This is a genomic window from Luteibacter pinisoli (assembly GCF_006385595.1).
Lineage (GTDB): Bacteria > Pseudomonadota > Gammaproteobacteria > Xanthomonadales > Rhodanobacteraceae > Luteibacter > Luteibacter pinisoli.
In genome coordinates this window covers 2,165,680-2,281,022 of sequence record NZ_CP041046.1, presented here as the reverse complement: position 1 = coordinate 2,281,022, position 115,343 = coordinate 2,165,680, and the positions used below count along the sequence as shown (strand labels likewise).

The window sequence follows — 115,343 nt, the reverse complement described above, 5'->3', positions numbered from 1 at the left end:
ACGCCGAGCCTGCCGCTGGCGGCCATGGCCGATGACGAGCGCCGCTTCTACGGGCTGCAGTTCCACCCGGAAGTGACCCACACCAAGCGCGGCCTCGAGCTGCTGCGCCGCTTCGTCGTCGACCTCTGCGGTTCGGCCACACTGTGGGACGCCGCCCACATCATCGAAGACGCCGTGGCCCGCGTCCGCGAGCAGGTGGGCAGCGACCGCGTGCTGCTCGGCCTGAGCGGTGGCGTCGATTCCTCGGTGGTCGCGGCCCTCCTCGAGAAGGCCATTGGTGACCAGCTCACCTGCGTCTTCGTCGACACCGGCCTGCTGCGCTTCCAGGAAGGCGACCAGGTCATGTCGACCATGGCCGAGCACATGGGCGTGAACGTCATCCGCGTGGATGCGAAGCAGCGCTACTTCGATGCCCTCGCCGGCGTGGAAGACCCGGAAGCCAAGCGCAAGATCATCGGCCGCCTGTTCATCGAGATCTTCGACGAAGAGTCCGCCAAGCTCGAAGGCGTGAAGTGGCTCGCCCAGGGCACGATCTACCCGGATGTCATCGAATCCGCCGGCAGCAAGACGGGCAAGGCCCACGTCATCAAGAGCCACCACAACGTCGGCGGCCTGCCGGAGCATATGAAGCTCAAGCTGGTCGAGCCGCTGCGCGAGCTGTTCAAGGACGAAGTCCGCCGCATCGGCGTCGAACTCGGCCTGCCGCGCGAGATGGTCTACCGCCACCCGTTCCCGGGCCCGGGCCTCGGTGTGCGCGTGCTGGGCGAAGTGAAGGCCGAGTACGTCGACCTGCTCCAGCGCGCCGATGCCATCTTCATCGAGGAACTGCGCTCGCACGGCCTGTACGACCGTGTCAGCCAGGCCTTCGCCGTATTCCTGCCGGTGCGCTCGGTGGGCGTGGTTGGCGACGGCCGTGCGTACGAGTGGGTGATCGCGCTGCGCGCCGTCGAGACCATCGACTTCATGACGGCGCACTGGGCGCACCTGCCTTACGACTTCCTTGATAAGTGCTCTACTCGCATTATCAATGAATTGCGTGGCATTTCTCGTGTGGTTTATGACATCAGCGGGAAGCCACCGGCGACGATTGAGTGGGAGTGATGGCTTAGCCATTGGATTCCTTCGACCTCTTCGCCGCGCCTGACCAGCAGACGCAGCTCGGTGCCGAAGCCGTGTTGTTGCACGGCTTCGCGCTGCCGTCGGTGGACGACCTTGTGGCGGCCATCGCCGGCGTCGAGGCCATCTCGCCGTTGCGCCAGATGGTCACGCCCGGTGGCCTGCCCATGTCGGTGACGTCGACCAACTGCGGCATGCCGGGCTGGGTGACCGATCAGCGTGGCTATCGCTACACCTCGGTGGATCCTGAAACACGCAACCCCTGGCCGGTGATGCCGGAGGCCTTTGCCTCGCTGGCCATCCGGGCCGCGGCGGAAGCGGGGTTCGCCGGCTTCGAGCCCGATGCCTGCCTCATCAATCGTTACGTCCCGGGCGCACGCATGTCGCTGCATCAGGACAGGAACGAGCAGGATTTCGGCGCCCCGATCGTCTCCGTTTCCCTGGGCATGTCAGCCACCTTCCTCTTCGGTGGCCACGAGCGGTCCGACCGCGCGGCCAGGGTGGCCGTGCACCACGGCGACGTCGTGGTCTGGGGTGGGCCCGATCGCTTGCGTTACCACGGCATCATGCCGCTGAAGGATGTGCCGCACCCGTTGCTGGGAAGCGAGCGCATCAACCTGACGTTCCGCAAGGCAGGTTGAATCAGTCGGCGACGGCGTCCGCCACGACGTCTTCGTTGGCACGCGCCGCCAGGCGATAGGCGCGTGGCGACTCACCCACGGCGCGTTTGAACGCCGTACTGAACGCGCTCTCCGACGAATACCCCAGCTCCAGGGCCAACACGGCCACCGGCTTCTTTCCTTCGCGCAAGGCACGCGTGGCCAGGTGCATGCGCCAACCGCCGAGGTAGGCCAGCGGCGTGCTGCCGGCGACGTCGCGGAACCGGTTCGCGAACGAGGTCCGCGACATGGCGCAGGCGTCGGCAAGCTCATCGAGGCCCCACGACCGCGACGGGTCCGCATGCATCAGGCGCATGGCCGGGGCGATCCGTGGATCGCCGAGGGCACGCAACCAGCCCGCGGGCATGGGCCCCGAGGTCTGCAGGTGCGCGCGCAGGATCTGGATAAATAGCAGCTGCGACAGCTGCGCCGCGGCAAGCTGGTTGCCGGGCAGGTCGGTGCGCCGCTCGGCGACCAGCTCGGCCAGCAGCCAGCGGAAGGACGTCGCCTGCGGGGATTCGGCCGACACATGGATCCAGGCGGGGAGGACATCCGCGAGCAGGCGGCCGCTGGCAGGGTCCAGCAACACGTGGCCGCCGATGTGGGCGAAGTCGTTGCCATCGCCGAGCATCGCCACGGTTTTACCGGAGCCCGAGAACACGGCCATCGCGTCGAGCGGCGGCAGGTTCAGGTCGCTCGCAAGGACCAGGCGCCGCTTCGCCGTGATCAGGCCGACATCACCCGTGCCGAACCAGACCGGTGCGGGCTCACCTTCGATACTCACCCAGCATCCGCCTTTGACCACGGCAAAGAACTTGATGCTGGACGGCGCGGGGAAGGCGATTGCCCACGGGCCGCCGGCGGAAAAGCCGCCGGTGACCAGCGATTCGGCCTGGGTGAACCTGAGGATGTCGGAGAACGGATCGGCGCTCATACTTGTACTCGCGAGCAAGTAATCCGCACTCTATCGCATTCAACGTACGAAGTTCGATCCCTAAGCTTGTCGGCATTCCTTCACTGACAGGCTTATCCCATGGCGAACGAACGCGTCCTGGTCACCGGCGGCACCGGTTTTATCGCCCAGCACTGCATGGTGGCGCTCATCGAGCGCGGCTTCACGGTACGCACCACCGTGCGCACCCTTTCCCGCGAAACAGAAGTGCGCGATCACCTGCGCACCGCGGGCGTTGATGCGGGCGACCGACTCTCGTTTATCCGGGCTGATCTGAGCGAAGACGCGGGCTGGGCGGACGCTGTCGCCGGTTGCGCCTACGTCGTGCACGGCGCGTCGCCGACGCCGTCTGGCGATCAGGTAACGGAAGCGGACTGGGTGCGGCCGGCGGTCGACGGCAACCTTCGCGTGCTGAGGGCCGCGCGTGGCGCCGGCGTAAAGCGCGTCGTCCTGACCTCGGCCTTTGGCGCCATCGGGGCAGGGCACAAGGCCAGTCATCGCCGTCCCTTCGACGAGACGGACTGGAGTGATATCAGCGGCAACGTCTGGCTGTACCAGAAGTCGAAGACCCTCGCCGAGCGCGCGGCCTGGGAGTTCATCGCCGGCGAAGGCCAGGGCATGGAACTCGCCGCCGTGAACCCGACGGCCGTGATGGGCCCGGTGCTCGGCGCCGACTATTCGCACTCGATCCGGCTGATCAAGAACCTGCTGGAAGGCCAGCAGGGCGTGCCGAGGATCAACTCCGGATTCGTCGATGTGCGCGACGTGGCGGACCTGCACGTGCGCGCGATGCTCGACCCGGCGGCCGCGGGCGAACGCTTCGTGGCCACCGCGGGCGAAAGCCTGTGGATCGCCGACGTCGCCCGGATTCTCCGCGAACGGGTGGGCCCTGCGGCGGCCAGGGTCACCTCGAAGGTGCTTCCCAACTGGATCGTGCGAATGGCCGCCAAGTCGAATCCCGCCATGCGCTCGACCCTCCCTCTGCTCGGCATGGACCTCAACGTGACGGCGGCGAAAGCGGAGCGCTTGCTGGGGTGGAAGCCGCGTTCGCGGGAGGACGCGATCGTTGCCACGGCGGAGAGCCTGATCCGTCTCGGCCTGGTGTCCTGACCGAAGGCGGCGATAGGTTACGCTTGGCCCCATCGACTGAAAGGGACCTTCGGCGCGTGCAAACCCCGCTCTATCGCCGCATCCTCGGTGCATCCTTCGACACATTGCCTCCGCAGCTGCGCGAGCTCCACGGTTCGTGCGAACCACGAACCTGGTGGGGTCATGCGAACGTACGTCACGGCGGTGGTGTTCTTGCTCGCCTGGTTCGTGCGCTGATTGGATTTCCGGAAGAGGGTTCTGACGTGCCGTTGAGCGTGGCGTTCTCGCCCATCGGGGAAGGCGAACGCTGGACGCGCACCTTCGATGGCAAGCCTTTCCACTCGTATCAGTTCCCGGGAAAGGGTCGTGACGCGCTTCTGCTGGATGAGCGTTTCGGCCTCGCGACGTTCGCCCTGGCGCTCGTCGTCGACGGCGAACGGCTGGTGCTCATTCCGCGGCGCTGGTCGCTGCTTGGCATGCCGATGCCGGCGTTCCTGCTTCCCAGGGGGATCAGCTTCGAGCATGAGATCGACGGGCGGTTTTGTTTCGACGTGGAGATCTCGGCGCCGTTCGTGGGGCTGATCGTCGGTTACCGCGGTTCGCTCGTCGCGCTCGCCACCTGATCCAGGTTCGCGATCAGCCGCGTCAGCAGGCTGACGAGCTGCGTGGTTTCCTCGTCGGAGAATCCGCGCAGGGCATCCTGGTTGCCCTTCAACAGTACGGCGATGGCCTCGGGCAGGCGCGCCTCCGCCACCGCGGTCAACGTGATCTGGCTGCTGCGCCCATCGGATGGATCGGGGCTGCGCTGGATCAGGCCATCGCGTTCCATGCGCGCAAGCATCTGCGCCATCGGTGGCTGTTCCACGCGGGCGAAGCGGGCAAGGTCCCGTTGCGTACTGGCCTGGCCGTCGCGGAGCGCGACCAGCACAGGCAGGTGGCCTACGCCGAATCCCAGGGGTTTGAGCCGCGCTTCGCTGAGGCGGGTGAAGCCGCGCGCCGCGAGGCTAATCAGATGCCCCGGCGTTGAAAGTACCTCAAGGTCCATCACTTCCCCCTCTTGCCTTTGTCATGACCGACGCCTATAAACATACGTGCATATGTAAATTGGCGCAACACCACTCGTGACCCAGGAGCGAACCGATGGACGACGATATCCAGACCGTGATCCGCATGTACGACCGCTTCAACGCCCGCGACATCGATGGCGTCCTGGCCTCGCTCACCGATGACGTCGCCTGGGCCAACGGCATGGATGGCGGCCATGTCCACGGCCTCGAGGCGATCCGCGAGTACTGGACACGGCAGTGGGCCATGGTCAGCCCGAATGTGGAGCCGGTGGGCTTTTCCCGCACGGCGGATGGCGCCATCGTCGCCGAAGTACACCAGTCGATCCGCGACCTGGACGGCAACCCGTTGCAAGGCCAGACCCACGGCCTGAAAGACAAGACGGTTGGACACGTCTTTCATCTCCGCGCTGGCAAGGTGGCCCGATTCGACATCCAGGACATCGCGTAAATGACATCGTCCATCCTGCTTGTAGGCGCCTCGCGCGGTCTCGGTCACGCCATGGCCGCGGAGTTGCTCAAACGGGGTTGGGCTGTCACCGGCACGGTGCGTGGCACGGCGCAAACCCCGCTGCACGCGCTGGCCGCCGACTACCCGGGCCAGCTCACGATCGAGCATCTCGACATCACGCAGCCGGAAGACACCCGGGCGCTGAACCAGCGCCTTGCCGGCCAGCGGTTCGACATCCTTTTCGTCAATGCCGGCACGGCCAACGAAAACCCTGCCGAGACGATCGCCGAGGTGACCACCGACGAATTCATCCGCGTCATGGTGACCAATGCGTTGAGTCCGCTGCGTGTCGTCGAAGGCCTGCAAGATCATGTCGCGGACGACGGACTGATCGGCGTGATGTCGTCAGGGCAGGGCAGCATTGCCAACAACGAGCGTGGCGGCCGCGAGGTGTATCGCGGTAGCAAGGCGGCATTGAACCAGTACATGCGCAGCTACGCGGCGCGCCAGGCCGGCACGCCACGGGCACTCCTGCTCATGGCGCCGGGTTGGATCCGTACCGATCTTGGCGGCTCGGACGCGCCGTTCACGATGGAAGAGACCATTCCCTCCATCGTCGATACCGTGCTGGCCAAGCGGGGCCGTCCCGGCCTCGAATACCTCGACCGGGACGGGGCGACCGTGCCCTGGTAGGGGCCGGCGTCGCAGGGCTCGTCAGCCGAGGCGCATCGACAGCTCGACATCCTCGGAGAACGGCACCGAGAGATAGCCGCTTGCCGGCGCGCGCACCCGCGCCATGTACTCGGGGCTGTAGTCGGCGTTGTCGGCGATGACCAGGGCGCCCGGGCGCAGTCGTGATTCAAGCAATGCCAGGATGTCCGGGTACAGCGACTTCGCACCGTCCAGCAGGACAAGGTCGATGCGTTCGGGGAGGTCCACGGCCAGCGTCTGCAAGGCATCGCCTTCGCGAATCTCCACCAGGTCGATGACGCCACCGGCCGTGAGGTGCTCGCGGGCGCGGGCCACCTTGGAGGCTTCGAATTCCGTGGTGATCAGCTGGCCGCCACCGTTGTCACGGAGCGCAGCGGCGAGGTGCAGCGTGGAAATGCCGAACGACGTACCGAACTCGACGATGGTGCGTGCGTGGGTGCTGCGGGTGAGCATGTAGAGCAGGGCGCCGGTCTCGCGGGAGACGGGCAAGGGCATGTCTTTCATCGCCCCGTAGAATGCGCGGTATTCGGTTTTGCTCTGCATCAGGCGGGTATGGTCGCCGTCGGCCATGGTCGCGAGGGCGGGGTTGTCAGCCCAGGACACCTGGTCGGCTTCGTGGAAAAGGCGGTCGATCAGGCCGGCGAGGGGTGCCGTGGTTAGGGTGGTCATGCGGTGCTCCGGTTGCAGTGTGTGAGGGCCGGATTAGAATGTGACGAATCCGTCAGGTTTTCTATTCGCGTTCCCGGAGCCCCATGGCCAGCCCTGCCAATCCGCCGATTTCCTCGCGAAAACAGCCCAAACAGGCGCGCTCCAGCGACCTGGTCGCGGCCATCCTCGAGGCCGCAGCTCAGGTTTTGGCGAAGGAAGGCGCCGCCCGGTTCACCACCGCGCGCGTGGCCGAGCGGGCCGGGGTGAGCGTGGGCTCGGTCTATCAGTACTTTCCCAACAAGGCCGCCATCCTCTTCCGCCTGCAGAGCGACGAATGGCGCCAGACCAGCGCGATGCTCGCCGACACGCTGGCCGACGACGGCCACCCGCCTCTCGAGCGGCTTCGTCGCCTCGTCCACGGATTCATCCGCTCGGAATGCGACGAGGCCGACATGCGCGTCGCCCTGGACGATGCCGCGCCGCTCTATCGCGACGCGCCCGAAGCGCGCGAAGCAAAAGCCTCGGGCGAGCAGGCGTTCCATACGTTCATGCGCGAAGCATTGCCCAAGGCCGATGACGCCACGCGGACGATGGCCGTCTCGTTAATCGTGTCGACCCTCAGCGCGGTGGGGAAGGACTTCTCATCAAGTCCACGAGACGCCGATGCGATCAGTGCGTTCAGTGATGCGATGGCGGATATGTTTTGTGCTTACTTGCGGAGCCTTCCCGGAGCTCGTTGACCGGCGTTAAACCGCCCCCGCCGTGCGCGCCACATCGGCCGCCGGCGGCGCACCGAACAGCCGCTTGTAGTCACGGGTGAACTGCGACTGGCTGTCGTAACCCACGCTCGCGGCTACTGCGCTGGCCGACTTCGGCTCGGCCAGCAACATCCGTCGCGCTTCCTGCAGGCGCAGCTTGGTGCGGTATTGCACGGGCGTCATCAGCGTGATCGCCTTGAAGTGCCGATGGAACGACGTGACGCTCATGCCGGCCACGTCGGCCAGCACGTCGATGGACATCGGCGCGGCGTAGTGGCTCTTGATCCACTGCGTTGCCCGGCCGATCTGTGCGACGTGCGAGCCGCTCAGCGCAAGCTGGCGTAGCGTGCCCGCGAGGCCGCCGCGGAACAGTCGGTAGTAAATCTCCTGGACCACGAGCGGCCCTAGAAAGGCGATGTCGTCGGGGTGGTCGAGAAGATCGAGCAGGCGCGAGAACGGTTCGAGCAGATCGCTCGTCATCCGCGCGCTGGTCACGCCAGCCGGTGCCGCGGCAGGGCCGTCCTTCACGGGTAGGCGTGCCATCGCTTCGGCCAGGGCGTCGCGGTCGATATCCAGGCTGAGCGCGAGGTGCGCGCCGCCGTCCGGCGCCAGGAAAACCTGCGAGCACACCGGCAATTCCACGGTGACCAGCAGGAAGGTGGACGTGTCCGCCAGGAAGGGCGCGTCGCCCGCGGCAACCGTTTTGCTGCCGCGCAGGATCACCACCATGCGTGGCCGGTAGAAGGTGTGCGCCGGGTGCATGGCCTGGGTGATGCGGTAGAGGGTGAGGCCGGGCAGGGCCGTTTCCTGCCGCGGGTGCGCGGCATGGCGCTCCACGGCGTCGCACATGCGTTCGAGGGTCTGGTCCATGCCGCCATTATGGACCCCCTGCCGCCATCACCTGAACGGGTTCGGCATGACTTTGGCAGGATCGTGCAAAACACTGGCAGCATCGGGGTAGCTGGAGAGGCCGTCCGGGGCCATCCTTTTGGGGGTACCCCACGAAGGAACCCCCATGTCCGACTCCAAGATCTGGTTTATCACCGGCTGCTCCACCGGCTTCGGCCGCGAACTGGCCCAGCAGGCCCTGTCCCGCGGCGATCGCGTCGTGCTCACCGCCCGCAAGCCCGAGCAGGTGGAAGACATCGCCGCGAAACACCCGGATACCGCCCTGGTGCTGCCGCTGGATGTCACCAGCGAGCAGGCCATCGTCAAGGCCGTCGCCGCCGCCGAGGCACACTTTGGCCAGATCGACGTGCTGGTGAACAACGCTGGCTACGGTTACTTCTCGGCCATTGAAGAGGGCGAGGACGACGAGGTCCGCCGCCAGTTCGAAACCAACGTCTTCGGCCTCATGTCACTCACCCGCCACGTCCTGCCCGGCATGCGCAAGCGTCGCAGCGGCCACATCGTCAATGTCTCGTCCATCGGCGGCCTGGTGGCCTTCCCGGCCACGGGTTACTACCACGCCACGAAGTGGGCGGTGGAAGGTTTCTCCGAATCGCTGTCGAAGGAAGTGGCGCCGCTGGGCATCAAGGTGACTATCGTCGAGCCGGGCCGTTTCCGCACGGACTGGGCCGGGCGCTCGGTGATCGAGTCGAAGACGGTGATCGACGACTACGACGCCACCGCCGGCCTGCGCCGCCGCCAGGCGAAGGAATACACCGGCAACCAGCCGGGTGATCCGGCTCGCGGCGCCGCCGCCATCATCACGGTGGTGAACGAAGCCCAGCCGCCGTTACGCCTGCTGCTGGGCTCGGACGCCTATAAGTTCGCCAGCGACCGTCTCGAGGAACTTCGTAGCAACTTCGAGGCGTGGAAAGACCTTTCGACGGGTACGGACTTCCCCGCCTGACCGGCCTTAGCGCTTGCCGATGCTGGACGATTCTTCCCACAGATCGACCCCGCCGTCGCGGGCGTGCTGGTCGATCTCGGCAAGCTCTTCCTTGCTGAAGGAGAGGTTCTTCACCGCGTCGAGCGAATCATCCAGCTGCTCGACCGTGCGTGCACCAATCAGCGACGAGGTGACGCGCGCGTCGCGCAGTGTCCAGGCAATCGCCATCTGGGCGAGGGTCTGGCCACGCTTCTGAGCCATGCCGTTGAGCGCGCGGATCTGCTTCAGGTTCTGCTCGCTCAGCATGTCCGTGTTCATCGAATCGCCACGGGTGACGCGAGCATCGGCAGGGATGCCGTTGAGGTACTTGCTGGTCAGCATGCCCTGGGCCAGCGGCGAGAACGCGATGCAGCCGGTGCCGAGCTCGCCGAGGGTATCCAGCAGGCCGTTCTCGATCGTGCGGTTGAGCATGGAATAGTTCGGCTGATGGATGAACAGCGGCACGTTCTCCGCGGCAAGGATGGCGGCGGCTTCGCGGGTCAGCTCGGGCGAGTACGACGAGATGCCGACATACAGCGCCTTGCCCTGGCGATGCAGGTGCACCAGCGCGTTCATCGTCTCGTCCAGCGGCGTGTCCGGATCCACGCGGTGCGAGTAGAAGATGTCGACGTAGTCCAGCCCCATGCGGCGAAGGCTCTGCTCGCAGCTGGCGATCAGGTGCTTGCGCGTACCGGTCGGGCCGCCGTAGGGGCCCGGCCACATGTCCCAGCCCGCCTTCGACGAAATGACCAGCTCATCGCGGTGTGCGGCGAAGTCCGCGGCAAACCAGCGGCCGAAGTTCTCTTCCGCCGAGCCGTACGGCGGCCCGTAGTTATTCGCGAGGTCGAAATGCGTCACCCCGCGGTCGAACGCGCGGCGCAGGATCGCGCGCCCGGTCTCAAACCGGTCCACGCCGCCAAAGTTCTGCCACAGGCCCAACGACACGGCCGGCAACACCAGGCCGCTCCGGCCAACACGGCGGTAGGGCATCTGGCCGTCGTAACGGGAAGGGTCGGCAACGTAGCTCATCGGGGGATCCTTGCGTGGGGACGTGAGGGGTAGGTGACTTGCTGATGGTAACGGGTTGCCCGGTACATACCATCGTTTGGTTGCCCTTGCGCCGCCGCGAAAATGGCCCAACGCTTAGGGCATCACTTTTCGAGCAGGGATTCCCGTGGCCTCTTCCGTCCTGTTTTCCCCCGTGACCGTTCGCGGCCATGAGCTGGCTAACCGCATCATCGTGGCGCCGATGTGCCAGTACTCGGCCATCGATGGCCAGATGAACGACTGGCATGTGATCCACCTGGGCCAGCTCGCGCTCTCGGGCGCGGCGCTGCTCACGATCGAGGCCACCGGCGTGTTGCCGGAGGGGAGGATCACCTGGGGCGACGTGGGCCTGTACGACGACGCCACCGAAGAGGCCATGCGCCGCACCCTCGAGGGCGTCCGCGGCTGGTCGGACATCCCGGTGGTCATCCAGCTGAACCATGCGGGCCGCAAGGCTTCCACGGAAACGCCCTGGGCCGGTGGCGCACAGCTGGCCCCTGGCACGCCCCATGGCTGGCAGACGGTTGCCCCCTCGGCCGTGCCGTTCCAGGAGGGGCAGGTGCCCCCGCTGGCCCTCGATGAGGCGGGACTGCAGCGGATCAAGGACGCGTTCGTCGCGTCGGCCCTGCGTGCCGTTCGCATCGGCATCGATGGCGTGCAGCTGCACAGCGCGCATGGCTATCTCCTGCACCAGTTCCTGTCGCCGCTGTCCAACCAGCGCACCGATGTCTACGGCGGCTCCCTCGAAAACCGCATGCGATTCCCGCTGGAAGTGTTCGATGCGGTCCGCGCCGCGCTGCCGGCCGACAAGCTGCTCACGGTACGCGTTTCCGCCACCGATTGGGTGGAGGGCGGCTGGGATCTTGAGCAGACCATCGTCTACGCGAAAGCCCTTGAGGCACGCGGCTGCGATGCCATCCACGTCTCGACCGGCGGCCTGCATCCCGCGCAGAAGATCGCCGTCGGCCCGGGCTACCAGGTGCCGTTCGCGCGCGGTGTGAAGCAGGCGGTAACGATGCCGGTGGTGGCGGTGGGCCTCATTACCGAGCCGGAGCACGCGGAGGCCATCGTCGCCCACGGCGACGCCGACATGGTCGCGCTGGCCCGCACCATCCTCTACGACCCGCGCTGGCCGTGGCATGCCGCCGCGCAGCTGGGTGGGCAGGTGAGGGCGCCAAAGCAATACCTGCGCTCGCAGCCGTCGCGGCACCGCCACCTGTTCCACACCGACGCGGCGATCAGCCCCGACGCCCACTGGACGAAGGGCCCGGACGGTCGCTACACGTGATGCGGCCGCCGCAAGGTCATGCTTACGTAGGATGGCCTTGCCGGCACGGGCATCGGTAAACTCGGAGGTCACCGGACCAAGGAGTCAGTGTCATGGCCGCACCCGTCCCTCCGTTTACCCTCGAATCCGCCACGCAGAAGGTTCGTCTTGCCGAGGACGGCTGGAACAGCCGCGACCCGGCCCGCGTGTCGCTGGTGTACACACCGGATAGCGAATGGCGTAACCGCGCCGAGTTCGTACATGGCCGCGCGCAGATCGTCGAGTTCCTCACCCGCAAGTGGGCGAAGGAACTCGACTACCGCCTGATCAAGGAGCTGTGGGCCTTCACCGGTGATCGCATCGCCGTGCGCTTCGCGTACGAGTGGCACGACGACAGCAACAACTGGTACCGCTCCTACGGCAACGAGAACTGGGAGTTCGGCGACGATGGCCTGATGCACCACCGCTATGCGTGCATCAACGACATGCCGATGAAGGAAGCCGACCGCAAGTTCCACTGGCCGCTCGGTCGCCGTCCGGACGACCATCCCAGCCTCTCGGACCTGGGGCTCTGATGGCGGCCGCGACGAAGGAAAAAGTCCGCTGCACCTGGGCGGGCAGCGACGCGCTGTACGCCGAGTACCACGACACCGAATGGGGCGTGCCGCTCCATGACAGCCGCATGCTGTGGGAACAGCTGATGCTGGAAGGGTTCCAGGCGGGCCTGTCGTGGATCACGATCCTGCGCAAGCGCGAAAACTTCCGCAAGGCGTTCAAGAACTTCGATCCGGTGAAGGTGGCACGTTTCACCGAAAAGGATATCGAGAGGCTGCTTGGTGACGAGGGCATCATCCGCTCGCGGGCCAAGATCGAAGCCACCATCCAGGGCGCGAAGATCTACCTGGACATGCAGGCAAAGGGCGAGGATTTCACGGCCTACTGCTGGTCCTTCACCAAGGGCAAGGTGCTCCGTGGCGATGGCAAGACGGTGCATGCGCAAACGCCCCTCTCGGCCGAGATCTCCAAGGACATGAAGAAGCGCGGCTTCAAGTTCGTCGGCCCGACCATCGTCTATGCCTGGATGCAGGCGGTGGGCATCGTGGATGACCACGCCCGCGCCTGCTTCCGTTACAAGGCTCAGTAAGAACCGGGTGGGGCCTTCTCGCCCCACCAGCCTTCCTCCGGCCGGTGGTGGGCCTTGAGGCCGCCGTAGAAGGTGAGCGCACGCAGCGCCCACTGCCGCGACACCCCGAGGAGATAACCCAGCGGCGCCTTCAGGTGGTCCATCACGGCGTGGCGGCCCGGATAGGTCGGCTGCATGCCGAAGTATTTGCGGCAGACGCGATTCAGCTGGTGGACGCGCGCGTTGCGCACGGTATGGCTGGTGTAGAAGGTGACGCCGATGGAGATCGAGACGCCGTCATCGCCATGCACCCAGCCGGTATCCGAGCGCGTCATGTGCGGTGAGGTGGTGGGGAAATACACGCCGTCGCCGGGGCCGCTGTCGAAATCGTGGCTGGTGGCGCGCGAGCTGTCCTTCAGGCGCACATCCCGCAGCGTGTGGCTCACGATGAAGTCTTCCACGTGTGCGGCACTCACCGCCTCGCGATCTTCCGGCTCCCATACGCTGAGCGTCTTGCGGCCGTGCAGCTGCATCCAGAAGTTGTTTTCGCGATCGATGTGGAACGGCGTCACCGACGGCGGCGCGGAGATGAATATGAAGCCGGTGACGTTGAAGATGCCCGGCTGTTCCTTCTCGATCAGCGGGCGCAGGCCATCGATGATCTGTTCGAGCAGCGCCTGGTAACGCGGCACCGCTTCGATGTTGTAGAGCGCGATCCATGAGCCGCTTTCGTTGATGTGCTCGAACACGTCCTCAAGGTCGCGCCCGTCGGTGGGGCGCGGCTCATGGCGGAACGCCGAATCCTGCTGCATGCCCGGGCGGATGAACCGGCATTGCTCACGTGGCATCAGCTCACGGGCGAGGTTGGCCAGCTCGGGCAGCTGGAAAAGCGGGTGGCGGTGGAAGTTGTGCCGCAGCCGGGTAATCCGGTGCGTGGAGAACCCCGCGGGGTCCAGGGGCCACACGATATGCGGCTCGTCGTTCGCGCATTGATCCATGGTGACGCTCCCCTCGAAAACATGGCCCCTGCCTACGGGAAAAGCGTCGTACTAACCTGCGGCCTCTGCCACACGACGGACGGCCTAAGCGCAAGGTACAGCGCTGCCGGCCGCCGGTGGCTGGGGGATCAGCCCGCCCTGGCCAGGCGCGAGGCCGCGACCGGCAGGTTGCGGAAAGCGACGCCCAGGCGGTTGAAGGCGCTCATCAGGGCGATGGCCACGGAGAGGTCGGCCAGCTCCTTGTCGCTGAACACGGCCGCCGCGGCGGCGTAATCCTCGTCCGGCACGCCGGTCTCGGCGACGTTCGCGACGGATTCCGTCCAGGCCAGGGCCGCCTGCTCGCGGGCGCTGAACACGTCGCCGGCTTCGCGCCAGGCCGAGGTGAGGATCAGTTTCTCGAACGGGACGCCGTGCTTGTTCAGATCCTGCGAGTGCATGTCGATGCAGTAGGCGCAGCTGTTGATCTGGGAAACGCGCAGGTAGACGAGGTCCACCAGGTTCTTGTCCAGGCCGCTCTGGGCGAGGTAACCGTGGACGGTGAGGAAACCCTGGGCGGCCTCGGGGGAGGCCTTCATGTAGTTGACGCGCTTGCTCATGGCGATAACTCCGGCAGAGGGTGGGGTGGTTCGGTATGGGTGTAGCGTGCGCCGCGCATGGGCCAGTCGGTAGAGCCAAGAATCCGTTCGCGCGATGTACCATCGCCGGCATGGACAGCGCCTTTGGCATTCGCATCGACCGGGAGGGGCGACAGTCGCTGTCGGCCCAGATCGCCACGGGCATTCGCCTGGCGATCAGCGAAGGCCGCCTCGCCCCCGGCGCGCGCCTGCCCTCGTGGAACGACCTCGCCGCCCAGCTGGGCGTGGCCAGGGGGACCGTCCGAATGGCCTATGAGGAGCTGGCCGACGCGCAGTTCGTGGTGCCCTCGGGCGCCGCCGGCACGCGCGTGGCGAAGCGGCTGCCGGTCAGCCGCCCCGAGCCGGAGGTGGCGAAGACACGGCCATCCTTCGGCGCGTTTCCCGCGGGAGCGACGAGTCCCTTGCCGTTCCAGCTGGGCGTGCCGGCGGTGGATCTCTTCCCCCATGCGCTGTGGGCGCGGCTGCTGTCGCAGGCCGTGCGTGACACGGCGGTGACCCAGGCCGATTACCCCGATCCGCGTGGCGAGGCCGGCCTGCGCGCCGAGATCGCGGGCTACCTGGCCGTGGCCCGCGGGCTCGCCTGCCATCCGTCGCAGGTGTTCGTCACCCACGGCTACACCGGTGCGCTCAGCGCGATCCTACGGGTGCTACGCGTGCAGGGCGCCGATGCCTGGTTTGAAGAGCCGGGATATCCCTTCGCACGCACGGCGCTGGGTTGGGCTGGGCTGCGGGCCGTGCCCGTGCCGGTGGACACCGAGGGCCTGGACGTGGACGCGGGCAGGGCGCTCGCGCCGCACGCGGCCGTGGCCCTGGTCACGCCCGGCCAGCAGGCCCCGCTGGGCGTGACGATGTCCCTCGAGCGCCGCCTGGCGCTGCTGGACTGGGTGCATGGCGCGGAGCGCTGGATCATCGAAGACGATTACCTGGGTGAACTGCAGCTGGCCCGCCGCGCGGCGCCCGCGCTCGCCACCATGGATCGCGACCGCGTGATCCATATCGGTACCTTCAGCAAGACCATCGCGCCGGGCCTGCGCATGGGCTATGTCGTGGTGCCGCCGGCGCTCGTCGCGCCCATGCAGGAGGTGGCCGGCACGCTGGAACCGGCGCCGCCGCCGGTGATGCAACGCGCGGTGGAAGCCTTCCTCCACGATGGCCACTACCTGCGACACCTGCGACGCATGAAGCGTGCGTACGCCAGCCGCCGCGATGCCATCACAGCGGCGCTGGCCCGCGCAGGGCTGGCCAGTGAGAACGCCGGCCTGTCCGTGCGTGTCCCGCTGCCGGAGGGCACGAACGATGCCGCCCTGGCGCGTGCCGCGCACGCCGCCGAGCTCTCACCGCTACCGTTCTCGGCCTGGTTCGCTGGTGCGGTGAAGCCATCCGCCTTGTTGTTGGGCGTCACCAATGTCCCCGAAAGCCAGGCCCAGCTCCTGGTCGATCGCCTCGCCGCGGTGATCCGCGGTGCGACGGGCTAGAATGTGCGGCTAGCCACGGAGCCTCCCTTGACCAGTACCCCCGACACGCCCACGCCGTTCACTGACGAAGATCGCGTCTGGATGGCCCGCGCGCTGGAACTGGCGGCGCATGCGCGCGATGCCGAGGGCGAGGTGCCGGTAGGCGCCGTGCTGGTGGTGGATGGCCAGGCCGTTGGCCTCGGCTGGAACCGCAACATCACGCTGAACGATCCGACGGCGCATGCCGAGATCCAGGCCCTGCGTGCGGCGGGCGACGCGTTGCAGAACTACCGGTTCCCGGGTGCCACGCTCTACGTCACGCTGGAGCCCTGCGCCATGTGCGCGATGGCCATGGTTCACGCACGCATCGGCCGCGTGGTGTACGGCGCCACCGATCCGAAAACCGGTGCGGCCGGCAGTGTCTTCGACACCCTGGTGTCTGAGAAGCACAACCATCGGGTCAGCGTGGTCGGTGGGCTGGAAGCCGAGACCGCCGGCGACATGCTTCGCCAGTTCTTCCGCGCGCGCCGCTAGGCGAACGACGCCAGGGCGTCGCTCACGTTGTGCGGCACCTTCAATGTCAGCAAGGCATCGGCGCGGGTCACGCCCAGGTTGATGGACGCGATGGGCAAGCCCTTGCGCGAGGCTTCCAGGACGAAGCGGTAGCCGGAATACACCATCAGCGAGGAGCCGACGACGAGCATCGCATCGGCGCGCTCCAGGTGCGCCCATGCAGTATCGACGCGTGCGCGCGGCACGTTTTCGCCGAAGAACACCACATCCGGCTTGAGAATCCCGCCGCATACGGTGCACGGCGGGACGCTGAAGGTTGAGAAGTCGACGCCATCGAGGTCCGCGTCGCCGTCCGGCGCCACGCGCGCACTGAGCTGGAGCCAGTCGGGGTTGGCATCTTCAAGACGGCGCTGCATCACGTCGCGGCGGGTGATGTCGCCGCATTGCATGCAGCGCACGCGATCCATCCGGCCATGGAGGTCCACCACGTTGAGGCTGCCCGCGGCTTCGTGCAGGCCATCGACGTTCTGCGTGAGCAGCAGCTCGATGCGTCCCTGTTTCTCAAGATGGGCCAGGGCGCGGTGAGCCACGTTGGGCAGCACGGCGCCGAAATGCCGCCAACCGATCATGGCGCGGGCCCAGTAGCGGGCCCGCGCGGGTTCGCCGCTCATGAACAGCTGCAGGGTCATCGGCGGGCTGCGTTTCCACTCGCCCTGGCCGTCGCGGTAGTCGGGGATGCCCGACGCCGTGCTGATGCCGGCGCCGGTCAGCACGAACAGGCGCGGGTGCGCCGCGACAAAGTCGCGCAGCGGGTCGAGGGACGGATCCGGGGTAACGTTGGCGTTCACCCTGCCGACTATATCAGCGGCGCCTCCGCGCGACTCTCGCGCAGCCAGGCGAGGGCACGCGTCGCGTCCATTGCGAAGCGCCGAACGGGCAATTCCATGTCGGCCAGCGAGCGGCTGTCCATGTCGTGTTCCAGGCGCATCCCGAGGGCCGCGAGGCCGGTGGCTTCGGCCATGCCGAGCGCACCGGACACGCGGTGCAGCCAGCGGCGCAGGGCTTGCGCATCCTGCCTTGCCAGCACGTCGTCCAGGTGCCCGACATCCACCGCCAGCGCGTCATGCAGGGCAGCGATCACCTCATGCAAGGCGTCCTCATTGCCGAGCGCGTGGCGCAAGGCGACGACATCGACATGCGGCGGCCGCGGCGGGACGTGAAAGCGCAGTTCGGCGATCGCGCGGAGGGTGTCGTCGTGTTCGATGTGCAGCCGCCCGCCCATCGCTTCCAGGGTCTGGCCCGCCGCTGCCCAGGCCGCCGGCGTGGCTGCCCCGGTGTTTGCCGTGCCGTCTTCGGGCAGGAAACCCACGGCGAAGTGCACCGTCTGGTGCCCCGGCTCGTCACCGGTGACGTCGACGTGCAGTGACACGGTGTCGCCCTGCGCATGATCGATGGCGTGCTCGATCAGCGCGCCGAGCACGCCGGCGAGTGAGTGGTAGGGGCCGATCAGGTCGGTCTCCAGCGCGGCGTCCACGTCGAGCGAGAGGTGAAGCCCCTGGCGATGCGCACGAGCCAGGTAGCGCTGCCCGAGGCGTTCGAGCAATTCCGGCATGCTGGCCGCTTCGGTGAGGCGGGCGATGCGCGCGGCACGCGCATCCAGCACGCGGCCGATCCACGCACGCAGGCGAACGGCTGGCGCCCACTCGCGTGATGTGCTCAACTCTGCGCCCCGCTGCGGGCCAGGCGTGCATGGCGGGTCAATGGATGAAGCAACAAAGAAGGATTACCCATGGCCTACCGTGTCATCGTCGCCGACGACCATCCGGTTGTGTTGAAAGGCATCACCCTCGCGCTTGCCCATGACGGCACGGGGCGCGTCGTGGCCGAAGCAAACTCGCCCGAAGGCTTGCTGGCGGTACTGGCCACCACGGCGTGCGACGCGGTGATAACGGATTTCAGCATGCCCGCGCCCGGCACCGACGGCCTGGCCATGCTGGCACTGCTGCGCGAACGCTACCCCACGTTGCCGGTCATGGTCATCACCACGATTGCCAACCCGGCGCTGTACCGGGAAATCCTGTCGCTCGGCGTGGTGGGCCTCATCGGCAAGTCGGGCGATGCCTCCGAAATCCCTGAAGCGTTGGGCGAAATCCTGGCCGGCCATGTCTACCTCGGCGCCTCGGTGCAGGCGACGCTGGGCGTGGAGCAGGGCACTGTCGTCGATCGATCCGGCACGCTCACCGACCTGTCACCCCGTGAGCTGGAGATCCTTCGCCTTTTCGCCAACGGCAACAGCGTGACCGATATCGCCCGAAGCACGGGACGGGGGCTGTCGACGATCAGCCAGCAGAAGTCGAACGCCATGCGCAAGTTGCGGTTGGCCAATGACGCCGAGATTTTCGAGTACATCGAGCGGCTGCGCCTGTAAGCCCTGAACGAACGCTGCCACGATAGCCAGCCAGTGCGGCCGGGGACATAGAAGAATGCTCAAAACTATGCGTATCCTTAGGGGAGACCCTTGCAAGGAGAACCATCGGTGAGTGCCAAGATCAGCCCCCTCGCGGGCAAGCCCGCCACCGACGGCACGCTCGTCGACCTTTCGAAGCTGCTGGCTGCCTACGCGGACCTGAAACCGGATCCGTCCGTCCCCGAACAGCGGGTGGTGTTTGGCACCTCGGGGCATCGTGGCTCGTCGTTCGAGCGCTCGTTCAATGAGGCGCACGTCGTGGCCGTCGTCCAGGCCATCTGTGAATACCGTGCGAAGGCCGGCGTGGATGGCCCGGTCTACGTGGGCATCGACACCCACGCATTGTCGCAGCCCGCGCTTGAAAGCACGCTCGAAGTGCTCGCCGCCAATGGCGTGGAGACCATGGTCTCCGCCGGTGGCGAATACACGCCCACGCCGGCGGTGTCACACGCGATCCTCGTGCACAACCGTGGGCGCAGCAGCGGCAAGGCCGATGGCATCGTGATCACGCCGTCGCACAATCCGCCAGACAACGGCGGCATCAAGTACAACCCGCCGCATGGTGGCCCGGCCGACACCGATGCCACGAAGTGGATTGCCGATCGCGCCAATGTCCTGATCGAAGGCGGCCTGCGTGACGTGAAGCGCATGCCGTATGCCCAGGCCGCGAAGGCGTCGACCACGCATGCATTTGACTTCCTGCAGCGCTACGTCGGTGACCTCGGTGACGCGCTGGACCTGGAGATCATCCGTGCCAGCGGCGTTCGCATGGGCGTCGATCCGCTGGGCGGGGCCGGCGTGCATTACTGGGCGGCGATCGCGGAGCGCTATGGCCTCCAGCTCACCGTGGTGAGCGAAGCGGTGGATAAGACGTTCTCGTTCATGTCGCTCGACTGGGACGGCAAGATCCGCATGGATCCTTCGTCGTCGTACGCGATGCAGCGCCTGATCCACCTGAAAGACCGCTTCGACGTGGCGTTTGCCTGCGACACCGACCATGACCGCCACGGCGTCGTCGCGCCCAGCACGGGCCTGATGCAGGCTAACCACTACCTGACGACGGCCGCTTGGTACTTGTTCCAGAACCGTCCCGGCTGGCGTGCCGATGCGGCCGTGGGTAAAACCGCGGTAAGCACCAGCCTGCTGGATCGCGTGGCGAAGAAGCTCGGCCGGCCCTTGCTCGAAGTCCCCGTGGGGTTCAAATACTTCGTGCCGGGCCTGTTCGACGGCAGCGTCGGCTTCGGCTGCGAGGAAAGCGCAGGCGCGTCGTTCCTGTCCAAGGACGGCTCGGCGTGGTCGACCGACAAGGACGGCATCCTGGCCGCCTTGCTGGCCGGCGAAATGACCGCGCGCGCCGGCCGCGATCCGGGCGAGATCTACCAGGGCATCACCGCCGAACTGGGTGACCCCGCGAACGCCCGCATCGACGCACCAGCCTCGCATGCGCAGAAGCAGAAGCTCTCGAAGCTTGCACCGGGCGAGGTCACCTCGACCACGCTGGCGGGCGACCCCATCACCAGCGTGGCCAACCAGGCCGATGGCCAGCCGATCGGTGGCATCAAGGTGATGTCCGAACAGGGCTGGTTCGCCGCACGGCCGTCGGGCACGGAAGACATCTACAAGGTTTACGGCGAGAGCTTCCGCGGCAAGGAGCACCTGGCCCAGGTGCTTGCCGAGGCGCAGGCGATGGTCGACAAGGCGCTGGGCTGAGTCATGGCCCACGCCCCCATGAAAGTGCTCGTGGGTTCGAAGAACCCGGTGAAGGTCGCCTCGGTGCGCAATGCCCTGGCGCCGCTGTTCCCCGGGCGGCTGGTGGAGTGCGAGGGCATGCACGCGCCCTCGGGCGTCCCCGACCAGCCGATGACGGCCGCGGAGACCCGCGAAGGCGCGGTCAACCGCATGAACTTCTGCCGCCAGCACGGCGATGCGGACTTCTTCGTCGCCCTGGAAGGCGGGGTGGACGTCACCGAGGACGGCCCGGGCACGTTTGGCATCGTGGCGATTGCCCACGGTGACATCGTCTCTGTGGGGCGGAGCGCCTGGCTGCCCCTGCCGCCCGCCGTCTACGAGGCGCTGCTGGACGGCGAGGAGCTGGGCGACGTCATGGATCGACTGTTCGGCACGGTGAACATCAAGCAGCAGGGCGGGGCCATCGGCCTGGTCACCAACGGCCATGCCACGCGGGAAAGCGCGTACACCCAGGCCATGGTGCTGGCCATGGCGCCCTTCCTGCACCCGGAGCTCTACGGACTGGATGCCGCCACGGACTAGGCCCGGGCACAACAGTTTTGCCTCCGGGGCATCGATTTAGATCGATCCAGCCCCTTGAATCCGTGGCATTACCCCTTATCCAGCATGGCATCGACGACGGCGCAGCCGCCGCCTTCCCTTGCCCTGCGGATCCCACGTCATGTCCATCACCAGCCAGCTCGAGCCCGTCCCGTCTTTTGACTATGTGATTTTCGGCGCCACCGGCGACCTGACCATGCGCAAGCTGCTGCCGGCGCTGTGCCGGCGCTTCGCCGAAGGCCAGATCCCGGCCGATGCGCAGATCATTGGTACGGCCCGTTCGCCGCTGGATGACGCCGCCTACCGCGAGCGCGGCCTGAAGGCGCTGCGTGAGTACGTGCGCGAAGACGAGTTCGTCGACGCCACGGTCGAGCGCTTTCTCGGCCTGGTGCACTACGTGAGCCTCAACGGCGCCGATGCCGAAGGCAACTGGGCCGGCCTGTCTGCCAGACTCGACGCTGCCGGCAGCGAACGCGTCCGCGTGTTCTACCTCGCCACGGCGCCCGATCTCTACGGTGCCATCGCGCAGAACATCAACGAGAAGGGCCTGCGCACCGAACAGTCGCGCATCGTGCTCGAGAAGCCGATCGGTACCGACCTGGCCACCGCGCGCATGGTCAACGAAGGCGTCGGCCGCCACTTCCCGGAAAACAGCATCTACCGGATCGATCACTATCTGGGCAAGGAAGCGGTGCAGAACGTGATCGCGCTGCGCTTTGCTAACCCGATGCTGGAGCGCCTGTGGGACCGCGAGTCCATCGAATACGTGCAGATCACGGCGGCAGAGACCGTGGGGCTGGAAGGCCGCGGCGGTTATTACGACGGCTCCGGCGCCCTGCGCGACATGATCCAGAACCACCTCCTGCAGGTGCTGACGGTGGTGGCCATGGAGCGCCCCTCGTCGCTCGACGCGGATGCGCTGCGTGACGAAAAAGTGCGCGTGCTCACCTCGCTCAAGCCGCTGGACCGGAACAACCTCGCGGCCAACGTGGCGCGCGGCCAGTACGTGCGCGGCACCACCCGCGGCCAGGCGGTGCCGGCCTACCGTGAAGAGCTGCCGGACGAGGCGCCGAGCAACACCGAGACCTTCGTCGCGCTGAAGGCCGAGATCGATAACCCGCGCTGGCAGGGCGTGCCGTTCTACCTGCGCTCGGGCAAGCGCATGCCGGAGAAGCTGACCGAAATCGTCATCCAGTTCCGTGCCGGCGAGCCGGGGTTGTTTGGCGCGGCGCGCCCGGGCAGCCGCCTGGTCATCCGCGTGCAGCCGAACGAGAGCGTGATCCTGCCGCTGTTCGTGAAGCAGCCGGGCAGCACGTTTGGCCTGGACGAGGTCGATGCGCTCTCGAAGCTCGGCGAACCGGGCCGCATCCGCTTCCGCGATTCGTACGAAGGCCTGATGCTGGACGCCGTGAAGGGCAGCCCGGCGCTGTTCGTGCGCAAGGACGAGACCGAGGCCGCCTGGGCGTGGGTCACCCCGATCCTGCAGGGCTGGAGCGAGGCAGCCAACGGCCCGGACGCTTACGCGGCAGGCACCTGGGGCCCGGATTCGGCGCGTGAACTGCTGGCCCGCGCCGGCCACCAGTGGGTGGAAGACGCGGCGGCCTGAGCGCCGCCTTCACCCTCCCGGGGCATTGCATAAACGCCGCTCGCCCGCATTATGTGGGCAGCGGCGACGCTGGCCACACGCGGCGCCGAATGTCCCCCAGGAGGCTCCCATGTCTGACTATCGCAAGTCCCCCGAGGCCCTTGCCCGCCTGACCCCTGAACAGTTCCGGGTCACGCAGCAGAGCGGCACCGAGCGCCCGTTTACCCACGCGTTCCACGACAGCAAGGAACCGGGCATCTACGTCGACATCGTCTCCGGCGAGCCGCTGTTCTCCTCGCTGGACAAGTTCGACAGTGGCTGCGGCTGGCCGAGCTTCACCCGCCCGCTGGAAGACGACCACGTAGCCGAGCTGCGCGACAGCAGCCACGGCATGGTCCGCACCGAAGTGCGCTCGACGCACGGTGACAGCCACCTGGGCCACGTCTTTCCGGACGGCCCGCGCGACCGTGGCGGCCTGCGCTACTGCATCAACGGCGCATCGCTGCGCTTCATCCCGCTGGCCGACCTGGAGAAGGAAGGTTACGGCGAGTACGCCAAGCAGTTTGCCAATGAGAAGGGAGGTGTCGCATGAGCTCACGTGCCATCCTGGCCGGCGGTTGTTTCTGGGGCATGCAGGACCTGATCCGCAAGCAGCCCGGTGTCATCACCACGCGCGTGGGTTACAGCGGCGGTGACGTGCCCAATGCCACGTATCGCAACCACGGCACCCACGCCGAGGCGATTGAGATCGAATTTGATCCGGCGAAGATCAGCTACCGGAAGATCCTGGAGTTCTTCTTCCAGATCCACGACCCGACCACGCTGAACCGCCAGGGTAACGACCTGGGCCTCAGCTATCGTTCGGCCATCTTCTATCTCGACGATGAGCAGAAGGCCGTGGCGGAAGACACGATCGCCGACATGAACGCGTCGGGCCTGTGGCCGGGCAAGGCCGTGACCGAGCTGGCCCCGGCCGGCCCGTTCTGGGAAGCCGAGCCGGAGCACCAGGATTACCTGGAAAAGTATCCGAACGGCTACACCTGCCACTTCATCCGGCCGGACTGGGTCCTGCCCAGGCGCGCCGCCTGACCTTGAGGCATCGTCCGCCGGCTCTGGTATAAGAGCCGGCGGACTTGTTTCAGGGGTAGGGCATGGCGACGGGTGGGGGCAGGGGATTTCCACGGGCATGGCGCAGCCGCGTGCCGTGGCTGTGGGTGCTGCTCCTGGTGGTCATCGGCCTGCTGCGAGCCACCAATCGTTTCCTCATCGACGTGGCCAACGGCCATGTCACCCCCTTCCTCCCCAAGCTGGTCGAGGAGCTCACCGGCTCGCTGAGTTTCGGCGCCTGCCTGCCCTTGCTGTTCATCGCGCTGCGGCGCATGCCGCGCACCCTGTGGGCCCACACGCTCGTCTTCGCGGCGCTGTCGCTTGCGCAGACCACGCTGATGATCGCGATGCGCCGGGTGGTCTTCGGCCTGATGGACGAGCCTGCGTTCGCGTACGGATCCACTGTGTGGCGTTACCTCATGGAAGTGCCGACGCAGCTGTTCTTCTACGCGGTGATCGTGGTGGGCGTCTGGCTGCTCGACCGCTACCGCGAAGGACGCGAGCGCGAGGTGCGCAATGCGCAGCTGGAATCCGCGCTGTCCGAGGCGCGGCTTGAAGCGCTGCGGCTGCAGCTGAATCCGCACTTCCTGTTCAACACGCTCAACGCCGTGTCCGAGCTGATGTACGAACGGCCGCGCGTGGCCGACGAGATGCTTGCCCGCGTCGGCGAACTGCTGCGCGCCACGTTGTCGGCGACCACGCAGGAACACCCGCTGCGCGACGAATGGCGGTTGCTGGATCTTTACCTCGACATCCAGCGGGCGCGCTTTGGCGAAGGCATTGACGCGGCGATGGTGGCGGACGAGAGCCTGGCCGACACCCCCGTGCCGTTCCTGGTGCTGCAGCCGCTGGTCGAAAACGCGATCGAACACGGTGGCGTGGGCGATGCCCGCTTCGTGCGCATCGAGGCCCGGCGCGACAACGGCCAGGCGATCATCACCGTTCGCGATGGAGGCACCGGTGGCGTGCCACGCGCCGTCAACGCGGCCGCGCACACCGGCATCGGTTTCGGCAACGTCGAGGCGCGCCTGCGCCATCTGTATGGCGACGCCGCCGGTGTTCGCCTGGAGGCGGCGGAGACGGGCTCGGTGGTCACCCTGTGGCTGCCGCTGCGCACGGGAGCCACGCCATGACCTTGCGTGCCGTCGTCATCGACGACGAGGCGCCCGCACGGGCGAAGCTTCGCCGCTACCTGGCCGAGGGCGATGCCGTGCTCTGGGTTGGCGAAGCGTCGGATGGTCCCTCGGCCGTCGCGCTCGTGCATAAGCTGCGTCCGGACGTGGTGTTCCTCGACATCTCGATGCCGGGCATGGACGGCTTCGGCGTGCTCCAGGCGCTGGGTGAGCCGCTGCCGGCGGAAGTCGTCTTCGTTACCGCCCACGACGACCAGGCGGTACGCGCGTTCGAGGTGCATGCGTTCGATTACCTGATGAAGCCGGTGGGCCCCGATCGCTTCGCGCGTACGTTGCGCCGGCTCAGTGAGCGCATCGTTCCTTCGGCGCCTCGCCTCGATGGCCTGCTGGGCGACCTGCCGGCGCCGGCGCATTACCTTGAGCGGCTGCTGTTGCCGTCAGGCGATGCCGCGGAGCTGGTGCCGCTGGATCGCGTGGACCGGATCGAATCCGATCGCAACTACCTCGATGTGTACGTGGCCGGTACGCCACGCCGCCTGCGTGGCACGCTGGACGCCATGCAGGCGCGCCTGCACCCGTCGCGCTTCGTGCGGGTGAACCGTTCCACGGTGGTCCGGCTCGAGGCCATCGTGGCCGTGCAGCCCTGGCCGGACGGCGAGAAGCGCCTCATCCTGACAGACGGCAGCCGGGTGACGTGGACCAAACGGTACGCCGATGCGGGGATGCCCGGGGCGTTGTAGGGCTTTCGTCCCCGGCTTGCCGGGGTTCGTCCCAGCGGCGCCTCGCGGCGGGTGTCTTGCGCAGGAGACTGGCTCCCACACCACGGAGCCCCCGCCATGCGTAGAAAAGCCCTCATCGCGTCCGCCATCGCCCTTGCCCTGACCGGCACCGCCTGGGCCCTCGTCCGTCCTGACCAGGCCTTGCGCCTTGGCGCGGGCGTCGCCGCCCACCACGTCTGCACGATGACCTTCGTCGGCGGGCAGGCCCCGGATGCGATCTTCCGCGAACTCGTCACGCCCGTCCTGGGCAAGGCCGGGGCCGGCCTGCTCACCGCCCATGTCGACCGCACGCAGGGCCGCGTGGCCGTCGACGGCCTCGTTTCGACCCTGGCCACGGCCACCTACACACCCGGCTACGGCTGCCGCCTCGACCTGCCGGGTAACGTACCGCTGGTGCCCGACACACGGATGGTGGCTGATGTCGATGACGGCTTCGCGCCGGCCACGCTGGTCACCAGCGACAAGCCCACCGTCACCGCGGCCCTCGACCAGGTGTTCGCCGAGCACGCGGGTGGCGCCCCCAAGGTGGTGAAGGCCGTCGTGATCGTGAAGGACGGCAAGGTGGTCGCCGAACGTTACGCGCCAGGCGTGGGCATCCATTCGCCGCTGATCAGCTTCTCGGTGGCGAAGTCGTTCACCAATGCCTTCCTTGGCATGCTGGCCGCCGACGGCAAGGTGGACGTAAAGCAGCCGCTCAACGCGCCGGAATGGCGCCAGCCCGGCGACCCGCGCGCGAAGATCACCATCGAGGACCTCATGCGCATGCAGAGCGGGCTGGATGCCGACGAAGCGGAATCACCCTTCAGCTTCGTGGCGAAGATGGAGTTCCTGCATGGCGACATGGCCGGCTATACCGCGCTACAGCCCGCGAAGGAAGCGCCCGGCAAGACCTTCGAGTACACCTCGGGCGACACGCTGCTGCTCGACCGCCTGATCGGCGAGCAGGTCGGCGGTGGCCCGGCGGGCCTGCGCGAGTTCGCGCGCAAACGCCTGTTCGAGCCCATGCACATGGGCGACGTCACCATGGAGTTCGACGGGCAGGGCACGTTCGTCGGTTCCACCTACGTGTACACCAGCGCACGCAACTACGCCCGCTTCGGCTTGCTGTACCTCAACGACGGCAAGGCACCCGATGGCACGCGCCTGCTCCCGGAAGGGTGGGTGGGCTGGTCGCGTACCTCGGCCCTGGGCGCGCCCTACGGCGCCGGCTTCTGGACCAATGACGGGCCGAGCGATGTCGCCCGGCACCGCGTCGATGGCGGCTTTCCGAAGGATGGCTTCTACGCCAGCGGCACGCTGGGCCAGCGCATCTACATCGTGCCGTCCGAGCACCTGGTGATCACGCGCTTCGGTTACTCCGCGCCGCCGAGCTACGGCATCGAAGACGATGTCGCCCTGATCAAAGCGGCGATCGACGCCTACCGTTAATGCAGGTCGAGCAGTGCCGGCATGCGGTCGATGACGGCAAGGGCACCCGCGTTGCGCACGTCCAGCGTCTTCGGGTAGCCGTAGGTCACCAGCACATACGGCACGCCCGCGTCGCGCGCGGCCAGCATGTCGCTCTCGGAATCGCCGACCATGAGGACCTTGTCCAGCGGCACGCCGGCTTGCTGGGCAAGGTATTTGAGCGGTACGCCGCTCGGTTTGCGCTCGGGCAGCGTGTTACCACCGGTGATGCCGTCGATGTAGGGGCTGAGGCCGCGCGCGTCGAGCAGGGGCCGCACGAACTCTTCGTTCTTGTTCGTGCAGACGGCCAGCTTCACGCCCTGGGCGTGGAGCGCGGCGAGCGTCTCGCGCACGCCGTCGTACACGACGGCATCCAGCGCGGTCTCGGCGTAATGCTCGAGGAATCCCGGCATCACGTCGTCGATGTCGGCATCGCTTCCTGCATCGCGGAAGGCATACGTGATCAGCTGCCGCGAGCCTTCGCCGATCCAGCCGGTGATCTGCGCCACGTCATACGTTGGCAAGCGCCAGTCACTGAGCGTGCGGTTGACGGACTCGGCGATGTCCGCCGCGCTGTCCACCAGCGTGCCGTCGAGGTCGAAGATGACGAGGGAAAAGGGGAAGGCCAAGGCGCCGCTCCACGATCAAAACGCTGATTCTACGCCTTCCCCGGCCCGAGCCCGTGGCCGAGCAGGGCCATGGCGTGGCGGCGGATTGTCTCGCGGTCGATGTCCTTGCGGATCGGGTCATCCTTCCATTTGCGCCGCGCGGCCATGAACAGCATGGTCAGCGACATGATCGACGGCATCACCAGTGACGGTTCGAGCCCGGGGTTCAACAGGCCGTCGGCCTGCCACTGGCGGATGCGGTCATTGAAGGCGGCCTGGGTCTTGTAGTCCACCTTCTTGCGCACGTGTTTGCGGAAGCTCTGGCTTTCGGTAAGCAGGTCGCCAAAGAACACCGGCGCGATCCAGCCGTGCTCCTCGGCCACCTCGACGAAACGCTCGGCCACCTTCACGAAGGCCGACACCGGATCGCCCGCGTGCTCATGGAAGATCGCCTCGACGCGGGTGCGCATGGGCGCGATATGCGCCTCGTGGATCTCGTCGAACAGCTGCTCGCGGGTCTTGAAGTAGTAGTGGACGGCGGCCGGGGTCATGTCGGCGGCCCGGGCGATCGCGGCCAGGGTGGTGCCGGCGTAGCCGTACCTGGCGTACAGGGCGAGGGCGATCTCGACCAGGCGCTTGCGCTGGTCGGTGCCATCGGCGGCGCCTTGCGGGCGGCCCGGCGGCCGGCCACGGCGCGGTTTCGGGGGGCTAACGGTGTCGGAAGTACTCATGGCGGATGAATAGCACGATGGCGGGCGGTTGCCTTGCGACCCAATGCCGCATATATTAACTGACGACTTAATTAATTTACAGGCCCACCCCGCGTGAATGCCGTCCACCGCCCTGAACCCGCCGAGACACCCGCCGGCGTGGTCGAGCCCAGCCTGGCCCCCGTGCCCCAGCAGCCGTCACTGAAGCTGCTATTCCCGGCGCTGATGCTGGTGATGCTGCTCGCCGCCCTCGACCAGACCATCGTTTCCACCGCGCTACCCACCATCGTGGGCGAGCTGGGCGGCCTCAGCCAGCTCTCGTGGGTGGTCACCGCCTATCTGCTGACCTCGACCGTCGTGGTACCGCTGTACGGAAAGTTCGGCGATCTGTTTGGCCGGAAGATCGTGCTGCAGACGGCCATCGTCATCTTCCTGATCGGCTCGATCCTGTGCGGCATGGCACAGGACATGACCATGCTGATCCTGATGCGCGCGCTGCAGGGCCTGGGTGGCGGTGGCCTGCTGGTCATCACCATGGCGGCCATCGGCGATGTAATCCCGCCGGCCGAGCGCGGCCGCTACCAGGGCCTGTTCGGTGGCGTATACGGCCTCGCGACCGTGATCGGCCCGTTGCTGGGTGGTTTCATGGTGGACCACCTCTCGTGGCGCTGGATCTTCTACGTGAACCTGCCGCTGGGCATCCTCTGCCTGCTGGTGATCGCGGCCGTCTTCCATCCGCACACGCGCCATGTGAAGCACGCCATCGACTGGTTTGGCGCCGCGTTCCTGGCGACGGCGCTGAGCTGCATCATCCTGTTCACCACCGAGGGCGGCAGCCGCCTGCCGTGGGATTCGGTGGAGCTGTGGGCGATCCTGCTGATGGGCCTGGTGTCCGTTGCCGGCTTCATCTATGAGGAACGCCACGCCAGCGAGCCGATCATCCCGCTGCACCTGTTTCGCCACCGCACCTTCGTGCTGTGCAGCCTTATCGGTTTCTTCATCGGCACCGCGTTGTTCGGCTCCACGACCTACCTGCCGCTGTACCTGCAGGTGGTGAAGGGCGTCTCGCCCACAGGCGCCGGCATGCAGCTGCTGCCGCTGATGGGCGGCGTGCTGGTCAGCTCGATCGTCGCCGGCCGCGTGATCAGCAAGATCGGCCGTTACCGCATGTTCCCGATCATCGGTACGTTCATCGGCGCCGTGGCGCTGATGCTGCTGGGCAGCGTCGGCGACGAGGATCCGCTGTACCTGATCTATGGTTATGCCGGCCTGCTGGGCCTGGGCATCGGCATGGTGATGCAGGTGCTGATCCTTGCCGCACAGAACAGCATGGATGCGAAGTACATGGGCGTGGCCACCTCGGGCGTCACGCTGTTCCGTTCGATCGGCGGCTCGATCGGTGTATCGGTGTTCGGCGCGCTGTTCACGCAGGGCCTGCAATCGCGCATGGCCGACGACATCCCTGCCAGCGCCATGGGGCCGCGCACGTTCGCGCCGGACATGGTGGCGAAGATGCCGCCGGACCTGCATGCGAAGTTCATCCACGCCTTCGGTGCCTCCCTGCACGTGGTCTACCACGTCGCCGCGGTGATCGTGTTCCTGGGCTTCTGCCTGGCGTGGTTCCTGCGCGATGTCCCGCTACGCGGCGGTCCGAAGAAAGCCGCGTAGCGTTGGCTCAGGGCGTGAACGTGGCCTTGAGGGTGTGGAACGGGTGGTCCAGATGGATGCCGTCCGCGTCCCAGGCTTTCGCCGGTTTGCCGTCGACCAGCACGCGCGCAGGCTTCACGCGCGACGGCCAGAACACCCGCACCGGGGTATCGGCGCGGATGCCCTTGTCGAGCGTGACGTCCAGGGTGTCGCCCTGGCGGCGTGCCGCCATCGTCAGCACGCCGTACGCCACCGGCAGCTTCGACACCGTCAGGCCATCGCCGGCGACCCATGCCGGCGGCGCGCCCGGCAGCAGGTACAGGCCGTCGTCGGCTTCACGCATCAGCATGCCGAACAGCAGGCGCGCGTATTCGGCGCCGATCCAGGTATGCGGCATGTCGCCGAGGTAGCCGGGGTGGCGCAGGCGCGAATGGACGACTTCGGCCCACATGTTCCATTCCGGCGGGCGACGGTCGCGGACGACGATGTTCAACAGCTCGGCCGCATCGGCCGGGCGGTTGAGATACACGTAGGTCAGCACGTTGCGCAGTTCGTACGGCGTGTACGCAAACAGTTCGCCCGGCTGCTCGCGCTTGCGCACGTCGGCCAGGTAACGGTCGAACGTGGTGACCAGTGCGTCATGCGGTAGCACGTCCATCTGCCCCGCCGGGTCCAGCGCGATCGAGACGCTGGTGGGGTCGCCATCTCCGAGATCCGCCGCGGCGGGGATGGTATCCACGCCCTTCCACGCCATCGTGGCGCGGATCGAGGCGCCGACGGACTCGCGCAGCGCGGCATACTGGGTGCGTGCGTAGGCGGCCAGTTCCTTGTCACCCCACTGGTCGGCCAGCCATGCACCGTCGTGCCAGCCCTTCAGCGCCCACCAATCGTCCCAGTAGCTGTGGGTCGGGCTGGAATAGCCTTCGTGGCTGATCGAGGGCGCGATGATGCCGTGGAAACGCTGTGCCGCGGGCAGGTCGGCGAGGTAGCCCGGCACCATGGTCCGTTCGCGCAGTTCCTGCATGAAGTGCATGGCCGCGCGTACCTTCGGCAGGTAGGCACGGACGGATTCAGGGCCGCCGCCGAAGCGGGCGACATCCGCGACGAGGTTGATGAATTCGCCCTGGCTGTCGTACTCGATATCCGAGCCAAAGCCGCGATTCACCGTGCCGTCGGCGTTGAGGATCGGCGAGACCAGGCCGTTCTCGTGGACGGCATGGCTGGCGTACCAGTCGAGGTAATCACGCGCGGTCTTGACCTCGCCCATGCGCAGCAGGATCGACGCCGTGGCCGCGCCGTCGCGGATGAAGGAACGGTTGTAGTTGCGCGGGCCGGCCTGCATCGCGTGGCCGGTCTGGTTGACCAGCATGTACGCCGCCTGCGATCGCAGGATGTCGACCAGGGATTCGTCGGGTAGCGAGAGGCCGACGCTACCCAGGCGCTTCTGCCACTCGGCCGCGACCTGGCCGGCGAGCGCATCGAAGGCATCCGCGCTGATGCGCTTGCGGTCGATCGGCGGCGGTGCGGGCAACGAACCGTCCGCGTTCGCCGGCGTGGTGCCCAGCGGGAAGGCGATGACGACGTCGCGCTGCTCATGCGGCGCCAGGTGGACGTCATACGCGAGGCTGCCCGCGGCGAGGCCCTGGGCGTCGGTCGCCGTGGTGGCGGCGGGCAGGGTGCCCGCGGCGATCGCCTGGGTGATCTCGGTCGCACCATGGTCGCCGAAGGGCGCCGCGCCCATGGCATCCGGCCGGGTCAGCGGCGTGAACAACGTGCGGCCGTTTACCTCCACGGCGTCGCTGGCCACGGTGATGTCGTGGATCGGCGAGGGGCCGCCGTTCTGCCAGGGCGGATTCACCTGCATCGGGCGCACGACGAGGAAGAGGCGGCCATCGACCGTGCCGGCGCCGTGGTTCACGAGGCGATGGCGCACCAGCACCACGGGCTGCGCGCCGTCCTGCACGGCAAAGGCCTCGGCGGTGACGTCGAGTCCTGGCTGCGCGGCCCAGCCGACCGAGGGCATCGGCTTCCAGCGATCGCGCAGGGCGTGCGTGCGCTCGCCGTTATCGGCGATGCGTGCCGCGCCGTCGGCGCCACGCCAGATGGCCTGGACGAGCGGGCCGCCCTTGAAGGGTTCGATATCGCCGTATTCGTCGAAGATGGCCTTCTGCAAGCCGGCAGGCACACCCACGTCCGTCCAGTACACCTGCTGCATGTGCAGCGAGGACGGAAACAGCGACGCATTCGCCCGCGTGGCCGCCACCTGGTAGCGCTTCATCCCGGTCATCATGCGTGCGGGGCCGAGGAAGCGCAGGCGCCTGATCGTCGGCGTGCCGTCGCCGGCGGCGATCTTCAGGCGCAGGGCGCTGGCCTTGAACGGCGCCGCGGCCGCGAGGTACGACGTATCGCCGGCCGTGCCCGGGTCGCTGTCCACCGTGGTCCATGGGCCGCTCGCGCCTTTCGACTGCAGCTCAACGCCGGCACGCGGCCCTTCCCACTGGACTTCCACACCAGCGATATCGAGCGGGTGGGGCAGGCGGATGTCGACGTCACGCTCGGCACCCTTGCCAGCCACGGCACGCGGATGGCCATCGGCCCAGAGCGATGCGCCGTCGTCCTTGCCGGCGAGGCCGCTGATCGTCGCGACGTCATCGGCGGCCATCGGCTCGAATTCGAACACCGAGACGCCCCAGTCGGCCGTGCGCGCGGGTGCCGCCAGGCGCACGTAGCGCGCGTCGGTGGCAGGGAAGACAAGGTATTCAGTGCCGCCCGGCGAATCCGTCACGGTGTAGACGGGGCGGAAGGTCTTGCCGTCCGTCGATACCTGGATCGAATACGACGCCGCGAACCCGCTATCCCAATGGATGCGCACACCGCCCACGCGGGCGACCTTGCCCAGGTCCACCTGGAACCACTGGCCCGGGCTGAAGGAACCACCCCAACGAGTGGTTTCGTCGCCGTCGATAGCGTGGGGCGGCGCAAGCGCCGGCACCTGCTGTGACGAACTGCTGGCCTGCCACGCGCTTCGTGGCGGCAGGCTGGCGGAGAAGGCTGGCGGCGCAACGAAGGCCGCGACAGCTAAAAACAACATCGAACGCATGGGACACCTCCGGGGAGGTCTCACAGACTAATCACGTAACGCGGTGAAACACAGCCCTTTCTGGCTAACCCGCTGTGGCACACTCAGGGGCTTCACTGAAGGAGCTGCCGCGTGCTGCATCGTTTCCTTGCCGTTCTCGCCTGCCTGATGCTTTCCGGGCCGCTGGTTGCCGCCACCGTGATCAACGGCGCGCCAGGCACCTTCCGTCTCGACGACCGCGGCAACGCCATCGACGCCCACGATGGCGACCTGCAGTACTTCAACGGCCGTTATTACCTCTACGGCACCCAATACGGCTGCGGCTACCAGTGGAACCACAAGGGCGCGCCGTTCTGCGGATTCCGCGTCTACTCGTCGCCGGATCTCGCCACCTGGCATGACGAAGGCGCGCTCTTCGACGCATCGACGGCCGTATGGCAGAAGCGCTGCGACGGCAGCACGTATGGTTGCTACCGGCCGCATGTGGTGTTCAACGCCCGTACGCATCGGTACGTGCTGTGGACCAACAGCTACGACGTGGGCGTGGGCTACCACGTGTTCACCTCGGCGACGCCCACGGGCCCCTTTGCGGAGGTCGCCCTGCCGACGCTCGCGATCAACACGGGGTTGCCGCCGGGGCTGAACCACGGCGACCAGGATGTCTTCGTTGACGAGGACGGCGTGGCTTACCTCGCCTACACCGACTGGCAGAAAAAGGGCGACATCGTCGTGGAGCGCCTGGATGCCGACTATACGAGCGGCACCGGGAGCTACGTGCGCATGGGCCTGAAGGCGACCGAGGCACCGTCGATGTTCCGGCGCGGGGCGACCTACTACCTCACGTATTCCGATCCCAACTGTGGCTACTGCGCGACCGGCACGTCGTACCTGCACGCGACGTCGCCGCTGGGGCCGTGGCAGGGCCGGAAGGGAGCCACCGATCCGCTGCATCGCGGGCTGCCGATCAGCAAGGATTCCTGTGGCGGGCAGCCGGCGGATGTCGCGGCATTGCCCGGCGACGGCGGCACGATGTACCTGTATCAGTCCGATCGATGGGACCGTGGCGCCATCAACGAGGGCCTCGCGACGCAGTTCCAGGAGCCGCTGCGATTCGATGCATCCGGCGCCATCCTGCCACTGGCGTGCGCTGCCACGTTCCCGAACCCTGGCGCGGCCGCGGCAAGCGCGGTGGCGGTGAACGTTCCCGTGGTGCCGGGCAAGCCCGTGACGCTTATCGTCGTGCGCGGGGAAGGCGAGGCGGCGGTGCGTCTCCCCTTGTATCGCCATGGTGACGGCGCCGGCACGCTGCGCGTCAGCGTCCATGCCATGCAGGCGGATGGGAAACCGGGCGATCTGCTGGGCTCGCATGAGTTCACCACGGCACAGCTCAGCTGGTCACCGCGCGGCGAATCGATCCGGCTGGCGAAGGACGTGCCTGCGGGGACGCGGCTGGCGGTGACGCTGGAAGCCGAAGGCGGCGACGCGGCGTTCGGCGCCTTGAAGCCCGCGCCCTAGCGGCGCGTGGCGAACACCCCGTCCAGGGCCAGCTTCGCCTCGAAGCCGGCCTTGCCAAGACGGGTGGCCACTTCCGTCGGCACGTCGCGGCCAGTGGTCAGCTTGTTCGGGCTGCCGGTGTAGTGGAACAGGCGGCCACCGCGGCGGATCACGCGCGCCAGTTCGTTGTAGAACACCTGCGAATAGAGCTCGCCGGCGATGCCGAAGCGCGGTGGGTCGTGCAGGATGGCGTCGACGGAGCCATCGGCGATGGACGCGATGCGCTCCGACACATCACCCTGCTGCAGGTGCAGGCGGCCGCTCGCCTCGGCGGCGTCAGGGTCGGGCGAGTACGGATTGATCGTGCGCAGCCAGAGCACGTCCGGGTTCTTTTCGAACGACTGGATCTGCGCGACGCCCGCGTCGAGGCAGCAGGCGGCAAAGTAACCGAGGCCGCCACACGTATCCAGGACTACCTTCCCGCGCGGATCCACCAGGGCGACCTTGCGGCGCGCGTCATCGAGCGGGGATTCCTTCGACGTGGGCAGCATCTTGATGCCGTCGATCTCGAAGGTGGGCACGCCCCATTCGGTCGGCACCAGCTTGATCAGCGAGCCGGCGAACCGCGACACCGGCTCGAAGTCCTCGCCGTCCCACGCGTAGATCGTCCGCGGCTTGATCTTGCCGGGGTAAGGGTAGGGCGTGCCAAGCCAGGTCCATGCTTCGTCGTGCAAGCTGGCGGTGCCCTCGCTGCGGCCGAGGTCGAGCGAGCCGGTCCAGACGCTGGCACCCGCCTTATGCGCCGCCAGGAGGGCCTGGGCCGTGGGTTCCGTGAGCAGGGGGCCGGTGTAGTGTGACAAGGCAGCGCCAATCAACGATTCAACGCGGCATGATACCGCCCGGAGGTGCCTGGCATGGCTTCCCATCGAACCACGTTCGTGATCAAGCCGGTGCGTGACGAGCCCGCGCCGGACGACGGCCGCCGCGTCCTGGTGGATCGGCTGTGGCCGCGAGGCGTCTCGCGTGAGCGCGCGGCGCTGGATGACTGGTGGAAGGACATCGCCCCCACCCCCGAACTGCGGGTCTGGTTCAACCACCAGGAGGAGCGTTTCGCCGAGTTCACCGACCGCTACCTGGCCGAGCTGAAAGCGAACCCGTTCGTGAAGGAGGCGCGGGCCGGGTCACCGCCCGGCCGGACGACGCTGCTCTATGGCGCCAGGGACCACGCCGTGAACCATGCAGTCGTCCTTGCGCGCTTCCTGAACCACGCGCGCTGACGCCTCAGCCGCCGAGGCGGGCCTGGCCGTGGAACACGGCTTCGATGTTGTGGCCGTCCGGGTCCAGGGCAAAGCCGCCGTAGTAGCCCTCGTGGTAATGCGAGCGCGGTCCCGGCGGGCCATTGTCGGTGCCGCCAGCCGCCAGCGCGGCCTCGTGGAAGGCATGGACATGCTTGCGGTCGGTGACGCGGAAGGCGACGTGGACCGGCGGTCGGTTCGGCTCGCCCTTGTAGATCCAGAAGTCCGCCTTGCCGTCCGCGCCGAACCCGGCGACGTCGGTACGCCCGGTGACCGAGGCGGGGAAGATGGCCAGCAGCTCGTAGCCGATGGTCGCGAGCACGGTGGTGTAGAACGCCTTGCTGCGTTCGAAGTCACTGACGGTGACGCCGGTATGGTCGATCATCGGGCTCTCCTGGTCGGAAGGAACAGGGCCGGACTGTAGCGCAAAACTCAGAGCGTGCAGGCGTCCGTGGTGTTGAGCTTGGTGCCCACCGAGGCGCCGAAGGCGCTGATCCCGATCAGCGAGCCGGGGACGTTGGTGGTGTTCTGGCCGGGCAGCGCGGTGCCCGTGGTGACGGCGCACACGACGAACGACATCGGCTGGCTCGCGTTGGTGCGCGAGGCCAGCGGCTCCAGCTGGCCCTGCTGGCCATACGTGATGACGTTGGTATCCAGCGCTCGGGCCGAGACCAGGGTCAGCGGGCCACTGGCGCGGAGCAGCTGCATGCCCTTGCTGGCCGTCGCATCGTAGGTGTCTGTCGAGGCCGTGGTGGCGACGGGGTGGGCGTACACCAGCCAGCCTGTCTCGTAGGTTTTCGTGCCCGAGCAGGTGGCGTTATCCGCACTGGCACACACCGAAACATAAGTGGCGCGGAGCACGGCCTCGGCCCTCGCATAATCCAGCGAGGCCTGGAGGTTGTCCGTGGCGCTGCGTACGCGATGCTTCTGGATCATCGTGCGGAACTGCGGAATGGCAATGGCGGCGAGTACGGCGGTGATGACGATCACCACCAGCAGTTCCAGCAGGGTGAAGCCACGCGCTTTCACCAGCAGCTCCCGTTGGTGGTCGCGTTGCCGGTCTGGTCCTTCACGCCCGTGTTGGTGTACGTCAGGGACAGGCAGGCGTCCTTGGCCTGCGGGCCGCCGGCGACGGGTGCCGCCGTCGCCTTGAAGGCTTGCGCCGCGAAGGTGTTCACCGCCGTCACGTCAACGGTGGCGGCGTAGTAGCCGCTATCGGACGTCGCCGTGGTGGTCGCGGAGAAGCCGATCGTCTTCAGGTCCGCGTACTTGTTCTGCTGCGCGTAATAACGCTCCTCGGCATTGCCGATCGCCAGCAGCAACTTCTGTCCGTCAGCCCGGCGGGCGCGCAAGCTGTACCGGTTGTACTGCGGGATGGCGATGGCGGCGAGGATCGCCATCACCACCACGGCCACCATCAGCTCGATGAGGGAGAAACCACCACGGCGCTGGCGCATCCTGGGCATATCAGTTCTCGCTGTTCAGCACGCGCCACGAGCGGCGGCGTGCGGTGGGGATGGCGGTGCTTGGCGTATACCCGTTATACGTCGTCGTCATGCCCGGCGGGAGTGACTTCGCGCCGCTCAGGCTGGCCGCCGTGCTCAGGGCGCCGGAGGTCGCGGTGCCGGTGACACGTGCGCCGGCCAGCGAGAAGCCGGTGCCGACGTTGTATCCCGAGGCGCCGATCGAAACGCCGTAGGCGGCGGTGCCCGTCGTACCGTCCAGCGCGAGGAAGGAGCCTGAACCCGCCGTCGTGCAAGGATCATTCGCGGTCGGGATGAGCGTGCTGAACGTCACGGTATTGGATGTGGCATCCAGCGCCGGCGTCACCACCACGCGCTCGCCCGCGGGATTGTTCAGCGCGAGGTACCACCCCGAACTGGTGGTCGGCACCGTATTGTTGGAGACGCCGATCGCGCCCGTCGTCGCATCCACGGACATCGTCTGCTGGGTAAGGGCACTGAGGGTGACCGGTGTCGTCACCGCTGCGCCCGGATCGCGAACGCCATAGATGGCTTGCACGGTCGTGTCGGCGCTATCCGCCGTACTGAGGAACCGGCCCGTGCCGAACACCACCATGAAGTAAGCCGAATTCGGATCCGCCACGAGGCGCGGTGCCGTCGTGATGGACTGGGCGTTTGCCGTTGCCGGCTTGAACAGCAGGCTGACACCTTGTGACTGCGTGGTGCTGCTCAGCGATGCGTTGGATAGATCAATGCGCCACACGTTACCGTCGAGGTCGCCGGCGAACGCGACGTCGGCCACCTGGTCGCCGTCGTAGTCCCCCAGCGTGGGGGTGAACAGGCCATGGCTCGCGGTGGCACCTGCGCCCGTCGGCGTACGGATTTCCTTGAGCAACGTGCCCGTCTGCGCGTCCAGCACGAACAGCGAGCTGTAGCTGTTGCCCGCTGCCGTTGCGGTACTGCCATCCGGGAAATACCCGCCTGGCACGAGCACGACCCAGCGGCCGATGTTGGCCGGCGTGGTGCCGCTGGCGGCGCTATTGGTCCACGCGATGCGCGCGATCACCGGCGTGCCAAAGGTGTAACCCAGGTTGCCGGGCGTCCCCACGGTGGAGACGCTGTCGCTGTTGAACTCCCAAAGCACCTTCGTGGCGACGGCGCTGGCGGTGGTCATGGCGGTGGGGTCGGTGATGTCGATGCCGAACACGCCACGGCCACCGTAACGCAGTGATCCGACGAGCAGCGTATGCCAGCCCTTCGTGCTGGCGTTCGTGGCATTGGCGTTGGCGAAATACACATCGCCGGTCACCGGGCTGCCGTCCACGGTGGGGGTAAACGTGAACTGGTTGAGCTTGCTCTGCGCGGGCAGGTTCGGATAGACGGTCGCCGGCACGTAGGCCCACCGCTCGCTACCCTCCTTACCGCCCGCGACCGCCGCGAGACGGGCATCGAACGCGTGCAGCATGCCATCGTTCGCTCCCACGTAGACCACGGGCTGGCGTGTGGATGCCGTCGCGAGGAACGATGAGTATGTGGGTGCACCGGTAGCGGCTTCTGGCGAGTTCGCAGGGAAGCTATCGCTGTAGTTGCCCGATGCCGCTCCCACATACGCCGGCTGTGAACCGAAGATGGCGCCCAGCGTGGTGGCGCGCGTGCGGAAGGTCGTGCCTTCGAGCGTTCGCGTACCGCTCAACCACGCGACGCGCTGGACGCCGAGGTTATCGATGGTCGCCGTTGCGCCCGTCCCATCCGACGAGTTGAGCGCTGCCTTCTCAGCCGTGCTCAGGTTGTCGTACGTGAAGGTGGTTCCCGTGCCGGTGCCCGGGCCCGTGCTCGTGGCGATCTGCCGGGGGTCACTGGCCGGGCTGCGCAGGTCAAGCTTTGCGCCGGCGGACCACAGCGCCGCGCCCACGACACCCGCACTGCTCACGGGGTGCGCTTCAAACGTACCACCCCAACTGGTGGTGTCGTAGCCTGCGAAGTAGGCGATGGCGTTTGCCGTCAGCACGTTGGTGCTCAGGCTGAGCGTCAGCGAGGTCGAGCTGCTGGCGATCACCGAGGACAGGATGCTGCTCAGGCTGCTGACCAGGGACGTCGGATCCGCCGCGCTGAAGTAGCCGCCGCGGCTGTTGATGGCCGCATGCCAGGTGTCGTCGATGTTGACGGCGCCACCGCCCGTGTCCGGGTTCGGCCACGACTTGCTGCCCTTGCGCAGGGCGAGGTAATCACCATCGTAATCCAGCGTGCCGGAGATACCCATGGTCACCATGTACTGCGACATGTGCTGCCAGGTCGCCGGGTCGTTTGCCGGGTTGAAGTAGACCTCGCCCGTGGCGCCCGGGTTGGCGGGATCCACGGTGGCGGTTGCGCTGGTGACACCCGTGCTCAGGTCCGGCCAGTAGGCCGGCACGATGTTGTTCAGGTCGGTACGCAGGTCGGTCGCCCAGTAGTTGAAGGCGATGTCGGCCAGCGACGGCGACGTGGTGCCGGACTGGTTCCAGTAAATCTTGGAGTTCGGATCGGAGACGGAATACGACTTGTTGTCCGGCAAGGTCGTCGCCGTGTTGTCGGGCGTGGCGACGGCCTTCGGCGAATCACCATTCCAGTAGCCGTCCGTCACCAGCATATGGAAGTTCTTGCGGCAGGCCAGTTCGCCCGGCGTGCTCGTGCTGCCGTTCCAGTACGGATCCTGCGACGTAGGCGATGTGGAAAGCTTGCGCTTGTAGAACTCGCCGGCGGCAATGGTCGCGACGCGCGTGGGCGTACCACCGCTTGCCGGAACCCCGTAAATCCAGTTCATGAACTGGCTGCGCCAGCAGGTGTCACTGGTGGCCGTGCCCGCGCAACCGCTGGTGTTCGCCAGTTCGAGGATCTTGCTCGCCGTGGCGAGGGCGCCGTAGGCCAGCCCGGAATACGAGCCGGCGCCGGTATAGTACGCGCCACTGCCGGTCTGGCTCTGCAGCGTCTGCCAGCTCACGCGCACGGCGTTGTCAGCAATCGCTCCAAACACCCGCCCGATCGCCGCGCGCGCATTGAAGTTGCGCGTCCGGTAATAGCTGTACCAGATGGCGAAGTTGGCCTGGATCGCCGCCGACTCGTTGGACACCAGGTGGTAGGTGCAGGTGCTTTCGTCCGTGGGCGAGGTGCACACGTAGTAAAACGCGCCGGTGTCGTACGTCGTACTGACCGGGATGCCGAGCACCGTCGTCACGTGTGCGCCACGCACGGCGGTGGGAATCTCGAGGGCCGCGCAGGTGCCGTTGCTGCGGTACCAGCCAGTTTCATTGGCATCGCGCGGGCAGGGCGAGTTACCCGCCAGCACGTTGGTCAGGAAGTTGGTGCTGAACGACGTGCTGAGGTTCACCAACACAGGGTCGAGGTACTTGCCGTTGTTCGGCGACCAGCACTTCTTGTTCAGGGTGTTCGCGCAATAGCCATCGCGCCACGCGGAGGTGAACGTCGGCGTGCCCAGCGGCTGGCCGAGGGCGTCCGGTGGCACCACGTACGTGACGGTCGGATCGAAGTAGATCGGATTGCCCGTTGCCGAGTAGTAGTACTTCTTGCCGTTGTTATCGTCCATCGCATCGGGGATGGACGTCGAATTCATCGAGCCGGAATCGTCGAAGGTCACCACGATGTTCGGGGCGACCTTCGACGTGACGCCAGGCGGCGTCTTGGTGATCGTTACCGTGGTGGCCTGCGCCGCGGAGCCGACAAGCAGCGTGGCCAGGCAGGAGAGCACGAGGCGCCATGGAAAGGAGAGTCGGGTCATGGCGGATCCTTCAGCTCAGCGTGCAGGTCAATTGATTGGGCGTGACGAACGTCGACTCAACGACGCGAATCGTGTTCGGGCTGCCTCCCGTGGCGCGAGCCGTGATGCGGTAGATGTAGAACGCTGCCGTCGTGCTGCCGCCCGAGCCGACCTCCTTGGCGGTGCTGGTGCCGATGCTCGGGTTGCGGTCCTGGCCGAGGTATTCCACGAGATACCACGGGTTGGCGGCCAGTACGGCCGTGCTCAACGTCGTATCGGTGGGTGCGGCGGTGTAATCCAGGGCAACGCCGGAGCCTTTGTATTCGGTGCCGCCGGCGGTCACCCAGGTGGACGCATTGCGGAACGCCGTGACCTTGGCGCTGACGATGGCGGGGTTGCTCGAGTTGTAGCAACCGACGGCCACGCCGTTGAACAGGTTCCACTCCACGCCGCGCAGGGCGTTCTCGGCAGACCATTCCGCCTGTTGCGAATTGCGCAGGGCACCGGCGAGGCGCTCCTGGATCAGCGAACGGCTGGAGCTGGTGATGGCGACGATCGTCAGCACCAGGAGGAAAATCAGTGCTACGACCAGGACGGCGCCGCGTTCCCGTTTCATGGGTTGTAATTCCTGACGGAAACAAGGCTGGAGAATTCGCGGCGCAGCATATGGTTATCAAAGCCCTGGTCAGCCGGCTTGACGGCGCGGTTGGTGTCGTCGGGTGCGGCCAGGCCCGTGATGGCCGTGTCCCCGTAATACTGGTACTGCATGTCGCCGGCATTCAGTGCATAAAGCGGCTTCTGGCCATCCATGAGCAGGTGCACCTCGACACTCTGCACGGAGCGCCACATGCATCCGGGATCCGAGCCCAGGGCGCCGATGCTGGACGAGGCGCATACGGTGGCGCTGTCGATATCGCTGGCCGAGCGGTAGCTGGTATTGCCGGCGGCATCCATGACGCCGTAGAGGAAGTCCAGCCGCTCCACGCCGCGCACCACTTCGGCGCTCACGCCGTTCTGGCGGCGCATCAGTGCACCGGTCTTGTTGCCGTTGTTATCGTCCACCACCTGGAGGTAATAGGTAATGGTCTGGTAATCGCGGTTGAAGTCGAACAAGCGTGGCGACACGCCCGAGGGTACCGCCAGCGTGGTGTAGTTGCCATTGGCGGTAATGATCGAGCCGGCCACCTTCGCGCTGAATACCTGTGCCGCGTTGCAATCCGCCAGCATCATCAGGTCGTTGGTCTTGATGTCGGAAAGCGGCGGCTCGCCCGTCTGCGGCACGACGGTCAGGCTGGTGACGGTCTGCCCGGTGAGCGTCATCTTGCTGATCGTCCCATCCAGCGTCCAGCCGCGGGTACCGTCGAGATAACGAATCGTCAGGATGTCACTTCCGGGGACGCGATTGCCCGTCGCGGTGCCCTGCGCCGGAATCACGCCCGTCCCCGAGCCGGGGGCGGGGTCGACGGGTGTACAGGCGGTGGTCGTGCAGTCGTAGCCGCGCATCGCATACCACGAGGGCAGGGTGAAAGGCGCTGTCGGCGACGCCGGGTAGGTATTGGTTCCGCTCTTGACGCCCCACGTGGTGGTCACGTCACTCAAGGCCGACTGAAACGTGGCACCGGAGATCAGCACCCGCGGCGCCCGCAGGTAACGATCGAGCGTCACGGCGCCATTGGACAGGGCCGCCGACTGACCGCCCATGTTCGAGCAGTACTGGGCATTCGCCATGCGCAGGTCGTTGGTCAGGGCGGTCATCGCAAACCGGCCGCCCTCCTGCAAGCGTGCGAGCTGCGCCTGCACGAGGCTGCTGCTCGACGTGGTCTGGAAGATGTTGACGATACCGATGGAGACGAGGATGCCAAGGGTGATCGCCACCATCAGCTCAATGAGCGAAATGCCATGCATGCGACGGCGGCTCATGGCTGGAAATTCCATGCGTAGGTCTGCGCTTTCACCGTTGATGTCGCGCTATCGGCGGCGGTGCGTTCGATCCAGGTGATTTTCATGACGCAATTGCCTGCGTAAGGTGGGCGCATCTGCAGCTGCGTTGCATCGGCCGTGACGCCCTTGGTACAGGCGATGGATGCCGACGAATTAGGGAGGAAGGTCGTGAGTTGCGAACTCCACTGCGCCTGGTCGCGCTTCGCGAGATCGGCCGGCGTACACGCGGCGGTCTTCGTGCAATCTTGCGTCACAGTCAGCGGATACGACGCGGAATCGTACGCCCCAGACCAGACACCGAGAGGATTGGCGCGCATCCGGTCAGCCATGCCCATGGCAATGAATTCCGCCTGCGTGCGCAGGTAACCCACCTGGTTCGAGCGAAAGGAAATGATGAGCAGGCCAGCGAGGCCAATAATGCCGACACCAAATACCAGCACCGCGATAAGGACTTCGACCAGGGAGGCGCCCCTGGCCCGCAACGGTGACGACATACAACCCCTTCGATGGTGGAACGATTCAATACGTGCGTGACGTATTCTTGCGTTCGCAAGCATATCATCCGCATGTGCGACACATGGATGACGCACGTCGCATGAATGTTTTTTTAGATTCTTCACAGCGCCCCCAAAGCCAAGGTCCAGGCGACGTTGCAGGTTTGCATGTTAACGATGCGCGCGATTCATCATCCTGCACACACTACGTGCGAACACTGCAAATACGGCACTTTTGACCCTGCGAATTCGACCTTAGTCCCGTTCACGTGATCAATTCATCATTTACGTCTTTCGCAGCGCTTTCACGCACCGTTGATGCAACGATGACAGTTGCGACGCGTTGACGTCGATGGTCTTGATAGTTATTACGCTGATTGAGAACTTACTCAAATCTTACGAACGAGACGAAAAAAAAGATGCCGCCCTCGCAGGCGGCATCTTCGTTATCCGGCACTGTTGCTCGCGCGATTATTCCAGTCCGACCCAGCGATGCATCTCGGCCATGTTCAGCGCGAGCTTCGGGCTGCGGCGGGCGATGCGTTCACGCTTCTCGCGCTCGGCGCGAATCGTCGGCCAGGCTTCGAGGTACGCCGTGAGCACCGCGTCGTCACCGGCGTAGCGGCGCAGTGCCTCCGGGGTGGCTGAGCGCAGCGCCACGGCGCCGTTGTAACCGCCAAAGCCCTGGGTAGCACACACGGCGCCGCCGTCGGCATTGCCCGGCGAGGGCTCCGCCTGCAGGTGGAAGTGGCTACCGACGTCCGCCAGGTCCGGATCGAGGCGGCGCAGGGTCGGCACGCCCGGGGCCTGGCGGCCGAGGACGAACTGCAGGGCCTGCGACAGGGCCTTCAGGCCGGTCTCGCCCATGGTGTGGCCATCGCCGACGGCCTTCGGGGTGCCAACGAACAGCTTGGGCAGCTCGCCTTCACGGCCCTGGCGCTCGGCGGCACCACGCAGGCCGGCCAGGGCGGTGCCCAGGTCGGTCTTGGAGTTGGTGCGGGTACCGGTGGCGTGTGCGGCGAGGTACTGGAAGTCGTCCACGCCATAGCCATGGGCCTGGTAGGCCATGTCCAGGGCCTGGACCAGCGCGTTCTCACCGCCGAAGCCGACGCCGGCGAAGTGCGCCTTGCCGCCTGCCTCGGCACTGGTGCCCCAGCCGACGATAATCGAGGTGATATCCAGCTGGTTGCGCAGGGCGAAGTCCAGCGTGGTCACCAGCAGGCCGGAACCTCCGTGGCCGACCACCGTGCCGTCGGCATCGATGTCGAACGGCGCCAGGGAGTCGTGCACCGTGCGCTCGGAACCGTCGCCGTGGGCGGCATTCTTGGCGGCCAGCTTGTCGCCGGTCATCAGGGCACCGCCGCCAAAGGCCTCGAGGATGCCGTAGCGCGGCTGCAGGGCCGCATCGGCCGCGGTCAGCACGATCATCTGCGGCTTCTGGAAGCCCGGGTAATCGAAGAGCAGCTGCGGGGCGATGTCGGCCAGCGCGATCAGGCTGGAGGCGCAGGCACCCACGGCGGTGAACGGGGCCTGCGGCACGCGCATGAAGCCCACGTCGTCCTCGGACTTCAGCGATTCGCGCAGCTCGGGGTTCTTGAGCACGCGGCTGATGCTGTACGACGGCGAGAGCATGGTGGAGACAAGGGCAGGGCCGTGCGAACCCAGCGAATGCGCCAGGCGCACCGCGAAGACGTCCTTGGGAATGCCGCCTTCCGGCAGCGGCGCGTCCGGGCGCAGCCACTGGCCGAGGCCTTCGTTGCCGCCAAACGCGGTGGCGGCCACCACGCGGAACTCGAACGGGTTGGGCACGATGTCCTTGAGCGGGCGCGGCAGGCCAGCCAGCGCGCCCAGCGCGCCGTAGGCGAACAGCTGGGCCTGCAGCGACGGGCTCAGCAGCGGCTCGTTCTGGAACAGGCCGTGCATTTCTTTCAGGCCGGAGGCGCGGATGTCCTCGTAACGAAGGCCCGCCAGGCGGCGCAGGCCAACGGTTTCCAGGTCGTGCGGCAGCGGGGCGGCGATATCCGTGACCACGCGCGGCGAGACCTCACGGACGCCAGGTACATGGCGGATGCCCGTGTTCGCGCGCAGCTCGGCGCCGTGCAAGCGGGTCAGCTCGTCCAGCGACACCGGCTCGCCGGCGTTTTCACCGGTGGCCCAGCGCATGCCCTGGGCGGCGCTCGGGGCCTCCGGGTCGATCTCGACCAGGCCCGCATCAAAGGCCGCCAGGGGGAAAAACTCCTCGGACTGCGCCACCAGGGCCTGGTAGGTTTCCGTCGATCCGACCGCCGACATGGTGCAGGCGGTGCCGATGGTGACGAGGACCTGGTCGCTTCTCAAGGAACGATTGGACATTGCGCGTAAGTATCCGGACAGATCAAACAGGAATTATAGGCGGAGTAGGGCCTTCCGGCGCGTTTCCCGACAAGTCGCCACCTGTTCCCCGATGTTAGGGTGCCGGGGTCCATAGAAAAGGGGCACGCCAATGATCGTCACCCAGGGCACCGCCGATGTGCCAGCCACCGAGGCGCGACTTCGCGCCGTACTCGCCCAGCTGAACGTGCCGGTGTTCGCCACGTTCGATCACGCGGCGAACGCGAAAGCCGCAGGGCTGTCGTTGCGGCCGACCGTCGTGCTCGTTTTCGGCAATCCAGCGGTGGGAACGCACCTGATGCAGGACCAGCAGGCGATGGCGCTCGATCTGCCCCTGCGTGTCGCCATCTGGGAGGACGCGGCCGGCCTGACCTGGCTCGGCTACCACGATCTTCGCCAACTGGCGGCGAACTACCACGTAACCGACGACATTACGGTGTCGAAGCTGGCCGGGTTCATGGAAACCCTCATAAAGCAGGCCACGGAAAGCGAAAAGGGATCGCCCCCCTGAAAAGTGCGACCTGGTTCTCAACAATGAAGCAACGCCATCATAAGTTGCCGAATAAACCCTAGGTAATTTTACGGGGTTGATTAAGATCGCGCCCGGCTGACACCGCCTTCACAAATGTGACCGGCGGCATTTCAATCGATCCAATTCCGTTAGACAGTCTCCGGGCTGCCCGAATGCGGGCGGCAGGATGCTGCCTGCGACAGGGGAAACTGATGAACCGGGTATTCCGCATCGTATGGTCCACGGCCGTGGGCGCGTGGGTGGTGGCCTCTGAACTGGCTGGCAAGCATGGCAAGGGTCGCGGCCGTGCCGCCACCACCGATGAACGCCCGGGATTGCGCCGCAGCCCCTCGGGCGTGGCGCTGCCGCTCGCCATCGTCGCCGCCCTCGCCACGCTGCATGCCCCGACGGCATCCGCGGTGGATCGCTACTGGGACGTCAACGGCGGTTCCTCCGGCAGCGGTGGCACGGGCACCTGGGATACCAGCACCGCGCTGTTCAACAGCGCGAGCGACGGCGTGGCGGGTCCGTTCGTCAAGTGGAACAACGCGGCACTCGATAACGCGGTATTCGCCGGCACGGCGGGCACGGTGACGCTAAGCGGTGGGATCACGGCGCAGACGCTGACGTTCTCGACCGGCAACTACGAGCTCGATGGCGGCACGCTCACCCTTGGCGGCGCGACGCCGACGATCAACGCCACCGGTGCCACCACCATCAATTCGGTGATCGCCGGCAACGCCGGGCTGACGAAGACCGGCGGCGGTGCGCTCACGCTGGGTGGCGTCAACACCTTCAGTGGGGGCATCAATGTCCAGGCCGCCGGACTCATCGTCAACGGTGACGCGGCGCTTGGCGCGGCAAGCAATGGGATCACGCTGGCCTCGGGCACGTCCCTTACCTCCACCGCCACGCTGCTTGCGTCGACCCGCACGGTGACGACCACGGGCACGGGCGACGTCACGCTGCGCGGCGCGGTGGGCTCGGCGCGTTACACGGGCACGGCCGGCGTGCTCGCGGTGAGCGGCGTGAACATGAGCAATGCGGCCAGCGATTACACCGGGCGCACGGTGTTCTTCGGCGGTGGCGGTGGTTATGGATTTACCTCCATTGCCAACCTCGGCGTCGCGAGCGCGCTTGGCGCGCCCACGGATCCGACGACGGGCACGATCATCGTCCAGGCCGGCGGCGGCCTTAGCGGTACGGTGTCCTACAGTGGCGCCGGCAACAGCTCGAACCGTGACTGGCAGTTCCAGAACACCTCCAGTGGCGGCACGACGCTCAGGAACACGGGTACGGGCACGCTGCACCTGATGGGTAACATCACAGCGGTCAACCAGTGGTTGACCAGCATGGCCTTCCAGGCCGTCAACGCCGACATCGACCTGGGTGGCATCCTCAGCAGTACCTCCGATCGCGTCTTCGTCTATTCGGGTAGCGCCGGTCGCAAGGTCACGCTCGCAGGCAACAACACGTACACCGGCTCGTCCCAGATCAACACGATCACCGCCGAGGCGAATGTCCTGGCGGATTCGGGCACCGCCAGTTCGTTCGGCACCGGCACGGCCTCGGGCGCCGTGATCGCCCTCGTCAACGGCACGCTGAGCTACAAGGGCGGTGCCGCCGGCAGTAACCGGGCGTGGACCGTCGACGGTACCAATGCGATCAACAACGACAGCGCGACGGGCGGCCTGGCGCTGACCGGCAACGCGTCGTACATCGCCGGCGGTACCGATACCCTCGCGCTCGGTGGCACCTACACGGGCACCAGCACCTTTGGGGGCGTCATCAGTGGCGTGGGCAACGTCACCAAGAACGGCGCGGGCACGTGGGTGCTTGGTGGGGCCAACACCTACACGGGCAAGACCACCGTCACCTCCGGCACCCTCGTCGCCGGCACGAACCAGGCCTTCGCGGGCACCAGCGGGCTGCAGGTCGACGGGGGCATGCTCGACCTCAACAGCCAGTCGATTACGGCCCCCTCGCTTGCCGGCGCGGGCGGCACGGTCGCGCTCGGCAGTGGCACCCTCACGCTCAAGTCGTCAACGGGTACGGCGGCATACAGCGGCGCCATCACCGGAACGGGCGGGCTGACGAAACTCGGCGCGAGCACGCAGACGCTGAGCGGCGCCAATACATACACGGGCGCCACGACGATTGGCGGCGGCACGCTCGCGCTGAACTTCGCGGCGGCGGGGGCACCGGCCAGCAACATCCTCAGTGCCGCGTCCGCGCTCAACCTCAACGGTGGCGCCCTCACCATCACCGGCCGCGCCGGCGCAAACAGCCAGGCCTTCAGCGAGCTGGACATCAACGCCGGCAGCAACCGCATCAGCGCCACCGCCGCATCCGGCGGCACGCTCGGCGTGGACGTCGGCGGGATCACCCGCACGGGTGGCCTCATCGATTTCGGCTTCAACACCGGTGCAACGATCAGCACGACCCATGCCGATGGCGTGCTCGGCGGCTGGGCCACCGTGAACGGCACCGACTACGCGCAGGTCACCGGCGGCGTCATCGGCGCGTTCACCAATTACGCGAACAAGGATGATGCGAGCCAGTGGCTCAGCGGCGACATCGTGAGCGATGCCGGCGGCGCGGCGAATACGCCGTACACCAACACCGTGAATGGCAACGTCGCCCTGGGTGGCCTGAAGTACACCGCGTCGGCGGCCTCCACCGTGACGGTGGGGGCCGGCAACACGCTGGGCGTGGATGGCAGCATCATCGTCGCGCCCACGGCCGCGGGCGGGGCGCAGAAGATCCAGGGTGGTTCGATGACCGGCGGTGCCGGCGGCAGCCCGCTGGGCGTGCTCCAGAACAGCACCGGCACGTTCACCATCGCGTCGACCATCGTGGACAACGGCGGCGCGACCTCGTTCGCCGCGGGCGGCGCGGGGACGGGCACGGTCGCGCTGACGGGGGCAAACACCTACACCGGCGGCACCACGGTTAGCGGCGGCACGCTCGCCTTCAGCAGCGTGGCCAACGGCGGCGCTGCGAGCGCACTCGGCGCGTCGACCGCGGATGCGGCGAATCTCGTCCTGGAGAACGGCACGCTGCGCTATACCGGCGTCACGGCAGGCACGGACCGCGGCCTGACGCTGGTGAACGGTGGCCCCTCGCGCACGATCCAGGTAGACGGCACCACCAACCTCAGCTTTGGCGGCCAGGTGACCAGCCCGGATGATGCCGGTTTCACGAAGACCGGCGCCGGGACCCTCACGCTGTCGAATGCGACTAACGACTTCGTTGGCCCGCTGGTGGTCAGCGCCGGCCTCGTCGCCACGGGCACGCTTGCCGATGGCGGCCAGGCGAGCGGCATCGGCGCCGGCACCAGCGACGCGTCGAGCCTCGTGCTGCAGAATGGCGGCGGCCTGCAGTACACCGGCGCCACGGCGTCGACCGACCGTGGCTTCACGCTGGCGGCGGGTAGCGGTGTCGTCAACGTGGCCAACGCGGGCACGACGCTGACCGATGGGGGCACGATCATCGGTGCCGGCCGACTGAGCAAGGATGGCGATGGCGTGCTCGTCCTGACGGGTGCGAATACCTACACGGGCGGCAACGTCGTCACGGCGGGTACGCTTCGTGCCGGTTCCAGCCAGGCCTTCGGCGGCACGGCTACCGGCGCCGGTGCCGGGCCGATGACGGTGAACCCGGGCGCGACGCTCGACCTGGCCGGATTCAACACCTGGATGGCGGGCCTGAATGGCTCGGGCAACGTGACGCTCGGCTCGGGCACCTTGCAGAGCAACGGCAACGGCAGCTTCGCCGGCGCGATCACCGGCACGGGCGGCGTGCTGATCTCTGCGCACAGCCAGACGATGAGCGGCTGCGGCAACGCGTATACCGGCGTCACCACGCTGGCGAGCGCCTCGATCACCACGGATTGCCTCGCCAACGGTGGCCAGGCGAGCGGCATCGGCGCGGCCACCAGCGCATCGTCCAACCTGGTGCTGCAGGGCGGGACGATCGTCTATACCGGCACCAGCGTCGACATCGATCGTGGCATGCAGATCACCTCGAGCAGCGCGCTCAACGTGAGCAACGCGGCGACCACGCTGGGGGTCTCCGGCGTGATCACGGGCACGGGCCTGCTGCAGAAACTGGGCGCGGGCACGCTGGTCCTATCCGGCGCGAACAACTACACGGGCGGCACGTACGTGCGGGCCGGCATCCTGCGCGCGAACGTCACCAATGCACTGAACACCGGCCCATTGCGCCTTGACGACACGGCCGGCGCGCAGTTCGACCTCAACGGATTCAACACCTCGGTGGCCGTGGTGACCGGCGGCGGCACGACCGGCGGCAATATCGCCCTCGGTGGTGCGACCCTCACCACCAATGGCGCGTCGTCGGCAGGCGTGGGCATGTATTCCGGTGCCATCACCGGCAACGGCAACATCGTCAAGAACACCGGCAGCGTGCAGTACCTGGCGGGCACCGACAGCACCTATATCGGCACCACGACGGTGAACGCCGGCACGCTCGCGGTGCAGTCGCTGACCAATGGCGGTACGGCCAGTTCGCTGGGTGCCTCCAGCAGCGCCGCAGGCAATATCGTCATCATCGGCGGCACGCTGCAATACCTCGGCACCGGCGACAGCACCGATCGCCTGTTCACGCTGGGCGCCTCCGCCAGCAGCGCGATCGACGCGGAAGGCACCGGTGCCCTCCAGTTCACCAACACCGGCGCCGTCGCCTATGCCACCAACAACACCGCGCAGACAGTGACCCTGACCGGTGCCAGCACGGCGGATAACAGCCTCGCCGCGACGCTGGCGGACAACGGGAGCGGCAAGACCTCCCTGCGCAAGACCGGTACCGGCACGTGGATCCTGCGCAATCCCGCCAGCACGTACACGGGTGTCACAACCATCGTCGGCGGCGTCCTGGGCGTCGACAAGCTGACCAATGGCGGGACGGCGAGCAGTATCGGTGCGTCGTCGAATGCCGCGGCCAACCTGGTCATCGGCAGCGGCGCGACGCTTCGCTACACGGGCGCTGGCGACACCACAGACCGCCTGTTCACCCTGTCGACGGGTTCAAGCGTCATCGAATCGTCGGGCACGGGCGCCATCGTATTCAGCAACACGGGCTCGGCCGCGTATGCGAATAGCGGGGACCGCACGCTTGGCCTGGGCGGCAACAACACCGCCGACAACACGATGGGCGGCTCGATCATCAACGGCCCCGGCGGCATCACCACCGTCGCCAAGAACGACGCGGGCACGTGGCTTCTCACGGGTAACAACACCTACACCGGCAACACGGTGATCAACGGTGGCATCCTGCAGCTCGGCAACGGCGGTACCACCGGTTCCATCGCCAGCCCGAGCGTCATCGTCGCCGCAGGTACCCTCGCGTTCAACCGTTCCGACGCCATGACACTGGATGGCACGATCTCCGGTGGCGGCAGCGTGCAGCAGAAGGGCACGGGCACCACGGTGCTCACCGCGACAAACACCTACACCGGTGGCACCAGCATCAGCGGCGGCACGCTGCAGCTCGGTAACGGTGGCGCGAGCGGCTCGATCGTGGGCAACGTGGCCGACAACGGCACCCTGGCCTTCAACCGTTCGGACGCCTTTGGCTTCACGGGCGCCATTTCAGGCAACGGAGGCGTGGCCCAGCGCGGCGTCGGCACCACCAAACTGACGGCGGCCAACAGCTACAAGGGCGCGACGAGCGTCGAGGCGGGTACGCTGCTTATCGACGGCAACCAGGCCGGTGCGACGGGCGCAACCACCGTCCAGACCGGCGGCACGCTCGGTGGTACGGGCGTGATCGGTGGCGACGTCAACGTCGCCAACGGTGGCATCCTCGCGCCGGGCGATGCCGGCACGGCCGGTACGCTCACCGTGAACGGCAGCCTCTCGGTGGCTGCAGGCGGCGCGCTGAACTACCAGTTCGGGCAGCCTGATGTGGTGGGTGGTGCGTTGAACGACCTGACCGTCGTGCATGGCAACCTCACGCTGGACGGCACGCTGAACGTGTCGGTCACGCCGGGCGGCAGCTTCGGGCCGGGCCTGTACCGGATCATCAGCTACGACGGCGCGCTTAATGACCAGGGCCTCGCCCTCGGCACCACGCCCAGCGGCTCGTACCAGGTGCAGACCTCGGTGGCGAACCAGGTCAACCTGCTGAACAGCTCCGGCCTCACCCTGAACTTCTGGGACGGCCCGGCCGGCCATGCGAACCAGACGGTCGACGGTGGCAGCGGCGTGTGGCAGAACGCCAGCGGCAACAGCAACTGGACCGACCCGACCGGTGCGTACAACGCGCCGTACACCAACGGCGAGTTCGCCATCTTCATGGGCACGCCGGGCACGGTCACGGTCGACAACGGCCTGGGCAACGTCACCAGCGCGGGCATGCAGTTCGCGGTGGATGGCTACCGCGTCAATGGCGATCCGGTCACGCTCGTCGGCGGCCCGTCCATCATCCGCGTGGGTGACGGCACGGCCGCCGGCGCCGGCATGACCGCCACGATCGACGCGACGCTCGCGGGGACGGGTGGGCTGCAGAAGGAAGACTTCGGCACCCTCGTGCTCAATGGCATCAACACCTACACCGGCGGCACCGCCGTGAATGCCGGCACCCTGGCTATCGCCAGTGATGCGAACCTCGGTGATGCCGCCGGTGGCCTCGCCATCGACGGCGCCACGTTGCGCACCACGGGCGTCATCAGCAGCGCGCGTGCGGTGACGATCAACCAGGGCGGAGCCACCCTCGACACCCTCGCTGACCTCAGCCTCACGGGCGTCGTCGATGGCGCGGGCGGCCTGACCAAGACCGCGGCCGGCATGCTCACGCTCACCGGCAACAACAGCTATGCCGGTGGCACGTCGATCAACGGCGGCACGTTGTCGGTGGCCAGTGACGCCAACCTGGGCAACGCCGCCGGTGCGCTCTCGCTCAGTGGCGGTACCCTGCAAAACGCGGGCGCGTTCACCTCCGCGCGCGGCGTGACGCTGGGCGCCGGTGGCGGCACCTTCAACACGCAGGCCGACCTCACGCTCAGCGGCACCATCGCTGGCCCGGGGGCGCTGGCCAAGGCCGGCAACAGCACGCTGGTGCTTGCGGCGGATGAAACGTATGCCGGTGGCACGACGATCGGCGCCGGCGTGCTCCAGCTCGGTAACGGCGGCACGGCGGGTTCGGTCAGCGGCCCCGTCGTCGACAACGGCACGCTGGTGTTCAACCGCAGCGATACGTTCACCCTGGCTGGGCTGGTTTCCGGCACTGGCACGGTGGAACAGCGGGGCAGCGGCACGACGGTGCTCACGGGTACCAACAGCTATACCGGATCGACGGCGGTCCGTGGGGGCGCGCTGTTCGTCAACGGCGACCAGTCCACGGCGACGGGTGCGACCACGGTGGACGCAGGCGCCACGCTGGGCGGCAAGGGCACGATCGGCGGCGACGTCACGCTGGCCGATGGCGCCGCGCTGAATGCGGGCGACGTCGGCAGCACACCGGGCACCCTGTCGATTCGCGGCAACCTGGCGTTCAACGACACCTCCGGCCTCAACGTCGACCTGGGCCAGGCCAACGTGGTGGGTGGCCCGCTCAACGACCTGGTGAAGGTCAACGGCGACCTCACTCTCGACGGCCAGCTCAACGTATCGGTCTCGTCCGGCGGTAACTTCGATCCGGGCATCTACCGGATCATCGGCTACAACGGCAACCTCACCAATAACGGCCTGTCGATCGGCACGGTGCCGTCGCCGAACTACTTCCTGCAAACCTCGGTCGCCCAGCAGGTCAACCTGGTCAATACCAACGGCCTGCCGGTGAATATGTGGGATGGCAATGGCGGTCGCGGTGATGGCATCGTCGACGGCGGCGATGGCGTGTGGCAGAACAGCAGCGGCAACGACAACTGGACCCTGCTCGACGGCACGATCAACGCACCGTTCGCTGACGGCAGCTTCGCGATCTTCGCCGCAGCGCCGGGTACCGTGACGGTCGACGGCAGCCTCGGCGCGATCAACGCCAGCGGCATGCAGTTTGCGACGGACGGCTACCGCATCGAAGGCGATAGCATCGCCCTCACGGGTGCATCGCCGGTCATCCGCGTCGGCGATGGCACGACCGACGGCGCCGCGATGACGGCCACGATCGCCGCGCAGCTGACCGGCGCCGACGGCATGACCAAGTCGGATCTCGGCACCCTGGTGCTGGCGGCCGACAACACGTATGGCGGCAATACCACCATCACCGGCGGCACGCTGCAGCTCGGCGAGGGCGGCACCGCGGGTTCCATCCTCGGCGACGTGGCGAATGGCGGCACGCTAGCTTTCGATCGCTCCGACACCGTCACCTTCGGTGGCGCGATCTCGGGCACGGGCGCCGTGACGCAGCTCGGCGCGGGTACCACGGTGCTCACCGGCAGCAACAGCTACAGCGGCGTGACCACCGTGCAGGGCGGCACGCTGCTGGTCAATGGCGATGCCAGCATGGCCACCGGCGCAACGAACGTGCAGGCCGGGGCGACGCTTGGTGGTAGTGGCATCCTCGGCGGCGACGTCAACGTGGCCGACGGCGGCACGCTCAGTCCCGGGGCCACCGCGGGCGCGTCAGGCACGTTGACGATCAACGGTAACCTCGTGCTCGGTGCGAATGCCACGCTGGATTACCAGCTCGGCCAGGCGGGAACACCCGGTGGCCCGTTGAACGACCTGACCGTCGTCCACGGCAACCTGACGCTGGATGGCACGCTGAACGTCGCGACCACGGCCGGTGGCGCTTTCGGTGCCGGCGTGTACCGTCTCGTCAGCTACGACGGCGCGCTCACGGATAACGGCCTGCAGCTCGGGGCGATGCCGGCGGCCGATAATTTCGTGCAGACCTCGATCGACCACCAGGTGAACCTGGTGAACGCGAACGGCCTCACCCTGAACTTCTGGGATGGCCCGGGCCACGCCAATGATGGTGCCATCACCGGCGGCAGCGGCACCTGGCGCCTCGCTGACAACGACTACTGGACCGACGCCACCGGTGCGATCAATGCGCCTTACAGCGAAGGGGCGTTCGCCGTGTTCGGCGGCACGGGTGGCACGGTGCAGGTGGATAACGGCAACGGCCTGGTCAGTGCGTCGGGCATGCAGTTCCTGGCCGATGGCTACCACGTCACCGGTGGCGACATCAGCCTGGTCGGCGGTGCCGCGGCGATCCGCGTGGGTGATGGCAGTGCCGCGGGTGCCGGCATCACCGCGACGATCGACGCGGCGCTGAACGGCGCGGGCATGCTGGTGAAGGATGATCTCGGCACCCTGGTGCTCAACGGCAGCAACACCTATGCCGGAGGAACCACCGTCCACGCCGGCACGCTGCAGGTGTCGCGTGACGCCAACCTCGGCAACGCGCTCGGCCAACTCTCGATCGACGACGCGACGCTGCACAGCACGGCGTCGTTCACCAGCGCGCGCAGCGTGGGCCTGGGTGGCGATGCGACGGTCGCCACGGATGCGGGCACGACGCTCAGCCTCAGCGGCGGTGTCGGAGGCAGCGGCAGCCTGACCAAGGCCGGCGCGGGCACGCTCCTGCTGGGTGGCGCCTCCACGTACGACGGTGCCACCACGGTGGCGGAAGGCACGCTGGCCGCGGGCACCGTAAACGTCTTCAACCATGCGTCCGATACCAGCGTGCAGGCTGCTGGTACGCTCGACCTCGGCGGCCATGCCCAGCAGGTCGCCTCGTTGTCGAACGCCGGTACCGTGCACTTCGGCGCCACGCCCGGCACGGCGTTGACGGTGCAGGGCGATTACGTGGGGCAGGGCGGCACGCTGCAGTTCACCACGGCCCTGGGCGGTGATGCCTCGGCCACCGATACCCTTGTCGTCACCGGCAATACCTCGGGCAACTCGCTGGTGACCGTCACCAACGTGGGCGGCGCCGGCGCACCCACGGCCCAGGGCATCAAGCTGATTGACGTGCAGGGCACCTCCGGCGGCACGTTCGCGCTGAAGGGTGATTACCTGTTCCAGGGCGACCAGGCCGTGGTCGCGGGCGCTTATGCCTACCGCCTGTACAGGGACAGCCCGAATACGGTGGACGGCGACTGGTACCTGCGTTCGGCGTTGACGACGACCGCGGGTGACCCCGGCAACGGCGATCCGACGGGTGGCGACCCGACGGGCGACGACCCGGGCAACGGTGGCGATGCCGGCCCGCTCTACCAGCCGGGCGTGCCGGTCTACGAGGCGTACGCGGGCATGCTGCAGCAGGCCAACGCCCTCGACACCCTGTTCCAGCGCACCGGCAACCGCCAGTGGGCCGACGAACAGGTGCGTGACGGCATGCAGCCGGGCGAAGGCGCGTGGATCCGCGTGCAGGGTGGCGACCAGACGATCAAGCCGGCGTCGAGCACCAGTGGTGCGAACTACGACCTCTCCAGCTCGAAGTCCGAGTTTGGTGCCGATGCGCTCCTGGCGCAAGGTGGCGATGGCAAGCTCGTCGGCAGTGCGTCGTTGCAGTACGGCCAGCAGAGCACGAGCATTCGCTCCGCTTACGGTGATGGCAGCATCAACACGCACACCTATGGCGTGGGTGCCGCCCTCACCTGGTATGGCGACGATGGTTTCTACGTCGACGGCCAGGCCCATTGGCTGCGCTTCAAGTCCGACCTGCATTCGAACTCGCTGGCACGCGTGCTGACCGATGGCAACAAGGCCGCGGGTTACGCGTTCGGCGTGGAAGCGGGCAAGCGCTTCTGGCTTACCGATAGCTGGACGATCACGCCACAGGCCCAGGTGAGCTATGGCCGCACCGCGTTCGACGGCTTCAACGACGCCTTCGATACCCGCGTGTCCCAGGCGGATGGCAAGGCCGGCGTTGCGCGCGGCGGTGTCACGGTGGATTACCTGCGTACCCGCCAGGGTGATGCCGGTGCCGTGACCACCCATGTGTACGCCATCGCCAATGTCTACGACCACTTCAAGGACCAGACCCGCGCCGACGTCGCCGGCACGGACGTCGGCACGCGGAACGAACGCTGGTGGGGTGGCCTGGGCGTCGGCGGTGCGCTGGACTGGGCCGGTGGCCGCTATTCGGTCTACGGCGAAGTCCAGGGCCAGAATGCGCTGTCCGACGGTGGCCACTCACACGGGGTGAGTGGCACGCTGGGCTTCCGCATGCACTGGTAAGACGATGCGCTAGTCGTCGACGGCGTAAGCAAGCCGTCGGCGCAGCGAGGGACAGGCCGGCGCGTGGCCCCCGGGGCCACCGCAGGCGATCAAGGCGGACGACGCCATCCACGCCGCGGCATCGAAGGCGATGTGCGAGCCAACGGGGGGCGCCTCCATGCCCATGCGCCGTAACGCGTCACGCAACACGTGGATGCGCCCCCGGCGCCGCGTGGCGGCGGTGTTGTACGTAAAGCTGATGGTCCGCGAGGCTTCGGTGCTGGTTTCCACCATATGCGGGCTGGTCAGGGGCATGTACACGCCCGTGCCGGGTTTGAGGTGAAACACATGAGCGCGTGCCCTGAAGGTTTCGTCCCACCGCGCCCGGCTCAGGTCATGGCGTGCGTGGAAGTCGTCTCGCACGCGATCGCCAAGGGTCTCGCGGTCCGTGGGATCCCAGACGTAGACCGTCTTGGTACCGGACACCTGGCACAGGAGGACGTGGCTGCGATCGATGTGGAACGGCGTGCAGGTGTTGGGCGACGCCGAGAAGATCCAGCCCGCGCGGTAGTACACGCCGGGGTCCACGCGCTCGATATGCTCGATGATCGGTTCGAAGGCCTCATCGACCAGCGTGCGATACGTGGGATCGGCCTGGATATGCCGAAGCAGCACCCACGCCTTGGCGTCTTCGATGGCATTGAGCGAGGCCACGGCCGACTGCCCGGAAGGGTAGAGCTCGGCAGCGGCATCGAAGTCCGTACCCGGTTCCACGCCGCTTGCGAAGCTGTACCAGCGGTTCGTGCCGCGGCATCGTTTGCCGAGTTCAACCAGCGCCTCACGCTGCAGGAGCGGGTGGTCGATCAGGTTGTGGGTGAGGGGCGTAACGCGCATGGGATCGAACTCATCCCACGCCAGTGTGATCAGCGGAGCACTCGGAGATGTCATGGGCGGTCACCGTTCGGGGGCCACGCATCGTGTGCGTGTGCACTACCTGCCGAGGACGGTTATACGCCCGGGATTTTGCCGGGCTACCTAGCCATTCCGGTCTATGCCAAGGGCCTTAAACCGTTGGTGGGAGCGGGATCCGGCGAGAATTCGTAGTATCTTTCGAAATAGGCCGGTCAGTAAAATGTCACATGCAGACGGGCCGAAGAGAAGCTCTCGCTAGCCCCATGATTTTCAGCTCGTATGTTCGGCTGGCCCGGTTATTCGCGACATCCTCTCGCAGCTACCGGCGGTACGCATGACGTAAGTTCACGGCGCCCGAAGCGTTGGGAATAGGTCGGAAGACCGAGGCCCGGGGTGGTACGGTTCGGCATCTTTCAACCAGTGATCAGGAATGCCTTCGATGGATTGAATCTCTCCGCGCGTCGCATCTCTCCTCGCCGCGTTTCTCATCTTCACCCTGGCCGAGCGGTGGGTTGCCAGCCCTCTGGCGTTATTCACCACCAACGCGTCGAACGCATTACCCTGGTCGCTATCGACGTTGCTGTGGGTCATGCCCCAGGCGCTTGTCGCTGGCGTGGTGGGCTGGCTCGTTGCCAGTCGGCTTAGGGAAACGCCTGTCGTTGCATGCCTGGTCGCGGGAAGCTTCTTTCTGTACTACGCACTGACACACTGGCAGCACACGCGGCTGATCCTGGATCCCGTGGCCGGCATCGATGTGGCCGCGGAATCGCTGGCTGTACCTGCCGGCTTCCTCCTCGCGTACTTTCTTCGCCGGCGTCTCGTCCGCGGCGCGCGTGACACCTCCGTCGTGCGCCTGGCGATCGCCCTGGCCGCGGTCACCCTCGTCGAACTGTATGTGCTCCGCTACATCAATGGCTGGTTGTTTACCGGCCTGAGCGATACCCCGGAAATGCTTGCCCCGCTTTGGGTGAGCCTCGGCCAGGCGGTTACCTACCTTGTCGCTGGATACAGCGCGAGGCGATGGGCGTGGCTCACCCCCGTCGATGCCACCCTGATGGTGTGTTACGCGTGCTTCTTTCATGTGGAGCTATGGCTCTGGACAGCCAGCTATACGCCGACCTTCCTTGCCGTGGCCGTCGTCTGGCTTCCGGTGGTGGTGATGCCGCCAGCGTTTGCGCTGGGTTGGTGGTCAGCACACCGCTCAAGGGTGGCAACCTGAGGGTTCCCCACCCGCAATCTGGGGGAGATCCCCGATGTTCGCCATGGCCCGTCTTCTTAGTCTGGTCTCGCAGCTCACGCCATGTGATGGGCCTGCTCGCCAAGGGGCTATCGAATGCGGAGATCGCACAGCGCATCGTGCGCTCGGAAAAAACCGTCGAGCACCATATTTCAGCGATCCTGCGGAAGCTGGATGTGTGCTCGCGTGGCGAAGCGGTGGCCGCGGCGGAAAGGCTGGGCCTGACCGATATCGGATAGCGCGCGCGGCTCCACCCTCAGGCCTTGAGGCCAGGCGTGAACTCCCGACGCCACGTCCCTGGCGTCATGCCGGTGCGTTCGGTGAACACCCTGCGGAAGGCGGCGACGGACCGGTAACCCACCGCGTCGGCAATGGCCTCCGTGGCAAGCGTAGAGGTCTTCAGGGCATTCGCCGCAAGGCTTATCCGGATGTCCTGCAGCAGGTCCGTGGCCGAGCGCCCGAGGGCGTCCTGGAACCGTCGCATGAAGGTCGCCCGCGACATGCTGCTCAGGGCGGCCAGCTCGGGCAGCGTCCAGGCACGCGCCGGTTGATCGAACATCGCGGCAATGGCCGGCGCAAGCCGCGGATGGCTGGCGAGCATCAACAAGCCCGGCGGTGACGCGGCGCCTTCGCTCGACGCACGCAGCACGAGGGTGAAAAGCGCGGCGGATAGCGCATTCAACAGCGCGTAGCCACCCAGTCGCTCGCTGTCTGCTTCCCCTCGCATGAGTGATAGGAGCGCGTGCAACTGGGCGGTCGCGGTCGCGGTCGCCTCGCCGTGGCCCTCGCCGCGGCGGACGACGAGCACCGGGGGGAAGTAGTCGCGAAGCCAGCGACTATGCGGCGCGGCGATCATGAATCGTCCGCAGACCATCTCCAGCCGCTCGCCCGCACCGGTGTTCTCACTGAGCAGGACGTTGAGCACCTCGCGCTCGGTGACCGGACCAGGCGGCACCCCCGTGGCGTCGCGCAGCACGTGGCCGTCGCCATGGGGATACAACACGATGTCTCCCGCCGAGAGGCGGTCGGCTTCCTCGCCGCGCGGACCTTCGAGGACCGCCGTGCCGGCCATGACCACGTGGTACGGCATCTCCCCGATGGGGGAGTCCTGGTACGTGACATTCCACGGGGCGCCGTACGAACAACGGATTTCCACCCGCCCACTCAGCGACACGGTGGCGAGAAAACGGCTGAGCCAATCGATGTTCGGCGCCATGGCGGCTGGCCTGATGATCCTTTTGAGCAGTTTATAGCGCCTATCGAGACTCGTCGAGGTCAGCGGAGCGGCGGAGAATTCCCCCATCCCAACACCACCCCGATCAGGAGTACGCCATGAGCCGCATCACTATCCCCGCCCTCGAAACTGCCACCGGCGCCACTGCCGAACTGTACGCCCAGGTCCGCAAGATGACCGGCGGGCAGGTGCCCAACCTCTACGCCGCCATGGGCCATCTGGCACCGGCCGTCCTGGCCTCGTATTTCGGCGCCGAGGGCGTGCTCGCGAGCACCGGCCTGTCGAAGAAAGACCTTGAGACGATCAAGCTGCTTGTCAGTGCGCAGACCGGTTGCGACTACTGCGTCGCCGCGCACAACATGCTGGCGAAAATGGCTGGCCTGACCGCCGACGAGGCCCGCGCGATCCGCCAGATGCAGCCCACCGGCGATAGCAGGCGCGACGCACTGATTCGCTTCGTCCTGCTGATCCTGCGCGAGAGCGGCACGCTCCCCGCCGACGCCGTTACCGATATCCGCGCCGCGGGTTACAGCGATGCCGACCTCGTCGCTATCTCGCTGGCGATCGCCCTGATCATGTTCACCAACACGTTCAACCGCATCAATGATACGGATGTGGATTTCCCGGCGGTTGACTAACGTCGGCGGCGTGCGCGCTCGAGGGAGCGCGCACGCTTCATTGCACGGCCGATTTACGGCATCAGCACCTTATCGACGACATGAATCACGCCGTTGGACTGCATGACGTCGCCAATGGTGACGTTAGCGACGCCACCTTTGGCATCGGTAACGGTGAGCGTATTGCCCGACTGCATGACCGTCAGCGGCTCGCCTTCCACCGAGGTGAGCGAGCCCTTGCCGCCGCCCTTTGCCACCAGCGCCATCAGGTCCTTTGCGGTGTAGCGTCCGGACACCACGTGATAGGTAAGGATCTTGGTGAGCGTGGCCTTGTTCGCCGGCTTCACCAGATTGTCGACCGTACCGGCGGGCAGGGCATTGAAGGCTTCATTGGTCGGTGCGAACACCGTGAACGGGCCCGTGCCCGAGAGGGTGTCGACCAGGCCGGCGGCTTTGACGGCAGCAACCAGGGTGGTGTGGTCTTTCGAGTTCATCGCGTTCTGCACGATATTCCTGGTCGGGTACATCGCGGCACCACCGACCATGACCGCACGATCGGTTCCCATGGATTCCTGTGCGAAGACGGGAACACACATGGCAACACCAAGGGAAAGCATAAGCGCAGTGATCCTGGCGCGGTTCGGCTGGTTCGTCTTCATGGTGATTCCTTCGTAGGCCCGTCGTTGGGTCCTTAGTGATACGAAGGGTGTCGACTCGCGGATGCACCAGCGGAAGGAAAGAGGCACGGCGACACGTGAAGCCGGTCGTCACGGAATGGCTTGTTATGCGGGGCGTGCCATTGGTACGTTATCAAGCAGACGCTACAGGAGTTGCCCGTAGCCATGGAGCAGGGATGATGGGTGTCTTCGTGCGGCAAGTGATCCTGGTGCTGGTTTTGCTATCGGGAGGGACACTCAGCGTCCCATCGATCGCGGCAACGTCAGCTCCTCAAACCAGCGACGAACTTTCGGCCGTGATCTCCCAGCTGTGTTCAAGAAAGGTGGTCCTTCTCGGCGAAGACGCCAACCACGCCGGCACCCAGACCATCGCATTGAAGGCGGACATCGCCCGGCGCCTCATCACGTCATGCGGCTTTCGCGGCGTGGTCTTCGAAAGTCAGTTCTACGACTTCGTGGACGTTCAACGTGCACTCGACCAGGGAACGTCGAGCCTGCCCCAGTTCTCCAGCGCCATCGGCGCACTTTGGTCGCACTACGCCGAGTTCAAGCCCTTTGAGGCGTGGCTTTATGCGCAGGCCCTCGCAAAGCACGTGCTGGTGGCTGGCATCGACCCGCAAGTGGGCGGCATCGATGCACGCTTCTCGCAGGAAAAACTGCCGTCAGTGATCTCATCTGTACTTGGCGGTGATGATCGCGTGCGATGCCACGAAGCGATTGCCCGGCATAACGCCTGGGCCTATGACGATGCGCATCCTTTCGATGACGCGGCGTTCGCCACGCTCGATCAATGCCTTCGCACATCGGCAGTATCGACTACCGCTCACTCAGGAGTAGAGGCCGGGCGCACGGCCGCGATGATCGCCTCGTATCAAGCCTATCTGCGCTCGATTGCGCCGCACGCCGCGAACGGCGGTCTTCGCGACAAGGCGATGTACGAGAACCTGCTGTGGGTGCTGTCGCAATGGCCAAAAGATACCAAGGTGCTGATCTGGACCGCGACGGTTCATGCGGCGAAGGCGCCGATGGAAGGCAATACGCCAGGCCAGCAAACGTTGGGTACCTATATACGAAAAGCGTGGGGTGGCGACGCGTACGCGCTGGGATTCAGTGCCCTCGGTGGGGCGTATGGATCGACAGGCGGCCACGGCCAGGTTCATCCCCTGGTGGCGCCACCGCCGGACTCCCTGGAGGCGCTGGCCTTCAGCAAAGCGCCGGACCGGGAAGCCGCTCGCTTTCTGGACGAGAAGGTGTTGAAGCGTCTTGGAAACGTGCCCGGGCGTGCGTTCAACTACGGCACGTTCCAGACGGTGGACTGGTCCCGCTATGTGGATGGCATCGTGGTACTGCGAACAGAAACCGCGCACGCTGCTGTTGATTAGCTGGCGACGCGTTCGGTGCGGCGGAGCAGCTTCCTCAGGCCGCTTTCGACGATCTCGGCAAACACTTTCGGTTCGCCATATGCACGCGCCGTGAGCATCGCGCCGTACACGATCGACATGAAGGATTCGGCTTCGAGCCGCGCGCTGCCGTGCAGCTCGAACAGGCCCAGCTGGGCACCCTTGGTCAGCACCGTTTCGAGCCAGTTCGACAGGTCGCGGAAATGCGCCCGGACGTTCTCGGCCAGGTCGGCGGGCAGGGTGGGTAGCTCGCTGGCCAGCATGCCGGCGACGCAGAACGGTGCGGAGGCATCGGCGATGCAGCGCTCCCAATACCCGGTATAGAAGCGCAGCTGTTCTTCGGGGTCGAAGCCGCCGCCGTCCAGTGAACGCGTCTGCGCCACGATCAGGGCGCGCGATTCCTCCACCACGGCGCGGGCCAGGTCGGCCTTCGCAGGGAAATGGTGGTGGATGCTGGCCTTGCGCACCTGCACCTCTTCAGCGACATCGGCATAGCTGAAGCCGTTGTAGCCCCGGGTCTGGATCAGGTGGCGGGCCGAATCGATGAGCTTTTGCTGGGTGGTCATGGGCTTAGTCTATCAGTTAGTAGGTAGCCTTGGGCAACGGTGAACAGACCCATAGAGCCACTTGCCGAGCAAGCCTACCTACTAGTAGGCTTGCCATTCCCTACACCCAAGGACGCTCCCGTGAACTCGCTTCGCAATTTCTACTTCCTCCGCGCCGGTGTCGCCGCCGTCTGGATCGCCCTGGTCGTCATGACCGCCCCGGCCAGCCCCGCCATCACGGGCGCGCTTCTCTTCCTCTACCCCGCGTGGGATGCGGTCGCCAATCTCATCGACAGCCGCCGCAACGGCGGCCTCCGGGCCAATCCGGGGCAGGCGTTCAACGCCCTGGTGAGCGTGATCACGGCCGTGGCCATCGCCGTCGCCTTCTCCCTGCGCGGTAATGCGGGCGGCGTCCTCGTGTTCGGCGCCTGGGCGTTGCTGGCCGGCCTGTTCCAGCTCGCTGTCGGCATTCGCCGTCGCAAGCTGGGTGGGCAGGCCTTCATGATGATCAGTGGCGTCCAGTCGGCGCTGGCCGGCATCCACTTCATCATCCAGTCCTTCGCTGACGCCCCGGGCATCGTGCAACTGGCGCCGTACGCCGGATTCGGCGCCGTGTACTTCCTGCTCTCGGGGCTGTGGCTCACCTTCAGGAAGGTTCAGATCGTCCGCTGAAGCATGGCCTGCGCAGCGGATGCGGCCCAATCGGCCGTGTCCTTCGGAAAGATGTTGCGGAAGGGCCCCGTTCGTTCGGGGATCAGCTCCACCATCTTTCCGATCATGTCGGCGGGGTCGAGCCGCATTTCCGGCTTGTCGAGCAAGGCATCGGTCTGCGCCTTGTACGACGCCCGGCTCGTAAAGTTCTCGTCGTCATCGAGCCAGCGATACGCCGCCTCCACCATGCGCTCGTTGAAACCGGTGAAGAAGGGGCCGGGGTTGATCGTCTGCACCTGGATGCCAAACTCCTTCAACTCATCCTGCATCGCTTCCGCGATGGCCTGAAGGGCATGCTTGGTCGCTGAATAGCTGCCAAGCATGCCTGGGCTGACGACGGCCAGGATCGAGGACGTGAAAACCACCTTGCCCTTGATCTTGTTCAACACCCACCGGCGGACGACGCGCTGGGTGAGGTCAAGCAGGGCGAACACGTTCACCTGGAAGTTGTGTTCCACCAGGCCGATCGGGATCTCCGAGATCGGGCCGCCTTCACCGATGCCGGCGTTGTTCACGAGGATATCCATATCAAGCGTCGCGGCGTGGGCGATGTCGTACTCGTCCAGAAGGTCCAGCTTGGTCACGGTGAGGTTCGGCAGGTTCATGCCGGCGACCCTGTCGCGAAGTGCCGTCACCTGCGGCCATGATTCGGCCGTCGCGATGACGGTGTGTCCGTTCCGGGCCAGGCCCACCGCCGCGCCTTCACCCAGGCCTGAGCCCGCACCGGTAATCAGGATCGTTCTGGCCATGATCGTTCTCCTCGTCAAATACGAAGACATTGCGACGGCTGCGCGAACGAAGATTGGCCGGGACGGTTATGGGCAAATCGTTCCTCCAATCGACATGCCATATACGCGATAGAGCATTGATTTCGCTACGCTATGAGATATTTCGACGCTGTACTATTCTGGCGACTGCCCAACGCCAGGCATCTACCCATGCTGTCGACCTTCACCGCATCCGTTCCGCGCCTTCCCACGGAGCGCCTCCTGCTTCGGGAATACCGATCGGAAGATTTCGATGCCTTCGCCGCGCATCTTGCCGACGCGGAAAGCATGGCCCACCTCGACGTTCGCGACCGCAAGACCGCATGGCGCATCTTCGGGTCGCATGCCGGCATGTGGCTGCTGGATGGTGCGGGTTGGTGGGCGATGGAAGAGCGGGACACGGGCGCCGTGGTCGGCAGCGTCGGCACCTTCTATCGGGATGGATCGACGGTGCTGGAAATCGGCTGGAATACGTATCGCGCGTCGTGGGGCAGGGGTTTTGCCACCGAGGCCGCGGCGGCGGCACTCGCGTACGCGCTCGACGTCCGCGCTGAGCCGAAAGTCCATGCACTCATCGCGCCGGGCAACGTCTCGTCACTGCGCGTCGCGGAGCGGATTGGCCTGCGTTACGAAGGCGACACCGATCTCGACGGCCGCACCATCGGCAGCTTCACGCGATACCGCGACGGGCGAGCAGCGGAATAGCGACGCCCCACGTCGCCGCCAGCCAGCTCACGTAAAGCAGGGGCGTCCCCGTGAACTGGACAGCCTGCCATCCGCCCGCCGCGGCCAGGTAAGCGAGGGGACCACCGACGGCGCCAAGCAGCGCCCCGAGCCATGGGCGCGTCTGCGTGAACTGAAGCGACCGACCGATCGTGGTGGAGAAACACGCCCACAGCGTGAGTATCCAGAGCGGCGCGCCTTGCGAAGGAAACGCCGGCGATGGCGAGGCGTAATGCCACCAGCCGAGCAGGGCGGGGATGCCATCGACGAACATGCCCAGTGCGATCGCAAGGATGAGGCGCCTGAGGTCGGTGTGCCACTCACCCCCCGTAGCCACCTGCAAGATGACGAAGGCGGCTCCGGCGGCGATCGCAAGGCCCGGCGTGCCGCGCGCGGCGCCGACCACCAGCGCAAACCACACGGCCTGATAGCCGACAAAGTTGAGCACGCGCATCCACATAGCGGGTCCTTTGCAACATCTCCCTGAGATGTACGAACGACCCACGCGAACGGATTCACCCTGCCTGCAACGTCACACAACCTTCACAATCATAAAGTTGCGCCATCATCGCAAGTATTGACGATTCGTTAAATTTCGCTCTATGGTCCAGTGGCCGGCGCCCTTGGCGTTCGGTGGCACGCGATAACAGCCGCTGTCTGAAAGCTCCTGGGGAGGAGCGCTTTACGTAAGTGGCGGCTGAGTCGTTGCGTGGGGTCGTCGGTTTTTCGCCGACGTAAATAGGCCAAATCGGCCAATTCGGGGAGTCGTCAATGAATTCTCGTAACATCCGCACGGCGCAGCTGCTGCGCCGCTCAGCCTTGGCTTTTGCCCTTGCTTCTTCGCTCGGCGGCGCCGGGACGGTGATGGCGCAGTCCACCACCGGCTCGATCTTCGGCGAGGCAGCACCAGGGTCAACCATCCAGGTATCCGGCTCCACGGGCGTGAATCGCGAAGTGGCTGTCGGCCAGGACGGTCGTTACCGCATCGGTAACCTCCCGCTGGGCAGCTACACCGTTAACGTCGTGCAGAATGGCAGCGTGGTCGATTCACGCAAGAACGTCGGCCTGACCGTCGGCGCGGGTTCCGAAGTGTCGTTCACCGGTGCCGCGCAGGCAGCCAGCGCCCAGTCGCTGGAGTCGGTGACGGTCACCGCCAACTCGCTGCCACCGATTGACGTCTCCGCGGTGGATTCGCGCACCGTTGTCACGTCCGAACAGCTGGCCCGCCTGCCGCTGGGTCGCAACGCCGAATCCATCGCACTGCTCGCGCCTGGCGCCGTCACTGGCTCGGGTGACTTCGGCCGCGTGGTCTCGTTCGGCGGCGCAGGCGTTTCGGAAAACGCTTACTACATCAACGGTTTCAACACCTCTGACCCGCTGCGCAACCTCGGTGGCGTGAGCCTGCCGTACGGTGCCATCGACCAGCAGGAAATCTACACCGGCGGTTACAGCGCGATGTACGGGCGCTCGGACGGCGGCGTGATTTCGCAGGTGGGCAAGCGTGGCACCAACGACTGGCACTTCGGGGCACAGGTGCTGTGGGAGCCGAAGTTCGCACGCTCCACGTTGGGCAGCCAGTACTTCCCGGATGGCAACCTGCCGGCAGGTTACGAGTACACGTCGCCCGAACTGGCCGGGACGATCTACCGTAACCGCCAGGACAACACGCAGTGGACGCGCGTCATCAGCGGCTATGTCGGAGGCCCGCTGATCAAGGACAAGCTGTACATGTTCGTGGCGGCGGAAACCGAAAAGACCGACGGTACGTCGACCACCACGGCGATTACCAACCCGAACGCGAACAACCATTACGAGTACAACCTTCCCAAGTACTACGCCAAACTCGACTGGAACATCAACGACAGCAACATCGTTGAATTGACCGGGATCCGTTCGGTGGTCGAGCAGAGCGGCCGTTACTACGATTACAACTACGACACCCGTACCTCTGGGGATTTCCTCGGAAGCTACCCGAACACCACCAAGGTGGCATCCAAGTACGGCATCCTGAAGTACACCAGCTACATCACGGATGACCTGACGTTCTCGGCCACGTATGGCAAGAGCCACACCGACGACATCGTCCGTAACCCCGGTGATAACGGCGTCGACCCGTACATCGACCGTCCCGACCTGCAGGATCCGGCCGTCACCGGCGGCAACCTGATCACCAACGGCAACACGACGACGACCAAGAACGCCCCGGACGCCAACAGCAAGACCCACGGCCTGCGTGCCGACCTTGAGTGGCAGCTGGGCGACCACCGCCTCACCGGTGGTATCGACAACATGAAGTTCAGCGGCCACAACGAAGGCCAGGCCACCACCGGCCCGGGTTACTACTTCCGGTACCGCAAGGCGGGTGACCCGACCGTGGACCTGGTGCCGGCGCTCGGCGTCGGCCCGGCGGGCGGGGACGGCTATTACGTCGCCAAGCGCATCTTCTCCACCACCACCAGCATGTCGGTGGACCAGAAAGCGTACTACCTGGAAGACAAGTGGCAGATCGTCGACAAGGTGCTGCTCACGGCCGGTATCCGCAACGACAAGTTCACCAACTACAACAACTTCGGCAAGAGCTACGTCGATAGCGGTAACCAGTGGGCGCCGCGCCTGGGCGCGTCGTGGGACGTCTTCGGTGATTCGTCGCTGAAGATCTACGGCAACCTCGGTCGTTACTACCTGGCGCTGCCGAACAGCGTGGCCATCCGTGGCGCGTCGTCGTCCACGTTCACCGATGAATACTTCACCTATACCGGCATCACGGCAAACGGCACGCCGACCGGCCTGACTCCGCTCGGCCCAGGCCCGGTGTCGTCCAACGGCGAGTACGGCCAGGCCAATGACCCGAAGGCCATTACGGCCACCAACCTGAAGTCCCAGTACCAGGATGAGGCCATCCTTGGCTTCGACAAGACGCTTGGGACGGAGTGGGTGACCGGTGCGAAGTTCACCATGCGCCGCCTGCAGGCCGCGATCGACGACGTCTGCGATACCGGCAAGATCGCCGACAAGCTCACGGCGCAGGGTATCGATCCGGATAGCGTGACGATTCCTGGCTGCGTCATCTTCAACCCGGGTAAGTCGAATAACTTCAGCCTGGCTAACGTGGACGGCAGCGGCCGTACCGACGTGAAGATGTCCAAGGACGACTGGGGCTTCACCCAGGGGGCGAAGCGCAAGTACTACGCGCTGGACCTCTACCTCCAGCATCCGTTTGACGGCAAGTGGTTCGCCCGCATCGACTACACCTTTGCCAAGAGCTACGGCAACACGGAAGGCCAGGTGAAGTCGGATATCGGCCAGAACGACATCTCCAAGACGCAGGACTGGGATGCCGCCGAGCTGATGATCCACAGCAACGGCCTGCTGGCGAACGATCGCAAGCACCAGCTGAAAGCCTACGGCTCGTACCAGGTGACCCCGGAATGGCTCGTCTCCGGCAACCTGCGCCTGACCTCGGGTGCGCCGAAATCCTGCCTGGGTTACTTCGGGCCGGATGATATCGATCCGATCGGCTACAACTCGTCGTACCACTCGTGCGGCGGCCAGCTGTATGCCCCGGGCGACCAGCGTCTGCCGTGGGTGAAGCAGCTCGACCTGGCCGTGGAATACCGCCCGTCGTACTTCGACCACAAGCTGGCCTTCGGCCTGCAGGTGTTCAACGTGTCGAACGAGCGCAAGCCCCTGCTTGAAGACTACACGTACGAAGATGACCGGTTCACCGTTTCCAACACCTACGGTGCCGGCATCTACTACCAGACGCCGCGCTTCGCTCGCCTGACGGCGACGTACGACTTCTGATCAGGTAGCTGACTCCAGATCACAACAAAAAAAGGACCAGGGACGGTCCGCCTTGTGCAGTCTCCCCTCGCCACCCTTCCGACGGTGGCGCTTTTTTTGCCCAGCATCTTTCCCATGGCGCGCGGCCGGTGAATAATCCCCCGGCCGCTAACCATGCTGAGGGTGTCTCGTGGCCGAACCCGTTGACCTGTCTCTCCCGGCCGCCCACGCGGATGCCGGGACCGTGCAGGCGCTGCAGGATGTCATCGACCGGATCGGGCAGGTCGCCGGCGTCGGCGGCTGGCAGCTCAACCTGGCCGATGGCGTACTAACGTGGACGGCGCAGACCTGCCGCATCCACGACCAGCCGATCGACCACGTGCCGACGCTGGAAGAAGCGATCAGCTACTACAGCCCCGAAGTGCGCGCGGTGCTCGAAGCCGCCATCCTGCGTGGCATCGAGCACGGCGAGGGCTGGGACCTGGAACTGCCGCTCCAGACCGCGGCCGGCCGGGCCATCTGGGTCCGGGCGCAAGGGACCGTCGAGCAGCAGCGTGGCAAGGCGTCGAGACTGATCGGTACACTGCAGGACATCACCGAGCGGCGGCGCGACATCGATGCCCTGATCGCCAGCGAGCGGCGTTTCCGCAGCCTGTTCACTTACAGCCTTGGCCTCATCTGCACGCATGACGTCCATGGCGTCCTGCTCAGCGTGAATCCCGCGGCATGCCAATCCCTGGGCTTTGCCATGACCGAACTGGTCGACCGCCCGCTGGCCGACCTGATGCCGGTTGCCGATGCGCAGCAGGTGCCGGCCTATCTGGCCCGGATCCTCTCCCGTGGCAGCGACGAAGGACGCCTGCGCTTCCTCGCCGCGGATGGCTCGGTGCGCGTATGGCAGTACCGGAACGTCGTCGACGTATCGGACGGCGAGACCGTGATCCTGGGCCACGCCCAGGACATCACCGACCAGGTGCTGCAGGAACAGCGCCTGCGCGAGAGCGCCGTCCGCGACGCGCTCACCGGTTGCTACAACCGTCGTTACCTGGCCGAGACGATGGCATTGGGCGGCTTCGGGGAACGCTGGGCGTGCGTGGCGATCGACCTGGATGGCTTCAAGGTCATCAACGACACCCACGGCCACGCGCAGGGCGATGATGTGCTGGTGCGCATGGCCGCCTTCTTCCGCGAGCACATCCGGGATCAGGATCAGCTCCTGCGACTGGGTGGCGATGAGTTCCTGATCATGCAACCCCAGGCGACCGCCGAGGACGCCCTGGCATGCGTTGAACGGCTCGCCGCTGCGCACAACGCACCGTGCGCCTTTACGGCCGGCGTGGCGGAACACCGGGTTGGACGCACGATGGAGGCCACGCTGGCCGAAGCGGATGCCGACCTGTATCGGCTCAGGCGCCATCGACGGCGGTAAGCCCGCATCGACCGCACGGACGCCGGCGTACTAGAATGCCCGACCCATTCACAGGGGATGGGGCAGTCTGACCAGACAGGGAAATCGAAATGACGAAGCAAATCATCGCCGCGATGGCGATGCTGGCCGTGGCCCAGGCGGCGTTCGCCGGTGATGGCGTCACGCTGAAGAAGCCGGTGACGTTCAACGACGATGCCGATATCGCGAAATCGGTGCTCGACGAATGCAAGCTCGAAGACGAGCTTCCCGACGCCATCATGGCCTCCGCAAAAGAGAATGGCGTCACGGTCGACGTGTCGGCCGACGCCAATACGGCCGGCGCCGGGCGTGTCCTCGAACTGGAAATCTATGAAGCCGTCGCCGACGGAAACGCCTTCATGGGTCACCACAAGTCGATGGCTGTGAAAGGCAAGCTTTACGAAGGTGGCCAGGTCATCGGCAACTTCAAGGATCGCCGGATCTCCATGGGCGGCGCGCTGGGCCAGTTCAAGAGCAGCTGCTCGGTGCTCGTGCGCATCACCAAGGAAATTGGCGAGGACGTCGCCACCTGGCTGAAAGAGCCCGGGAAGAACGCCAAGCTGGGCGACCTGGAGTAAATCCCGCGCCTGGCGCTCGCCTGGGGTGCGGCGTTACCGCGGCACCCCAGGCGGCCTATGGCGCGAAGGGCCATCGCGGGATTAGGCTCTGCCTTCCGGATGTCGCAGGGCCACGGGCCCTAAGGAAGGCGAGGCATGAAATCCACCCTCCTGGCCGCGGCGCTTGCCGCTGCCGTTCTTTCCGCCGCCGCCCCCGCAGCGAGCCCTCCGGCCTCCAGCGCCGCTATCGCCGCGGCCGTGGCCAATACCCACCGTCCTGCAAAAGACACCGAACAGGACGCCATCCGCCATCCCGCGGAGCTCGTGGCCTTCTCGGGCGTCAAGGCTGGTGACACCGTGATGGACGTGTGGCCCGGTGGCGGCTACTGGAGCCGGCTGTTCTCGCCGATCGTCGGAGCCAAGGGCAAGGTTTATGCCTATGTCCCCGCCGAGATCGCGGAGTTCAAGAGCGACCCGGTGAAAATCGCCAAGGCCATTGGCACCGAGCCGGGATACGGCAACGTGGAAGGCATTTCGGATCCTCTGGCACAGCCGCCGCCGGAGCACATGTTCAACACGTTCGACGTCATCTGGACGTTCGAGAACTACCACGACTTCCACGATAGCTTCATGAAGGGCGCGAGCGTCGATGGCTTCAACCAGGCCGTCTTCAAGTTGCTCAAGCCCGGTGGCTATTACGTCATCGTCGATCATGCTGCGGCGAAAGGGCAGGGCCTGAATCACACCGAAGACCTGCACCGGATTGATCCGGATACGGTAAAAGCGGAAGTGGAAAAGGCCGGATTCGTCCTCGATAAGGAATCGTCGGTGCTGGCAAACACGTCCGACGATCATTCGCTGAAGATCTTCGACCCGGCCGTGAAGGGCAAGACCGATCGCTTCATGCTGCGCTTCAAGAAGCCTGCCAACGCGAAGTGATGGCCATGGCCAAGTGGATCGTGCGGGCCTGCGTGGTCGTCATTGTGCTGGTGGCGCCGGCATCGGTGCTGGCCCAACCGGGCCAGCGCGGCTACGCGAAGGTCAGTGGGACTGAGGTCTACTACGACGTCCGTGGCCAGGGCGCCCCGCTGGTTATGCTGCACGGCGGGGTGAGCCCGGCAGAGATGTTCGGCGCGCCGCTTACCGAGATGGCGAAGCATTTCAAGGTGATCGCCATCCATGCGCGCGGGCATGGGCTTAGCAAGGATACGACGGCGCCCTGGTCGGTGGAGCAGGATGCCGACGATGTAGCGGCCGTGCTCAAGCATCTGGGCATCAGCAAGGCGAGCGTCATGGGCTATTCGTTCGGCGGCGGGATCGCGGTGCAGTTCGCGATCCGGCATCCGGACATGCTCGACAAGCTGATCGTCGTGTCTGTCGCCTATGCGCGGAAGGGCGAGTACCCGGAAATGCAGGAAGCCTTCGAGAAGATGCCGGCCATGGCGGATGCGATCGGCGGCGAGATCGCCAAATCCCCCATGGGTGCCATGTATCCCGGGACCGACTGGCCGACGGTGATGCGCAAGACCGGCGAGCTCAATAAGAAGGATTTCGACTGGTCGGCAGGCATCCGCGGCATCAAAGCCCGCACGCTGCTGATCTTCGCCGATGCCGACTGCATCAGGCCCGAGCACATCGCCGAGTTCTACAAGCTACTTGGCGGTGGACAGAGAGACGCCGGCCTGGACGGGTCGCTGCGCTCGCCCAACCAGCTGGCCATCATCCCCGGCACGACGCATTACACCCTCATGGCTTCGCCGTCGGTGATGCAGTATTCGACGGACTTCCTGTCGCACTAATGCGCCGGGTGCCGTGATGCCGGCTTCGGCACATACAGCGTGCAAACCGCCGCCATAAGCAGGCTGGCCCCGCCGATGCCCAGCGCCCAGATGGGCTGGTTATGGAAGCACAGGCGCAGCAGCATCCCGAGGATGCTCGCGGCGAGCACCTGCGGTATCACGATGAAGAAGTTGAAGATGCCCATGTACACGCCCATCTTCGCCGTGGGCAGGTGGTCCGACAGCAGTGCGTAGGGCAGCGACAGGATCGAGGCCCACGCGAAGCCCACACCGACCATCGACGCGAGCAGCCAGCGCGGATCGCGGATGTAGAGGAACGACAGGAGGCCTGCGCCACCAAGGCACAGGTTCACCACGTGGCTGGTGCGCAGGCCCCAGCGGCGGACCATCAACGGGATGACCACCGCGGCCAGCGCGCCGAAACCGTTGTAGGCGCCAAACAGGACACCGACCCAGTTGGCGCCTTCGTTGTACGCCGCCGAGCTCGTGTCGCCCGTGCCGTACATGGTCTGCGTCACGCCGGACGTCGCGTAGATCCACATCGCGAACAGTGCGAACCAGGAGAACAGCTGCACCCCGGCCAGTCGTCGCATGGACTCCGGCATGCCGTAGAGATCACCGACGATCTCGCGCAGCATCCCGCGGCTGCCGGTACGGCTCAGCCAGGTAAGCAGCAGGCCGAACACGATCAGGCCACCGGCGAGCAGGTACACCTCTTTCTCCAGCGCGAAGTGCCTGATGGCGAAGAGCACGACGGCACCGGCCAGCAACAGGAACAACCCGGGTTGCCTGGCGCGCGACACATCCACCGCCGGCCTCTCTGGGACGGCATCGGCGAAGGATCGCAGCTGGGCAGGCGGGTATTCGCGTGTAGTGAGCATCGTCCAGAGGACGGCGCCCAGCAGCACCGCGCCGCCCACGTAGAACGCGTACTTCACCGTATCCGGGATGCCGCCATCCGCCGCCACGTTAGCGACGCCGAAGTGCGCAAGCACCCAGGGCGCGATGGAGGCGACGACGGCCCCCGCGCCGATGAAGAAACTCTGCATGGCAAAACCGGCCGGCCCTTGCCGGGTCGGCAACTGGTCGCCGACGAGGGCGCGGAACGGCTCCATGGAAACGTTGATCGACGCATCGAGGATCCACAGCAGGCCTGCGGCGATCCACAGCGCCGATGCGTTCGGCATCCACAGCAAGGCCAGCGACGCGAAGACGGCGCCCGCGAGGAAGTAAGGGCGGCGCCGGCCCAGCCGGTTCCACGTGCGGTCCGAATAGTGGCCGACGATGGGTTGGACGATCAGTCCGGTCAGCGGCGCAGCGATCCACAGGGCCGGGATGTCGTTTACGTTCGCACCTAGCGTCTGGAAGATCCGGCTGACGTTCGCGTTCTGCAGGCCGAGGCCGAACTGGAGGCCGAGGAAGCCAAAGCACATGTTCCATATCTGCCAGAACGACAGCGCGGCCCGCTTCGTCGGCCGTAGCACGTCACCCCATCCGTCGGGGACAGGCTCAGCACGCACGTAGCGGGTCTGCACAGGGGTTGTCCGGGGTCATGGGTGCCTCCTCCAACCGCAGTTATGTCATGGCCCGGCGCATCCCGCATGCTGCGGCCGCAGCATCGGCGGCGGAACCTGCGCTTGTAAAGGGCAGGGATGTGGCGGCATAGTCATTCGACAGTGTGAAGTGAGTGGAGAATCCATGCGGGTACGCCTCGAAGATGTCGCGCGCAAAGCCGGCGTATCGCCCAAGACGGTGTCGCGCGTGCTCAACGACGAGGCCAACGTCACCGACACCACGCGTGAGCGCGTGCGTGCGGCCATGGAGGAGATGGACTACCGCCCCCATCCGTCGGCACGCAGCCTGGCGGGCAACCGCTCGTTCCTTGTCGCCATGCTGTACGACAACAACGACAACCCGGCGTCCACCTACCTGGCCGAGATCCAGGATGGCGTGCTCGAGGCGTGCGATGCGCATCGCTACAGCATGATGGTGCGGCCCCTGCGCATGCGCGATGGCGACTTCATCCGTCGCCTCGATGCGCTGATTTCCGACCACCACCCTGATGGCGTGGTCCTGACGCCGCCGATTACCGACTATGCGCCGCTGTTGAAGCGCCTGCGCGAGGCCAACGTGCCCTACGCCAGCGTGTCGCCAGTGCGGCAGGCGAAGACGCTCGGCGTCAGGATGGATGAGCAACAGGCGGCGCGGGCCATCGTGGAGCATCTCCTGGCCCTGGGGCACCGTCGGATCGCCCACGTGATCGGCATCGCGAACCATGGTGCCAGCCGCTGGCGACTGGCCGGCTACCGCGAAGCCATGGCCGCCGCGGGGCTGGATGAAGACCCGGCGCTGGTGGTGCAGGGGGCGTTTACCTTCGCCTCGGGCGTTGAAGCCGCGAGGCATCTGTTTTCACTCCCCGACCGACCCACCGCCGTGTTCGCCGCCAACGACGACATGGCCACCGGCGTGATGTGGGCGGCGGGCGAGTACGGCCTGAAGGTGCCGCACGACGTGTCGGTCTGTGGCTTCGACGATACCCCCCTGTCGCGCCAGTTGTGGCCGGCGCTCACCACGGTCCAGCAGCCCAGTCGCGAGATGGGAAAGATTGCCGCCGAGCAGTTGCTGAGCGAGCTGCGTGGCCATGGCACCGGCAAGCTGGTGCAGATTCCTTTCTCATTGCAGATCCGCGGCTCGACCGCAGCCGCCCCCTAACGACGACCCCCGCCGTTCGGTGACGGCGCCCTGGTCATGCTGCATAGCAAATTGACAGCGCTGTCATTCCTGCCACCATCCGCTTCGGAAGCGTGCCGCCGGTGCGCGAGCAGGGAGCTTTGTCGTGCCGATGCTGCAGCCCTTGAGCCTGATGTCGCGAAGCATGTCCGTCGCGCTGTCGTTCGCCGGTGCCTTGTTCGCAAGCGCTCCCGCCACGGCCGACGAATCGGCCACCGTGCACCCGGACCAGTGGCCGAAAGGCCATTCGCCGCTGCCGGCGGACCCCGCGCTCGAAGCCAGGGTCCACGCGCTGCTCGCCAGGATGTCGGTGGAAGATAAGGTCGGGCAGATGATCCAGGCCGACATCAAATACGTCACGCCCGACGACGTGCGCCAGTACCGCCTGGGCTCGGTGCTGGCCGGCGGCAACTCCAAACCACCCGGCCAGCCGTTCCCGGTCGCCTCGCAGTGGCAGGCGTTGTCCGATGCGTTCTACCGCGCGTCCATGGATACCTCGAACGGGCGCCTGGCTATTCCGGTGCTGTTCGGCATCGACGCCGTGCACGGCCACAACAACCTGGTCGGCAGCACGCTCTTCCCGCAGAACGTCGGCCTCGGCGCCACGCGCGATCCGCAGCTGCTCCACGACATCGGCGAAGTCACCGCGCAGGAGCTGCGTGCCAGCGGCATCAGCTGGACCTTCGCGCCCACGCTCACCGTGCCGCAGGACGTGCGATGGGGCCGCTCGTACGAGGGCTATTCGCAGAACCCGGAGCTCGTCGCGCAGTACGCCGCCGCGGTGATCGGTGGGCTGGAAGGCAAGCCAGGTACCCCGACCTTCCTCGATGCCGGGCACGTCATCGCCACCGCCAAGCACTTCCTCGGCGATGGCGGCACGCAGGGTGGCAAGGACCAGGGCGACGCCCGGATCAGCGAGGCCGTGCTGCGCGACATCCACGGCGCCGGCTATCCACCGGCGATCAAGGCCGGCGTGCAGGTCGTGATGGTCTCGTTCTCCAGCTGGAACGGGGTCAAGATGGCCGGTAACCAGGGCCTGATCACCGGCGTGCTCAAGGAGCGCATGGGCTTCGACGGGATCGTGCTGGGCGACTGGAATGCGCATGGCCAGGTCCCCGGCTGCACCAACGAAAGCTGCGCCGCGGCCTATAACGCGGGCCTCGACATGCTCGAGGCGCCCGACTCGTGGAAAGGCCTCTACAAGAACACGCTGGCCCAGGTCAAAGCGGGCGTGATTCCGATGAGCCGCATCGATGATGCGGTAACGCGCATCCTAAGGGTGAAGCTGCGCCTGGGCATGTTCGAGGCCGGGCTGCCGTCAGCCAACGCACTCGCCGCACGCTCGGCCGAGGTGGTTGGCAATCCCGCGCATCGGGCAGTGGCGCGGCGCGCCGTGCGCGAATCGCTGGTGCTGTTGAAAAACCAGGGCGTGCTGCCGATCGATCCCCGCAAGCGTGTCCTGGTCGCGGGTGACGGCGCGGACAACATCTCAAAGCAGAACGGTGGCTGGACGCTCACCTGGCAGGGCACCGGCCTGACGAATGAGAACTTCCCGGGCGCCACTTCCATCTGGGGAGGCCTCAAGGCCCAGGTCGAAGCCGCGGGCGGCAGCGCCGAACTGTCGGTCGACGGCGACTATAAGCAAAAGCCCGACTTCGCCATCGTGGTCTTCGGCGAGGACCCGTACGCGGAGTTCCAGGGGGACCTGCCAAACCTCGCCTACCGCCCGGGCAACGACCGTGACCTCGATCTGCTTCGCAAGCTGCGCGGGCAGGGCGTGCCAGTGGTGGCCGTATTCCTCACCGGACGGCCGCTGTGGATGAATCGCGAGATCAACGCCGCCGACGCGTTCGTCGTTGCGTGGCTGCCGGGCAGTGAAGGGGAGGGCATTGCCGATGTGCTGCTGCGCACCCGCGAGGGCCATGTCGCCCACGATTTCCGCGGCAAGCTGGCCTACGCGTGGCCACGCAATGCGCTGCAGATTCCCGGTGCCATCGCCAAAGGCGACCACCCGCAGTTTCCCTATGGCTTCGGCCTGACCTATGCCGATCGCCGCGCCACCGCGGCGCTGCCCGAGGATCCCGGCCTCGTGCTGAGCTCCGCGCAGGCAGGCGTGTATTTCACCCGAGGCAAGCCGGCACAGGATTTCGCGCTGCGCATGACCGCCGCGAATGGCGCTTCCACGAACGCCACCGCCACGCCGGTGGCCACGGCGGATGGCAGCTTGAAGATCGGCGCCCTCGACTACAAGGCCCAGGAGGACGCACGCAGCCTTACGTGGTCCGGCAACGGCGTCGCGAACGTGGCCCTGGTCGCACCCGCACCGCTCGATGTGGATCGCGAGACCAATGGCGATGTGCTGCTGGTCACCACGCTGAAGATCGACGCCGTCTCAGCGGATGACACCTCGGTGATCACGATGGGCTGCGGCCCCGGGTGTGCCGGCTCGGTGCCCGTGGGGCATCAGCTCGCCGCGCTGCCCCACGGGCAGTGGGTGCGCGTGGGTATTCCGTTGAAGTGTTTCCGCGAGGCCGGGGCCACGATGAGCCGGATCGACCAGCCGTTCGCATGGTCCAGCCGTTCCGCCGGGCAGGTGGCGATCACCGACGTCTCGCTGGGCACCGTCGCCGACCGTACGTTGACCTGCACGCCTCACGGCGACAAACCATGACGACCGGGCGCCGTCTCGAGGGATCAGGCGCCCCAGACGTCTATTTGCTCTGCAGCAATATCAAGGCGCTGAGAAGGTCGGCGCGCGGCACGGAGCCGTAGCAGATGTGTTTATGAGGGGATGGATGTCTTGCTGCCCTGCGGCAAGCATTCATCGAAGAGGAGCTCTATTATCCAGCAATGACAGCGCTGTCATTGTGGATCGATGGCGCTCCGGGGGAGTGGGGACATCGTGTCCTGGCCGTCGTAGGCGGCGGACCAGGCAGATCCGAACGTTCGAGGGAGAGCCAGATGAATCTGCGTCACAAGTTGATGTATGTCGCTATGTCGCTCGCATTTGCCCCGGGGACGCTGCTTGCGGCGGACCAGGATGCCACGGCACAAAGCCCGCCGTCGAAGAACCCGGAGGCCACGGACAAGAAGGTCCAGAACCTCGACGCCATCTCGGTGTCCGCCACCAAACGCGATACGCCGCTGCAGAAGACACCGGTCGCGGTGACGGCCATTGCCGTGGACACGCTCGATCGCGAGCGTGTCATGACCGTGCAGGACCTGACCAAGCTCGTGCCCGGCCTGCAAGGTACCTCGCAGGGCGATCATGGCGTCGTGACGCTCACCTTGCGTGGCATCGGCAACGACAGCGCCAAGACCGAGTACGCCGACCCGGAAGTCGCTACCTTCGTCGACGGCATCTATGCACCCCGCGCCGAGGCCGCATCGGGCCTCCTGCTGGACATGGACGGCGTTGAAGTGCTGCGTGGTCCGCAGGGCACCCTGTGGGGCCGTAACTCCACCGCGGGTGCCATCAGCTTCCAGACGGCCAAGCCGGACATCGGTGGCGGCTTCTACGGCAACGCGCAGGTGGGGGCGGGCAACTACCACCAGTTCGGCTCGCGTGCCGCGTTCAACCTGCCGATCAGCGATACCTTCGCGATGCGCGTCGCCGTGGTCCACGAGCAGCACGATGGCTACGTGGATTACCAGAAGCCGTCGGGCCAGCTGCCAAGCGTCGCCGACCAGCAGGCCGCCTATCTCGCGTCACCGGCGTCGGGTGGCACCCTGGCAGGCTTCAAGCCGATCGACCCGGGCCAGTACGTGCAGGGTGGCGACAAGTACAACGCGCAGGACCAGTCCGCGCTGCGCGTCAGCACGCTGTGGCAGCCCAGCGAGGCGTTCAAGTGGAACCTCTCCTACGAGTATTTCATCGATCGCGGCACGCCCAGCATGAGCCTCATGCAGACCCCGCGTGACGGCCAGAAGTTCTGGTCCGCACTGATCGACACCGCGCCGTACCTGCACCGCACGTCCAACACGGTGCGCAGCCGCATGGACTGGAACATCAACGACGGCATGCAGCTCAGCTACATCGCCGGTTACAACCATTACTCGGGCCAGAGCGACTTCGACCAGGACGTCGGCGTCAGCGTGCCGACCAGCTTCACCACCAATGGCGTCTACCAGGACGACCGCACCAACAGTTCGAACTACACGAACTGGAGCCAGGAAATCAACCTGAAATCCACCGGGCCGCAGACCGTGGACTGGATCCTCGGTGCGTACTACGGTTACGAAGACAACGACATCCGTTTCGACATCCCCATCATGAACGGCACGCGCTACGGCACGGTGAGCTGGCAGGGCTCCTTCATCCAGCCCAAGGAAACCGTGGAGTCGTACGCGCTGTTCGGGCAGGCCACGTGGCACCTGAGCGACCACTGGCGCCTCACCGGCGGTGCGCGCTGGTCGCATGACGACAAGGAAAACAAGGGCGGCATCAACTGGGGCTGGGCCTACGATCCCACCGTGCCGCAAGTGCCGATCTCGCCGGACGTGTATCCGGATCCGTCCAATGGCTTCAGCATCTCGCAGCGGAACACGGCCAAGTACAGCAAGGGCAAACCGACCTGGCTGGTACGCCTGGACACCGACGTCAGCGAGAACGGCCTGGCCTATGCGAGCGTCTCGACGGGCTACAAGTCCGGCGGCACGCAGGACGCCGGCACGCTGTACAAACCCGAGACGTTGACCAACTACGAAGTCGGCACCAAGTTCGTCTTCTTCGACGGCCACATGACGTGGAACTCGGCGGTCTACTACGAGAACTTCAAGAACTTCCAGCTTTCCGCGCCCATCGTCTATCCGGACGGCAACCACGGCCTGGGCTTCTCCAATGTCGGCGGCAGCACCAAGGTCATGGGCTTCGAGTCGGAGCTTGCGTACCAACAGAAGGGCGACCGCTTCAACCTGATCTTCTCGGCCATCACGAAGAAGGAACTCGGCAAGTTGATCTACGCCGGCTCCAACGACTACCAGGGCCTGCCGGCATGCCCGACGGAATCCAACCTGGCCAACTGCGCGGACGTGACGGGTAACGACCTGCCGCACGCGCCGAATATGTCGCTCACCGCCATCTACGAGCATGATTTCCAGCTCGGCAACGGTGGCCGCCTCACGCCTCGCGTCAGCGCGCAGTACCAGAGCTCGCAGTGGCTCAGCTACTTCAACCTGGGCTCGGGCGACAAGCAGAAGGCCTACACGCGTGGCGACCTGGCGCTGCGTTACAGCGAGCCGGGTGACAAGTGGTGGGTCAACGGTTACGTGCAGAACGTCTCCAACGGAAAGATCCGCACCAGCGCAGGCCGCTTCCTGATGTCCGATGGCTCGCTGCAGTACGTGTCGCAGTACCTCGCGCCACGCACCTACGGCGTCCAGATCGGCGTGTGGCTCTGACGGCGACCGGGAACGCCCCATGGCGCAGCTGAAGAAAGTGCTTGTGGTAGGAGGTGGCACCGCCGGCTGGCTGGCGGCGTGCTACCTGGCCAAGGCGGTCAACGCGGTGGATCCGCGGAGCGTGCAGGTGCATCTGGTGGAATCGCCGGACATCGGCTTGCTGGGGGTGGGGGAGGCGACGTTCCCCTCCATCCGCGGCACGCTCGCCGCCATCGGACTCGACGAACGCCGCTTCCTGGCGGGCGCCACGGCGACTTACAAGCAGGGCATCCACTACCGCCATTGGGTACGGCCGCCTGGTGCACCCGGCGCGACGCACTTCTTCCATCCGTTCAATGCGCCCAGCCAGCGTCCGGGCGGCCCCGAGCTGTTGCCGTACTGGCTGCTCGGCGCTGCCCCGGAGGGCATGGCTTTCGCTGACGCCGTGTCGATGCAAAGCACGCTGGTGAATCATTCGCGTGCGCCAAGGCGAGCGAAGGACCCGGACTACCAGGGCCCGGTGAACCACGCGTTCCACTTCGACGCGGCGTGCTTCGCGCGTGTGCTTGCCGAGCATGGCCAGGAGACGCTCGGCGTGATCCGGCATGTGGCCACCGTGGAGCGCACCGAACTGGACGAGCAGGGCGCCATCGCGCGCGTGGTGACGAAGGAGGAGGGTGACCTCACCGCCGATCTCTACGTGGACTGCACCGGCCTGCGCGGGATGCTGATCGGCAACGTGATGCAGTCGCCGTTCCGCAGCCGGGCGGATGTGCTGTTTGCCGACCGGGCGGTGGCCATGCAGGTGCCATACGAAGCACCCGACACGCCGATTCCCTCCTACACCATCTCCACCGCCCAGGAAGCAGGCTGGATCTGGGACATCGGCCTGCAGAAGCGGCGTGGCGTCGGCTACGTGTATTCGTCGCGGCATAGCACGGACGATCGCGCCGAAGCGGTGTTCCGACGCTACCTCGGCAAGGCCGGGGAGGGTGCGAAGGCCATGCACATTAAATTCGAGACCGGCTACCGTCCCGAACACTGGCGCAAGAACTGTGTCGCCGTGGGGCTGGCCGGTGGCTTTGTCGAGCCGCTGGAGTCGACCGGCATCGCCCTGATCGAGCTGGCGACCTATCTGATCACGCACCTGCTGCCCACCGACACCGACGACATGGAAGGCGCGGCGCAGCATTTCAACGCCATGATGGTGGCGCGCTACGACCGCATCATCGACTTCATCAAGATGCACTACTGCCTGAGCCAGCGACGCGACTCGGCGTTCTGGACGGACAACTGCGACCCCGCCAGCATCCCGCTGACGCTCCAGGAGAAGCTCGCGAAGTGGAGGCAGCGGCCGCCCCACCGGCTGGACTTTATTTCCGACCTGGAGATGTTCATGACCTCCAGCTGGCAGTACGTCCTCTATGGGATGGAATTCAAGACCGACCTGGAACCGATGCGCAGCGCCTATCCGCACATGGAGGCCGCACGGCAGGAGTTCGCGATGATCCAGCAGGCGGCGTCCAGGGCGCTGGATGACCTGCCGGGGCATCGGGAGCTTGTGGAGCAGTTGTGCCGTGAGCACGCGAAAAGCCTCCCCGTCGCGGCCCGGACCGGGACTATTGACTGACTGGACACTCATCTATAGAGTGGCTCGTGTCAAACCCCGCGCATGCGGCTGGACCTGAGGCGAGCCATGGCGAGACCCAAGAGCGACGAACGACGCAGCGCCATCATGGCGGCTGCTGTCCGGGTGATTGCGTCCCAGGGGCTCAGTGCGCCGACCGCCGCCATGGCGAAGGAGGCCGGCGTATCCAGCGGGTCGCTCTTCACCTATTTCGATACGAAGGCCGACCTGTTCAATGCGCTCTACCTGGCGCTGAAGGAAGAGATGGCCGCGACAGCCCTGCAGGGGCTGCCCGTCGAGAGCGATGTCCGGGCCCAGATGTTCCAGATATGGCGGAACTGGGTTCGTTGGACGGCCGCCTTTCCCGATAAGCGGAAAGCGCTGGCTCAGCTTACCGTGTCCGATGACATTACCCCGGCGACGCGCGATGCCGCCCAGCGGGCAACGGCCGGGATGGCTGCATTTATCGAGCGTAGCCGGAAGGATGGCCCCATGGCCAACGTACCCCTGGCGTTTGTCGGTTCGCTGATGAATGGCATCGCGGAGTCGACCATCGATTTCATGATCGCCGATCCGGCTCGCGCCGATGAGCATTGTGTCTGTGGCTTCGATGCGCTGTGGCGGGTCATCGCCTAAATTTTTCCCTCGTCATGAGTGCCTAGTCACTCGCTTATTATTGCCCGGAGCCACATCGCATGAGCAACAAAACGAAACCGGTCGCCCTCGTCACGGGTGCGTCGTCGGGCATGGGCAAGGACTTCGCCCTGCGGCTGATCGCCGAGGGATACACGGTCTATGCCGCGGCGCGGCGCATTCCCCGGATGAAGGACATCGAGACCGCGGGCGGCAACGTGGTGTCCATGGACGTCACGGATGACGCGTCCATGGTCGCAGCGGTGAATCGGATCATCGAGGAGCAGGGGCGGATCGATGTCCTGATCAACAACGCCGGCTACGGACAATACGGCGCGCTCGAGGATGTGCCCATGGAAGAGGCGCAGCGCCAGATGCAGACCAACCTCATGGGCGCGGCACGGCTCGTACAGCTTTGCCTTCCGCATATGCGTGCACGACGCTACGGTCGCATCCTCAATATCTCGTCCATCGGCGGGAAGTGCGCGATGCCACTCGGTGGCTGGTACCACGCGTCGAAGTTCGCGCTGGAAGGCTATTCGGACTCGCTACGCAACGAAGTGCGTGACTTCGGCATCGACGTGGTCGTGATCGAGCCAGGCGGCATCGAATCCGAATGGGCGCAGATCGCGGTCGACGAGGCGCGGCGCTACTCCGCCAGCGGCGCCTATGCCGATCTGGTAACGAAATTCAGTGGGATCCATGGCCGATACAAGCTTCCCGGCGCGAAAGTGATCAGCGACCTCGTCGTGAAGGCCATCACCTCCAGGCACCCGAAGACCCGTTACCACGGCGGGGTCATGGCCGGCCCCATCCTGTTCCTGCGCCGGCATCTCTCCGATCGCATGTTTGATCGGGTCATCTCCCTGGCGATGCGCTAAGGGGTCAGATCGCCAGCTCGGCCGCTGCCGCAGCCCGCTGAATGGCCTGCGGTGGTTGGCCGAACGCACGAAGGAATGCCTGGCGCATCCGTTCGCGATCGCCAAAGCCCGTCTCACGTGCGATCACTTCAATCGGGTGGCGCGTGGTCTCCATCATCAGGCGCGCCGCTTCCACCCGCAGTCGCTCAATGGCCTTGGCCGGTGACTGCCCGGTTTCTTCGCGGAACACGCGACTGAATTGCCGCGGACTCAGGCGAGCCGCCTCCGCAAGCATCTCCACCGACAGGTCGCCACCCAGGTTCTCCTTGGCATACGCAAGCGCCATCTGGACGCGATCGGACTTGGCGTCGAGTTCAAGCAGGGCAGAGAACTGCGACTGCCCGCCACCGCGGCGCTGATAGATGACCAGCTTGCGCGCGATCATCCGTGCCACCTCGATGCCGAGGTCCTTTTCAATGATGGCCAGGGCGAGATCAACGCCAGCGCTCATCCCGGCCGACGTCCAGATCTGGCCATCGATAACGTAGATGCGGTCCTCTTCCAGCTCCACCTTGGGATACTTACTTTCGAAGCTGCGCGCGTGATACCAGTGCGTGGTCGCCCGCTTGCCGTCGAGCAAGCCAGCCTCAGCCAGAACGAATGCTCCCGTACATACCGATGCGACACGTCGTGAATGATTCGGGGCGTCCTTCACGTAGTTGATCAGGCTAGCCGACGGCAGCCGGCACTCGTTATCGCCCGTGACGATCAGGGTGTCGTAGCCCTGGTCACCTAACGGAATCGTATTCACCGAGAAGCCCTGCGACGACATCACAGCACCGCCGTGCTCCGACACCAGCTGGAGTTCGTAAGCGGGTTCGTCGTGCATCAGGTTCGCGTATTCGAACACGGTGGCCACGGCGAGTCCGAGCGACTGGAAGTTGGGATAGACGAGTAAGCCGACGGTATGCATGGCCATCTCCGGGAGGGATGTCTTGAATCGCTGGACCACTATTTAATAGAGGATCCAGATGGGAACGCAAGGGCGTCTCTTTTCGTCGGAGACGCGCCCCAGCCTTGTAGCGATAACGTGCGATCTCAGACCTGGGCGAGGCCGCCATCGACAAAGTATTCGCTGGCCGTCACGAAGCTGCTGTCATCCGAGGCCAGGAACGTGACCACCCTGGCGACGTCCTCATCGGTACCCGTGCGCCCGAGCGGGGTGATGCTGGCAGCGAAGTCGAAGAAGCCCTTCGCCTCATCTTTCGTCGCGTACATGTCGTCATAGGCCGGGGTTTCGATGACCCCCGGGCTCACGACATTGACCCGGATATTCCGGCCCTTCAGCTCCGAGGACCACGTGCGGGCAAAGGAGCGGACGGCGGCCTTGGTCGCGCTGTAGATGCTCCAGCCACCGAAGCCCTTGCTGCCGACGATGGAAGAACTCAGGATGATCGAGCCGCCTGCGCGCATCAGCGGCAAGGCCTTTTGCACGGTCCAGACCACACCCTTGACGTTGGTATCGAAGAGGGCGTCCACGTGGCCCTCGGCGAGGTCACCCAGCGCGCCGGCCGTTGCAAACCCAGCGTTTGCGAAGACGACATCGACATGCCCGTCGGTCGCCTGCACACGATCGTACAGGCGATCCAGGTCTGCCGGATTCGTGACATCGCCCTGGACGGCGATGGCGCGCTCGCCCAGCGAGGCAACGGCGCTTTCGAGCTCCGCGACGCGGCGGCCGGTGATGTAGACCCGTGCCGCGCCCTCGGCGAGGAACGTTTTAGCCGTGGCGAGGCCGATGCCAGAGCTGGCACCGGTAACAACTGCGATTTTTCCGTTAAGGCGGGACATGCGCTTCTCCAGATACGGGAATCGAACTATGGTTGAGGCCTCAAGTATATGGTTGGCCGGAGGGCGCTTGTCAATAGTGCTGTACTCAACCATTATTCCCTCCGGACCACCGGCAACCCAACGACGATGAGCAAACCGCGCAAAGCGAGAACCCGTACTTCCGATTTCCTGGAAGTGCTCGCGTGCACGAATACCGCAGTGAGGCGAGCCGCCCGGCGCCTGGGCAACCTGTATGACGATGCCTTCGGCACGCTCGGTCTGAAGGCGACACAGGTAGCGCTGTTGGCGGAGATCGAGCGAATGTCCATCAGCGGCAACGGCACGCCGCCGACCCTGCAGGACCTTGCGCAAAAGCTGGCCATACAGATTTCGGCACTCACGCACGCACTCAGGCCATTGGTGCGTGACGACCTGGTTGCACTACAGCCCGATGAGCAGGATGGGCGGACGAAGCGAGCCGCCCTGACGCCGCACGGCATGGCACAGGTCGACGAAGCCAGGGCACTCTGGGATACCGTGAACCGGCGCGTGGAAGGCGTCCTCGGGAGAGATGCAGCCGCTGCTTTGCGCGCTATCGCCGACGAGGTGGCGTCGGACGAGTTCCTTGATGCCTATAACAAGTCGTTGGAGAGTGCCTCCGCTTCCTGATAGAAGAGTGGGATACCTACGGTGGCGACGGTCGCCACCGTAGGGCCTTCGCTCAGGACTTCGCGACCAGGACCAGCTTCTGGTTGACGAATTCCTTGATGCCCAGCTCCGACAGCTCGCGGCCGTAGCCGGAACGCTTCACGCCGCCAAACGGCAGCTCGGGCGCCGTGCTGGCGAAGGTGTTGATCCAGATCGCCCCGGTCGCAATGCGCGACGCCAGTGCCTTGGCACGCTCGATGTTCTGCGAGAACACCGCGCCGGCAAGGCCGTAGCGCGAATCATTGGCCAGCTCGACGATCTCATCGTCGTTCTTCACTACGTACACCTGCGCGACCGGACCGAAGAACTCTTCAAAGTAGGCTGGGTTGCTACGGCTGATGTTCGTCAGGATGGTTGGTTCGAAGAAGTTGCCTTCACCCTCGATGGCGTTGCCGCCCAGGTGCAGCGTGGCGCCGTGTTCAATCGCGCGAGCGACCTGGCCGGAGAGGCCCTTGACGGCATCGGCGGACGACAGGGGACCAAGCCGGGTGGTCTCGTCGAGCGGGTCACCGATCTTCACGGCGGCCATGGCAGTGGTGAACCGGCTGAGGAACGTCTCGGCAATGCTTTCGTGCAGGACGAACCGCTTTGCGCAGATGCACTCCTGGCCCGAAATGTGGAGGCGCGAGAAGACGCCAATATCCACGGCCTTGTCGATATCCGCGTCATCCAGCACGACGAAGACGTCATTGCCGCCCATTTCCAGCGTCGACTTCTTCAGGTACTTGCCGGCCTGTGCCGCAATGGCACTGCCGGCGCCTTCGGACCCGGTCATGGCGGCGCCTTGTACACGCTCATCCGCAATGATGTTGGCGACCTGGTCCGAGGTGATGAACAGGTTCGTCCACGCACCCTTCGGCGCGCCCGCTTCATTAACGAGCTCTTCGAACACGGTGGCGCAGTGCGGCACGATGCTCGCGTGCTTGGCCACCACCGGATTGCCAGCGGCGAGGGCAGGGGCAAAGACGCGCATGAGCTGGTAGTAGGGGAAGTTCCAGGGCTCGACCGCCAGGAGAACGCCGATCGGGTGATGCTCGACCCAGGCATCACCCAGCTGCGAGTCGATCCGGGTGGGCGCAAGGAATTTCTCGGCGTTTCGTGCGTAGTAACGGGCGATTTCAGCAATGATCCACACTTCGTCACGCGCATCGGAGATGAGCTTGCCCATCTCGACGGTGGCGATGCGGGCGAGTTCTTCCTTGCGCGCATCAATCAGGTCGGCTAGCCGCTCCAGCACCTTCAGGCGCGGCTGGATCGGTCCTTTGGACCATTCGGACTTATAGAGCTTATGTGCCGCATCAAGCGCGGCTTCGACGTCGGCATCGGTGTGATTCGGGTACGTCTTGACCAGCTTGTTCGTGGTCGGGTTGATGGTGCGGTATGCCATGGGAAGCTCCAGCTCAGGGGGGATGGAAAAAGCTTAGGCTCGGCCCCGGAATGGCAGCAATGACATATCTGCAAGCTTTTATGCCATGGCATGAAAACCACGACTATCCGTCATGGTCATGTGTCGCCGTGTAACCCAAAGTGCCATGGACTCGCGCTGTATCGAAGCCAAGACACTATGCAACAACCTTTCTATAAGGTGCTTTACATCCAGGTGCTGGCCGCCATCGTCGCGGGCATCCTGCTGGGCCATTTCGAGCCCCAGTACGGGCTGGCGATGAAGCCGTTCGGAGATGCGTTCATCAAGCTGATACGCATGGTGATCGGCCCGATCATCTTCTGTACGGTGGTGACAGGCATCAGCAGCATGACCGACCTGAAGAAGGTCGGACGCGTCGGCGGCAAGGCGCTGCTGTATTTCGAGGTGATTTCGTCACTTGCCCTGGTGATTGGCCTGGTATTTGGGCATGTCCTTCGCCCGGGAGACGGATTCAACGTCTCGGTTTCGTCCCTGGATCCCCATGCCGTGGCCGGATTCGTCAGCCCCTCGGAACACGCCGATGGCATGGCCGGATTCTTGCTCGGGATCATTCCCTCGTCCTTCATGGACGCGTTTTCCAAGGGCGAGACCCTCCCCATCCTCTTTGTGTCCGTGATGTTCGGTATTGCGCTCTCCCTCGCCGGCGAGCGGGCCAACGGCATCGCCGCGTCGATTGAGAAGCTCTCCGCGGTGTTCTTTTCATTAGTCAGGATCATCACCAAGGCCGCGCCCATCGGGGCCTTCGGTGCGCTCTCGTTCACGGTGGGGAAGTACGGCATTGCCTCCCTGATGCCGCTTGGCAAGCTCATTCTCACGTTCTACGCCACGGCGCTGGTCTTCGTGGTCGTCGTGCTGGGTGCGGTAGGCCGGATGGCTGGATTCAACGTCTTCCGATTGCTGATATACCTGAAGGAAGAGCTGCTTATCGTTCTCGGCACGAGCACGTCCGAGGCCGCGCTCCCCCAGCTGATGCAGAAACTCGAACGGCTTGGCTGCTCCCGGGCGGTCGTCGGGCTGGTGGTGCCTACCGGTTATTCGTTCAACCTCGACGGCGCCAACATCTATGTGACGCTGGCGGTGCTGTTCCTTGCGCAGGCGACGAACATACCGCTCACGACGCAGCAGGAATTGACGCTGCTCGCGGTGACCATGCTGACGTCCAAGGGGTCCAGTGCCGTTGTCGGCGCCGGCTTCGTGGCACTGGCGGCAAGCCTTGCCGTGGTGCCCACGGTTCCCGTCGCGGCCATGGTGCTTATCCTGGGTATCGACCGGTTCATGGCGGAATGCCGGTCGCTGGTCAATATCGTGGGTAATGCCGTGGCGGCTGTCGTCGTATCGGCGTGGGAGGGCGAGCTGGACCACTCCCGGATGGCCGCCACGCTTCGCGGGCCACGCAATTCTCTTCAATCACCTGACGACTAAGGAGCATCCCCATGCCGTACCTTCAGCTGGACCTTAACGAGAGTTATTCCGTTGATACCAAAAGAAAGCTTGCCCGGAAGATGGCAGGTACCTATGCCGCGATGATGTCGGTCGATATCCGGCGCATCAGCATTGCCATTCGCGAACTGGGCGAGGGTGCCGTCTGGCGGACGGTCGACGGTGTCGACGGCGAGGCCGTTCCCGCGTCTGTCCTGATGTGTGACATTCGCAGGGGGCGGACACCCGAACTGCGCATGGAGGTAGCCAAGGCACTCTGCGCCGATTGCATCGACATACTTGGCTTGCGCGAAGACCGCCTGAATGTCGAGTTTACCCAGCATACGGGTGACGAAATGTATCACCCGACCCTGGGCGGCTTCAGCCCGGAGTGGTCCGAGGACGAAGCCTGATCCGCGGCGCCGGGGCTACCCGGCGCGCGTCCGCCCGGCGGAGGCGCGCTGCATGGCCTGCGGCGATTGGCCAAAGGCGCGCAGGAACGCCTGCCGCATGCGCTCGCGGTCGCCGAAGCCGGTCTCGCGTGCGATCGCTTCGATCGGCTGCCGGCTCGTCTCCATCATCAACCGCGCAGCTTCCACGCGCAGGCGCTCGACGGCCTTCCCAGGTGACTGGCCGGTTTCCTGGCTGAAGACGCGGCTGAACTGGCGCGAGCTAAGTCTTGCCGCATCCGCAAGCACATCGACCGTGAGCTCGTCAGCCAGGTGCTCCCGCGCGTACGACAGGGCCAGCTGTATGCGCTCCGACATGGCGCTCGGCTCAAGGAACGCGGAAAACTGCGACTGGCCTTTCCCACGCCGTTGGTAGAGCACGAGCTTGCGCGAAACGCTGAGTGAGAGGTCGAGACCGAGGTCTTGCTCGATGATCGCCAGCGCCAGGTCGATACCCGCCGTCATGCCCGCCGACGTCATGATGTTTCCATCGACGACGACAATGCGGTCTTCGTCCAACAGCACGTTGGGGTATTGCTTCCTGAAGCGGTGCGCGTGGTGCCAGTGCGTCGTTGCCTGCTTACCTTCAAGCAAGCCCGCTGCCGCGAGAACAAAGGCGCCGGTACACACGGACGCGACCCGCCGTGTACGCGTCACCGACTGGCGAACGTACGCCAGCACACGGCGCGACGGGAGGCGGCACTCGTTATCGCCTGCAACGATCAGGGTGTCGTACGCCGCGTCGTCCAGCGGCTCGGCATGTACCGAAAAGCCCTGTGAGGAAGGGACGAGGCCGCTGGTCTCGGCGACGATCCGGAAGTCGTAGGCAGGCTCGTCAAGCGACAGGTTCGCGTACTCGAAGACAGTGGCGACGGCCAACGCGATCGCCTGGAAACCAGGGTAAACGAGGAGTCTTATGGATTTCATGAGGTCACTGTGCAGGACAGCTTCCGCACCATCCATGACACAGGTGCAATGAAATCAGCCATTTCCCACCGCAGCGGCGGCCGCATGGCCTAAATCCTTGCATATGCGTCATAGGTGAGCGTGGCCGGCGAGGCCAGAATGCTGTTCTCCTCCCCACCAGAGACAGCCACATGGCGACTATCGCAGTACTTGGCCTGGGCGCGATGGGATCGCGCATGGCCGCAAACCTCATCAAGGCTGGCCACTCGATCACGGTGTGGAACCGTAGCCCGTCAGCCGCCCAGGGCCTAGTGGAGCAGGGCGCGCGACCGGCCGAAACCCCGAAGGACGCTGCCCTCGGCTCCGACATCGTGCTGGCGATGGTGCGCGACAACGGCGCTTCGCGGCAGGTGTGGCTGGACCCTGACACGGGCGCCCTGGCCGGCATGCACGAGGGTGCGTTGGCCATCGAAAGTTCTACCCTCACGCCCGATTGGGTCAGGGAACTGGGTTCACGACTGGCCCAGCGATCGGTCGCGTTTCTCGAAGCGCCGGTGGTGGGGAGCACGCCCCAGGCCGAGGGGGGCCAGCTGATGTATCTGGTCGGCGGTGACCCGAATTCGTTCACACGCGCGGAAAGCGTCCTCAAGGCCATGGGATCGTCGATCTCCCACGTCGGCCCGGTCGGGTCCGGCGCACTGGCTAAGCTCGCCACCAACGCATTACTGGGCATCCAGTTGACGGCATTAGCTGAGCTGATTGGCATGCTTACGCACGCGGGCGCCGATGTCGCCCACATCCTTGAGGCGGTCGCGAAGACACCCGCATGGAGCCCCGCCGCGGGACGCGTAACCAGCCTCATGCTGGCCGGAAACGTCGAGCCGCAATTCCCCATTGAGTTGATCGAGAAGGACTTTGGCTACGCGCTTGGAACAGCGGGTCCGGAGGCCTTTGCGCCAACGCTGGCGGGAGCACGCCACGTCTTCCGTGTAGCGATCGAACGCGGCCTGGGCAAAGACAACATGACGGGCGTGGTGAAGCTTTTTACCTAGCGCAGGCAGCCTGTCAGGGCGATGGCATGAATCATTGCATCTACGTCATTTAAGTAATTTCCGGCCGAGAACAGACTATTCCCAAGCCCCGACATCGTGTCGGTTGAGCTTTCCCACGGAGACCACATCATGACTTCTTCCAGCACCTCCCCCAAAGGAATCGCACTCGTTACCGGCGCGTCGTCCGGCATCGGTGCCATCTATGCCGACCGCCTTGCCAAGCGCGGTTATGACCTCCTCCTGGTGGCGCGCAACGCCGACCGTCTCCAGGCCCTGGCGACTCGCCTGAACGCTGAAACCGGTCGCACCGTAGACACGCTCGCTGCCGACCTTAACGACAAAGCCGGCCTTTCCAAGGTTGAAAGCGTCCTGCGCGACAACGAGCGCATCACCGTGCTGGTCAACAACGCGGGTGTCGGCTCCGTCGCGTCCGTGCTGAACAGCAGCGCCGACGACATGGAAGCCATGATCAACCTGAACATCACGGCGCTCACCCGCCTCACCTATGCAGTGGCACCGGCATTCGCTGCCCGTGGCGCGGGCACTATCATCAATATCAGCTCGGCCGTCGGTATCGCCGTCGAAGCCTTGAATGGCGTGTACAGCGCGTCGAAGTCCTATGTGCTCAGCTTCGGTCATGCGCTGCAGCGCGACCTGGCCGACAAGGGCGTACGCATCCAGACCGTCCTGCCGGCGGCGACGGCGACCGAATTCTGGGACGTGGCCGGCTATGCCAAGCAGAAAGAATCCGCCAGCACCATGAGTGCCGCAGACCTGGTTGATGCCGCACTTGCCGGCCTGGATCTGGGTGAACTGGTGACGATCCCGCCCCTTCACGAGGGTGACGCGTGGACCCGTTGGGAAGCGGACCGTCGTGCGCTGTCGTCGAAGTTCAGCAATGCCAAGCCCGCCCCGCGTTACGGCGTGCCGGCGACCCAAGCCTAACCACTCAACTTTCCACAGGTGAATATCATGAATATCTTCAAGATTGCCGGGGCCGTCCTCGCCCTTTCTACCTCGATCTCGGTTCCGCTCGAGGCTTCCGCTGCACCGTCGCGCGGCAAGGTGCTCGTCATCATGTCCAGCGCGCACGAGCTGAACCTTCGCGACGGCAAGAAGTACGCGACCGGCTACTATCTGAACGAGTTCGTCGTTCCGTTCCGCAAGCTCGTCGATGCTGGCTATGAGCCGGTGATCGCCAATCCGAACGGCGACATGCCCGTGATGGACGTTAACTCCAACAACAAGATGTTCTTTGGTGGGGATGACGCGGCTCGCGCAGAAGCCGAAAAATACGCCAAGGGCATCGAACAGCTGAAGCACCCGAAGACGCTGGCGTCTGTGGTGGCCGAAGGCACGGATGGTTACGTCGGCGTGTTCATCCCGGGTGGCCACGCGCCCATGGCGGACCTGCTCAAGGACCGCAACCTGGGCAAGATCCTCACCAGCTTCCACCAGTCCGGCCGCCCCACCGGCATTATCTGCCATGGCCCGATCGTGCTGCTGTCGGCTCTGTCCGACCCGGACGCTTTCGTAGCCTCGATGATCGCGGGCGACGGCAAGGCCAACTCGCTGGCTGCTGGCTGGCCGTACGCTGGCTATCGCCTGACCGTGTTCTCCACCGGCGAAGAGCAGCAGCTTGAAGGCCCGTCGGGCCTGGGCGGCAATGTCCAGTTCTACCCGGTGAACGCGCTGGCCGAAGCGGGCGCCCATGTCGACACCGTGGCGAACTGGCACAGCAATGTCATCGTCGATCGCGAGCTGATCACCGGCCAGCAGCCGATGTCGGCACCGGAATTCGGTGACGTGCTGGTCAAGCAGCTCAATGCACAGAAGCGCCCTACCGCGCACAAGCATTGATTCCCTGAAGCACGTTTGGCGCGTTGCCGACCAAGGGGCACTGCCCCTTGGTTTTTTTGTCCGGAATCGCATGCGTATGTGGCATGGAGCCCGGGGTAGGCGCTTGATACCGTCGGGCCAGTTCGTATGCGCCAGGAGACGACCGTGGATAGATCCCATCATGCCGGGACCCCGGGCCGCATCAAACGCGTGGCCCTCTGGCTGGTGGCTGTCGCCGCGATCGGCCTTGGCGCCTTCGCCGCGCTGGCCTGGAAGCCCGCCATTGCGGAAGGGCCGACACCGCCGGCGACAAGCTTCCCGCCCGCTGTCATCGCGCAAGGCGCGCGTCTCGCGGCTGCGGGCTTCTGCGAGGGGTGCCATACCATCGCTGGCGGCAAGCCACTGGCCGGTGGCTATGCGATGAATACCGGCTTCAGGACCATCTACTCGACGAATATTTCGCCCGATCGTGAGACGGGTATTGGCGCCTGGACGGAAGAAGCGTTTCGACGTGCGATGCGCGAGGGCGTCGCCAGGGACGGGTCACACCTCTTTCCGGCCTTTCCCTTCGATCATTTCAATCAGTTGTCCGACGAGGACATCCACGCGATCTATGCGTATGTCATGACGCGCGCGCCGGTGCATCAGCCGGATCACCCCAACGACATGCCGTTTCCCTTCGGTATCCGCGCGTTACAGGCGGGATGGAAGCTCCTGTTCTTCCATCCGGCACGCTTCGTCGCAATAAGCGATGAATCAGCGCGCTGGAACCGCGGTGCATACCTCGCCGAGGGCCTTAGCCATTGCTCGGCATGCCATACGCCTCGAGGGATCCTGGGGCAGGAGCTATCTACGCGGCGGTATCAGGGTGCATCCGTCGACGCCTGGTTCGCGCCGGCGCTGACGGCATCGAATGCCTCACCCGTACCCTGGACGAGCGATGAGCTGCATCGCTACCTGACCACCGGCATCAGCAAGTATCACGGTACCGCCGCCGGCCCGATGGCCTCCGTATCCCGGGGCCTGGCTTCACTGGCTCCGGAGGATCAGCAGGCGTTGGTGACCTACATCGAGTCACTAGGCGCGGGCGACTCCCGGGCGGACACGACCGGCCGCTCCGTGGCGACCGCCCTGGAAGCCGACACGGCCGATCACCAGCGCACCGACAGTCCTGGCGGCCGCCTGTTTGCCACGGCCTGCGCCTCCTGCCATTACAACCGCGCGCCCGATGTCCTGCCGAACCGTCCGGACCTGGGCCTCAATAGCGCCGTCCAGCTGGATGACCCGTCCAACCTCATCCACGTGGTGCTCGAAGGTATCGATGCGAAGGACGGGGCGCCCGGCGTGGTGATGCCCGGCTTTGCCCGCGGCATGAGTGACCAGGATGTGGCGCTGATCGCTTCGTACCTGCGTGCCACGCGTACACAGCAGCCCCCATGGTCCGACCTGGCGGGGCAAGTGGCGCGGATTCGCGCCCAGAAAGACGGAGAGTCACGATGACCAGCTTCCGGATCAACGGCCGGCCGGTGACGGTCGATGATGACGAGCAGACGCCACTGCTGTGGGTTATCCGCGACGAGATCGGTCTCAAGGGCACCAAATTCGGCTGCGGCATCGGGATGTGCGGCGCGTGCACGGTTCACGTCGGCGGCCGCCCCACGCGATCCTGCGTGACGTCGCTTGGCGCCGTGTCCGGGGCCGATGTGACGACCATCGAAGGGCTGGATCCCCAGGGCCAGCACCCCCTGCAGCGAGTATGGATCGAGCTGCAGGTTCCGCAGTGCGGTTACTGCCAGTCCGGGCAGATCATGCAGGCGGCTGCCATGCTGAGGGATTTTCCGAGCCCGACCGATGCGGATATCGATGCGGTCATGACGGGCAATCTCTGCCGCTGCATGACGTATGCGCGCATACGCGACGCCATCAAGCAGGCAGCGCGCGAGATGCAGGAGAACAAGACATGACGACCGACATCGACCACGGCCGCCGATCGTTCCTCATCGCGGCCGCGACGACCGGCGCCTTCTTCGGTTTCGCGCGAGCGGCGGGCGCCGTGGCGCTCCTGGACCAGCTCGTGTCGCCAGGAATGGCATATGCGGGTTCGTTGTTCGAACCCACGGTATGGTTTGCGATCGACCACGAGGGGATCATCTCGGTCAATGTGCCCAAGGCGGAAATGGGCCAGCACATCGGGACCGCCATTGCACGAATCCTTGCCGACGAACTCGAGGCCGATTGGGACAGGGTCAGGATCGTCGGTGTCGATACCGATCCCAAATGGGGGTTCATGGTCACCGGTGGCAGCACCTCGGTCTGGACGTCGTTTCCCCGGTTCAGCCGGGCGGGGGCCGCCGGTCGCATCACGTTGATCGAAGAAGCGGCCAGGCTCCTCGCCGTCCCGGTCAGCGCATGTACCGCGCGACATGGCGCTGTCCACGCCGGTAGCCGCTCGATCCTCTATGGCGACATCGTCAGGCGCGGCCGCCTCGCCCGTCGCTTTACCGACGACCAGATGAAAGCGCTGCCGATCAAGCCAGCGAGTGCCCGCTCCCTGATTGGCAAGCCCACGCCCGCGCTTGATGTTCCGTCGAAAACCAACGGCACGGCCGTCTACGGCATCGATGTAGAGATGCCAGGCTTGGTCTATGCGCGTCCGAAGCTGCCGCCGACGCGCTATGGATCCAGGGTCGTCTCGGTGAACGACCAGGCCGTGCGCAAGGTCAAGGGGTACCTTAGGAGCATCGTGCTCGACGATCCTTCCGACACGGTGCCCGGGTGGGTGATGGTCATCGCGCGGAGCTACTACGCCGCCGTGCGCGCCACGGAGCTCGTCGAGGTGCAATGGCAGGGCGGCGATACCGCGTCGGTTTCGGAAGCCGATCTGTTCCGGCATGCCGCCGAGCTGATCGCTGACAGCGGGCAGGGTGCCTTGCTCGATACCGGCGGCGGCGACGTGGACGCCGGCTTTGCGGCAGCCACGCAGGCGATCGAAGCGACGTATACGACCGCAGGCGTCCTGCATTTTCAGCTGGAGCCGGTGAACGCGGTTGCCCTCGAGAAAGATGGCCTCTTCGAGATACATACGGGGAACCAGGCGCAGGGCTTCATCCTTCCCGTTCTCGCCAAGGCACTAGGGGTGACTCAAGACAAGATCGTGATGCGAACGTACCTGATCGGCGGCGGATTCGGCCGGCGGCTTAACGGTGATTACGTGGTGCCCGCCGCCCTCGCCACAAAGGTATTGAAGCGACCGGTAAAGATGGTACTTACCCGTGAAGACGACACGCGACTCGATTCGTTGCGCTCGCCCACCGTGCAGCGGCTCAAGATGGGTTGGGATACGCGCGGCGACGTCGTGGCCATGGAGCACGTCGCGGTCGCCGGCTGGCCGAGCCTCACCGTGTTCCCTGGCAACATGCAAAAGGGCACCAATGGTGCCTCATACGATCCCTTCTCCATCGCCGGCGCGGATCATTGGTACGAGGTAGGTGCGCTCCGCGTGCGTGCCGTGAACAACGACCTTGCGCAGCGGAGCTTCCGGCCGGGCTGGTTGCGTGCCGTGGCGCCTGGCTGGACCAACTGGGCGCTTGAGTCCTTCCTCGACGAAGCCGCCCGCACGCAAGGCATCGATCCGGTGACCTTTCGCCTGAAGCACCTGACGGCGGCGGGGCGAAATGCCGGTGAAGCCCCCAGCGCCGTGGGTGGCGCGCTGCGCCAGGCCAACGTCATCCGCCGCGTGGCCGGGCGCGCAGGGTGGGGCCGATCGTTGCCCGCGGGCAGCGGCCTTGGCCTCGCCAGCTCGTTCGGCCAGGAGCGGGGCATGCCCACCTGGTGCGCTTGCGTGGCTCAGGTGAAGGTGAAGGCCGCAACGGGTCAGGTCGTCGTCGAGAAGCTCTGGATGGAGATCGATGCCGGATCCATCATCGATCCGGGCGGCGCCATGGCCCAGGCGCAAGGCGCCACCCTGTGGGGGCTGAGCATGGCCCTGTACGAAGGCACCGGTTTTGAGAACGGGCAGGTGAAGGACCTGAACCTCGATACCTACACACCGCTGCGCATACGGGATGTCCCCGAGATGGACATCGCCTTCACCGAGAGCGCGGAGGCGCCAGTTGGCCTGGGCGAGCCGCCGACGACCGTCGTGGCGCCTGCCATTGGCAATGCGATTTTCGCGGCCACGGGCGTGCGCCTGCGCCATCTTCCCATCCGGGCTGAGGCGGTCAAAGCTAAGGGCCCGTCCACCTGAGCGCGTCGATCAGGGCGCGCAGGGCAGGGCTCGGCTGCCTGTTCGGATAGCAGAGATGCAGACCGGCGAACGGCGTGCACCATTCTTCGAGCACCCGGATGAGCTGGCCTTTCGCAATGTAGGGCAGCGCGTGCCCTTCGAGCATGTAACCCAGCCCCGCTCCGGCGACCACCGCGGTCGCCGCCAGATCGCCGTCGTCGACAACGAGCTGTCCGCTTGTACGGACCCGAAATTCCTTTCCATCCCTCTCGAACTCCCACGGCAACAGACCACCGCTTCCGATCTGGCGGTAGTTGACACAGTTGTGGGCGTCCAGGTCCGATGGCGTCTGCGGGCGCGGGTGTCGCTCGAAATAGGCCGGTGACCCCACGATGGCCATGCGCGCTGCAGGGCCCACCGGAACGGCAATCATGTCCTGGTCCAGGGACTCGCCGAAGCGGATACCGGCATCAAAGCCTTCGGCGATCAGGTCAATGAGCTTTGAGTCGAGGACGACCTCGACGGACACCTTGGGGTGGTCAAGAAGAAACTTTGGCAGCGACGCCCCGAGCACCGCATGAGCGGCGTACGAAAACGTCGTCAGCCTGATGTTGCCGTGCGGCTCACGCTGCCAGTCGCCCAGCGCGGTAACCCCCGCCTGCACTTCGCGGAAGGCGGGCTCCACCGAACGCAGCAGCCGCTCACCCGCGGCTGTCGGGGCTACGCTCCTCGTCGTGCGTGCCAGCAGGCGAACGCCCAGGCGCAGTTCCAGGGCCTTTATCGTGTGACTTAGCGCAGACGGCGAAAGATTGAGCTCGGCGGCAGCGCGCGTAAAACTGCGCGTCCGGGCAATGGTGACAAAGGCGAAAAGCTCGTCGAGTTCTCCCTTTTTCATTGGTGAGCCTCATTCACAAGATCGTCCAAAGCCACCTCAAGCACCTGTCGGAGCAATAAAGGCTGTTTTCTACATTAAACCCAAAACGAGCCGCCCACGGGTGCGCGATTGCTGAGCCACGCTCACAAGCCTTTGTGACATGGGCGGTATAAACCACGATGCCGGAAAAGCATAGAGTCATTGATAACGCCGGCCGAAACAGGATTTCAGGGCGCATCACCGACATTGACGAGGAGCGCTTCCTTTGCGTGACATCGCTTTCATTGTCTACCCGGGCTATTCGGTCATGGCGCTGACCATCGCCATGGCTTTCGAAGTGGCCAATTCGGTGACCGAGAGCCAGCCCTACGACCTGCACTTCGTCTCCGAGGCCGGCGGGCCTGTCAGGACGTCGGCCGGCATGATGATTGAAAGCGAGGCCTTTTCAGACACACCGTTTGACACGCTCGTCGTGGGCGGGGCAACAACGCCGATCGCGGCGACAGCCGGCTTGCTGGAGTTCGTGCGCGCGGCGTCCAGCCGCCACCGGCGTATCGCCGCTGTTTTTACGGGGGCCTTCGTGCTTGCGGAGGCAGGCCTGCTGGACGGAAGGCGTGCCGCTACGCATTGGTTACACGCGGATGAGCTGCAAAGGCGGTTTCCGAAGGTGAAGATCGCACACGATCGGATCTTCATGAACGATGGTCCCATCTGGACGACGGCGGGAGGCGCCGCGGGGCTCGACCTTGGCCTCACCTTGATCGAGATGGACCTTGGTGCGGAGCTCGTGAAGTCGGTGGCGCGCGAACTGGTGATCTATCACCGCCGTAGCGGCGAGCAATCGCAATTCTCGGCACTCCTGGACCTCTCGCCCAAGTCGGATCGCATTCAGATGGCGCTCTCGTACGCCAGGGAAAACCTGCACAAACCGCTGACCGTCGAAGAACTGGCAGAAGTTGCCTGCCTGAGCCCCCGTCATTTCAGTCGCACCTTTCACGCCGAAACCGGCCAGTCGCCTGCCAAGGCGATCGAGAACATGCGTGTAGAAAGCGCACGATCGCTGATGGAGCAAAGCCGCCATCCCATGGATGTGGTGGCGCACCAGACCGGATTTTGCGACCGTGACCGCATGCGCCGCGCCTTCCTGCGTGCCTTTGGACAATCCCCCCAAGTGCTCCGTCGCCTTGCGCGGCAAGAGGCCATCGCATAGGAGCCGGGCCCCGGATCAACCCGGGGCCCGGCTCGCTGTGTTCCGTCCTTACGCCGTCTTGCTCACCAGGACAAGCTTCTGGTTTACAAATTCCTTGATGCCCAGATGCGACAGCTCCCGGCCGTAGCCGGACCGCTTCACGCCGCCAAAGGGAAGTTCAGGCGCCGTGCTCGCGAACGTATTGATCCATACCGCGCCGGTCTCGATCCGCGAGGCCAGGGCTTTGGCGCGTTCGATGTTCTTCGAGAAGATCGCGCCGGCCAGGCCGAATCGGGAATCGTTAGCCAGGTCGATGATCTCATCGTCGTTCTTTACCACGTAGATCTGGGCCACCGGGCCGAAGAACTCCTCGAAATAGGCCGGATTGTCCCGCGTCACGTTGGTAAGGATCGTGGGTTCGAAGAAGAAGCCTTCGCCCGCGATTTGCCGGCCGCCCAAATGAAGCGTGGCGCCGTGTTCGACAGCGTTCTGGACCTGCTTCGCAAGGCCTTCGGCCGCTTCCGAGGATGACAACGGGCCAAGTTCCGTCGCCTCGTCCATGGGATCCTCAATGGTGACGGTCGCCATGGCCTTAGTGAAGCGATCAAGGAATGTTTTCGCGATCGCTTCGTGGAGTACGAAGCGCTTGGCGCAGATGCATTCCTGTCCGCTTATGTGCAAACGCGAGAAGACGCCGGCCTCCAGGGCGTGATCCAGGTCCGCATCGTCCAGTACGACAAACACGTCATTCCCACCCATTTCCAGCGTCGATTTCTTCAGGTGTTTCGCAGCCTGTATGGCAATGGCGGTACCCGCCCCCTCGGAGCCGGTCATGGCCGCTCCCACGATCCGGTCGTCGGCGATGATGTCGCTGACCTGGCCGGACGTGATGAACAGGTTGGCCCACGCACCCTTCGGGGCGCCGGCTTCCTCAACCATTTCAGCGAAGATACTCGCACAGTGGGGAACGATACTGGCGTGCTTGGAGATCACCGGATTACCGGCCGCAAAGTTGGGCGCAAATACGCGCATTAGCTGGTAGTAGGGAAAATTCCACGGCTCGACCACCATCATGACGCCCAGCGGATGATGTTCGATCCATGCGTCGCCAAGGGCCGAGTCAATTTTCACCGGAGCGAGGAACTCCTCCGACTTGCGCGCGTAGAAACGGGCAATTTCAGCGATGATCCAGACTTCGTCGCGCGCGTCGGAGATCAGTTTTCCCATCTCCTCGACCACGATCCGGGCAAGCTCATCTTTCCGCGCATCGATGACCTCGGCGAGCCGTTCCAGCACGCGTAGCCGCGGTTGGATCGGTGCCCTTGACCAGGGTGATTTATAGAGCGTGTGCGCTGCATCCAGCGCCGCTTCAATGTCAGCCTCGGTATGGTTGGGGTAAGTCCTGAGCAGATGCCCGGTTGTCGGGTTTCTTGTCTGGTAAGCCATGTTGACACTCCGCGAGAGGTTGGTGGACCGATCCATCCACCCCGTTAGAAGTAAGTCAGATGGCGTCTGGCTCAAATGCCTTAAACACAGCGATTTCGGTCTCGAGCGGCAGGCGTCCACGAAGTCCCATGCCCTCAGTAAAAGTACCGACGTTGTTGCCACTGTAACTACCGTAGGTAGTTCCTGACGAGCGACTCACCATGGGGCCTCATTCGCATCGATTCCCCCGAAGGAGTGCATGCCGTGGCAAAGCAAGCGTCGAAGAAAGCTGGTGATTCGCGCCCGAACATCCTCGTCATCTTTGGCGACGATATCGGCATCCCGCAAATCAGCGCCTATACGCGCGGACTCATGGGGTACGAAACCCCCAACATTGACCGCATCGCGAACGAAGGTGCGATTTTTACCGACTCCTACGGGCAGCAAAGCTGCACGGCAGGCCGTGCCTCCTTCATCCTCGGACAGGAGCCATTCCGTACGGGGCTGCTGACGATCGGTATGCCGGGGGATCCCCATGGCATCGCGGACTGGATGCCGACGATTGCCGACGTGGTGAAGACCGTCGATTACGCGACGGGCCAGTTCGGCAAGAACCACCTGGGTGACCAGGACCAGCATCTGCCGACCAACCACGGCTTCGACGAGTTCTTCGGCAACCTCTATCACCTCAATGCCGAGGAAGAGCCGGAAGGCTACTTCTATCCGAAGGATCCGGCGTTCAAGAAAAAGTACGGCCCGCGCGGTGTCATCCATTCGAAAGCGGGTGGCAAGATCGAGGATACCGGTCCGCTGAACAAGGCGCGGATGCCCACGGTCGACGAAGAGTTCCTGGGGGGCGCGACCGACTTCATCAAGAAGGCGGTCAAGGAAGACAAGCCATTCTTCGTGTGGTTCAACACGACGCGCATGCACGTCTTCACCCACCTGAAGGCGGACTCCGTCGGCAAGAGCGGCTGCGGCCTGCATGCCGATGGCATGGTGGAGCACGATGGCCACGTGGGCCAGCTGCTCGACCTTCTCGATGAGCTCAAGATCGCCGACGACACCATCGTCGTCTACACCACCGACAACGGCGCCGAAATCGCCCTCTGGCCGGATGGTGCGATGACGCCCTTCCGTGGTGAGAAGGGCACGACATGGGAGGGCGGCATGCGCATCCCCATGATGATTCGCTGGCCGGGCGTGATTAAGCCGGGAACAGCCTACAACGACATCATTTCACTCATCGACTGGTTCCCGACCCTGTGCGCCGCCGCAGGCGTCGATGATGTCGTGACGAAGATGAAGAAGGGTTTCAAGGCGGGCGACAAGACCTTCAAGGTCCACCTCGACGGATACAATTTTGTCCCGTACTTCAAGGGCGAAGAGAAGAAGGGTCCGCGACAGGTCCTTTACTACTTCGACCAGGGCGGCAACCTTAACGCGCTGCGCTATGCGGACTGGAAGATCAGCTTCGCGGTAGCAAGCCACGGCAACATCGCGACCGCGACGCGCGAGGTGCCCTCATGGGCGACCATCACCAATCTGCGCATGGACCCCTATGAGCGCGGCATGGAAGAGGGCGGCGAAGCCCTGAAATTCTTTGGCCAGCAGATGTGGTTGCTCGTACCGGTCCAGGAGAAGATCAAGGAATTCTTCTCGGACTTCTCGGACTTCCCCTACCAGGCGGGCTCCACGCTCAACCCGAGCGGGATCAACTACACCATGCTTCGCCAGGAGGATGCGATGAAACGGCTGAAAGAGCTCGAGACGATGCGTACGAACTAGGCCACGGACGATGGGCGCAGCGTGCTGCGCCCATCGTCGGCCCTTGCACTGCGTCGTGGGCTCAGGGTAAATAGCAGCATGACTGACCTCACGATCTGGACGCTCGATTGGGTTCCTGAAGGTCCGCGTGGCTTCGTACGCGACCTGCGCTTGCGCTGGGCCTGTGAAGAGGCGGGTTTGAGCTATAGCGTGAAGACCGTTGCGTTCGATGACCGCCAGACCAACCACCTTGGCCGCCAACCCTTTGGCCAGGTGCCGTTCATCGACGATGGCGATGTGCAGCTATTCGAGAGCGGGGCATGCCTCCTCCATCTTGGGCAAAAGAGCGAAGCCCTGATGCCCCGTGACAATCGCGGTCGGGCCGAAACGACACAGTGGGCGCTAGCCGCATTGAATTCCATTGAGATGGTGAGCGTGCCCTGGTGGTTTTTCTCCCTGTCGGGAGAAGGCAACCCCGCACTCACCGAATGGTTCGCACAGCGACTCGACCATATGGAGCGCGTGCTCAGTGAGAGGGAATGGCTCGCTGCCGATCGTTTCACCCTCGCCGACCTGCTCATGGCGGATGTGCTTCGCGTGACGAAGGTACGCACATTCGGCACACGGCCCGCGACGGAAGCCTATGTGGCACGAATCACGGCACGTCCTGCCTTCATGAAAGCCCAACATGACCAGATCACCTTCTTCAATGCCGCAGACGCACAACGTCACGCAGCGCCCAAAGTGTGACCCCAATCGGTACTTGAGAAAGTTCTCAGTGTTATTACGTAAGTAGGGAATCGAGGCTGACCGCACTCACCTTTCAGGAAGGGGAGTTGCATGGCTTCTAACAAGAAGTACCTGGTAACTACGGGCATCCTTGTGGCGTTGATGGGCGCGGGTTCGCTGACGATGGCGTCAGCGGCGGAGCAATCGTTTGATATCGCCGCCGCAGCGCGGGCCCAGGCGATGTCGTCGTGGAATGAGACGATCAAGCAGCAAGCGCCGAATGTCGAAGGCTGTTTCCACGCCACGTTCCCCAGCAATGGCTGGCAAGCAGAGCAGTGCGAGGCTCCGCCGTCGTTTGTGTCCGTGCCACCGAACCCGAACGGCAATGGTCTGACCACCACGGCACGCAATGAAAGCGTTTTCACCGTCGGTAATGGCACGGACTACGCTGCCCGGACCAGCGGCCTGACAAAGTCGGCCGTGGGTACGTTCCCCACCGTTACCGGCGTCACCACCGGCACGGCGGATTACTCGCTGCAGATCAATACCGACATCGGCAGCAACCCCACCACGTGTTCGCAGTTTGGCTACTCGTCGTGCCAGACGTGGGAGCAATTCATCTACTCCACCGATAGCGATGGCGACCCCAGCAACGGGCGCACGCCCGTCGCCTTCATCCAGGACTGGTTCTTCGCCGGCAACCAGTCGCAGTACAACTCCGTGGGCTGCCCCTCGGGCTGGTTCTCCTACCCCGACCAGCTGGCGTGCTACCGCAACAGCAACGCGGTGACCGTGCCCCTGGTGCAGGTGAAGAACATCGGCACCATCCGCCTCACGGGCTCGGCGACGTCGGGCGGCGTCGATACGGTGACCTTCTCGGTCAATGGCACGGCAAAGAGCGTGAGCCAGACCGCCACCACGCTCAATATCAACCGCATCTGGCATCAGTCGGAGTTCAATATCTTCGGCAACGGTAGCGACAATCCTGTCGTGTCGTTCAACCGCGGGTCGAAGGTCACCGTCAACGTGGCCCCGAATGATGGCAGCACCTCGGCACCGTCCTGCCTTGGTAACGCCGGCACCACGTACGAGCAGAACAACCTGACCCTAGGCACCTGCACGGCGACGGGCGGCAGCACGCCGCACATCAGCTTCGTCGAAAATAACTAAGCATGTCGCGAAACCCCCGGGGTGGTGACATCCCGGGGGTTTCTGCGTTTTACAGCATGTTCGCTGGTAGTCGGTTCGGTGGCGAGGCTGGTCATCAGCCGAGCCCGGCTGGATAATCGTGCCGTTAACCGAGGGGAGAGGACGCGCGCGTGAAACCGGTCGAGTCTGGAACCACCGTGGTCGCTGCCGAGGCGAAGCGGCCTTGGTGGCGATCCGTTATCTATTACTACACCCGATCCTGGAAGACGATGCTGGTGGTCTGGCTGGTTTTCACCGTCGGAAGCATCGGATTCTGGCAGTTCACCATTCTTCCGGTGTCGTATGACGGGGTGCAGGTCACAGGGAACGTAACGAGCATTGGTTGCGGCAGGTCCGGCTACGACTATACCTATGCATACCTCGTGTCCGGCTTGCGTTATACAGGTGATTCCTCGTCCGGAGATGGCAATGACCTCAATTGCCATCTCCCACATAAGCCGCAACAAGCGCAAGTGGTCTACAGCGCGAGATCCCCCGGCACAAGCATTGGTGGAACGCTGATCGGCAGGAAGGACACGCTGTTGCGGCTCCTTGAATATATGCCGCTGATGGGCTTTCTTTTGTGGGGGCCGTTTAGCTTCGCGGAAGAGCAGCGTGACCGGCGCGATCGCAAGCGTGCGTTTCAGCGTGACTCGCAACGAGACGCGCGCCTGGCACCCTCGTTACCGGAAAGCCGGCAGCAGCGGCGCGCAAGGGAGCGCCGCGCGTCACGATCCAAGAGTCCCTGACCGTATTCGATATAGGCCCTTCGACCAATCGCACACCGGGTGGGGCGGCGCCAGAATAGGCCGCCTTCCACCTGGGTGCGATCCATGCGCACGGTATTGATGTGCCACGCCGAAGATGCCTTTGACCGCCAGGGCCTTGCGGCGTGGCTGGCGTCGTTTTCGGACCTGGCCGGCCTCGTCCTGATCGAGGAAACCGGTGAGCAGAAGCAGGCGCGCGTCCGCCGGGAACTGAAACGCGTGGGGCCGTGGCGGTTGCTGGACGTGCTGGCCATGCGGTTCTACTACCGCTTCCGGCTTGCGGCCGCGGACCACGCGTGGATGGACGCCAGCCTGGCGGCCCTGCGTAGCCGCTTCGGCGACGTACCCGCCGTGCCCGAACTGCGCGTTTCCAGCGCCAATGCGCCGGAGGTGGCGACCTTCCTCGCCGCCTGCCAGCCCGACATCATGATTGCCCGCAGCAAGCAGCTCCTTTCGAAGCGGATCTACCGGATTCCCCGGCAGGGCTGCCTGGTCATGCATCCTGGCATCTGCCCGGAGTACCGGAATGCCCACGGCTGCTTCTGGGCCCTGGCCGAGCGCGACCTCGATAACGTGGGGCTCACCCTGCTGCGCATCGACGCCGGCGTCGACACCGGGCCGGTCTATGGCTATTTCACCTATGCCTTCGACGAGGCCAGCGAATCGCATGTGCGGGTGCAGTACCGAATGGTCCTGGAGAACCTGGACGCCCTGGCCCAGCGAATCCGGGACATCGCGGCCGGCACGGCCCGGCCCCTCGACACGACAGGCCGGCCAAGCGGGGTGTGGGGCCAGCCATGGCTGAGCCGCTACCTGCGCTGGAAGCGTGCCGCCCTGGCCCGGCAACCCGCCGTAGCGCCCGCCGAATGAGCTTGGCGACCCTCATGTACCACGATGTCGTGTCCCCCGGCCGGTGGGACGACAGCGGCTTCGCGGGTAGCGCGGCGGCCCACTACAAGCTTGATACGGCAAACTTCCTCGCCCACCTCGATGCGCTGCGTGCCGCGGGAACCGCGTTCGCGAACCCGGATACCGTGGCCGGCGGCCGGTACGACGGCTGCCTCCTGACTTACGACGACGGCGGCGCAAGCGCATCCGCCGCCGGAGCGGCCATGATCGAGCGGGGCATCCGTGGATGCTTCTTCATCACTACGTCCCGCATTGGCTCGCCCGGCTTCGTGAGCGCCGACGAACTGCGCGCGTTGCGCCAGGGCGGCCACCTGATCGGCAGCCACTCGCATACGCACCCGGCGAACATCACCCAGCTCGATGCGCCCGCGTTGCACGACGAATGGCGGCGAAGCGTCGACACGCTCGAGCAGGTGCTCGGCGAGCCGGTGCGTACAGCCTCTGTACCCGGCGGTTTCATGTCCGCCAACGTGCTGCGAGCCGCTGAGGCTGCGGGCATCCGCACCTTGTTCACCTCCGAGCCCACCATGCGTCCATGGCATAGCGGCACGTGCGCCGTGCTGGGCCGCTACGCACTGCTGCGGGAGCATGCGCCCGCTTACGCATTGGCACTGGCCAGCGGGCAGGGCGGGGCGCGGCTTAAGCAGTGGGCTGCGTGGAACGTCAAGAAGCCGCTCAAGCGTTTCGCCGGGCCGGTCTACCGGTTCGCCCGCGAGCGGCTGCTGCACGAGCGCGTGCCATCGCATCGCGATTCAGCCGGCGCCTCGCCGGAGTAACTTGCTGACGCGTTCCTACTATGATCGGCCCCGGGGTGCTGTCCCAGAACCTGGTGAATCCGACCCAAGGAGCGACAACGCATGAAACGCGCCGCACTGCCTTATGCCCTCGTCACCTGCCTTGCCTTCACGGCATGCGCGTCTGCTGCAGACGTGCCGCCAGGCATGCACGCGGGTACGCTGGAACATGCCAACTACCGCATCGACATTCCGGAGAAGTGGAACGGCGATCTGGTGATGCTGATGCACGGCTACCAGCCGGTCGGCGCGCCTAACGCGACGCCCATGGAGCCCGCCGACGCCACGTCCGTCTTTCTCAAGGAAGGCTATGCGGTCGCGCAGAGCCAGTTCGCGTCGCAGGGCTGGGCCGTCAGTGACGCCATCGCGGACAACGAGCGTCTTCGCCAGTATTTCGAGAAGACCTACGCGCGCCCCGGCCATACCTACCTCTACGGCTTCTCGCTAGGCGGGCTGGCCGCGGCGGCCAGCATCGAGCGCTATCCGCACGCCTACACCGGGGCGATGATCACCTGTGGCCTGACGGTGTCGACGCCGGACTTCCTGGCGCGTGGCGTGGTCGAGCCTCTCGCCGCGTTCGACGCCTTGATCCCCGGTGTGATCCCTGACCTCGCCGCCCCGGCCTCGCCACCCGGCATCTCGCCCGATGACATTGCCAAAGCGATGCAGGCGCACCCGGCACAGGCGGCCTTGCTGGAAAAGCGCCTTCAGGAAACGCCGGAGACGCTGCCCCCGCTTTTCGCGCTCTATTACATGGCACTTCGCGAACTGGAAGGGCGCGCAGGCGGCATGCCGGTCGACAACCGCAAGACGGACTACAAGGGCTATGGCGACGATACCGACCTCAACCGGCGAATCCATCGTTACGCCGGTTCACCCGGCGCCATGTCCTACGCCCAGCAAAACGTCACGCTGACTGGCCACGTAGGCATACCGCTGGTGATGCAATGGAACACCTTCGACCCGACCATTCCGTCGCGATTCCACGGCGTCTATCCCGACCAGGTTCGCGCCGCCGGTAACGGCAAGTGGCTGACCGTCTTGCCCGCCACGGGCAACAGCCACTGCGATTTCACGGACGCGGATACCACGGCGGCATTCCACACGCTGGTGGGGAAGGCGAAGGCACCAGGGCACTAGCGCCTTCATGGAGCGGTCGCGCCCGGCTCAGGCACGGCGCGACCTCGTGAGTCACTTCCTGCCGATGCCGTTGGCCATGCGGGCCACCCAGCGGTACAGGAAGAGCACGGTCAGCGCGAAGACGATGCCGCCGATCCACTGCGCTTTCTCGCCGAAATCCGCACCCACCAGGGCCAGCGGCGCCTGCAGGTTGCTGAAGCCCAGTTTGTCGGCAAACGCCACGATCGCGGCAATCACCACGCCGACAATGCTCTCGCCCACGATCAGGCCCGAGGCAAGCAACACACCCAGCTGCTTGGTGCTTTCGGGGCGTGCCGAGCGATCGGCGCGGCGGTCGAAGTACCAGCCGACCACCGAACCGACGACCACCATCAGGGTGCTCACGGTCGGCAGGTAGATGCCCAGGCCCACGGCCAGCGGCGGAATGCGCGCGCCCTTGGTCGTGCGCGCCAGGATCTCGTCGATGGCGATGATGGCGATACCGATGCCGACGCCGATCTCGATCAGGCTCCAGTCGATGTTCCCGGTGATGACGCCCTGGGCCAGTGCGGAAATCAGGCCCGCCTGCGGCGCCGGCAGCGCATGGGCACCCGCGCCGGCCACACCGACGAAGCCGTAGGCCTTGTTGATCAGGTCCAGCACCGGCGGAATCACCGCGGCGCCCGCGATCACACCCACCACCAGGGCCACCTGCTGACGCCACGGCGTGGCGTCCACCAGCTGGCCGGTCTTGAGGTCCTGCAGGTTGTTGTTGGCAATGGCGGCCACGGTGAACACCACCGAGGTGATGAACAGCGCGAAGGCCACCAGGGCCTTGCCTTCATCCGGGCCGACATACGGCTTTACGAAGGCCACCAGCAGCAGCGCGGCCGCGATGACCACCAGGATGCCCACGCCCGACAGCGGGCTGTTGGACGAGCCGATCAGGCCCGCCATGTAGCCGCACACGGTGGAAACGAAGAAGCCCATCAGCACCACGAAGGCGACGCCGCCGATGGCCAGCACGCCCACGTGGGCGCCCAGGCCGGCCGAGGTGCCGAAGTAGCCGAGCAGCCAGGCAATGGGGATGAAGCACGCCAGGGTGATCAGGCCGACGATGCCAATCGGGATGTCGCGCTCGGTGCGCGGCAGGGTGTGGGCCTCGCCGGCCTTGCGGACCTTGGCGGCCGCCATGGCCGAGGTGAGGCCCGTGATCACCGGCTTCACCAGCTTGGCCAGCGTCCAGATGGCCGACACACCAATCGCGCCGGCGCCGATGAAGCGCACTTTGGTGCTCCAGGTCCCGTTAGCGAGATCGGCCATCGGCTGCGACAGGTCGCCGAGCATGGAGAAGTGCGGCACGCCCCAGCCCCAGCCGATGATCGCGCCGATCAGCATGGCGATGCCCACCGACAGGCCCACAAGGTGGCCGATGGCGAACAGGGCGAAAGAGAGGCTGAAGTCGAAGCCGCTGACCGCCCCCTTGTCGTTGACCCGGAAGTAGCGCACGAAGTCGCTGGCGAACACCTGGGTGGCCACGACCACGGCGAACGCGGCCGACGCGATGGAACCCCACAGCACGGCCAGCAGGCCCGCGCGGCTTTCGTCCACGCTGTTGGCATCGGCGTCGTCGCCACTGCCCACCTTCAGAACTTCCGCGCAGGCCAGGCCTTCGGGGTAGGGCAGGTCCGAGTTGGTGACGAGGGCACGGCGCAGCGGGATGGAGTACATCACGCCGAGGATGCCGCCCAGCGCGCACACGGCAAACGAGGTCCAGAACGGGAAGTCCGCCCACCAGCCGATCATGATCATGCCGGGCAGCACGAAGATGATCGAAGACAACGTGCCCGCCGCCGAGGCGATGGTCTGCACGATGTTGTTTTCCTGGATGGTGGAATCCTTGAAGCCCCGGAGCAGGGCCATGGAAATCACCGCCGCGGGAATCGACGTGGCGAAGGTCAGGCCGGCCTTGAGGCCGAAGAAGACGTTGGCAGCGGTGAACACCACCGTGATGATCACGCCGAGGATGAGGCCGCGAACGGTCAGCTCCTTGCGATGGTCGGTTGGAAGTGTCTTGCCGCTCACGAAAGTCGTCCGGTCATGTGGTGGTCCCTTGTTGGCCGCCTTGGCAGGCGCGGTTGTGGCAGGCGCGGTTGTGGTCGGCCCGCCTCCGGTGGCGGGCCAGGGGGTAGGGTTGCCGGAATGAGCCGGAATCGCAATGGGCGGCGGGGTCTGGATCCCTCGCCTGTATTGCCGCGCTCCTGGCGCCGTGATATTCACTGGCCCTAGGGAAAGTGAGTAAAAACAATGATGCAGGCGAGGAAGACGACGATGCATCCATGGCGACCCGCGATTATCGCCGGCGTTATCGCCGTGCTGGGGACAGGGGCCACCCCCGCCGCACCTGCCAAGGATAAGGCCAGGCAGAACTACGCCATCGTGGTTCACGCGGACTCGGCGCAGTCGCTGGCCGACGAGAAGGAAGTCCACGACGCCGTCATGGCGATGCGCGACGGGAAGGTCCAGGAGGCCATCGACGGCCCGCTGACCGATGTCGTCAACCGCTATGAAAAGGCGTACGGCAAGAGCAAGGACGCCGTTTTCTCAGCGCGGAACCCCGGGCAGGGCATGATGTACATGACCTTTGAAGCCACGAAATATATCGCCGGCGCAGGCAACGGGTCGGGCAAGGCCATTGATGTCGGCCCTGCATGGGCCAAGGCCTACTGGGCAAGAGGCTACGGCTATAGCGAGTTGAAGCGGTTTCCGGAAGCGGAGGCCGAGCTGGCGAAGGCCATCGCGTTATCGCCACGGGATGCGCAGTTCGTCGGTGAGCTGGCGTACGTCTACCAGATGGAGCATCGCTTCGCTGATTCGCTCGCGCTTTTCCAGAAAGTCCCCGAGTTTATCGAGACCATGGAGGACTGGGATGAGGCCACGAAGACGGAGTTCCGCTGCAAAGCCTTCCGCGGCCAGGGCTACGACCTCGTAGAACTCCACCGACTCGATGAGGCCGAGAAGGCTTATCAGTCGTGCATCGCTTTGATTCCCGGCGAGCCAAAATCACTCGGCGAGCTCGAATACATCAAGGGCTTGCGGGCCAAAGAAGCCAAACAATGATGCCTTTGTTGCGCGCCGCGGCATCCGCGGGCCTGATCGCTATCGTGGGGACCGTCGCTTCGTCAACGGCGAAGGCGGACGACACCGTCACGGTTAAACAGAACATCACGCTCAACGGTGAGTCCGACGAGGCCCAGGCCGACATGAAGACCGTTGTCGATGCCGTCGTCCAGATCAACGAGGGAAAGATCCAGCAGTCGATCGACGGGCCGCTGACCGACGTTGTGACGCGTTACGAGAAGCGCTATGCCCATAGCGGTGATGTGGTGTTTTCAGCACGCGGGATGACACAGGGCCTGATGTACCTGGCGGAGGCGGCTGTGAAGCATTCCGTCAAGGGGAAGGGCAGTGCCATCGATGTGGGCCCGGCATGGTCCATGGCGTATTGGGGCCGAGGCTACGGCTATAGCGAGATGAACCGCTTTCCCGAAGCCGAGGTCGAACTGAAGAAGGCTCTCGCCCTGTCGCCACGCGACGCGCAATACGCCTCCGAACTCGCCTACGTCTATCAGATGGAAGGGCGCTTCGCCGAATCGCTGGCTCTCTACGAGACGGTGCCAGGCTTTCTGGACCTGATGGACGGTTGGGGCGACTCGGAGAAAACCGAGTTCCACTGTAAATCCCTCCGCGGCCAGGGTTACGACCTTGTTGAGCTCAAGCGCCTCGACGAGGCTGAGGCTGCCTACAAGGCTTGTCTTGCCTTGATGCCAAACGAGCCGAAGTCGCTGGGTGAGCTGAATTACATCAAGGAATTACGCGCGAAGGGTGGCTGACAATCGATCGATAGGAGAGCCCAATCTATGGCACTGAGGATGCTCGTTGTCATTTTCTTAAGTCTGGCAGGCTGCAGCAGCCAGAAAATCCTGAGCGGATTTGCAGATGGTTTTGTGCATCAGTGCCGGGGCGTAACCACGTGTGTGGTTGATGCATCGAAAGTCACTGACTTTTCTTGGGATGAAGCGTTCGTTTTTGACGCGTCTGCATCATCCGAAACGATCGAATCAAAGATCAGAATGCCATACCCCTTTTACCGAGACCTGACTCAAAAGATTCTTTTCATAAAACATGGTTCGATCGTCGCGCACGAGGACTACGACTACGACCCAGACGACAAGCACCCATCAGTTGTGGCATTTGACTTCGACTCACCCCCCAAAACTGGCTACTTTCACCTCGATCGGGAACGAAGGAAATTGCGCGTTCAAGTTGTTGAAATCAAAGGGCAACGTCGATACTTTGTCAGGCCATTAGAGAATTTACCCTAGCCAATAGCTGGACTCTCGCCATGAATCAAGAAGTACCAGCCCTGACTAAGAGCATCGATGAATCGGGACGCGTCCTATACCACTACTGGGCGGATCAGACGTGGGATGGCTTTGATTCGCTGGTGAAATATCTTGAGAAGCACTGGGATGGAGTGCCTATCGAAGAAGTTGATGAAGTGTATTCCCGACGTTGGGTCCTTCGCTTCAACGCAATCTCGATAGCCATCTGTCATGACGGACTCAAGGGCACCTATTTTGTCAGAGATGATGGAAAGTCCGACCAAACACTACTGGAATCCATCGAGGCGGACTTGCTCAGACGCCTGCCCTAAGCCGACATACCAGAACACCTGTGGTCGCACCGAGGACACGATGAACGTAGCAGGGAAAGCATTCGATCAGGCAGACGTCGATGGTGAGGTTATCTATATTCCATCGCATGCAACCTGGGACACGATCCGTCGGACGTCCAAGTTCTTAGGTCGAACGGTCACCTTGCTCGGCACTGATGAGGTCGGCCAACGGTTGCTCGTCTTCGTCAGGCCGCACGATACTGCCTTTTTCCTTGGCGTTCACCGGCCCTGGTCGGTCGAAGATATGCATTAGTGAGGCGCTGACGCCGCGACAAACCTGCCGCGGCGCCTCCGATGCCCCTTAGTACTGATACTGCAAGGTCACACCAATCGTACGCGGCTGATTAAGTGCCACGCGGCGCGTCGTCGGCAGGTCGGCCGAGATGGCGACGGGAAGGTCGGTCTCGCCGTGCTTGTCGAACAGGTTGGTGGCGTAGAGCGAGATATCGAAGCCATTACGGCCTTCCATGCCCACGCGGACGTTGGTGGTGGCAAAGCCCTTGCGGCGGTAGAACGGGCTTTCCCGGTCGTACAGGAAGTTGGAATCACCCACGTAGCTGATATCGGTGCGCATGAAGCCGTCGTACTGGGCGTTGACCCGGTGGCGATACTCGGCCGCGAGTGAGCCGGTAAAACGTGGAACGTTCACGAGGCGGTCGCCATCCTTCGCCGAGGTGCCAGGCACGTCGTTCT

The 115,343-nt window shown here is 65.3% G+C and carries 100 protein-coding genes and 1 pseudogene (2 of these 101 only partly in view); 65 read left to right on the top strand and 36 right to left on the bottom strand.

Annotation, left to right across the window (positions count from 1 at the left end):
• Nucleotides 1–1,101, top strand: the 3' portion of a protein-coding gene (gene guaA, locus FIV34_RS10345; RefSeq protein WP_139982413.1) for a glutamine-hydrolyzing GMP synthase. 456 nt of this gene lie to the left of the window's left edge; only the last 1,101 of its 1,557 coding nucleotides appear in the window; its start codon lies beyond the left edge, outside the window; it ends in the stop codon at nt 1,099–1,101.
• A gap of 11 nt (nt 1,102–1,112) precedes the next feature.
• Entirely contained in the window at nt 1,113–1,757 is a 645-nt protein-coding gene (gene alkB, locus FIV34_RS10340) for a DNA oxidative demethylase AlkB (RefSeq protein ID WP_139982411.1), read from the top strand.
• A gap of 1 nt (nt 1,758) precedes the next feature.
• Here the strand turns inward: alkB and FIV34_RS10335 are convergent, their stop codons facing one another.
• Nucleotides 1,759–2,709, bottom strand: a complete 951-nt coding sequence (locus tag FIV34_RS10335; RefSeq protein WP_139982409.1) for an AraC family transcriptional regulator — start codon at nt 2,707–2,709, stop codon at nt 1,759–1,761.
• 99 nt (nt 2,710–2,808) lie between these two features.
• On the opposite strand from FIV34_RS10335, the gene FIV34_RS10330 reads away from it, so the two are divergent.
• Both FIV34_RS10330 and FIV34_RS10325 read left to right on the top strand, forming a co-directional pair.
• Nucleotides 2,809–3,837, top strand: coding sequence for an SDR family oxidoreductase (locus FIV34_RS10330; RefSeq protein WP_139982406.1), 1,029 nt, complete (start codon nt 2,809–2,811; stop codon nt 3,835–3,837).
• Nucleotides 3,838–3,893: 56 nt separating this feature from the next.
• Complete coding sequence (locus tag FIV34_RS10325; protein WP_170207572.1) at nt 3,894–4,439, top strand: DUF4166 domain-containing protein; 546 nt, start codon at nt 3,894–3,896, stop codon at nt 4,437–4,439.
• On the opposite strand, the gene FIV34_RS10320 is transcribed toward FIV34_RS10325, so the two are convergent.
• Complete coding sequence (locus FIV34_RS10320; RefSeq protein WP_139982400.1) at nt 4,406–4,861, bottom strand: MarR family winged helix-turn-helix transcriptional regulator; 456 nt, start codon at nt 4,859–4,861, stop codon at nt 4,406–4,408. The genes FIV34_RS10325 and FIV34_RS10320 overlap by 34 nt on opposite strands.
• Before the next feature lie 95 nt (nt 4,862–4,956).
• Here FIV34_RS10320 and FIV34_RS10315 point away from each other — a divergent pair, with 95 nt between their 5' ends.
• Together FIV34_RS10315 and FIV34_RS10310 are read left to right on the top strand one after the other, a co-directional pair.
• On the top strand, nt 4,957–5,331 hold the full coding sequence (locus tag FIV34_RS10315; RefSeq protein WP_139982397.1) for a nuclear transport factor 2 family protein: 375 nt from the start codon (nt 4,957–4,959) through the stop codon (nt 5,329–5,331).
• On the top strand, nt 5,332–6,024 hold the full coding sequence (locus FIV34_RS10310) for an SDR family NAD(P)-dependent oxidoreductase (RefSeq protein WP_139982394.1): 693 nt from the start codon (nt 5,332–5,334) through the stop codon (nt 6,022–6,024).
• Nucleotides 6,025–6,045: 21 nt separating this feature from the next.
• Here FIV34_RS10310 and FIV34_RS10305 read toward each other — a convergent pair whose 3' ends face one another.
• Complete coding sequence (locus tag FIV34_RS10305; protein WP_139982391.1) at nt 6,046–6,711, bottom strand: O-methyltransferase; 666 nt, start codon at nt 6,709–6,711, stop codon at nt 6,046–6,048.
• Between the two features lie 83 nt (nt 6,712–6,794).
• Between FIV34_RS10305 and FIV34_RS10300 the strand changes: the two genes are divergently transcribed.
• Nucleotides 6,795–7,430 carry a TetR/AcrR family transcriptional regulator gene (locus tag FIV34_RS10300; protein WP_139982388.1) on the top strand — a complete coding sequence of 212 codons (636 nt, stop codon included), beginning with the start codon at nt 6,795–6,797 and terminating at the stop codon, nt 7,428–7,430.
• A gap of 6 nt (nt 7,431–7,436) precedes the next feature.
• Here the strand turns inward: FIV34_RS10300 and FIV34_RS10295 are convergent, their stop codons facing one another.
• Nucleotides 7,437–8,318 carry an AraC family transcriptional regulator gene (locus FIV34_RS10295; protein ID WP_139982385.1) on the bottom strand — a complete coding sequence of 294 codons (882 nt, stop codon included), beginning with the start codon at nt 8,316–8,318 and terminating at the stop codon, nt 7,437–7,439.
• A 145-nt stretch (nt 8,319–8,463) separates the two neighbouring features.
• On the opposite strand from FIV34_RS10295, the gene FIV34_RS10290 reads away from it, so the two are divergent.
• Complete coding sequence (locus FIV34_RS10290) at nt 8,464–9,303, top strand: oxidoreductase (protein WP_139982382.1); 840 nt, start codon at nt 8,464–8,466, stop codon at nt 9,301–9,303.
• Nucleotides 9,304–9,309: 6 nt separating this feature from the next.
• Here the strand turns inward: FIV34_RS10290 and mgrA are convergent, their stop codons facing one another.
• On the bottom strand, nt 9,310–10,350 hold the full coding sequence (gene mgrA / locus FIV34_RS10285; RefSeq protein WP_139982380.1) for an L-glyceraldehyde 3-phosphate reductase: 1,041 nt from the start codon (nt 10,348–10,350) through the stop codon (nt 9,310–9,312).
• A 139-nt stretch (nt 10,351–10,489) separates the two neighbouring features.
• Here mgrA and FIV34_RS10280 point away from each other — a divergent pair.
• From FIV34_RS10280 to FIV34_RS10270, 3 genes and pseudogenes are all read left to right on the top strand, one after another.
• Nucleotides 10,490–11,596: pseudogene (locus FIV34_RS10280) on the top strand (NADH:flavin oxidoreductase/NADH oxidase); the annotation flags it as partial.
• A gap of 152 nt (nt 11,597–11,748) precedes the next feature.
• Nucleotides 11,749–12,210, top strand: a complete 462-nt coding sequence (locus FIV34_RS10275; protein ID WP_139982374.1) for a nuclear transport factor 2 family protein — start codon at nt 11,749–11,751, stop codon at nt 12,208–12,210.
• Nucleotides 12,210–12,779 (top strand): DNA-3-methyladenine glycosylase I, encoded by a 570-nt coding sequence (locus FIV34_RS10270; protein WP_139982371.1) that lies wholly within the window; start codon nt 12,210–12,212, stop codon nt 12,777–12,779. The genes FIV34_RS10275 and FIV34_RS10270 overlap by 1 nt, the downstream gene beginning before the upstream one ends.
• Here the strand turns inward: FIV34_RS10270 and FIV34_RS10265 are convergent.
• Together FIV34_RS10265 and FIV34_RS10260 are read right to left on the bottom strand one after the other, a co-directional pair.
• On the bottom strand, nt 12,773–13,756 hold the full coding sequence (locus FIV34_RS10265; RefSeq protein WP_139982368.1) for a JmjC domain-containing protein: 984 nt from the start codon (nt 13,754–13,756) through the stop codon (nt 12,773–12,775). The two genes, FIV34_RS10270 and FIV34_RS10265, sit on opposite strands and share 7 nt — an antisense overlap.
• 128 nt (nt 13,757–13,884) lie before the next feature.
• A complete protein-coding gene (locus FIV34_RS10260) occupies nt 13,885–14,352 on the bottom strand; it encodes a carboxymuconolactone decarboxylase family protein (RefSeq protein WP_139982365.1) in 468 nt (155 codons plus the stop codon).
• A gap of 110 nt (nt 14,353–14,462) precedes the next feature.
• Between FIV34_RS10260 and pdxR the strand changes: the two genes are divergently transcribed.
• Entirely contained in the window at nt 14,463–15,866 is a 1,404-nt protein-coding gene (gene pdxR / locus FIV34_RS10255) for a MocR-like pyridoxine biosynthesis transcription factor PdxR (RefSeq protein WP_139982362.1), read from the top strand.
• Nucleotides 15,867–15,947: 81 nt separating this feature from the next.
• Nucleotides 15,948–16,379 carry a tRNA adenosine(34) deaminase TadA gene (gene tadA, locus FIV34_RS10250; protein ID WP_139985865.1) on the top strand — a complete coding sequence of 144 codons (432 nt, stop codon included), beginning with the start codon at nt 15,948–15,950 and terminating at the stop codon, nt 16,377–16,379.
• Here the strand turns inward: tadA and FIV34_RS10245 are convergent.
• Together FIV34_RS10245 and FIV34_RS10240 are read right to left on the bottom strand one after the other, a co-directional pair.
• Nucleotides 16,376–17,206, bottom strand: coding sequence for an NAD-dependent protein deacetylase (locus FIV34_RS10245; protein WP_211352748.1), 831 nt, complete (start codon nt 17,204–17,206; stop codon nt 16,376–16,378). The genes tadA and FIV34_RS10245 overlap by 4 nt on opposite strands.
• A gap of 8 nt (nt 17,207–17,214) precedes the next feature.
• Nucleotides 17,215–18,078 (bottom strand): Hpt domain-containing protein, encoded by an 864-nt coding sequence (locus FIV34_RS10240; protein WP_139982358.1) that lies wholly within the window; start codon nt 18,076–18,078, stop codon nt 17,215–17,217.
• 69 nt (nt 18,079–18,147) lie between these two features.
• Between FIV34_RS10240 and FIV34_RS10235 the strand changes: the two genes are divergently transcribed.
• The 9 genes from FIV34_RS10235 (at nt 18,148) to FIV34_RS10195 (ending at nt 27,146) form a co-directional block, all read left to right on the top strand.
• Nucleotides 18,148–18,786 (top strand): response regulator, encoded by a 639-nt coding sequence (locus tag FIV34_RS10235; RefSeq protein ID WP_139982355.1) that lies wholly within the window; start codon nt 18,148–18,150, stop codon nt 18,784–18,786.
• Between the two features lie 108 nt (nt 18,787–18,894).
• On the top strand, nt 18,895–20,535 hold the full coding sequence (pgm, locus tag FIV34_RS10230) for a phosphoglucomutase (alpha-D-glucose-1,6-bisphosphate-dependent) (RefSeq protein ID WP_139982352.1): 1,641 nt from the start codon (nt 18,895–18,897) through the stop codon (nt 20,533–20,535).
• A 3-nt stretch (nt 20,536–20,538) separates the two neighbouring features.
• Nucleotides 20,539–21,096 carry an inosine/xanthosine triphosphatase gene (gene yjjX, locus FIV34_RS10225; protein ID WP_139982349.1) on the top strand — a complete coding sequence of 186 codons (558 nt, stop codon included), beginning with the start codon at nt 20,539–20,541 and terminating at the stop codon, nt 21,094–21,096.
• A gap of 139 nt (nt 21,097–21,235) precedes the next feature.
• On the top strand, nt 21,236–22,720 hold the full coding sequence (zwf, locus tag FIV34_RS10220) for a glucose-6-phosphate dehydrogenase (protein ID WP_139982346.1): 1,485 nt from the start codon (nt 21,236–21,238) through the stop codon (nt 22,718–22,720).
• 109 nt (nt 22,721–22,829) lie between these two features.
• Nucleotides 22,830–23,291 (top strand): peptide-methionine (R)-S-oxide reductase MsrB, encoded by a 462-nt coding sequence (msrB, locus tag FIV34_RS10215; protein ID WP_139982343.1) that lies wholly within the window; start codon nt 22,830–22,832, stop codon nt 23,289–23,291.
• Entirely contained in the window at nt 23,288–23,788 is a 501-nt protein-coding gene (gene msrA / locus FIV34_RS10210; protein ID WP_139982340.1) for a peptide-methionine (S)-S-oxide reductase MsrA, read from the top strand. The genes msrB and msrA overlap by 4 nt, the downstream gene beginning before the upstream one ends.
• 62 nt (nt 23,789–23,850) lie before the next feature.
• On the top strand, nt 23,851–24,939 hold the full coding sequence (locus FIV34_RS10205) for a sensor histidine kinase (protein WP_139982338.1): 1,089 nt from the start codon (nt 23,851–23,853) through the stop codon (nt 24,937–24,939).
• On the top strand, nt 24,936–25,679 hold the full coding sequence (locus FIV34_RS10200) for a LytR/AlgR family response regulator transcription factor (RefSeq protein ID WP_139982335.1): 744 nt from the start codon (nt 24,936–24,938) through the stop codon (nt 25,677–25,679). Before FIV34_RS10205 ends, FIV34_RS10200 begins: the two co-directional genes overlap by 4 nt.
• 96 nt (nt 25,680–25,775) lie before the next feature.
• Nucleotides 25,776–27,146 (top strand): serine hydrolase domain-containing protein, encoded by a 1,371-nt coding sequence (locus FIV34_RS10195; protein WP_139982333.1) that lies wholly within the window; start codon nt 25,776–25,778, stop codon nt 27,144–27,146.
• On the opposite strand, the gene gph is transcribed toward FIV34_RS10195, so the two are convergent.
• On the bottom strand, nt 27,143–27,793 hold the full coding sequence (gene gph, locus FIV34_RS10190) for a phosphoglycolate phosphatase (RefSeq protein ID WP_139982330.1): 651 nt from the start codon (nt 27,791–27,793) through the stop codon (nt 27,143–27,145). The two genes, FIV34_RS10195 and gph, sit on opposite strands and share 4 nt — an antisense overlap.
• Before the next feature lie 29 nt (nt 27,794–27,822).
• Nucleotides 27,823–28,503: a TetR/AcrR family transcriptional regulator gene (locus FIV34_RS10185; RefSeq protein ID WP_139982327.1), complete on the bottom strand. Its 681-nt coding sequence runs from the start codon at nt 28,501–28,503 to the stop codon at nt 27,823–27,825.
• A 93-nt stretch (nt 28,504–28,596) separates the two neighbouring features.
• Here FIV34_RS10185 and FIV34_RS10180 point away from each other — a divergent pair, with 93 nt between their 5' ends.
• Nucleotides 28,597–30,150, top strand: a complete 1,554-nt coding sequence (locus tag FIV34_RS10180; protein WP_211352747.1) for an MDR family MFS transporter — start codon at nt 28,597–28,599, stop codon at nt 30,148–30,150.
• A gap of 7 nt (nt 30,151–30,157) precedes the next feature.
• On the opposite strand, the gene FIV34_RS10175 is transcribed toward FIV34_RS10180, so the two are convergent.
• A complete protein-coding gene (locus FIV34_RS10175) occupies nt 30,158–33,229 on the bottom strand; it encodes a discoidin domain-containing protein (RefSeq protein ID WP_139982324.1) in 3,072 nt (1,023 codons plus the stop codon).
• Nucleotides 33,230–33,340: 111 nt separating this feature from the next.
• Here FIV34_RS10175 and FIV34_RS10170 point away from each other — a divergent pair, with 111 nt between their 5' ends.
• Nucleotides 33,341–34,723: a family 43 glycosylhydrolase gene (locus tag FIV34_RS10170; protein ID WP_139982321.1), complete on the top strand. Its 1,383-nt coding sequence runs from the start codon at nt 33,341–33,343 to the stop codon at nt 34,721–34,723.
• On the opposite strand, the gene FIV34_RS10165 is transcribed toward FIV34_RS10170, so the two are convergent.
• Entirely contained in the window at nt 34,720–35,628 is a 909-nt protein-coding gene (locus tag FIV34_RS10165) for a class I SAM-dependent methyltransferase (protein WP_139982318.1), read from the bottom strand. The two genes, FIV34_RS10170 and FIV34_RS10165, sit on opposite strands and share 4 nt — an antisense overlap.
• Here FIV34_RS10165 and FIV34_RS10160 point away from each other — a divergent pair.
• A complete protein-coding gene (locus FIV34_RS10160) occupies nt 35,617–35,979 on the top strand; it encodes a DUF488 domain-containing protein (RefSeq protein ID WP_139982315.1) in 363 nt (120 codons plus the stop codon). The genes FIV34_RS10165 and FIV34_RS10160 overlap by 12 nt on opposite strands.
• Nucleotides 35,980–35,983: 4 nt before the next feature.
• Here FIV34_RS10160 and FIV34_RS10155 read toward each other — a convergent pair whose 3' ends face one another.
• From FIV34_RS10155 to FIV34_RS10120, 8 genes are all read right to left on the bottom strand, one after another.
• A complete protein-coding gene (locus FIV34_RS10155; RefSeq protein WP_139982312.1) occupies nt 35,984–36,382 on the bottom strand; it encodes a VOC family protein in 399 nt (132 codons plus the stop codon).
• 47 nt (nt 36,383–36,429) lie between these two features.
• Entirely contained in the window at nt 36,430–37,026 is a 597-nt protein-coding gene (locus tag FIV34_RS21115) for a GspH/FimT family pseudopilin (protein WP_139982309.1), read from the bottom strand.
• Nucleotides 37,023–37,454, bottom strand: a complete 432-nt coding sequence (locus tag FIV34_RS10145) for a type IV pilin protein (RefSeq protein WP_246058798.1) — start codon at nt 37,452–37,454, stop codon at nt 37,023–37,025. The genes FIV34_RS21115 and FIV34_RS10145 overlap by 4 nt, the downstream gene beginning before the upstream one ends.
• Before the next feature lie 10 nt (nt 37,455–37,464).
• The gene (locus FIV34_RS10140) at nt 37,465–41,232 is read right to left on the bottom strand and encodes a pilus assembly protein (protein WP_139982306.1); all 3,768 of its coding nucleotides are present in this window, start codon (nt 41,230–41,232) and stop codon (nt 37,465–37,467) included.
• Between the two features lie 10 nt (nt 41,233–41,242).
• The gene (locus tag FIV34_RS10135; RefSeq protein WP_139982303.1) at nt 41,243–41,827 is read right to left on the bottom strand and encodes a pilus assembly PilX family protein; all 585 of its coding nucleotides are present in this window, start codon (nt 41,825–41,827) and stop codon (nt 41,243–41,245) included.
• Nucleotides 41,824–43,131, bottom strand: coding sequence for a PilW family protein (locus FIV34_RS10130; RefSeq protein WP_170207571.1), 1,308 nt, complete (start codon nt 43,129–43,131; stop codon nt 41,824–41,826). Before FIV34_RS10130 ends, FIV34_RS10135 begins: the two co-directional genes overlap by 4 nt.
• Complete coding sequence (gene pilV / locus FIV34_RS10125; RefSeq protein ID WP_170207570.1) at nt 43,128–43,646, bottom strand: type IV pilus modification protein PilV; 519 nt, start codon at nt 43,644–43,646, stop codon at nt 43,128–43,130. Before pilV ends, FIV34_RS10130 begins: the two co-directional genes overlap by 4 nt.
• A gap of 471 nt (nt 43,647–44,117) precedes the next feature.
• Nucleotides 44,118–45,998, bottom strand: a complete 1,881-nt coding sequence (locus FIV34_RS10120) for a beta-ketoacyl-[acyl-carrier-protein] synthase family protein (protein ID WP_139982295.1) — start codon at nt 45,996–45,998, stop codon at nt 44,118–44,120.
• A gap of 130 nt (nt 45,999–46,128) precedes the next feature.
• Between FIV34_RS10120 and FIV34_RS10115 the strand changes: the two genes are divergently transcribed.
• Entirely contained in the window at nt 46,129–46,527 is a 399-nt protein-coding gene (locus tag FIV34_RS10115) for a DUF302 domain-containing protein (RefSeq protein ID WP_139982292.1), read from the top strand.
• Between the two features lie 212 nt (nt 46,528–46,739).
• Nucleotides 46,740–57,680 carry an autotransporter-associated beta strand repeat-containing protein gene (locus FIV34_RS10110; RefSeq protein WP_170207569.1) on the top strand — a complete coding sequence of 3,647 codons (10,941 nt, stop codon included), beginning with the start codon at nt 46,740–46,742 and terminating at the stop codon, nt 57,678–57,680.
• Between the two features lie 9 nt (nt 57,681–57,689).
• On the opposite strand, the gene FIV34_RS10105 is transcribed toward FIV34_RS10110, so the two are convergent.
• A complete protein-coding gene (locus FIV34_RS10105; RefSeq protein ID WP_139982286.1) occupies nt 57,690–58,607 on the bottom strand; it encodes a cupin-like domain-containing protein in 918 nt (305 codons plus the stop codon).
• 553 nt (nt 58,608–59,160) lie between these two features.
• Here FIV34_RS10105 and FIV34_RS21110 point away from each other — a divergent pair.
• Together FIV34_RS21110 and FIV34_RS21105 are read left to right on the top strand one after the other, a co-directional pair.
• Nucleotides 59,161–59,790, top strand: coding sequence for a hypothetical protein (locus FIV34_RS21110; RefSeq protein WP_211352746.1), 630 nt, complete (start codon nt 59,161–59,163; stop codon nt 59,788–59,790).
• A gap of 86 nt (nt 59,791–59,876) precedes the next feature.
• Entirely contained in the window at nt 59,877–60,047 is a 171-nt protein-coding gene (locus FIV34_RS21105; RefSeq protein ID WP_211352745.1) for a response regulator transcription factor, read from the top strand.
• Nucleotides 60,048–60,064: 17 nt separating this feature from the next.
• Here the strand turns inward: FIV34_RS21105 and FIV34_RS10095 are convergent, their stop codons facing one another.
• Nucleotides 60,065–61,024, bottom strand: coding sequence for a cupin domain-containing protein (locus FIV34_RS10095; protein ID WP_139982280.1), 960 nt, complete (start codon nt 61,022–61,024; stop codon nt 60,065–60,067).
• Nucleotides 61,025–61,140: 116 nt separating this feature from the next.
• Here FIV34_RS10095 and FIV34_RS10090 point away from each other — a divergent pair, with 116 nt between their 5' ends.
• Nucleotides 61,141–61,680: a carboxymuconolactone decarboxylase family protein gene (locus FIV34_RS10090; protein ID WP_139982276.1), complete on the top strand. Its 540-nt coding sequence runs from the start codon at nt 61,141–61,143 to the stop codon at nt 61,678–61,680.
• Between the two features lie 53 nt (nt 61,681–61,733).
• On the opposite strand, the gene FIV34_RS10085 is transcribed toward FIV34_RS10090, so the two are convergent.
• Nucleotides 61,734–62,318 (bottom strand): fasciclin domain-containing protein, encoded by a 585-nt coding sequence (locus FIV34_RS10085; RefSeq protein WP_139982272.1) that lies wholly within the window; start codon nt 62,316–62,318, stop codon nt 61,734–61,736.
• 194 nt (nt 62,319–62,512) lie between these two features.
• Here FIV34_RS10085 and FIV34_RS10080 point away from each other — a divergent pair, with 194 nt between their 5' ends.
• Nucleotides 62,513–63,718, top strand: a complete 1,206-nt coding sequence (locus FIV34_RS10080) for an erythromycin esterase family protein (protein ID WP_170207568.1) — start codon at nt 62,513–62,515, stop codon at nt 63,716–63,718.
• Here the strand turns inward: FIV34_RS10080 and FIV34_RS10075 are convergent.
• Nucleotides 63,715–64,302 (bottom strand): TetR/AcrR family transcriptional regulator, encoded by a 588-nt coding sequence (locus FIV34_RS10075; protein WP_139982266.1) that lies wholly within the window; start codon nt 64,300–64,302, stop codon nt 63,715–63,717. The genes FIV34_RS10080 and FIV34_RS10075 overlap by 4 nt on opposite strands.
• Before the next feature lie 120 nt (nt 64,303–64,422).
• Between FIV34_RS10075 and FIV34_RS10070 the strand changes: the two genes are divergently transcribed.
• The gene (locus FIV34_RS10070) at nt 64,423–64,953 is read left to right on the top strand and encodes a hypothetical protein (RefSeq protein WP_211352744.1); all 531 of its coding nucleotides are present in this window, start codon (nt 64,423–64,425) and stop codon (nt 64,951–64,953) included.
• Here the strand turns inward: FIV34_RS10070 and FIV34_RS10065 are convergent.
• Nucleotides 64,938–65,741, bottom strand: a complete 804-nt coding sequence (locus FIV34_RS10065) for an SDR family oxidoreductase (RefSeq protein ID WP_139982260.1) — start codon at nt 65,739–65,741, stop codon at nt 64,938–64,940. The two genes, FIV34_RS10070 and FIV34_RS10065, sit on opposite strands and share 16 nt — an antisense overlap.
• A 189-nt stretch (nt 65,742–65,930) precedes the next feature.
• Here FIV34_RS10065 and FIV34_RS10060 point away from each other — a divergent pair, with 189 nt between their 5' ends.
• Nucleotides 65,931–66,464, top strand: a complete 534-nt coding sequence (locus FIV34_RS10060; RefSeq protein WP_170207567.1) for a GNAT family N-acetyltransferase — start codon at nt 65,931–65,933, stop codon at nt 66,462–66,464.
• Here FIV34_RS10060 and FIV34_RS10055 read toward each other — a convergent pair.
• Nucleotides 66,430–66,936: a DUF2878 domain-containing protein gene (locus tag FIV34_RS10055; protein WP_170207566.1), complete on the bottom strand. Its 507-nt coding sequence runs from the start codon at nt 66,934–66,936 to the stop codon at nt 66,430–66,432. The genes FIV34_RS10060 and FIV34_RS10055 overlap by 35 nt on opposite strands.
• A 317-nt stretch (nt 66,937–67,253) precedes the next feature.
• Here FIV34_RS10055 and FIV34_RS10050 point away from each other — a divergent pair, with 317 nt between their 5' ends.
• The 5 genes from FIV34_RS10050 to FIV34_RS10030 all read left to right on the top strand — a co-directional run bounded on the left by FIV34_RS10050 (nt 67,254) and on the right by FIV34_RS10030 (nt 74,068).
• The gene (locus FIV34_RS10050) at nt 67,254–70,286 is read left to right on the top strand and encodes a TonB-dependent receptor (protein ID WP_139982251.1); all 3,033 of its coding nucleotides are present in this window, start codon (nt 67,254–67,256) and stop codon (nt 70,284–70,286) included.
• Between the two features lie 169 nt (nt 70,287–70,455).
• Nucleotides 70,456–71,694, top strand: coding sequence for a GGDEF domain-containing protein (locus FIV34_RS10045; RefSeq protein ID WP_139982248.1), 1,239 nt, complete (start codon nt 70,456–70,458; stop codon nt 71,692–71,694).
• Between the two features lie 89 nt (nt 71,695–71,783).
• On the top strand, nt 71,784–72,290 hold the full coding sequence (locus tag FIV34_RS10040) for a hypothetical protein (protein WP_139982244.1): 507 nt from the start codon (nt 71,784–71,786) through the stop codon (nt 72,288–72,290).
• A gap of 135 nt (nt 72,291–72,425) precedes the next feature.
• The gene (locus tag FIV34_RS10035) at nt 72,426–73,208 is read left to right on the top strand and encodes a class I SAM-dependent methyltransferase (RefSeq protein ID WP_246058797.1); all 783 of its coding nucleotides are present in this window, start codon (nt 72,426–72,428) and stop codon (nt 73,206–73,208) included.
• A gap of 5 nt (nt 73,209–73,213) precedes the next feature.
• A complete protein-coding gene (locus tag FIV34_RS10030; protein ID WP_139982241.1) occupies nt 73,214–74,068 on the top strand; it encodes an alpha/beta fold hydrolase in 855 nt (284 codons plus the stop codon).
• On the opposite strand, the gene FIV34_RS10025 is transcribed toward FIV34_RS10030, so the two are convergent.
• Nucleotides 74,065–75,501: an MFS transporter gene (locus FIV34_RS10025; protein ID WP_139985853.1), complete on the bottom strand. Its 1,437-nt coding sequence runs from the start codon at nt 75,499–75,501 to the stop codon at nt 74,065–74,067. The genes FIV34_RS10030 and FIV34_RS10025 overlap by 4 nt on opposite strands.
• 265 nt (nt 75,502–75,766) lie before the next feature.
• Here FIV34_RS10025 and FIV34_RS10020 point away from each other — a divergent pair, with 265 nt between their 5' ends.
• The 6 genes from FIV34_RS10020 to FIV34_RS09995 all read left to right on the top strand — a co-directional run bounded on the left by FIV34_RS10020 (nt 75,767) and on the right by FIV34_RS09995 (nt 85,318).
• A complete protein-coding gene (locus tag FIV34_RS10020; protein ID WP_139982238.1) occupies nt 75,767–76,780 on the top strand; it encodes a LacI family DNA-binding transcriptional regulator in 1,014 nt (337 codons plus the stop codon).
• Between the two features lie 130 nt (nt 76,781–76,910).
• A complete protein-coding gene (locus FIV34_RS10015) occupies nt 76,911–79,469 on the top strand; it encodes a glycoside hydrolase family 3 protein (RefSeq protein ID WP_246058821.1) in 2,559 nt (852 codons plus the stop codon).
• Between the two features lie 290 nt (nt 79,470–79,759).
• Nucleotides 79,760–82,198, top strand: a complete 2,439-nt coding sequence (locus FIV34_RS10010; RefSeq protein WP_139982235.1) for a TonB-dependent receptor — start codon at nt 79,760–79,762, stop codon at nt 82,196–82,198.
• A gap of 19 nt (nt 82,199–82,217) precedes the next feature.
• Nucleotides 82,218–83,807 carry a tryptophan halogenase family protein gene (locus FIV34_RS10005; protein ID WP_139982232.1) on the top strand — a complete coding sequence of 530 codons (1,590 nt, stop codon included), beginning with the start codon at nt 82,218–82,220 and terminating at the stop codon, nt 83,805–83,807.
• 66 nt (nt 83,808–83,873) lie between these two features.
• The gene (locus FIV34_RS10000; RefSeq protein ID WP_139982229.1) at nt 83,874–84,440 is read left to right on the top strand and encodes a TetR/AcrR family transcriptional regulator; all 567 of its coding nucleotides are present in this window, start codon (nt 83,874–83,876) and stop codon (nt 84,438–84,440) included.
• Between the two features lie 59 nt (nt 84,441–84,499).
• Nucleotides 84,500–85,318 (top strand): oxidoreductase, encoded by an 819-nt coding sequence (locus FIV34_RS09995; protein ID WP_139982226.1) that lies wholly within the window; start codon nt 84,500–84,502, stop codon nt 85,316–85,318.
• A gap of 4 nt (nt 85,319–85,322) precedes the next feature.
• On the opposite strand, the gene FIV34_RS09990 is transcribed toward FIV34_RS09995, so the two are convergent.
• Nucleotides 85,323–86,270: a GlxA family transcriptional regulator gene (locus FIV34_RS09990; protein ID WP_139982223.1), complete on the bottom strand. Its 948-nt coding sequence runs from the start codon at nt 86,268–86,270 to the stop codon at nt 85,323–85,325.
• Nucleotides 86,271–86,395: 125 nt separating this feature from the next.
• Nucleotides 86,396–87,148, bottom strand: coding sequence for an SDR family NAD(P)-dependent oxidoreductase (locus tag FIV34_RS09985; RefSeq protein WP_139982221.1), 753 nt, complete (start codon nt 87,146–87,148; stop codon nt 86,396–86,398).
• Between the two features lie 126 nt (nt 87,149–87,274).
• Here FIV34_RS09985 and FIV34_RS09980 point away from each other — a divergent pair, with 126 nt between their 5' ends.
• On the top strand, nt 87,275–87,796 hold the full coding sequence (locus FIV34_RS09980) for a MarR family winged helix-turn-helix transcriptional regulator (protein ID WP_139982218.1): 522 nt from the start codon (nt 87,275–87,277) through the stop codon (nt 87,794–87,796).
• Nucleotides 87,797–87,848: 52 nt separating this feature from the next.
• On the opposite strand, the gene FIV34_RS09975 is transcribed toward FIV34_RS09980, so the two are convergent.
• Nucleotides 87,849–89,222: an NAD-dependent succinate-semialdehyde dehydrogenase gene (locus FIV34_RS09975; protein ID WP_139982216.1), complete on the bottom strand. Its 1,374-nt coding sequence runs from the start codon at nt 89,220–89,222 to the stop codon at nt 87,849–87,851.
• Between the two features lie 177 nt (nt 89,223–89,399).
• Here FIV34_RS09975 and dctA point away from each other — a divergent pair, with 177 nt between their 5' ends.
• Both dctA and FIV34_RS09965 read left to right on the top strand, forming a co-directional pair.
• Nucleotides 89,400–90,683, top strand: a complete 1,284-nt coding sequence (dctA, locus tag FIV34_RS09970) for a C4-dicarboxylate transporter DctA (RefSeq protein ID WP_139985849.1) — start codon at nt 89,400–89,402, stop codon at nt 90,681–90,683.
• An 11-nt stretch (nt 90,684–90,694) separates the two neighbouring features.
• Nucleotides 90,695–91,093 (top strand): tautomerase family protein, encoded by a 399-nt coding sequence (locus tag FIV34_RS09965; RefSeq protein WP_139982213.1) that lies wholly within the window; start codon nt 90,695–90,697, stop codon nt 91,091–91,093.
• 15 nt (nt 91,094–91,108) lie between these two features.
• Here the strand turns inward: FIV34_RS09965 and FIV34_RS09960 are convergent, their stop codons facing one another.
• Nucleotides 91,109–92,056: a GlxA family transcriptional regulator gene (locus FIV34_RS09960; protein WP_139982210.1), complete on the bottom strand. Its 948-nt coding sequence runs from the start codon at nt 92,054–92,056 to the stop codon at nt 91,109–91,111.
• A gap of 215 nt (nt 92,057–92,271) precedes the next feature.
• On the opposite strand from FIV34_RS09960, the gene FIV34_RS09955 reads away from it, so the two are divergent.
• From FIV34_RS09955 to FIV34_RS09930, 6 genes are all read left to right on the top strand, one after another.
• Entirely contained in the window at nt 92,272–93,087 is an 816-nt protein-coding gene (locus FIV34_RS09955) for an NAD(P)-dependent oxidoreductase (RefSeq protein WP_211352743.1), read from the top strand.
• A 129-nt stretch (nt 93,088–93,216) separates the two neighbouring features.
• Nucleotides 93,217–94,032, top strand: a complete 816-nt coding sequence (locus FIV34_RS09950) for an SDR family NAD(P)-dependent oxidoreductase (protein ID WP_139982204.1) — start codon at nt 93,217–93,219, stop codon at nt 94,030–94,032.
• Between the two features lie 27 nt (nt 94,033–94,059).
• A complete protein-coding gene (locus tag FIV34_RS09945; RefSeq protein ID WP_139982201.1) occupies nt 94,060–94,947 on the top strand; it encodes a type 1 glutamine amidotransferase domain-containing protein in 888 nt (295 codons plus the stop codon).
• Between the two features lie 189 nt (nt 94,948–95,136).
• Nucleotides 95,137–96,426: a cytochrome c gene (locus tag FIV34_RS09940; RefSeq protein ID WP_211352742.1), complete on the top strand. Its 1,290-nt coding sequence runs from the start codon at nt 95,137–95,139 to the stop codon at nt 96,424–96,426.
• A complete protein-coding gene (locus FIV34_RS09935; protein ID WP_139982195.1) occupies nt 96,423–96,890 on the top strand; it encodes a (2Fe-2S)-binding protein in 468 nt (155 codons plus the stop codon). The genes FIV34_RS09940 and FIV34_RS09935 overlap by 4 nt, the downstream gene beginning before the upstream one ends.
• Nucleotides 96,887–99,172: a xanthine dehydrogenase family protein molybdopterin-binding subunit gene (locus tag FIV34_RS09930; protein ID WP_139982192.1), complete on the top strand. Its 2,286-nt coding sequence runs from the start codon at nt 96,887–96,889 to the stop codon at nt 99,170–99,172. The genes FIV34_RS09935 and FIV34_RS09930 overlap by 4 nt, the downstream gene beginning before the upstream one ends.
• Here the strand turns inward: FIV34_RS09930 and FIV34_RS09925 are convergent.
• The gene (locus tag FIV34_RS09925) at nt 99,153–100,046 is read right to left on the bottom strand and encodes a LysR family transcriptional regulator (RefSeq protein ID WP_139982189.1); all 894 of its coding nucleotides are present in this window, start codon (nt 100,044–100,046) and stop codon (nt 99,153–99,155) included. The two genes, FIV34_RS09930 and FIV34_RS09925, sit on opposite strands and share 20 nt — an antisense overlap.
• 244 nt (nt 100,047–100,290) lie before the next feature.
• On the opposite strand from FIV34_RS09925, the gene FIV34_RS09920 reads away from it, so the two are divergent.
• Nucleotides 100,291–101,235 carry a GlxA family transcriptional regulator gene (locus tag FIV34_RS09920; RefSeq protein WP_139982186.1) on the top strand — a complete coding sequence of 315 codons (945 nt, stop codon included), beginning with the start codon at nt 100,291–100,293 and terminating at the stop codon, nt 101,233–101,235.
• Nucleotides 101,236–101,283: 48 nt separating this feature from the next.
• On the opposite strand, the gene FIV34_RS09915 is transcribed toward FIV34_RS09920, so the two are convergent.
• Nucleotides 101,284–102,660: an NAD-dependent succinate-semialdehyde dehydrogenase gene (locus FIV34_RS09915; protein WP_139982183.1), complete on the bottom strand. Its 1,377-nt coding sequence runs from the start codon at nt 102,658–102,660 to the stop codon at nt 101,284–101,286.
• Nucleotides 102,661–102,903: 243 nt separating this feature from the next.
• Between FIV34_RS09915 and FIV34_RS09910 the strand changes: the two genes are divergently transcribed.
• The 7 genes from FIV34_RS09910 (at nt 102,904) to FIV34_RS09880 (ending at nt 109,933) form a co-directional block, all read left to right on the top strand.
• The gene (locus tag FIV34_RS09910) at nt 102,904–104,427 is read left to right on the top strand and encodes an arylsulfatase (RefSeq protein ID WP_246058795.1); all 1,524 of its coding nucleotides are present in this window, start codon (nt 102,904–102,906) and stop codon (nt 104,425–104,427) included.
• 78 nt (nt 104,428–104,505) lie between these two features.
• Complete coding sequence (locus FIV34_RS09905; RefSeq protein ID WP_139982177.1) at nt 104,506–105,156, top strand: glutathione S-transferase family protein; 651 nt, start codon at nt 104,506–104,508, stop codon at nt 105,154–105,156.
• Between the two features lie 90 nt (nt 105,157–105,246).
• Nucleotides 105,247–106,305 (top strand): hypothetical protein, encoded by a 1,059-nt coding sequence (locus FIV34_RS09900; RefSeq protein ID WP_425462914.1) that lies wholly within the window; start codon nt 105,247–105,249, stop codon nt 106,303–106,305.
• A gap of 149 nt (nt 106,306–106,454) precedes the next feature.
• Complete coding sequence (locus tag FIV34_RS09895; RefSeq protein WP_139982174.1) at nt 106,455–107,072, top strand: hypothetical protein; 618 nt, start codon at nt 106,455–106,457, stop codon at nt 107,070–107,072.
• 84 nt (nt 107,073–107,156) lie between these two features.
• The gene (locus FIV34_RS09890) at nt 107,157–107,960 is read left to right on the top strand and encodes a formyltransferase family protein (RefSeq protein ID WP_139982171.1); all 804 of its coding nucleotides are present in this window, start codon (nt 107,157–107,159) and stop codon (nt 107,958–107,960) included.
• A 14-nt stretch (nt 107,961–107,974) separates the two neighbouring features.
• Nucleotides 107,975–108,775 carry a polysaccharide deacetylase family protein gene (locus tag FIV34_RS09885; RefSeq protein WP_170207565.1) on the top strand — a complete coding sequence of 267 codons (801 nt, stop codon included), beginning with the start codon at nt 107,975–107,977 and terminating at the stop codon, nt 108,773–108,775.
• 81 nt (nt 108,776–108,856) lie between these two features.
• A complete protein-coding gene (locus FIV34_RS09880) occupies nt 108,857–109,933 on the top strand; it encodes a hypothetical protein (protein ID WP_139982165.1) in 1,077 nt (358 codons plus the stop codon).
• A 51-nt stretch (nt 109,934–109,984) separates the two neighbouring features.
• Here the strand turns inward: FIV34_RS09880 and FIV34_RS09875 are convergent, their stop codons facing one another.
• On the bottom strand, nt 109,985–111,997 hold the full coding sequence (locus FIV34_RS09875; RefSeq protein WP_139982162.1) for an OPT family oligopeptide transporter: 2,013 nt from the start codon (nt 111,995–111,997) through the stop codon (nt 109,985–109,987).
• 246 nt (nt 111,998–112,243) lie between these two features.
• Here FIV34_RS09875 and FIV34_RS09870 point away from each other — a divergent pair, with 246 nt between their 5' ends.
• Genes FIV34_RS09870 through FIV34_RS09855 form a run of 4 tightly spaced genes read left to right on the top strand, consistent with a single transcriptional unit; the run spans nt 112,244 to nt 114,629 of the window.
• Nucleotides 112,244–113,032 carry a hypothetical protein gene (locus FIV34_RS09870; RefSeq protein ID WP_139982159.1) on the top strand — a complete coding sequence of 263 codons (789 nt, stop codon included), beginning with the start codon at nt 112,244–112,246 and terminating at the stop codon, nt 113,030–113,032.
• Nucleotides 113,029–113,805 (top strand): hypothetical protein, encoded by a 777-nt coding sequence (locus FIV34_RS09865; protein ID WP_139982155.1) that lies wholly within the window; start codon nt 113,029–113,031, stop codon nt 113,803–113,805. Before FIV34_RS09870 ends, FIV34_RS09865 begins: the two co-directional genes overlap by 4 nt.
• Nucleotides 113,806–113,844: 39 nt before the next feature.
• Nucleotides 113,845–114,297 carry a hypothetical protein gene (locus FIV34_RS09860; RefSeq protein WP_139982152.1) on the top strand — a complete coding sequence of 151 codons (453 nt, stop codon included), beginning with the start codon at nt 113,845–113,847 and terminating at the stop codon, nt 114,295–114,297.
• A gap of 20 nt (nt 114,298–114,317) precedes the next feature.
• Complete coding sequence (locus tag FIV34_RS09855; protein WP_139982149.1) at nt 114,318–114,629, top strand: PH domain-containing protein; 312 nt, start codon at nt 114,318–114,320, stop codon at nt 114,627–114,629.
• 322 nt (nt 114,630–114,951) lie between these two features.
• Here FIV34_RS09855 and FIV34_RS09850 read toward each other — a convergent pair whose 3' ends face one another.
• Nucleotides 114,952–115,343: the final stretch of a TonB-dependent receptor gene (locus FIV34_RS09850; protein WP_139982146.1), read on the bottom strand. Its footprint extends 1,918 nt past the window's final position; the window shows 392 of its 2,310 coding nt (coding positions 1,919–2,310); its start codon lies beyond the right edge, outside the window; its stop codon occupies nt 114,952–114,954.

Excerpts from the sequence above, each read along its gene's own strand:
- FIV34_RS10300 (WP_139982388.1), top strand. The coding sequence starts at position 6,795 with ATGGCCAGCCCTGCCAATCCGCCGATTTCCTCGCGAAAACAGCCCAAA.
- FIV34_RS21105 (WP_211352745.1), top strand. The coding sequence starts at position 59,877 with ATGGGCCTGCTCGCCAAGGGGCTATCGAATGCGGAGATCGCACAGCGC.
- FIV34_RS10330 (WP_139982406.1), top strand. The coding sequence starts at position 2,809 with ATGGCGAACGAACGCGTCCTGGTCACCGGCGGCACCGGTTTTATCGCC.
- tadA (WP_139985865.1), top strand. The coding sequence starts at position 15,948 with ATGGCCCGCGCGCTGGAACTGGCGGCGCATGCGCGCGATGCCGAGGGC.
- zwf (WP_139982346.1), top strand. The coding sequence starts at position 21,236 with ATGTCCATCACCAGCCAGCTCGAGCCCGTCCCGTCTTTTGACTATGTG.
- FIV34_RS10185 (WP_139982327.1), bottom strand. The coding sequence starts at position 28,503 with ATGAGTACTTCCGACACCGTTAGCCCCCCGAAACCGCGCCGTGGCCGG.
- msrA (WP_139982340.1), top strand. The coding sequence starts at position 23,288 with ATGAGCTCACGTGCCATCCTGGCCGGCGGTTGTTTCTGGGGCATGCAG.
- FIV34_RS09950 (WP_139982204.1), top strand. The coding sequence starts at position 93,217 with ATGACTTCTTCCAGCACCTCCCCCAAAGGAATCGCACTCGTTACCGGC.
- FIV34_RS10120 (WP_139982295.1), bottom strand. The coding sequence starts at position 45,998 with ATGTCCAATCGTTCCTTGAGAAGCGACCAGGTCCTCGTCACCATCGGC.
- FIV34_RS10320 (WP_139982400.1), bottom strand. The coding sequence starts at position 4,861 with ATGGACCTTGAGGTACTTTCAACGCCGGGGCATCTGATTAGCCTCGCG.
- FIV34_RS10010 (WP_139982235.1), top strand. The coding sequence starts at position 79,760 with ATGAATCTGCGTCACAAGTTGATGTATGTCGCTATGTCGCTCGCATTT.
- FIV34_RS09900 (WP_425462914.1), top strand. The coding sequence starts at position 105,247 with ATGGCTTCTAACAAGAAGTACCTGGTAACTACGGGCATCCTTGTGGCG.
- FIV34_RS10040 (WP_139982244.1), top strand. The coding sequence starts at position 71,784 with ATGACGAAGCAAATCATCGCCGCGATGGCGATGCTGGCCGTGGCCCAG.
- FIV34_RS09975 (WP_139982216.1), bottom strand. The coding sequence starts at position 89,222 with ATGGCATACCGCACCATCAACCCGACCACGAACAAGCTGGTCAAGACG.
- FIV34_RS10005 (WP_139982232.1), top strand. The coding sequence starts at position 82,218 with ATGGCGCAGCTGAAGAAAGTGCTTGTGGTAGGAGGTGGCACCGCCGGC.
- FIV34_RS09980 (WP_139982218.1), top strand. The coding sequence starts at position 87,275 with ATGAGCAAACCGCGCAAAGCGAGAACCCGTACTTCCGATTTCCTGGAA.
- yjjX (WP_139982349.1), top strand. The coding sequence starts at position 20,539 with ATGGCCCACGCCCCCATGAAAGTGCTCGTGGGTTCGAAGAACCCGGTG.
- FIV34_RS10115 (WP_139982292.1), top strand. The coding sequence starts at position 46,129 with ATGATCGTCACCCAGGGCACCGCCGATGTGCCAGCCACCGAGGCGCGA.
- FIV34_RS10025 (WP_139985853.1), bottom strand. The coding sequence starts at position 75,501 with ATGTGCTTTGGCTTCCTCGGCCTCCAGTTCGGCCTCGGCCTGCAGAAC.
- FIV34_RS09995 (WP_139982226.1), top strand. The coding sequence starts at position 84,500 with ATGAGCAACAAAACGAAACCGGTCGCCCTCGTCACGGGTGCGTCGTCG.
- dctA (WP_139985849.1), top strand. The coding sequence starts at position 89,400 with ATGCAACAACCTTTCTATAAGGTGCTTTACATCCAGGTGCTGGCCGCC.
- FIV34_RS10050 (WP_139982251.1), top strand. The coding sequence starts at position 67,254 with ATGAATTCTCGTAACATCCGCACGGCGCAGCTGCTGCGCCGCTCAGCC.
- FIV34_RS09960 (WP_139982210.1), bottom strand. The coding sequence starts at position 92,056 with ATGAAATCCATAAGACTCCTCGTTTACCCTGGTTTCCAGGCGATCGCG.
- FIV34_RS10090 (WP_139982276.1), top strand. The coding sequence starts at position 61,141 with ATGAGCCGCATCACTATCCCCGCCCTCGAAACTGCCACCGGCGCCACT.
- FIV34_RS09860 (WP_139982152.1), top strand. The coding sequence starts at position 113,845 with ATGCTCGTTGTCATTTTCTTAAGTCTGGCAGGCTGCAGCAGCCAGAAA.
- FIV34_RS10205 (WP_139982338.1), top strand. The coding sequence starts at position 23,851 with ATGGCGACGGGTGGGGGCAGGGGATTTCCACGGGCATGGCGCAGCCGC.
- FIV34_RS10095 (WP_139982280.1), bottom strand. The coding sequence starts at position 61,024 with ATGGCGCCGAACATCGATTGGCTCAGCCGTTTTCTCGCCACCGTGTCG.
- FIV34_RS09935 (WP_139982195.1), top strand. The coding sequence starts at position 96,423 with ATGACCAGCTTCCGGATCAACGGCCGGCCGGTGACGGTCGATGATGAC.
- msrB (WP_139982343.1), top strand. The coding sequence starts at position 22,830 with ATGTCTGACTATCGCAAGTCCCCCGAGGCCCTTGCCCGCCTGACCCCT.
- FIV34_RS09880 (WP_139982165.1), top strand. The coding sequence starts at position 108,857 with ATGAAACGCGCCGCACTGCCTTATGCCCTCGTCACCTGCCTTGCCTTC.
- FIV34_RS10130 (WP_170207571.1), bottom strand. The coding sequence starts at position 43,131 with ATGAGCCGCCGTCGCATGCATGGCATTTCGCTCATTGAGCTGATGGTG.
- FIV34_RS09905 (WP_139982177.1), top strand. The coding sequence starts at position 104,506 with ATGACTGACCTCACGATCTGGACGCTCGATTGGGTTCCTGAAGGTCCG.
- FIV34_RS09930 (WP_139982192.1), top strand. The coding sequence starts at position 96,887 with ATGACGACCGACATCGACCACGGCCGCCGATCGTTCCTCATCGCGGCC.
- FIV34_RS10085 (WP_139982272.1), bottom strand. The coding sequence starts at position 62,318 with ATGAAGACGAACCAGCCGAACCGCGCCAGGATCACTGCGCTTATGCTT.
- FIV34_RS10195 (WP_139982333.1), top strand. The coding sequence starts at position 25,776 with ATGCGTAGAAAAGCCCTCATCGCGTCCGCCATCGCCCTTGCCCTGACC.
- FIV34_RS10160 (WP_139982315.1), top strand. The coding sequence starts at position 35,617 with ATGGCTTCCCATCGAACCACGTTCGTGATCAAGCCGGTGCGTGACGAG.
- FIV34_RS10310 (WP_139982394.1), top strand. The coding sequence starts at position 5,332 with ATGACATCGTCCATCCTGCTTGTAGGCGCCTCGCGCGGTCTCGGTCAC.
- FIV34_RS09990 (WP_139982223.1), bottom strand. The coding sequence starts at position 86,270 with ATGCATACCGTCGGCTTACTCGTCTATCCCAACTTCCAGTCGCTCGGA.
- FIV34_RS10135 (WP_139982303.1), bottom strand. The coding sequence starts at position 41,827 with ATGAAACGGGAACGCGGCGCCGTCCTGGTCGTAGCACTGATTTTCCTC.
- pilV (WP_170207570.1), bottom strand. The coding sequence starts at position 43,646 with ATGTCGTCACCGTTGCGGGCCAGGGGCGCCTCCCTGGTCGAAGTCCTT.
- FIV34_RS10055 (WP_170207566.1), bottom strand. The coding sequence starts at position 66,936 with ATGCGCGTGCTCAACTTTGTCGGCTATCAGGCCGTGTGGTTTGCGCTG.
- FIV34_RS10080 (WP_170207568.1), top strand. The coding sequence starts at position 62,513 with ATGATGGGTGTCTTCGTGCGGCAAGTGATCCTGGTGCTGGTTTTGCTA.
- FIV34_RS10065 (WP_139982260.1), bottom strand. The coding sequence starts at position 65,741 with ATGGCCAGAACGATCCTGATTACCGGTGCGGGCTCAGGCCTGGGTGAA.
- FIV34_RS10015 (WP_246058821.1), top strand. The coding sequence starts at position 76,911 with ATGCTGCAGCCCTTGAGCCTGATGTCGCGAAGCATGTCCGTCGCGCTG.
- FIV34_RS09855 (WP_139982149.1), top strand. The coding sequence starts at position 114,318 with ATGAATCAAGAAGTACCAGCCCTGACTAAGAGCATCGATGAATCGGGA.
- FIV34_RS09925 (WP_139982189.1), bottom strand. The coding sequence starts at position 100,046 with ATGAAAAAGGGAGAACTCGACGAGCTTTTCGCCTTTGTCACCATTGCC.
- FIV34_RS10235 (WP_139982355.1), top strand. The coding sequence starts at position 18,148 with ATGGCCTACCGTGTCATCGTCGCCGACGACCATCCGGTTGTGTTGAAA.
- mgrA (WP_139982380.1), bottom strand. The coding sequence starts at position 10,350 with ATGAGCTACGTTGCCGACCCTTCCCGTTACGACGGCCAGATGCCCTAC.
- pdxR (WP_139982362.1), top strand. The coding sequence starts at position 14,463 with ATGGACAGCGCCTTTGGCATTCGCATCGACCGGGAGGGGCGACAGTCG.
- FIV34_RS09965 (WP_139982213.1), top strand. The coding sequence starts at position 90,695 with ATGCCGTACCTTCAGCTGGACCTTAACGAGAGTTATTCCGTTGATACC.
- FIV34_RS21110 (WP_211352746.1), top strand. The coding sequence starts at position 59,161 with ATGCCCCAGGCGCTTGTCGCTGGCGTGGTGGGCTGGCTCGTTGCCAGT.
- FIV34_RS10155 (WP_139982312.1), bottom strand. The coding sequence starts at position 36,382 with ATGATCGACCATACCGGCGTCACCGTCAGTGACTTCGAACGCAGCAAG.
- FIV34_RS10105 (WP_139982286.1), bottom strand. The coding sequence starts at position 58,607 with ATGACATCTCCGAGTGCTCCGCTGATCACACTGGCGTGGGATGAGTTC.
- FIV34_RS09945 (WP_139982201.1), top strand. The coding sequence starts at position 94,060 with ATGAATATCTTCAAGATTGCCGGGGCCGTCCTCGCCCTTTCTACCTCG.
- FIV34_RS09865 (WP_139982155.1), top strand. The coding sequence starts at position 113,029 with ATGATGCCTTTGTTGCGCGCCGCGGCATCCGCGGGCCTGATCGCTATC.
- FIV34_RS10165 (WP_139982318.1), bottom strand. The coding sequence starts at position 35,628 with ATGGGAAGCCATGCCAGGCACCTCCGGGCGGTATCATGCCGCGTTGAA.
- FIV34_RS10200 (WP_139982335.1), top strand. The coding sequence starts at position 24,936 with ATGACCTTGCGTGCCGTCGTCATCGACGACGAGGCGCCCGCACGGGCG.
- FIV34_RS10145 (WP_246058798.1), bottom strand. The coding sequence starts at position 37,454 with ATGCGCCAGCGCCGTGGTGGTTTCTCCCTCATCGAGCTGATGGTGGCC.
- FIV34_RS10075 (WP_139982266.1), bottom strand. The coding sequence starts at position 64,302 with ATGACCACCCAGCAAAAGCTCATCGATTCGGCCCGCCACCTGATCCAG.
- FIV34_RS09985 (WP_139982221.1), bottom strand. The coding sequence starts at position 87,148 with ATGTCCCGCCTTAACGGAAAAATCGCAGTTGTTACCGGTGCCAGCTCT.
- FIV34_RS10290 (WP_139982382.1), top strand. The coding sequence starts at position 8,464 with ATGTCCGACTCCAAGATCTGGTTTATCACCGGCTGCTCCACCGGCTTC.
- FIV34_RS09915 (WP_139982183.1), bottom strand. The coding sequence starts at position 102,660 with ATGGCTTACCAGACAAGAAACCCGACAACCGGGCATCTGCTCAGGACT.
- FIV34_RS10315 (WP_139982397.1), top strand. The coding sequence starts at position 4,957 with ATGGACGACGATATCCAGACCGTGATCCGCATGTACGACCGCTTCAAC.
- FIV34_RS10265 (WP_139982368.1), bottom strand. The coding sequence starts at position 13,756 with ATGGATCAATGCGCGAACGACGAGCCGCATATCGTGTGGCCCCTGGAC.
- FIV34_RS10035 (WP_246058797.1), top strand. The coding sequence starts at position 72,426 with ATGAAATCCACCCTCCTGGCCGCGGCGCTTGCCGCTGCCGTTCTTTCC.
- FIV34_RS10110 (WP_170207569.1), top strand. The coding sequence starts at position 46,740 with ATGAACCGGGTATTCCGCATCGTATGGTCCACGGCCGTGGGCGCGTGG.
- FIV34_RS09870 (WP_139982159.1), top strand. The coding sequence starts at position 112,244 with ATGCATCCATGGCGACCCGCGATTATCGCCGGCGTTATCGCCGTGCTG.
- FIV34_RS10270 (WP_139982371.1), top strand. The coding sequence starts at position 12,210 with ATGGCGGCCGCGACGAAGGAAAAAGTCCGCTGCACCTGGGCGGGCAGC.
- FIV34_RS10275 (WP_139982374.1), top strand. The coding sequence starts at position 11,749 with ATGGCCGCACCCGTCCCTCCGTTTACCCTCGAATCCGCCACGCAGAAG.
- FIV34_RS09885 (WP_170207565.1), top strand. The coding sequence starts at position 107,975 with ATGTACCACGATGTCGTGTCCCCCGGCCGGTGGGACGACAGCGGCTTC.
- FIV34_RS10030 (WP_139982241.1), top strand. The coding sequence starts at position 73,214 with ATGGCCAAGTGGATCGTGCGGGCCTGCGTGGTCGTCATTGTGCTGGTG.
- FIV34_RS10305 (WP_139982391.1), bottom strand. The coding sequence starts at position 6,711 with ATGACCACCCTAACCACGGCACCCCTCGCCGGCCTGATCGACCGCCTT.
- FIV34_RS10335 (WP_139982409.1), bottom strand. The coding sequence starts at position 2,709 with ATGAGCGCCGATCCGTTCTCCGACATCCTCAGGTTCACCCAGGCCGAA.
- FIV34_RS09955 (WP_211352743.1), top strand. The coding sequence starts at position 92,272 with ATGGCCGCAAACCTCATCAAGGCTGGCCACTCGATCACGGTGTGGAAC.
- FIV34_RS10060 (WP_170207567.1), top strand. The coding sequence starts at position 65,931 with ATGCTGTCGACCTTCACCGCATCCGTTCCGCGCCTTCCCACGGAGCGC.
- FIV34_RS10295 (WP_139982385.1), bottom strand. The coding sequence starts at position 8,318 with ATGGACCAGACCCTCGAACGCATGTGCGACGCCGTGGAGCGCCATGCC.
- FIV34_RS10000 (WP_139982229.1), top strand. The coding sequence starts at position 83,874 with ATGGCGAGACCCAAGAGCGACGAACGACGCAGCGCCATCATGGCGGCT.
- FIV34_RS10020 (WP_139982238.1), top strand. The coding sequence starts at position 75,767 with ATGCGGGTACGCCTCGAAGATGTCGCGCGCAAAGCCGGCGTATCGCCC.
- FIV34_RS10140 (WP_139982306.1), bottom strand. The coding sequence starts at position 41,232 with ATGACCCGACTCTCCTTTCCATGGCGCCTCGTGCTCTCCTGCCTGGCC.
- FIV34_RS10175 (WP_139982324.1), bottom strand. The coding sequence starts at position 33,229 with ATGCGTTCGATGTTGTTTTTAGCTGTCGCGGCCTTCGTTGCGCCGCCA.
- FIV34_RS09890 (WP_139982171.1), top strand. The coding sequence starts at position 107,157 with ATGCGCACGGTATTGATGTGCCACGCCGAAGATGCCTTTGACCGCCAG.
- FIV34_RS10260 (WP_139982365.1), bottom strand. The coding sequence starts at position 14,352 with ATGAGCAAGCGCGTCAACTACATGAAGGCCTCCCCCGAGGCCGCCCAG.